Origin of the sequence: Planosporangium spinosum (assembly GCF_049999945.1) — a bacterium.
Classification (GTDB): domain Bacteria; phylum Actinomycetota; class Actinomycetes; order Mycobacteriales; family Micromonosporaceae; genus Planosporangium; species Planosporangium spinosum.
The window spans coordinates 1-95,741 of record NZ_JBLYUB010000026.1 but is presented as its reverse complement, the minus strand read 5'-3'; the positions used below and the strand labels follow the sequence as shown (position 1 = coordinate 95,741).

The window sequence follows — 95,741 nt, the reverse complement described above, 5'->3', positions numbered from 1 at the left end:
CACCCTCAAGACGTGGAAGGTCCTGACCAAACTCCACTGCTGCCCGCGACGAGCCACCCCAATCCTCGCCGCGATCACGCTCCTCCAACTCATCGAGGAGCAGCGCGAGTCAGGATGAAATCAGCTCCTTTGGTGAAATCGGTGGATGTATCTGCGGTTACGTTGCAGGATACGCCGGATGGCCTGACGGTGAAATAGTCGGTCGAGACTGACGGGCTTCTGTCGGATTGTTCGGGAATAACCGCAGCTCAAGACGGGCGGCGACAAATCCGGTCGCCCATTTTGATGGCTTGCACGCACCGGGAAGTGCTCCTAAGGTGATCGACAAACATCAAATTTCCCGCCTCTGAATAGCGGGTCCGCCTGGGGAGTGGTGATTTGAAGGTGCAAAGGGTCTTTCCGAACGGGATGAAGCTCGTCGCTGCCGTTGCATTCGCTGCCGCAACGGTCGTCGGCACGGTAGCGTCACCGGCAGCGGCCGAGCAGGCTACCGACAAACTTGTGAACGAGGTCGTTGTCGAGAGCCCGGCCAACAAGGTCCTGCGGACGACCATCACCCTGAATTTTGATCGGGGCATCTCGCAGGAGAAGGCGACGACGTTGAAGGAAGACCTCAAGCATGAATTGGCGGTGCAGCCCGCCGCGAACGACTACCTCTCCTGCGAGGGGAACCTGACCCGGACCGACTCGAACGGACGGTTCGACGCTCAATACACCTGTTACGCCACGTACGGCGTTGTCGCCTGGGGCTTCAGGCTGTCGGCCGGTGTCCAGGCGATCGTGGTCGGCAACGTGAACGAGCGTGGCCTCAGCTGGTGGCGGAACGGTGCCGCGATGCCGCAGAACGCCCCGCACACCGTACCGGCGAGCTACCAGTTCCACGGCAGCATGAGCCCTACCTACAACCCGTGCCACGTGGATTACCAGGACTACCTGACTTTCCGGCACAATGTCGGTCCGGGCGGCACCGGTTCGGTCACCTTCGCGGGCGGCCTGGACCTGCTAGATTAGCCGCGTGACAATCGATAGTGCCGAGCACGTCGCGCGCCTGGTCGCCGAGGCGATACTGAATCGCCTCGGCGACCAGGCGCCGGGATGGCGAATCATCACTATTGACGAATCCTCGATCGCGGTCGGCCCGCGCCCGCCCGGCGAAAATCCCGAGCCACGCAGCCTGAGGATTACACTCGGCCCGGCCGGAACGGGCCCGGCCGGAACGGGCCCGGGCGGAACGGTGGCCGTTTACTTTTCTCTCGATGTCGAGCGGCAATTGGCGACGTTGGCGTTGGCGGACCAGATCCAGACTCACGCGCTGGAGGAAACGCACGGGAATCCGCTGCCGCCGTGTCCCGATCATGCGCATCCGTTGACCCCGCGGTTGCGGCCCGGGGGCATGGCCGTGTGGACCTGCCCGAGCGATCCCGCGCATTTCGAAGAGCCGATCTTCGCGTAGAAGAGAGTCGGCCCCGACGTCCAGTCGGTGTCAGCTCAGGGCGCCGGCGCGCGCGGCGGCGAGCGCGGCGACCGCGGCGCGGTCGGCGACCGCCTCGTCGACCGGTTCCCGGCTGATGAACAGGCGGTAGTACAGCGGGGCGACGGTCGCGCGTACCACCTCGACCGGGTCGGTGCCGGCGGGCAGCTCGCCCCGGGCGATGGCGCGGGTGACCACGGGGGCCGCCTGGCGGTGGCGGGCGGCGATGAAGGCGTGCAGGGCCTGTGCGGCGGCGGGGTTCTGCGCCGCCGCCGAGACGAACGCGGTGGACACCGGGCCGGTGTGCGGATCGGTGAACCCGACGAGCACCTCGCGGGCGAGGGCGCGCAGGTCGCCGTCGACGGTGCCGGTGTCGGGCACCGGCCAGGGCTCGCCGCTGGCCAGCTCCAGGGCGTCGGCGATCAGGCCCTCGACGCTGCCCCAGCGCCGGTACGCCGTGGTCTTGTGTATGCCCGCGCGGGCGGCGACCGCCTCGACGGTCAGCCCCTGGTACCCGTTGGCGGCCAGCTCGGCGAGGGTGGCCTGGCGGACGGCGTTGCGGACCAGTGCCGTACGGCCACCTGGCCGAACGGTGCCGTGGCCGGCCGGCCGCTCCGCCTCGTGCGATTCCAAATGCAACTCCAGTTGCGTCAATGTCTCCGGTGTGCCATTGTCACCCTAACGCAACACGTGTTGCGTTAGGTGGGAACCCTTCCGAAGGGAAGCGCATGACTCAGGAGCAGGGCGTGATCCCCGACCCGACGACCGTCCACCCCCTCGCCGGGTTCGACCGCGTCGTGTTCCTCAAGCCGCTGGTCAGCTCACCGAAGATCGTGGTGGGGGAGTACACCTACTACGACGATCCGGAACACGCGACGGCGTTCGCCGAGCGCAACGTCCTGTACGGCTACGGCCCGGAGAAGCTCGTCATCGGCCGGTACTGCGCCATCGCCGCCGGCACCCGGTTCATCATGGCCGGCGCCAACCACCCGACGGGCGGGGTCTCGACGTTCCCGTTCGCCATCTTCGGCGGCGCCTGGCGTGAGTACACACTGGACGTCGTCATGAACGTGCCGAGCCGGGGCGACACCGTCGTCGGCAACGACGTGTGGTTCGGGTACGGCTCGCTGGTCATGCCCGGCGTCCGCATCGGCGACGGCGCGATCGTCGCGACCGGCTCGGTGGTCACCGCCGACGTGCCGCCGTACACGGTCGTGGGCGGCAACCCGGCCAGACCCGTCAAGCGGCGGTACGACGACGCCGACGTGGCGCGGCTGCTGCGGGCCGCCTGGTGGAACTGGCCGGTCGAGCTGGTAACCGCACACGCCCGGACGATCATGTCGGGTACGCCCGCCGACATCGAGAAGATCGCTCGAGTCAACGGCCTGTGGTGACCCGGCCGTGAGGTCCCGGGGCCGACATGTCCTGACCCGCCCTGTCGATCCGGACGCCGCGACTCCGATGGACATCCACTGGCTTCCCCGCCACCCCGGTGACCGTGGCGTCGACTTTGGTCGACGTCACCGCGGTACCGGTCGACCTTCGGCCGCTGTGCCACGTGGGCCCCGGCGCCTACCGTCGTGGCAGGAGCGGCGGACCGGGCCGGTGCCGCTCCCGCCGACGGGAACCGGAGGGTGGTGCACATGGTCAGTGGAGAGCGGGCGGGCGGCCGCCGGGGGAGTGCGGACGGCCACGACGGGGCGACGGTGCTGGGGTATCCGATCGTCGACCGGCTGGTCCTCTTCCTCGGCATACCCGCTGCCCTCGGGCTGCTGTTCGGGTTCGGGCTGCCCGCGTTCGCGCGGTGGCTGCTGGGCTTCTCGGTTCCGGTACCGCTGGGGATCGTGTTCCGGGTCTTCGCCGCCGTGGACCGGCCCCGGGAGGTCGCCGTCAACGCGGCCGTCTGGGTCGTGGTCGGGCTCGGCATCGCCGTCGCGGCGCTGCGCACGTCGGCGAAGGTGACGCTGACCGGCGCCGAGCTCCACCTCGACCACGACGATCGGACCCGTACCGTCGCGCGCGCCGACATCGACGCCGTGTTCGTCGACGGCAAGGATCTCGTCGTCCTCGACCGCGAGTCGCGCCAGATCTTCCGAGGTACCCACCAGGCGTCCGGGGCGGCCCTGGCGGCCGCGTTCCGCCGCCAGGGGTACCCGTGGCGGGACGCCGACCCGTACGCCGACCTCTACCACCGCTGGGTTCCCGGCGCCGGAGACCTGCCGCCCGCGGTCGACGCGGTGCTGGCGGCCCGGGAGACCGCGCTGAGTAAGAAGTCCGGGCGGGACGCCCGGGAGCTGCGCGACGCGGTGGAGAAGCTCGGCTTCACCGTCCGGGACGAGGGCACCCGGCAGTACTGGCGCCCGCTCGTACGGTCGTGACCGCTGCCGCGCGGCGGGTCCGCGGCCGGACCGGCGGCGCGCGGCACCGCCGCCTCCGGGAGCGGACCGGTGACCTCGCCGGCATCGGCTTCGCCGCGCTGGTGGCGCTGTTCGTGGCGGGGGACGCGGAGGAGACCGGGAGGCTGACCGGTGACGCCGCGTTCTGGGCGCTGGCGCTGGCCGGCGCCGGCTGCGCCGCGCTGTGGTGGCGGCGGCGCCACCCGGTCGGGGTGGCGGTGCTGCTCGCCCCGCTGGCCGCGGTGGCGGAGCCGGTGGGCGGCGCGGTCCTGGTCGCGGTCTACACCGTCGCCGGGTACCGGCGCTGGTCGGTGACGGTCGCCGTGGCCGCCCTGCACGTGCTGGTGGCCGTGCCCTATGCGGTCGCCCGGCCGGACCCCGCGCTGACAGTGCCGGGTGCCGTCGCGGTGAACGTCGCACTGCTCGCGATCGCGGTCGCCGCCGGGGTACGGGCCGGCTCCCGGCGGGCGCTGCTGGCGTCACTGCGGGAGCGCGCCGTCCGGGCCGAGGCCGACGCCGCGCTGCGCGAGGAGCGGCTGCGCGCCCGGGAGCGGGAGCGCATCGCCCGGGAGATGCACGACGTACTGGCGCACCGGATCTCGCTGGTGAGCCTGCACGCCGGCGCGTTGGAGATCAGGCCGGACCTGTCGGCCGAGGAGGTGGCCCGGACGGCGGGGATCATCCGGGCCGGCGCGCACCAGGCGTTGGAGGACCTGCGCGACATCCTCGGCGTGTTGCGCGCCGGTGCGGGCGACGACGACCTGCGGCCGCCGCCCGGCCTGGATGACCTGGACGACCTGGTCGCCGAGTGCCGGTCGGCCGGTACGCCGGTCGAGGTCGACGACCGGCTGGCCGGCGCGGCGGTGCCGGCGTCCGTGGGCCGCACGGCGTACGTGGTCATCCGGGAGGGACTGACGAACGCGCGCAAGCACGCCCCCGGCGCGCCGGTGCACCTGCGGCTGGACCGTACACCGGCCGGCGAGCTGCACCTGTGGCTGCGCAACGGACTGGTGGGCCGCACCGGCGCGCCGGCGGTGCCCGGCTCCCGGTGCGGGCTGGTGGGTCTGGCCGAGCGGGTGAGCCTGGCGGGCGGGCGCCTGGACCATGGCGTGCGGCGCGGTACCGGCGGGGACCTCGCGTTCCACCTGGAAACCTGGCTACCGTGGCCGGCGTGATCCGCGTCCTCGTCGTCGACGACGACCCGCTGGTACGGGTCGGCCTGTCGCTGGTGCTCGGCGCCGGAACCGACATCGAGGTGGTGGCCGAGGCGGGAGACGGCGCAGAGGCGGTCGAGGCGACCCGCCGGCTGCGGCCGGACGTCGTGCTCATGGACATCCGGATGCCCGGCATGGACGGGCTCGCGGCCACCGGAGCGCTCCTCTCGGCCGGCGACGGCCCGGCGGTCATCGTCCTCACCACGTTCGACACCGACGAGTACATCGTCCGCGCGCTCCGGCTGGGCGCCACCGGTTTCCTGCTCAAGGACACCCCGCCGCGGGAGATCCTCGACGCGGTCCGGCGGGTGGCCACCGGCGAGTCGATGCTGTCTCCGGCCGTCGTCACCCGGCTGATCCGGCACGTGGCACGCGGCGACGGCCGGACCGGGGCATGCGGCGACGGCCGGACGGGGGCACGCGGCGACGGCCGGACGGGGGCACGCGGCGACGGCCGGACCGGGGCATGCGGCGACGGCCGGACGGGGGCGGCAGAGCGGGCCGCCCGCGCGGAGCGGGCCCGGTCGGTGCTGGAGCGGCTCACCGACCGGGAGCGCGAGGTCGCACTCGCGGTCGGGGCGGGCAGGTCCAACGCCGAGATCGGCGCCGACCTGTACATGAGCGTGGCCACCGTGAAGGCGTACGTGTCGCGGATTCTCACCAAGCTGGAGTGCACCAACCGGGTACAGGTCGCGATCGTCGTCCACGACGCGGACGGATGAAACGGATGGAACCGCCGGCCGGGACCGTTGACCGCCGGCCGGGTCAGCGCAGCCCGCGCAGGGCGGCGCCGATTGCCGCGATGCCGGTGGCGATGTCGGTCGGCGTGTTCGCGGCGTACCCCAGGACGAGACCCGGCGGGCCGGGGCGCTGGCGGTGCCAGGACAGCGGATGCGCCTTCACGCCCCGGGCGAGCGCCGCGGCCGCCAGGTCGGTGTCGGCGACGTCGGTGTCGAAGGTGACCGTGAGGTGCAGGCCCGCCGCGGCGCCGTGGACGACGGCGCCGGGCAGGTGGGTGCGGACCGCGGCGAGCATCGCGTCGCGGCGGCGGACGTGGCGCCGGCGCAGCAGCCGCAGGTGGCGTTCCAGCAGGCCGGACTCCATCAGCTCGGCCAGGATCAGCTGCGGCAACGCGGCGTTGCCGAGGTCGGCGTACCGCTTGGCGGCCACCAGGGCGTCGTGGTACCGCGCCGGCACGACCGTCCAGCCCACCCTCAGGGCGGGAGCGAGCAGCTTCGACACGCTGCCGGCGTAGCAGACCCGGTCGGCCAGCATGGACCGTAGCGCGGGCACCGGCGGCCGGTCGTACCGGTGCTCGGCGTCGTAGTCGTCCTCGATGACCAGGCCCCCGTCGTCGGCCCACCGCATGAGCTGGCGGCGCCGGTCGCCGCTGAGCACGACCCCGGTCGGGAACTGGTGTGCCGGGGTGAGCATCACCGCGGCGTGGCCGCCGGCGCGCAGGGCGTCGACGCGCAGGCCGTCGCCGTCCACTCCGACCGGCGGAGTGTCCAACTGCCAGGCCCGCAGGTGCTGACGGACGCCGAGCGACCCCGGGTCCTCCACCGCGACCGCCGTGATCCCGTCCTCGCGCAGGACCCGCGCGAGCAGCATGAGCGCCTGCGTGACCCCGGAGACGATGACGACCTCGCGCGGGTCCACCCGGATGCCCCGGGTACGGGCCAGCCACGTGGCGACGGCACGGCGCAGGGCGGGGGTTCCCGTCGGGTCGCCGTACCCGAAGTCCCTCGACGCGAGGGCGCCGAGGACGGCGCGCTCCGCGCGCAGCCACGCCGCTCGCGGGAAGGCGGCGAGGTCGGGTACGCCGGGGGACAGGTCGACCCGGGCCGGGGCCGCCCGCAGCGAGTCGAAGACGTCCGTGCCGGGATCGGCGGCGAACAGCGTCGCCGCAGGCGGCGGGCCGGCGGGTGCGGGTGACCAGGCGGGAGCGGGTGCGGGTGACCGCGCGGGAGCGGGTGCGGGTGACCGCGCGGGAGCGGGTGCGACCAGGGGAGCGGCGACGACGACCGTACCGGCCCGTCCCCGCCCGGCGACGTGGCCGTCCTCGACGAGGCGCTGGTACGCCTCGGTGACGACGCCGCGGGACACGCCCAGCTCCGCGGCCAGTACCCGGCTCGCCGGAAGCCTGCCACCCACGGGCACCCGGCCGTCCGAGATCGCGCGCCGGAGCCGGTCGGCGAGCCAGTCGGCGCGCCCGCCGGCCGGGGCAGCGGCGATGTCGAGCTGCAGGAAATCCGACCCGGTTCCCGGGACGTCGGCCCCGGTTGCCGGGACGTCGGCTCCGGTTCCTGGGACGTCGGCTCCGGAGGTTATGGACCTGTCGTTCGGACTGTGTTTGGCCCTCCTCATCGGACCATTGTGGCAGCAGAGTGGAGGCGTCAACCCGGCACGCGGGCCGCTCCCGTCGCCGAGGCGCGCCGCCGCGCGGGGGCGGTGACGCGCCGCAGTGCGGTGGGCAGCGGCCCGCCGCCGGCCTGCCCGCGAGGAGACCCGCCGTGAGTATCGCGTTCCTGGTGACCGCGCTCGTCGTGATCGTCACGCCCGGCCCGGGTGTGGTCTACACGCTGTCGACCGGGCTGACCCACGGCGGCCGGGCGGGCGTGGTCGCGGCGGCCGGATGCACCCTCGGTCTCGTACCGCACATCGCCGCGACGATCGTCGGTCTCGCGGCCCTGCTGCGTACCGGCACGGTGGCGTTCCAGGTGCTGAAGGTCGCGGGCGCGGTGTACCTGCTCCACCTGGCCTGGGCCACGCTCACCGACGCCCGGCCCGTCGTGGTGGCGGGGGAGGACGCCCCTCGCCCGGCGGCCAGGACCGTCGTCTCCGGGGTGCTGAGCGGCGTATTCAACCCGAAGCCGACCATCTTCTTCGTCGCCTTCCTGCCGCAGTTCGTGCCCGGCGGCCAGGCGGACCCGCTCACCCGGATGGTGCTGCTGAGCGCGGTCTTCATGCTGCTGACCTTCGTGGTCTTCGCCGCGTACGGCATCTTCGCCGGATCGGTCAGGAGGTATGTGATCGCACGGCCGCGGGTGCTGGCCTGGCTGCGCCGGGCCTTCGCCGGCTCCTTCGCCGCGCTCGCCGCCGCCCTCGTCCTCACCGGCCGGTGACCAGCTGCCGGCCGGTGACCCGACAGTCGCACGCCGACCCGACAACCGCACGTCACGATCGAGGATCGCCCATGTACTTCCAGCATTCGCCGGACATCTGGACCGAACACCCGGGTCTCGTCGCCGGTGTCGTCTTCGCCGCCGGGGTCGACGCGCACGCCCCGGTCGACTCCAGGGTGGCCGGGCACGCCGCCGTCGCCGAGGCCCGGCTCGCCGCGAGCGCGGTGTCCGACCTGCCCGAGATACAGGCGTGGCGGCGTACCTTCTCTCGGATGGGCCTCAAGCCCACGCAGTACCGGTGCGCGTCGGAGGCGCTGCTGCGGCGCTTCGCGAAGGAGCGGGCACTGCCCCGGATCCACCCGGTGATCGACCTGTGCAACGCGGTCTCGCTCGCGGCCGCCATCCCGGTCGGGGTGTTCGACGCCGCCAGGATCTCCGGGTACCTGGAGGTCCGGCACGCCGACGGTACCGAGGACTACCTGACCTTCTCGGGAGAGCACGAGCACCCCGACCGACGCGAAGTGATCTTCGCCGACGGCGCCGGGCGGGCGCACAGTCGACGGTGGACGAACCGGCAGAGCGGCCACTCGGCGGTACGGGACTCGACGAGCACCGTCCTGGTCGTGGTCGAGGCGATGCACGACTCGGCCGCCGTGGACGTACCGGAACTGACCGCCACGATCGCCGACGAACTGGCCGGGGTGTGGGCGGTCAGCCCGTCGACGGCGATCCTGAGCCGGTCCGCACCGCGGTGGTCGTACCCGGGTGACTACACCTGCCCGGCGTAGAAACCGTACCGGGCGAGGGGCTCGACGATCTGGTGCTCCTCGTAGGACAGGTGCGACAGCAGGGTGTCGGTGAGGATGTCGACGGCCTCCTGCAGTTCACGGAAGTCGCCGGGGTCGCGCATGAGGTTGACCAGCGCGCGGTCGACGCCTTCGACGACCTCGTGGATGATGACGTGCTCCTGCTCCAGGCGGTCGATGACCGGTACCAGGCCGGCGTCGGCGCGGCGCAGGTGCGGGAAGATCGAGGAATCCTCGATGCCGTGGTGCTGGGTGAGCGCGGTGCAGTAGGCGGCGCAGTACGCGCCGAGGGTCCAGTTGTTCTGCCGCATGGTCATCTGGTTGAGCACGCCCCGCGCCGCACCCGCCGACACGGTGCCGTCCTTGACCTGCGCGAGGACGTCCCGGATCTGGGCGAGCTCCTGGCGCAGGTGGTCGTGCACGTCCACGAGGTGCTGACCGACGGCCCGGGCGCGGTCGGTGTACACCTGCCCGGCCGGGGCGGGCGGGGCCACCGGTCGGGTGCTCTCGTCCCACAGCCGGCGGTCGCTGAGCCGCGCGGCGGGCGGCGGGGTGGGGGAGACGGCGAGCGCCGGTGAGCCGCCGGCCACGACCGGTTCCGGCCGGGGCGCCGGGTGCTCCGGGTGCGCCGCCGCGGGCGTCGGTTGGGCCGCCGCGGTTTCCCGCCGCTGGCCGGGCGTGGCGCGCTCGGCCGCGACGAGTTCCCGTACCGCGGGCGCGACCTCCTGGCCGAAGGGCTCGATCACCGACGGGTCGTCGGCCATCAGGATGAAACCGGAGATGCCGTACTCCAGCGCGATGCCGGCCAGCTCCTCCACCCACTGCTTGGGCGGCCCGGTCAGCAGGCCGGCGCTCGCGCTGGTGAACCGGCCGGAGATGTTGAGCAGGCGGCGTACCGATGCGGGCTCGCGCCCGGCCGCCGTCGCGGCCTCGTCGATGTGGGCGTTGAGGTCGGCCAGGTCGCGTACACCGCCCGGCAGGTACGGGAGGCTGGGCAGCCAGCCGTCCGCGCTACGGCCGACCAGCCGCAGCATGCGGGGCTTGTAGGCGCCGACCCAGATGCCGATGTCGTGCGCCGGGGCCGGTCCGCGCTTGGCCCCGACGACGCGGTAGTGCTCGCCGGCCACGCGTACCCCGCCACGCCGGTCGGCCGCCCAGACCTCGCGGATGATCCGGATGGCCTCGTCCAGGGCGTCGACAGCCTGCCCGGCGGTCAGGCGGCGGCCGCCGGTCGCCTCGATGGCGTCCCAGAACGCGCCCGCGCCGAGGCCCAGCTCGACCCGTCCACCGCTGAGCAGGTCCAGGCTGGCTGCGCTGCGGGCCAGGACGACCGGCTGCCGCAGCGGCAGGTTCAGTACGTTGCCGCTCAGCCGGATGCGGCTGGTCGCGGCGGCGACGTAGGACAGCAGGGTCCAGGTGTCGAGGAAGCCCGGCTGGTACGGGTGGTCCTGGAACGTGGCGAGGTCGAGGTCCGCCCGCTCGGACCGCTGCGCGAGCGCCACGGCCAGGCCGGGCTGCTGCGCGGCCGGGGTGAGGAAGCTACCGAAGAGCAGGTCGTGGCCGTAGTCCGTCATGTCAGCGTCCGCTCTCCCTCGGTCGTCGCGCACTGTCGTGGTCGGATTCTCGTCGTGTTCCGGCGCGTACGGTCGCCGTCGGCGCCGCGCGTGAGCATCCTCACCGGGGACGCAGGTCCGTCCTGGCCTGCCCGGTACCGGGATCGACCGGGTACGACAGGTGCTGGTGGATCATCGACCACGCGCCACCGACCTTCCGGAACACCCGGGTCCCGCGCGACCAGTACTCCTCGATCCTGCCGTCCGGGTGCTCGACGCCCATCCGGTTGAGTCCCCAGGCGACGGCGAGGTCCCCTCGGGCGAGGACCGTCAGGTCCGGTACCTGCCAGGTCGCCGTGGCGTCGCCGGCGTCGAGGCCGCGCGCGCAGACCTCGCGGACGCTGTCCACGCCGAGGTACTCCAGGGGCTCTTCGTGCTCGTAGGAGACGACGTCGGTGGCGATGTGCGCCATCAGCGCGTCGAGGTCCTTGGCGGCGGTACGGTCGAACCAGTATTGGTGCAGCGCACGCACCTCCCGTGCGGCCGCCTCGTCGCCGGTATCGGGGTCGTGGGCGTCGGCCGGGTCGCGCGGGTCGGTGTGGTCGCGGGCGTCGGTGTGGTCGCGGGCGTCGGTGTGGTCGTGGGCCTCGGCGAACGAGTGGTGCTCGTGCGCGACGACCCAGCGACCGCCCTCCTTGCGCAGGCCGAGGGTCAGGCGCAGCCGGATGTCCGGGTCGCGCGCCAGGTCCTGTGGGGCGCCGCAACGCAGCAGGGCGTACGCGAACGCGACGTCGCCGCCCGCGGTCACCTCCAGTGAGGTGATCTCGAACCGGGCGCCCTGTGCCTGCCAGCGCAGGAACGGCGGCCAGGCCTCGCGGTACGCGTCGATCCCGCGTACGCCCTCGTGCGGTGGCGGTACGTCGAACATCACGATGTCGTCCGCGTGGTCGGCCAGGACGCCGTCGAGGTCACCGGTGTGCACGGCGTTCGCCCAGCGCTCGATGAGATCCCTGATCGACGCTTCGTCGCCGGCCGTCGCCGCGCCGCCCGGCTGCGGTCCGCCCGGCTGCGGTCCGCTCGGCGGGGTCGTGGGGTGCGGGGGTCGCACGGAGTGCCTCCTTCGGGTACGTGGCAGCTGTCACGACTACAACCCCCGCGACGGCGTGGACTCATCGCGCGCGTCGAATCAGCCCATGACCCTGTCGGGCAGCCCGAACGCCGTCAGGTCCGCCGTCAGGAACGAGACCACCTCGACGATGCGGGTACCGCGCAGGGCCAGCAGGTCCAGCCCGGCCGCGACGTAGGCCGCCTCGGCCCCGTCCCACCGGTACGTGCCGAAGGCCACCTGCCCGTTCGCCCGCGCCGGCAGGAACCGCCACCGCCGTGCCAGCGGCGCCGCGAGGAGGAACCCGCGGATGTCCGCGCGGCCGGAGTACCAGACCGGCAGTGGCGGCATGGAGTACCGGGCGTCCTCAGCCAGCATCGCCACGATCGCCTCGACGTCGCCGGCCTCCCACGCGGCGGCGTACCGCTGCGCCAGGTCCCGCACCGCCCGGTCGCCCAGGGAGCGCAGCGTCGCCTGCTGGCTCTCCGCGGGTAACGCCGCGTCGATCACCCGGCGGGCCCGTTGCAGGGCGCTGTTGACTCCCGTAACCGTGGTACCCAGCAGGTCGGCGACCTCCCGGGCGGTGAACCCGAGGACCTCCCGCAGCAGCAACACGGCGCGCTGCGGACCGGACAGGTGCTGCAACGCGGCGACGAAAGCAAGCTCTACGCGCTCGCGCGCCAGTACGCGCGCCTCGGGGCTCAGCTCCCGCGTCCAGCCCAGCCGGTCGTCCGGGTACGGTTCGACCCACGCTGTCTCGGCCGGCGGCGCCGCAGCCGGGCTCAGGTCGGTCGGGAGTTCCCGGCGGCCCCGGCGCTCGATCAGCGTCAGGCACCGGTTGGTCGCGATCCGGTACAGCCACGGCCGGATCGACCCGCGGTCTTCGAACCGGTCCAGGCCCCGCCAGGCCCGTACCAGCGTCTCCTGGACGGCGTCGTCGGCGTCGTGGACGGACCCCAGCATGCGGTAACAGTGCGCGTGCAGCTCCCCGCGCAGCGGATCGACAAGGGCACCGAAGGCGAGCGGGTCGCCGTCCCGGGCCGCCGCCACCAGCCGCGCGGCAACGGGCCCACCGGACGCCGTACCGGCGCCTGACGGTGGGTCGTCATGTCCGGGCTCGTCCACCACCACGCGGACATCCTCCCCGTACCGTCAGAGGAGGTGCCACCCCGGGCAGCACACCCTGATGGCCGTCCCGCAGGTCGCCCACCGCACCATAGGTTTATGCAGGCTTGGTGATCTAGGAACCCTTAGCTCGCCGGCTTTTGCGGCAGGTTCCGAGGCGGCGAAGCGGTGCCAAAGGAACAAGGGGTACTCGGTGTGCATCCGCTTGTAGTCTGATAGGGCAAGTTTGTACTGGTCATGAACCGCTGCGCCCGGTTTACGGACCGGGCGAGGATCGCAACATGTCCACGATCACCTTGTCGTTGTGAGCTGCGGCGGGTCCACAGGCTGTCACGCCGGCCGCCGCTGTCACTGATGACCAGTTGGTAACAGACACCGCGCCGCCGGAGAGATCCACCGCGGTGGCCGACGGCGCCGACAGGATCGCCCGCGGCGAGGCGGCACACCGCTGACAGTTACGCATCGGCGGCACCGCCTGCTGGAGCCGACGCCGACTCTCGTCGGTAGGCGCAGACCGCGTATCCACCTCGCCGGCGACGACGTGGAGGAAGTGACCGAGCCGATCGTTGCGGACCCGGTGACCACCGGCTCGCAGCCCCACCGCCAGGTTCCTCCGGTTCACCGGAGATCCCTCGGCGATCAATCGGTCCCGGACCAGCCGCGCGGCAGCCTCCAAACCCGCCAGATCAGTCCCGGTCCGGGACCGGCTCACGGACTGCTCGGTCCCGACGGTCCCGTCGCGCCCATCGCCGTCCCGGTTCACCGGTCTTGCTGGTCCGGTCCCGACCCGGTCCCAACGTCGGGGACCGACCCAACGGGACCAAGTGATCCCGGACCAGCGGTCTCATCCCGGGAAGTGCCGCCCATGGCGGTCCCCGATGGAGCGGCATCCGGCAGTCCGGACAGCAGCTTGATTGACACGAGCAACGCCACTGCCGGCCAGTCGGCCACCAGCCGCCCGACCGGATCCGCCCCGCCGACCGCTACGTTCGCCGCCGTCCCGGCCGCCAGCGCCGCCCACGGCAGCCGACCCGCCCGCGCACCGGCCCGGCGATGCGCCAACAGCACCAGTGATGCCACGATCTCGATCCCGTCGACCGACACCGGAACGCGTGCGCCCGCCACCCGACCTCGCCGTGCAGCCGCGCCAACTCCGCCATGTGTGAGTGCGAAATTGCCCCGGCGACTCCGGCCAGCCCGATCACCGTCGTTCCGGCCGCGCCGACGATCACCCGATTCGTGGCGCTCATCGGGCACCACCCGACCGGCGCCGCCCCGCAGCCTCACGATCGACGCAAAGCGAAACGGCCGCCTCGATCACCAACGTTCGTGATCTTGACGACCGTGCCCATCTATCTGGTGCCCCCGGCAGGATTCGAACCTGCGCACCCGCCTCCGGAGGGCGGTGCTCTATCCCCTGAGCTACGGGGGCCCTTGCGACCAGAGAAGAGTAGCAGAGACGGATCGCGTTCCGCGCGGCGGTTGGCGGCGCGTCACACGCTGCCCGTTATGTCCGGCTCCGAACGGTGGTCGGCCGGGAATAGTGCCTGTTCAGGGGACTTGTTCACGCCTCCAGGGCCGGCAGGATCTGCATTTGCAACCAACGTGCTCCCGGGAGGCAACCATGACGAGCTACCGCATCGCGGCGGTCGCGGCCGTCAGTGGCGCGAACGCGGCCCTGTCCGCGCTCGCGTACCTGCCGCCGCCCGGGACCGCCGCGAGCCGGGCTACCCGGCGATCCGAGTTCCAGGCCGCGGGCCGGCCGGAGGAGGCACCCAGGGGCGCCGGCGCGGCGGGGCTGGACCGGAGGTAGCCAGCCCGTGACAGATGACGCCGCCTGTCACGCGGGGCCACACGGTAGACGAGGCGACCGGGGGTGGCGCCGTGCGGCGGACGGTAGACGCAAGACGACGGCGGGTCGGTACCGGGCTAACCCGGTACCGACCCGCCGTCGTCCGTACGGGCCCTACTGGAGGGGCTTCGCGCCCAACCGGGCCAGGATGCTGTTGAAGATCGTGATCTCGTTCTGCTGGCCGGATTTCATCAAGTCGGCCAGCCCGACCACGTCGGGGTTCTTGCTCTGCTTGAGGACGGCGTCGGCCATGTGGATGCCGCCGAGGTGGTGGCGGATCATCAACTGGCAGAAGAGGATGTCGAAGTCCTTGCCGGTGACCGTGTTGAGCTTCGTCAGCTCCTCGTCGGAGGCCATGCCGGGCATGCGGCCGTCGGGGGTCATCTCCTTCTCGCCGCCCGGCATCCAGGACATCGGCGGCTGGTCGGAGCTGCGGTGGACGTGCCACTTGTCCAGCCAGGCCTTCATCATGCCGCGCTGGTTCTCCTGGGTGAGGGCGATGTCGTACCCCTCCTGGCGGACCTCCGGATCGGTGGCCTTCCGGTAGGCCAGCATCCCCATCTCGACGGCCTGGCCGTGGTGCAGGGACATGTCGCGGACGAAGCCGGCCTCGGGGGAGTTCTCGCCCGGGCCGTACAGCCCGGCCGAGGCCACGCCCCCGGCGTACGCCAGGACCAGCGCCACCACCGCGGCGAGCCCGGCGAGGAGCAGCCGGACCCGCCGCGACGACGGCAGGATCGCCGGCATCAGCCGGTGCCGCCCGGCATGCCGGCCTGGCCGCCGGACGTGTCGGGCTGCAGGTCACGCGGGGTGGTCCCGGTCTCGGTGATGTACGCACCCGAGGAGCAGGTCGCGCCCGGCTCCTTGGCGGAGATCTCGCGCAGCGCCTTGACGAACTGGTCGATGCGCGGGTCGTCGGCCTTGTCGACCTTGAGCTGGTAGCCCCAGGTCTGCACCGAGATCGGCTTGTCCTGGCCCTCGTACGGGCTCATCAGCGTGTAGTCGTGGCCCTTGACCTTCTTGGCGAGCTGGTCGACCTCGGCCTTGGGCAGGTCGGGACGGTACGTGATCCAGATCGCGCCGTGCTCCATGCTGTGGACGGCGTGCTCGTTCGCGATCGGCGCGGTGTACACGTCGCCGAGGCAGCGTTGCCAGTTGTCGTTGTGCACGCCACCGACCGGCGGTGCCATCGGGTAGTTGATCTTCCCCGGCTGGTGCTGCTGGTACTCCAGCATCTTCGGGTTCGACTTGCGGTAGTTCTGGATGCCGCTGATCTTGGCGGCCCGGTCTTCCCAGCTCATGCCGTTCTGGTAGACCTGGTAGCCACCGAAGCCGATGATGCCGGCCGCGATCAGGCCGACCGCGCTGAACATGGCGATCGGTCCCCAGTTGCGACCCTGATTGACCTTCACCGGGGTGACCGGCCGGCGGCCGCCGCCCTTGCCGCCCGCGGCCGGCCGCGCACCCTTCTTGGCGGCGCCGGTGTTCTTGGCAGCGCCGGCGCCGCTGGCTGCCGCCCCGGGCTTGGCGCCCGCCCCGGGCTTGGCGCCCGCCTTGTCACCCGTCTTCTCGCCGGCCTTGTCCGCCGGGCCGTCCTTCGGCTTTCCGCCGGGCTTCGTGCTCGACGGTCGGCGCGTCCCGCCGCCGTGCTGCGTACTCATGCTCATGGGGCCTCGTCAGGTGGGGGGATATTCAGGAAATCGGACCCGGGGCACGGCGACATCCCGCATTGTGACCAGCACATCGGGTCGCCACCAGATTGAGGAGTCTACCCTCGATAGCATTACTCGGTGACTCCCGCCGACCTTGCTGCCGCCATCCTCGACGCCGCCCGCTCCGTCCTGACCGAACGCGGCCTCGACGCGTCCGTGCTCCCCGCGACGACCAGCGTCGAGCGACCCCGCAACCCCGAGCACGGCGACTACGCCTCCGCGCTCGTCCTGCAGATCGCCAAGAAGGTCGGCGCCAACCCCCGTGAGCTGGCCGTCGCCCTTGCCGCGCGGCTCGAGCGCGTCGACGGCGTCAAGGCCGTCGAGGTCGCCGGCCCGGGCTTCCTCAACGTCCGGCTCGACCCGGCCGCCGCCGGCCGGCTGGCCCGCCTCGTGGTCGAGGCCGGCCGCGACTACGGGCGCACCGCCACCCTGGCCGGAGAGAAAATCAACCTGGAGTTCGTGTCGGCCAACCCGACCGGTCCGATCCACATCGGCGGGGTGCGCTGGGCGGCCGTCGGTGACGCGCTGAGCCGGCTGCTGCGCTCCGTCGGCGCGGAGGTCGGCACCGAGTACTACTTCAACGACGCCGGTGCGCAGATCGACCGGTTCGCCAACTCGCTGCTGGCTGCCGCGAAGGGGGAGCCGACGCCGGAGGACGGCTACGGCGGCGGGTACATCACCGACATCGCCCAGGCCGTGCTGGCCAAGCGGCCCGACGCGCTGAGCGCGCCCGACCCGCAGGAGATCTTCCGGGTCGAGGGCATCGCCCTGATGTTCGACGAGATCAAGGAGTCGTTGGCGCAGTTCGGCGTGCACTTCGACCGGTACTTCAACGAGAAGGACCTGCACGAGCGCGGTGAGCTGGACGCGGCACTGGCCCGGCTGCGCGAGCAGGGCCACGTGTACGACGCCGAGGGCGCGACCTGGCTGCGCACCACCGACTTCGGCGACGACAAGGACCGGGTGCTGCGCAAGTCCGACGGCGCCTGGACGTACTTCGCCGCCGACTGCGCGTACTACCTGGACAAGCGCGAGCGCGGCTTCGAGCGGGTCGTGATCATGCTGGGCGCCGACCACCACGGCTACATCGGCCGGATGAAGGCCATGTCGGCGTGCTTCGGTGACGACCCCGAGCGCAACCTGGAGATCCTGATCGGCCAGATGGTCAACCTGGTCCGGGAGGGCCAGCCGGTCCGGATGAGCAAGCGCGCCGGCACGGTGGTGACGATCGAGGATCTGGTCGACGCGATCGGCGTGGACGCCGCCCGGTACGCGCTGGCGCGGTACTCGGTCGACTCGCCGATCGACATCGACATCGAGCTGTGGACCCGGCGCAGCAACGACAACCCGGTCTTCTACGTGCAGTACGCGCACGCCCGGATCGCCAGCCTGCTGCGTCACGCGGCCGACTTGGGCATTACGCGCGGCGACGACTACGATCCGTCATTGCTCAGCCACGAGAAGGAGAACGAACTGCTCAAGGCGCTCGGCGAGTTCCCGGGGATCGTGACGGCCGCCGCCGAGCTGCGGGAGCCGCACCGGGTGGCCCGCTACCTGGAGGAGACGCTGGCGCCGGCGTACCACAAGTTCTACGACTCGTGCCGGGTTCTGCCTCAGGGCGACGAGGAGGCGACCGACCTGACGAGGGCCCGGCTCTGGTTGGTCGAGGCGGCCCGGGTCGTCTTCGCCAACGGGCTCGACCTGCTGGGCGTCTCCGCCCCGGAACGGATGTAAGGACGAATGCGCGCACACGAGGCGGGAGCACTCCACGCCGACATCGGACACCGCGGCCCGGCCTGGCTGCGTACCCCCGACGACGTCAACGCCCTCCTGCCGCAGCTGTGGCCGCGGACGGTGACCCGCGGCGAGGCCGGCGCCCTGACGGTGGGCGGCCTCGACGTACGGGAGATCGCCAAGGAGTACGGCACCCCGGCGTACGTGCTGGACGAGGCCGACTTCCGCGCCCGCTGCCGGGACTTCGTCGCGGCGTTCGGAGACTGTGACGTCTACTACGCCGGCAAGGCGTTCCTGTGCCGCGCGGTGGTGCGCGTGATCGCCGAGGAGGGGCTCTTCCTGGACGTCTGCTCCGGCGGTGAGCTGGCGGTGGCGCTCGCCGCCGGTATGCCGCCCGAGCGCCTGGGCTTCCACGGCAACAACAAGTCGGCCGCCGAGCTGACCCGGGCGGTCGACGCCGGGGTCGGGCGGATCATCGTCGACTCGTTCCACGAGATCGAACGGTTGACCGCCGTCGCGCGCGAGCGCGGCGCCCGTCCGCAGGTGTTGATCCGGGTGACCGTGGGCGTCGAGGCGCACACCCACGAGTACATCGCGACCGCGCACGAGGACCAGAAGTTCGGCTTCTCGCTCGCCGGTGGCGCGGCGCTCGCCGCCGCGCTGAAGATCCTCGACGAGGACGTGCTGGAGCTGCGCGGTCTGCACTCGCACATCGGCTCGCAGATCTTCGACACCGGCGGGTTCGAGGTGTCGGCGCGGCGGGTGCTGGGCCTTTCGGCACAGATCCGCGACGCGCGCGGCGTCGAGCTGCCCGAGCTTGACCTGGGTGGCGGCTTCGGCATCGCGTACACCAGCCAGGACGACCCGGCCGCCCCGGGGGAGCTGGCCAAGCGCCTCGGCAAGATCGTCGAGGACGAGTGCGAGCTGGCGCGGCTGGCCGTGCCGCGGTTGTCGATCGAGCCCGGCCGGGCGATCGCCGGTCCGGCGATGTTCACGCTCTACGAGGTGGGCACCGTCAAGGACGTCGACGGTATCCGCAGTTACGTCAGCGTCGACGGGGGCATGAGCGACAACATCCGCACCGCGCTGTACGACGCGTCCTACTCCGCCACGATCGCCGGCCGGGCGTCGGACGCCGGGCCGATGCTCGCCCGGGTGGTGGGAAAACATTGCGAGGCAGGGGACATCGTCGTGAAGGATGAATTCCTGCCCGCGGACGTGCGGCCGGGAGATCTTCTCGCCGTACCGGGCACGGGTGCGTACTGCCGCAGCATGGCGAGCAACTACAACCACGTGCCGCGGCCCCCGGTGGTGGCCGTCGCCGACGGCGCCGCCCGCGTGGTCGTCCGCCGGGAGACCGAGGACGACCTTCTCGCGTTGGACATGGGGTGAGCATGAATCCGGTCCGGATTGCGCTACTCGGCTGCGGCACCGTCGGTACCGAAGTGGTGCGTCTACTGCATGACCAGGCCGCCGACCTGACCGCCCGGGTCGGTGCGCCGCTGGAGCTGGCCGGCATCGCCGTGCGCCGGCCCGCGCGCGACCGCGGTGACCTGCCGGTCGACCCGGCCCTGTTCACGACCGACGCGCTGGACCTGGTCAAGCGCGAGGACGTGGACGTGGTCGTCGAGGTCGTCGGCGGGATCGAGCCGGCGCGTACCTGGCTGGTCGAGGCGCTGCGGCGGGGCAAGAGCGTCGTGACCGCCAACAAGGCCCTGCTGGCCGAGGACGGCCCGGCGCTGCACGACGCGGCCATGGAGGGGCACGCCGACCTGTACTACGAGGCGTCCGTCGCCGGCGCCATCCCGCTGCTGCGGCCGCTGCGCGAGTCGCTGCACGGCGACCGCATCACCCGGGTCACCGGCATCGTCAACGGCACCACCAACTTCATCCTGTCGTCGATGGACGCGACCGGTGCCGGGTTCTCCGAGGCGCTCGACGAGGCGACCGCCCTCGGGTACGCCGAGGCCGACCCCACCGCCGACGTGGAGGGCTTCGACGCCGGCGCCAAGGCCGCGATCCTCGCGTCGCTGGCGTTCCACACCCGGGTACGGGCGGCGGACGTGCACCGCGAGGGGATCACCGAGGTGACCGCCGCCGACATGGCCGGCGCGAGGGCGATGGGCTGCACGATCAAGCTGCTGTGCATCGCCGAGCGGAGCGAGGCCGGCAGCGGCGCGGACGGCCGTCCGTTCGACGGTGTGAGCGTGCGGGTGCACCCGGCGATGATCCCGCGCAGCCACCCGCTGGCCGGCGTGGGCGACGCCTTCAACGCGGTCTTCGTCGAGGCCGAGGCCGCGGGCCAGCTGATGTTCTACGGTCGGGGCGCCGGCGGGGCACCCACCGCGAGCGCGGTGCTCGGCGACATCGTCGCGGTCGCCCGCAACCGCCTCGCCGGGGTGCGCGCGCCCAGCGAGTCCGCCTACGCCGACCTGCGCATCCGTCCGATCGGTGAGGCGGTCACCCGCTACCACATCAGCCTCGACGTGGCCGACCGTGCCGGTGTGCTGGCGGCCGTCGCCGGCGTGTTCGCCAAGCACGGCGTCAGTATTGCCACCGTCAACCAGTCGGGGCGCGGCAACGAAGCCGTCCTCGTGATCGTCACGCACCGGGCACCGGACGCGGCGCTGGCCGCCACGGTCGCCGAACTGCGCACGCTGGACATCGTCAGGTCCGTGGCCAGCGTCCTGCGCGTCGAAGGGGAGTAGCCATGTGGCGCGGATTGATCGAGCGGTACCGCGACCGCCTGCCGGTGACCGAGTCCACCCCGGTGGTGACCCTGCTGGAGGGCAACACGCCGCTGGTACCGGCGCCTGAGCTGTCCGGGCGACTCGACTGCGACGTGTACCTCAAGGTCGAGGGCGCCAATCCGACCGGTTCGTTCAAGGACCGGGGCATGACGATGGCCGTGTCCAAGGCCGTCGAGTCCGGCGCGAAGGCGGTCATCTGCGCCTCGACCGGTAACACGTCGGCGTCGGCGGCGGCGTACGCGGCCCGCGCCGGCCTGACCTGCGCCGTCCTCGTGCCGACTGGCAAGATCGCGATGGGCAAGCTGGCCCAGGCCCTGGTGCACGGCGCCCGGCTGCTCCAGGTCAACGGCAACTTCGACGACTGCCTGGCGCTGGCGTCCAAGCTCTCCATCGACTACCCGGTGGCCCTGGTCAACTCGGTCAACCCGGACCGGTTGGAGGGGCAGAAGACGGCGTCGTTCGAGATCGTCGAGGCGCTCGGCGACGCTCCCGACATCCACTGCCTGCCGGTCGGCAACGCCGGCAACATCACGGCGTACTGGATGGGCTACAACGAGGCGTTCGCCTTCGGCGAGGCGACCCGCAAGCCGAAGATGTACGGCTTCCAGGCCTCCGGCGCGGCGCCGATCGTGCGCGGCTCCGTCGTGCATAACCCGGAGACGATCGCCACCGCGATCCGGATCGGCAACCCGGCCTCGTGGACCAGGGCGGTCGACGCGCGGGACGAGTCCGGCGGCCTCATCCACGCCGTCAGCGACCGGGACATCCTCAACGCGTACCGGCTGCTGGCCCGCAAGGTCGGCGTCTTCGTCGAGCTGGGGAGCGCGGCGAGCGTCGCCGGGCTGCTCCAGTCGGCCGAGGCCGGCCTGGTACCGCGTGGCTCCACGATCGTCTGCACGGTCACCGGCCACGGCCTCAAGGACCCGGAGTGGGCGATCTCCACCGCGCCCTCGCCGACCACCATTCCGGCGGACGCGCTCGCGGCGGCCCGGGAGCTCGGCCTCGCTTGATCCTGTCGGTCCTGCGCCGCAACCGGGACTTCCGCCGCCTGGTCGCCGCCGAACTGGTCATGTTCGGCGGCGACTGGTTCGTCATGGTCCCGCTGCTGGTGCTGCTGCCCCGGCTGACCGGTAGCGGGCTGTGGGGCGGGCTGGTCCTCGCCGTCGACACCGGCATCCAGGCGCTGCTGCTGCCGTTCGCCGGTACGGTCGCCGACCGGCTGGACCGCCGGTACATCATGGTCGCGACCAACGCCGCCGGGGTGCTCGCCGTCCTGGCGCTGCTGCTGGTGCGCACGCCCGGTACGGCCTGGGTCGCGCCGGTCGCCGTGGCCGCCCTCGCAGTGGCGAAGGCGTTCTACACCCCGGCCGCGTCGGCGGCGTTGCCCAACCTCGTCGACGCGAACGACCTCGGCGCCGCCAACGCGGTCGCCGGCTCCGCGTGGGGCACGATGACCGTCGTCGCCGCCTCGCTGGGTGGGGTGCTCGCCGCGCGGGTCAGTCCGTACGCGTGTTTCGTCGTCACCGCCGTCTGCCTGGCGTCGGCGACGGCGGTGGTGTGGTCGATCCGCCGGCCGATGCAGGCCGGCACCGCGCCTGCGCCGGTACGCACGTTCGCCGCCATCGGGCAGGCGCTGCGCTACATCCGGTCCCGGCCGCAGGTCGCGGCGCTGGTCACGGTCAAGTCCGCGGTGGGCCTGGGCAACGGCGTCCTGACGACGTTCCCGCTGCTCGCCACGGCCGTGTTCGCGGTCGGCCCGGCCGGGACCGGTGTGCTGTTCGCCGCGCGTGGGCTGGGGGTGCTGATCGGGCCGCTGCTGCTACGCCGGGTCCTGGCGCACCGGTCCTGGCTGATGCCGGGTATCGCGCTCTCCATGGCCACCTACGGGGCGGCGTACCTCGCGGCGGCGGTGACGCCGTGGTTCTGGCTGGTCGTGGTGCTCGTCGTGGTCGCGCACGTCGGCGGTGGCGGCAACTGGGCGATGACCGGTTTCGCCCTGCAGACGCAGGTACCCGACGCGCTGCGCGGCCGGGTCTTCGCCACGGACGTCATGATCGCGACCATCGCGGTCACGGTGAGCCAACTGTCCGTGAGCGTCTCCGTCGACCACGTCGCCACCCGGGTACTGGTGGCCTGCTGCGGTGCGGTCACGCTCGGGTACGCGGTCGGCTGGCGCCTGGTCACCCGGCGGCTCCTGCGCCGGGTGGGGACGCCGGCCAGTTCGGTCCTATAGTCCATGGTCGTACGTCGATCGGTTTGATCGGGCTGACTGTTCGGCCGATGTAGGTGTGACGTTCCTGGGCGACTGGCCGGGATGACGGGGTCGAGGTCCCGCGCTGAGGATTCGAGCACACCGGCGAGTCTGGGCCGGGTCGCTGAACACCATCATCGGGTCGGTTGCCTAGCATGTGCCGCATGGCGTTCCTGACCGACCCGGTATGGGTACGGGCCCCCGCGACCAGTGCAAATCTGGGGCCGGGCTTCGACGCGCTCGGGCTCGCGCTCGGGTGTCATGACGACGTGGCGGCGCGGGTCACCACGGGCGGGGTCAGCGTGGCGGTGACCGGCGAGGGCGAGGGCGTCCTGCCGACCGACGCCAGCCACCTGGTCGTACGCGCGATGACGACCGCCTTCGACGAGCTGGGTGAGCACCCGGCCGGCCTGGAACTGCGCTGCCACAACCGCATTCCGCAGGCGCGCGGCATGGGCTCGTCCTCGGCCGCGATTGTCGCGGGAATACTCGCTGCCCGGGCGCTCGTTGTGGATGGCGCTGTCCGGATGCCGACCGAGGCGGTTCTGCGGTTGGCGGCCCGGTTGGAAGGCCATCCCGACAACGTCGCACCGTGCCTGCTCGGCGGGTTCACCATCGCGTGGACGGAGGCCGACGGGGCGCGGGCGGTCCGGGTCGACCCGGCGCCGGGTGTGCGCCCGGTGGTGTACGTACCCACCGAGCGCGGCCTGACCGAGGTCGCCCGGGCGGCGCTGCCGGAGTCGGTGCCGCACGTCGACGCGGCGTTCAACGCCGGCCGGTCGGCCTTGCTGGTGCACGCCCTGACCAGCGCTCCCGAACTGCTGTTCCCCGCGACCGAGGACCGGCTGCACCAGCCGTACCGGGCCAGCGGAGCGCCGGCCAGCGCGGCGCTGGTGGGTCGGCTGCGCGCCGCCGGCATCGCCGCCGTGGTCAGCGGTGCCGGCCCCACGGTGCTGGCGTTCGGAACCGACTACGGCGAACCGCCATCGGAACCCGGCTGGCAGGTCCGCCCTCTTGAGATCGACCTGAGGGGGGCGATAGTGACGATCGGCACGAGATCGGGTACCCTTGAACACGCCGAGCGGGACCCTGTTGCCGCAGGTTGGGCCGGTTGACTACGCTCTAGAGCTAGTAGCCGCTTCAAGTGCGGCGATCTCGAGCGGGACGGCGTACCGCAAACCACCCCGTGGCACCCCTTGCTCAAGCCTCGGCCGCCAAACCGCAGCTTTCACGGATCGCCTGCGGTGGGCGGGGCCTGACCGCACCGGTGGCCCGGTTTCCGCACGGCTGCAAAGACCCCCGTAACGCCCACGCGAAACGGGTGTATCCGCGGACCGCCCCGGCTGTCGTACCTCAAACCCGGGCAGTCCCGGCCTATCGAGGGAAGGAATCCATTGAGCGACACTACCGACGTGACGTCGGACGTCTCTGGCGACCGTTCGTCGGTCGTGGCTGAGAACGCTGAGCGCGCGGGCACCACCCGCCGTCGGCGCGCCGGCAGCGGGCTGTCCGCGATGCTACTGCCTGAGCTGCAGAGTCTGGCCTCGTCGCTCGGCATTTCCGGCATCGCCCGCATGCGCAAGGGCGAGCTGGTTGCCGCTATTCAGGAAAAGCAGGGCGGCGACGCCCGGACGTCCGGCGCTCGCGCCGAGGTCGCCGCCCGCGCGGAAGCCCCCCGCGCCGCGGTGCGGGCCGAGGTTCGGGCCGACGAGTCGGCCGACGCCGAGGAGCGGGCTCCCCGCCGGGCCAGCCGGCCGGCCGGTCCGCCGCAGTCGCGGGCGACCGCCGCGGACACCACCGAGCAGGCCGGCGCGAGTGCCCGCCCCGAAACGGCCGAGCGCACCGAGCGTCGCGACGACGCCGCCGAGCGCGGTGAGCGCGCCGAGCGCGGTGGCCGCGGTGACCGCAACGGCCGGGCCGACGAGCGGGCCGAGCGCGGTGAGCGGGCCGAGCGCGGTGAGCGGGCCGAGCGCGGTGAGCGGGCCGAACGCGGTGAGCGGGCCGAGCGCGGTGAGCGGGCCGAGCGCGGTGAGCGGGCCGAGCGCGGTGAGCGGGCCGAGCGCGGTGAGCGGGCCGAGCGCGGTGAGCGGGCCGAACGCGGTGAGCGGGCCGAACGCGGCGACCGTAACGACCGTGGTGAGCGCGGTGAGCGCGGTGAGCGCGGTCGTAACGACCGTGGTGAGCGCGGCGACGGCAACGTCCGCAACGACAGTCGCAACGACGTCCGCGACGACGCTGACGACGATGGTGACGGCGCCGGCCGCCGTGGGCGGCGCAGCCGGTTCCGCGATCGGCGGCGTGGCCGTGGCGAGCGGGGCGGCGAGGGCGGCGGCGAGCCGCAGACCAGCGAGGACGACGTGCTCGTCCCGGTGGCCGGCATTCTCGACGTGCTCGACAACTACGGCTTCATCCGGACCACCGGCTACCTGGCCGGCGCCAACGACGTGTACGTGTCGATGTCGCAGGTCAAGAAGTACGGTCTGCGCCGCGGTGACGCGGTCACCGGTGCCGTGCGCCAGGCCCGCGACGGCGAGCAGCGCCGCGACAAGTACAACCCGCTGGTGCGGCTGGACACGATCAACGGGATGGAGCCGGAGGAGGCGCGTCGTCGGCCGGAGTTCTACAAGCTGACGCCGCTGTACCCGCAGGAGCGGCTGCGGCTGGAGACCGAGCCGCACATCCTGACCACCCGCGTGATCGACCTGGTCATGCCGATCGGCAAGGGCCAGCGGGCGCTGATCGTGTCGCCGCCGAAGGCGGGCAAGACGATGGTGCTGCAGGCGATCGCGAACGCGATCACGCGCAACAACCCGGAGTGCCACCTGATGGTGGTGCTGGTCGACGAGCGTCCCGAAGAGGTCACCGACATGCAGCGGTCGGTGAAGGGCGAGGTCATCGCCTCGACGTTCGACCGGCCGCCGGGCGACCACACCATGGTCGCCGAGCTGGCGATCGAGCGGGCCAAGCGCCTGGTCGAGCTGGGCCACGACGTGGTCGTGCTGCTCGACTCGATCACCCGGCTGGGCCGGGCGTACAACCTGGAGGCGAAGGTCAGCGGCCGGATCCTCTCGGGTGGTATCGACTCCACCGCGCTGTACCCGCCGAAGCGCTTCCTCGGCGCGGCCCGCAACATCGAGAACGGCGGCTCGCTGACCATTCTCGCGACCGCGCTGGTCGAGACCGGGTCGGCCGGTGACACGGTCATCTTCGAGGAGTTCAAGGGCACGGGTAACGCCGAGCTCAAGCTCGACCGCAGGATCGCTGACAAGCGGGTGTTCCCGGCCGTCGACATCGACGCGTCCAGCACCCGTAAGGAAGAGATCCTGATGGCGCCGGAAGAGATGGCCATCGTGCACAAGCTCCGCAAGGTGCTGCACGCGCTCGACTCGCAGCAGGCGCTCGACCTGCTGCTGGACCGGCTCAAGAAGACCCGGACCAACATCGAGTTCCTGATGCAGATCGCCCAGTCCACGCCGGGCGAGTAGCGACGGACGGTACAGGGGGCGGTCACGCGACGAGCGTGGCCGCCCCCTTCCGCATCGTGGATCCGGCCGTTGCGGGTCCGGGGGGATCCGGGGCCGGGCACCGTCCTTGACGATGTCTGGCCACGAGGTGGGGCCACGGGGAATGCCGGCGTGACCGGCGGCGTTGCACCGACCGGTGTGCGTGACGCGGGTGGCCGCGGACGACGGTCGTCACCGGCATGGCACACTGGTACGTCGGCCAGGTACCGGTTCACGCCCGAGCCACCCCGAGTGGTGGTGCAGACGGCGACCCGGCGACCACAGATGAGAGGACCTCCCTGACGTGAAGCCCAACGCTCACCCGCAGTACGACGTGACCCAGGTCACCTGCTCCTGCGGTAACACGTTCACCACCCGTAGCACCGCGAAGAACGGCCAGATCCACGTGGAGACCTGCAACGTGTGTCACCCGTTCTACACCGGCAAGCAGCGTGTGCTCGACACCGCCGGCCGGGTCGCGAAGTTCCAGCAGAAGTACGCCAAGGTCAACAAGGCCAAGGCGGCCGGTAAGTAGCTGCGCCGACGGCGCCCGCACCGCGCTGCCCCGACGGGGCCGCGGGCGGGCGCCGTCTTCGTGTTCCCGCATCGTCACGACGTCAACCGGGCCGGCACACAGATAGGAAGAGCATGAACAGCGAGCGTCTGGAATCCCTTCTCGCCGAGTACGCCGAGCTGGAGCAGCGCCTTGCCGACCCGGCCATCCACGCCGACCAGAACGCGGCGCGCAGGGTGGGTCGTCGGTACGCCGAGCTGACCCCGATCGCGAAGACCGCGAACGAGCTGACCGAGGTCCGGGCCGACCTGGCCGCCGCGCGCGAGCTGGCCGAGGCCGACCCCGACTTCGCCGCCGAGGCGGCCGAGATCGAGGCCCGGCTGCCGGAGCTGGAGGAGCGGCTGGCCGAGCTGCTCATGCCGCGCGACCCCAACGACTCCAAGGACGTGATCCTGGAGATCAAGGCGGGGGAGGGCGGCGAGGAGTCCGCCCTGTTCGCCGGCGACCTGCTGCGGATGTACCTGCGCTACGCCGAGCGGCACGGCTGGGTCACCGAGGTGTTCGACTCGCAGGAGTCCGACCTCGGCGGGTACAAGGACGTCGCCGTGGCGATCAAGACCAAGGGCGTACCCGAGGGCGGGCACGGCGTGTGGTCGCGCCTGAAGTGGGAGGGCGGCGTCCACCGCGTGCAGCGGGTACCGGTCACCGAGTCGCAGGGGCGTATCCACACCAGCGCCGCCGGTGTGCTGGTCACGCCCGAGGCCGAGGAGGCCGAGGTCGAGATCGACCAGAACGACCTGCGGGTGGACGTGTTCCGCTCGTCGGGCCCCGGCGGGCAGAGCGTCAACACCACCGACTCGGCCGTGCGGATCACCCACCTGCCGACCGGCATCGTCGTCTCCTGCCAGAACGAACGCTCGCAGTTGCAGAACAAGGACCGGGCGATGCGGATGCTGCGCGCCAAGCTGGCGCAACTGGCCGAGGAGCAGGCGGCCGCGGCGGCGTCGGACGCCCGCAAGGCGCAGATCCGCACCGTCGACCGGTCGGAGCGGATCCGCACGTACAACTTCCCGCAGAACCGGATTACCGACCACCGGATCGGGTACACGGCGTACAACCTCGACCTGGTGCTCGCGGGTGACATGGACGGCGTGCTCGACGCGCTGACCGAAGCCGAGCGCCAGGCGCGTCTCGCGGGTGAAACCCAGCTGGTACGCAAGTAACGCTTGCTTCAGAAGGCAGTGACGTCTGTCGTGCTGTGGTGATCCAGGTCGCAACTGGCGATTGACGCCACCGTCACACCAGCGAAACCGGTTCCGGGCAGCATTGTGTCCAGTACGGTTTAAATCGGCATCAGACCTCGCAGGGGGACCGCAGTCATGTCATCGCCGATGCGTAACACGCCAGTCGATATCACTGCAGCCCCGCGCGCCGTCATCGGCGCCACGGCCGGCCTGATCTACCTGGTTGGTCGCTCGGTTCTGGGTGAGAACCGCGTGCCGACCGCCCAGGCGAACGCCTGGCAGGCGGTGTGCGCCGACCGTCAGCGGGCGCAGGAGCGCGCCGAACTGGAGCGCTGGCTCGCCAACGGTCGCCGGAGGAACGCCCGGTAGACCCCGTACGACCGCTGATGCCCGACGGGCTGTCGCACCCCGCGCCCTCCACAAGAGAGCCAGCCGGGTGCCGGCGGCCCGTCGTTGGGTTCCCGGGCTTTCCGGGGCGGACGCCGTCCGGTCAGGACGCCTGCGGCATCACCTTGGCCCGCAGCATCTCGTGGTCGGCCGCCACGAACGCCTCGGCCACCGTCGTGAACGGCCCGTCCTCGGAGATGCCGGCCCAGCCGATCGTCACGCTCACGGGTGTCCCCGGTACCAGCGACTCCCAGTCCTCGCCGGCCACCGCGTTGACGATCCGGCGGGCGATCTCGCTGGCCTCCTCCTGCGAGGTGGTCGCGAGCACCACCACGAACTCGTCCCCGCCGTAGCGGGCGACGAAGTCGCCCCGGCGCATCACCCGGTTGAGCACCCCGGCGACGCGTTGCAGCACCAGGTCGCCGGACAGGTGCCCGTGGACGGTGTTGACGGCCTTGAAACCGTCCAGGTCGCACACGCCGAGCACGAGGGACTCGCCCCGGGCGACCAGGTCGTGCACGTACTGCTCCAGCGAGCGGCGGTTGGGCAGGCCGGTCAGCGGGTCGGTGTTGGCGGCGCCGGCGTACCAGTCGGCCCGGCGGCGCAGGTCCTCGCGGTCCACCCGGGCCGCCATCCCTTCGACGAACAGGTCGCGCAGCTTCTCGTTGGACGCCCCCGCGATGCGGAAGGCGTGCCGGTCCGCGGCGTACGCCGAGCCCATGTCGCTCGCGGCCAGGTAGGCCAGGGCGCGCAGCCGGTGCCCCTCGGCCGCGCCGAGCGTCTCGTCGGAGACCTCCGCCGTCTCCAGCCGGGCCAGGGCCTCGATCGGCCGGTGCTCGGCGATCGCCAGACACACGGCGCCGAGCACGGCGAAGTCGCGGGCGGTGACCGAGTCGTCCCCGGCCTGGAGCAGGGCACGGGGATCGGTGTCGACCATCGACCCCGGATAGCCGAGGGCGGCCAGCCGGGCGATCGCGTACCCGTACGCCCGGACGCTGATCGGCCGCAGCAGCTCCAGTTCGCCGTTGCGTTGGCGCACGCCGAGGTCGTGTACGACGTCGCGCAGGATCCGGGTGCAGCCCTCGGTGTCGCCGCGCTGGTCGAGGGAGACCGCGTGGCGGACCCGGATACCCGGGGCGGCGAAGAACCCGGTCTCCATCCCCAGCGCGGCGGCGATCGTGCGGGCCCGTTCGATCGCGCTCAGGGCGTGGCCGTGGAAGCCGGCGTACGAGTACGACATGGCGAGGTTGTGCCAGGCCCGGACGATGTCGGCGTCGGTCAGCTCCACCGCGGTGAGCGTGCGCGCCGCCAGGACGAGGTGCCACACGCAGGTCTCCAGCGAGCCGTCGTGCAGCGCGATCAGGGCCGCGAACGAGTGCAGCAGGCCGGTGCGGGCCGGGTTCGGATGCGCCCGCGCGGCTTCGAACGCGGCGTCCATCGTCGCGCTGTACTGGTCGCTTCGCCGCAGGTTGATCAGCACGGCGAGGTACTGGGTCAGCGCGTCGGCCCGCTCGGCGCCGGTCGCGGTCGCGACGACGCGTTCCAGCAGCCCGCCCGCCTCCACGCAACGGCCCGCGAGGAGGAGGGTGCGGACGTGATCCAGTTCGACGGCGTTTCCGACGCCTACGCCCACCCGGCAGGCCCCCCCTCGCGCGTACGCAACGGTGCCCCATGATTATGAGGTGTCCCGAGCCCCTGACGACATGCCCACGGAGCAGTCGATCAGTACCGCGCGGGCGATCCGGGAAGCGGTGGTCGTTTTGTCGCAGGCCGGCGTCGCCTCGCCGCGCGTGGACGCCGAGATTCTGACCGCACACGTGCTCGGGCTGCCCCGCGCGAAACTGCTTCTCGCGCCGGACCTCGACCCGGCGCGGGCGGCGCGGCTGCGCGACCTCGTGGCGGCCCGCGCCCGTCGGGTACCGCTGCAGCACCTCACCGGCGTGGCGCCGTTCCACCATGTCGAGGTGGCCGTCGGGCCCGGCGTCTTCGTCCCGCGGCCGGAGACCGAGCTGCTGGTCGAGTGGGGACTGGGCGCGCTCGGCGACCCGGCCGGCACGGTCGTGGACCTGTGCAGCGGCTCGGGCGCCATCGCCGTCGCCGTCGCCGCGGCCCGTCCCGCCGCGACCGTGTACGCCGTGGAGCGCGACCCGGCGGCGCTGGAGTGGCTGCGCCGCAACGCCACGGGCACCGGGGTACGGGTGGTGGCCGGGGACGTCACCGACGCGCGTGTCCTGGCCGACCTCGACGGCGGTGTCGACGTCGTGCTGTGCAACCCGCCGTACGTACCCGCCGGCACGCCGGTACCCGACGAGGTGGCCCGCTTCGACCCGTACCCGGCGGTCTTTTCCGGTGACGACGGCCTGGACCTGATCCGCGGGCTGGTGCCCCGGGTGGCCCGGCTGTTGCGGCCGGGCGGCTGGTTCGGCGTCGAGCACGACGACAGCCACGGCGAGGCGGTGCCCGCGTTGTTGTGCGCGGACGGCCGGTTCACCGCGGTCGAGGACCATCGCGACCTGGCGGGACGTCCGCGGTTCGGCACGGCCCGTCGGGCCTGACGCCGTGCCGCGACCCGGAGCAGACGTGGCAGACTGTCACTTCGTGATGCTCTACGACTGCGCGAATCCCGAGGAGCGCGAGCGGGGGATCGCCGCCGCTGTCGAGGCGGTCCAGCGCGGAGACCTCATCGTCATGCCGACCGACACGGTGTACGGCATCGGGGCGGACGCGTTCAAGTCCTGGGCGGTGCGCGCCCTGCTCAACGCCAAGGGCCGGGAGAACGCCACGCCGGTGCTGGTCGGCTCCCGGCACACCCTCGACGGCCTCGTCTACTCGCTGCCGCAGGCGGCCCGCGACCTGGTGGAGGCGTTCTGGCCGGGCGCGCTCACGATCGTCGTCGAGCACGCCCCCAGCCTGCAGTGGGATCTCGGCGACGCCGCCAGCGGGACGGTCGCGGTGCGGATGCCGTTGCACCCGGTCGCGCTGGAGGTGCTGCACCAGACCGGCCCGATGGCCGTCTCCAGCGCCAACAAGACCGGCCAGCCCCCGGCGATCACCGCCGAGGAGGCGCGCGAGCAGCTCGGGTACGCGGTGAGCGTCTACCTGGAGGCGGGGGAGTGCCCCGACCGGGTCGCCAGCACGATCGTCGACCTGACCTCGGCCCGGCCCCGGCTGCTGCGCGCCGGCGCGATCCCGATCGAGAAGCTGCGCGACGTCGTCCCCGACATCGAGGACATCGAGAGCTGACCCGGTGCCTCCCTTCACGGTCCTGCACGTGTGCATGGGCAACATCTGCCGCTCGCCGATGGCCGAACGGCTGACCGTCGCTGCCGTCCGCGCGCTCGCCGGTGACAAGGCCGACGAACTCGTCCTGATCCACAGCACCGGTACCGGCGGCTGGCACGCCGGTTCCCGGATGGACCCGTCCGCCGCGCGCCAGGTGCTGGCGCGCGGCGGCGAGGCGGACACCTTCCGGGCCCGCCAGTTGACCACCGCGCACGTCGAGGCGTCCGATCTCGTCCTGACCGCTACGACTGAGCAGTGGGAGTTCGTGACGGGGCTCGCGGCCGACGCCGCGGCGCGCACCTTCGTGCTCGGGCAGTTCGGCCGGCTGCTGCGCCGGATCGACCCGGCCGCGCTGCCGCCGGCCGCGCCGACGGCCGACGCGGTGTACGCCCGCGGGGTCGCGCTGGTGTCCGCCGTGGCCGAGGCCCGCGGTGACCGGCCGCCGCACCTCGGCGACGACCTCGACGACCCGTGGGGGCGCAGCGACGCCTACTTCGGTCGGGTCGCCGATGAGGTGGACGGGACCGTCCGCCCGCTCGCGGCGTTGCTGCTCGGGGCCTGACCGGCTGTCCCGGCACCGGCGTGACCGGCCACTCCGGCAGTGGACCGTTCGGCGGCGCGCGCGATGTTGCGGGCCATGCCCCCGAAGACGAGGGCGTGGAACGGCCGGACCACGGCCCAGTACGCGTGCCCGGCCAGGCCGCGCGGCAGGAAGACGGCGCGCTGGCGGTACCGGCTGTGCCGGGCGTCGTCCCGGTCGGGGTGCACCCACATCTCCAGCCAGGCCCGGCCGGGCAGTCGCATCTCCGCGCGCAGCCGCAGCAACTCGCCCGGCACGATCTCCTCCACCCGCCAGAAGTCCAGCGCCTCGCCGACCTGCAACCGGTGCGGGTGGCGCCGCCCCCGGCGCAGCCCGACCCCGCCGATCAGCCGGTCCAGCCAGCCGCGGACCGACCAGGCGAGCGGGAACGAGTACCAGCCGTGCTCGCCGCCGATCGACTCGACCACCCGCCACAGCGCGTCGGCCGGGGCCCGGACGGCGCGCTCCCGGTCGTCGAGGTACACGCTGCCGCCCGACCAGTCCGGGTCGGTCGGCAGCGGTTCGCTCGGCGCGTCCTGCCAGACGGCGGTCGACCAGCGGGTCTCCACGTCGGCGTCGCGGATCCGGCGCAGCGCGAGCGCGACCGACTCGTCGAAGCCGGTCAGCGACTGCGGCGGGTCCGGGATCCAGGCGGCGATGTCGTGCTCGTGGCAGACCGCGTCGTGTACCAGGCTGGCCACCAGCGGCTTGGCGATCGCGTTCGGCACCGGAGTGACCAGCCCCACCCACAGTGCGGACAGCTTCGGCGTCAGCGGCCGGACCCGCAGGACGACCCGGCGCCGCAGGCCGGCCACGGCCGCGTAGCGCTGCATCAGGTCGGCGTAGGTGAGGATGTCCGGACCGCCGATATCGAAGGCGCGGTTGGTCTCCGGCGGGAACGAGTCGGCGGCGTGGACGAGGTAGCGCAGCACGTCGCGGATGGCGATGGGCTGGACGCGGCTGCGTACCCAGCGCGGGGTGACCATGACCGGCAGCCGTTCGGTCAGGTAGCGCAGCATCTCGAACGAGGCCGAGCCGGCCCCGATGATCACCCCGGCCCGCAGCACGACCGTCGGTACCCCGCTGGCCAGCAGGGTGTCGGCGACCTGGGTACGCGAGCGCAGGTGCGCCGAGACGCCGGTACGGCCGGCGGGAGCCGGGCCGCCGAGGTAGACGATCCGTCGGATCCCCGCCCGCCGGGCGGCCACCGCGACGTTGGCCGCGCCGGCGGCGTCGACGTCCTCGAAGTTCCGCCGGCCCAGGGAGTGGACGAGGTAGTACACGACGTCCACGTCGGCGCAGGCGGCGGGCAGCGTGGCCGGGTCGGTCACGTCGCCGGTGACCACGTCGACCCGCCCGGCCCAGGGCACGTCCCGCAGTCGCCGGGCGTCGCGGGTCAGGCAGCGGACGTCGTGGCCGGCGGCGAGCAGTCGGGGCACCAGTCGCCCCCCGACGTACCCGGTGGCTCCGGTGACCAGGCAGCGCATGTGTCGGGTCCTACCCGGACGCGGCGCGGGCAGGCACGCGGGCGGCCGTAGACTTCCGGAAATGACCACCACCATCACCCCCCGGGGTCCGGGGGCGATCCGCCGGCGGCTCAACCACGTGCCGGCCGGCCTGCTCGGCTGCGGAGTGGTCCTGGCCGGGGGCCTCGTGATCGGCGGGCTCACCCGGGGGGTGCCGGGCGTCGTCGGCGTCGCGATCGGCGTCGTGGGGGTGGCCGTCAGCTACGTCCTGTCCGGCCTCGCCGTCGCCTGGGCCGACTCGATCAACCCTCAGCTCACCATGCCGGTCGGCCTGGCGACCTACGCGATCAAGTTCAGCCTGCTGGGGATCCTGCTCATCGCGTTCGGTGGAAGTAACTGGGCGGGGCTGCATCCCATGGCGTTCGCGATCATCGCCGCGGTGATCGGGTGGAACGCCGCGCACCTGTGGTGGATCACGCACACACACATCCCGTACGTGCAGGTCGGCCCGAATCCATAGCGCATCCGCAGGACACCGGCAGGCCATGCACGCCGGTCAGCGTCGGATTCCCGACATTCGAAGATCGGGAACTGGACTCCTGGACGGCCGAGAGTAATGTGGTCGTCCGCCGGTCAGAGCCCCGGAGACGCCTCGGAGACCCCCGCGACGACAACACGCGGGGGCCGAGTGACGCACGCGGATCGCCGGCTGATATGTTTCCGGCGTCATGGCCGATGACCAGTCCCCCCAGCAGCAGGGTGCCGCCGGCGCCAACGCCGCGTGGTCAGCCGTGGGCTACCTGATGTCCGGTATCGGCATCTGGGGCTTCGCCGGCTGGCTGCTCGACCGATGGCTCGGGCTGCCCCACATCGGGCTGATGGTGGGCCTGATTGGCGGCGCTGCGCTGGGGATCTACTTGACCGTCAAGAGGCTGGGCGCGTAGCGCCGGGCGGATGAAGGGTGGTGCGGTGAGGCAGCTAGCGGCGGTGCTCGCCGAAGGCGACGTGCATTTCCCGCCGAGTGTCGAGGAGTTCTTCCTGCCCGGCGTCGGTGGGCAGCCGTGGATCTCCAAGATCACGGTTCTGCTCTGGGCCGGGGTCGCGCTGACGATCCTGTACTTCCTGATCGCGTACCGGAACCCGAAGCTGGTCCCGACGAAGCAGCAGTGGATCGCGGAGTCGATGTACGGCTTCGTCCGGGACGGCGTCGCGCGCCAGACCATCGGCAGCCACGACGGGCTGCGGTTCGCGCCGTACCTGACGTCCCTGTTCCTGTTCGTGCTGATCACGAACCTCTGGGGCATCATCCCGTTCGCGCAGATCTCGCCGAACTCGCACATCGCCTTCCCGGCGTTCCTCGGCGTCATCTCCTGGGTGATGTACAACTACGTCGGCATCCGCAAGCACGGGCTCGGCAAGTACCTCAAGATGAACACGTTCCCCGAGGGGACGCCGCTGTGGATCGCCCCGCTGCTGATCCCGATGGAGTTCTTCTCGAACCTGATCATCCGCCCGGTGACCCTGGCCGTCCGGCTCTTCGCCAACATGTTCGCCGGCCACCTGATCCTGCTGGTCTTCACGCTCGGCGGCTTCGTGCTGTTCGGCGCGAACGCCGTCCTGATCAAGCCGATTTCGCTGCTGGCGTGGCTGCTGGCGATCGTGCTGACCCTCTTCGAGGCGGTCGTCGCGGTCCTGCAGGCCTACGTCTTCGTCGTGCTGACCGCGGCCTACCTGCAGGGCGCGCTCGCCGAAGAGCACTGATCCACAAACTGACCTGCGCACCACCTGGCAACTCATGCCAACCCAACGACGCGTGACAAGCACGCGCCAGTCCCAGGAGGAATTCTCGGAATGACCAGTCTCGCAGAGGTCACGGGCAGCCTCGCCGCCGTCGGTTACGGCCTCGCCGCGATCGGCCCCGGCATCGGCGTCGGCATCGTCTTCGCCGCCTACATCCAGGCCTCGGCCCGCCAGCCCGAGTCGGCCGGCTACAACCGGACCTGGCTGATCATGGGCTTCGCCCTGTCTGAGGCGCTGGCTCTGTTCGGCATCGCGCTCGGCTTCGTCTGGTCGAAGTGACGCCACCGCTATCGACGGGAGTGCCCGTATGCAGCACCTTCACTACCTAGCGGCTGAGGGCGCGGCTGAGACGCCCAACCCGATCCTGCCCGTGTGGCAGGAGATCGTGGTCGGCCTCATCGGCTTCGGCGTGCTCTGCTTCGTCCTGATGAAGTACGTCTTCCCGCGCATGGAGGAGACGTTCCGGGCGCGCGTCGACGCGATCGAGGGCGGCATCAAGCGGGCCGAGGAGGCCCAGGCCGAGGCGAACGCGCTGCTGGAGCAGTACCGCCAGCAGCTCGCCGAGGCCCGCAGCGAGGCCGCGCGCATCCGGGACGAGGCGCGCGCGGACGCGGCCGGCATCCGGGACGAGCTCCTGGCGCAGGCCCGCGAGGAGTCCGACCGCATCATCGCGGCCGGCCGGGAGTCGCTCGCCGCCGAGCGGGCGACGATCGTGCGCGAGCTGCGTGCCGAGGTCGGCGGCCTGGCCGTCGAGCTGGCGGGCCGCATCGTCGGCGAGTCCCTGGCCGACGAGGCCCGTCAGCACGGCACGGTCGAGCGCTTCCTGGCCGAGCTGGGCGGCGGCGCGGAGCCGGCCGGTGCTGGAGGGCGGCGCTGATGGAGCCGGCCGCCATCCGCGAGTCGTACGCCGCCGTCCAGCGGCGGCTCGACGCGCTGGCCGAGGGTGCTGAGCCGGCCCGCCTGCGGGAGATCGCCGACGAGGTCCTGACGGTCGCCCGGCTGCTGAACCGCGAGCCCCGGCTGCGCCGGGCGCTCGCCGACATCAGCCGGCCGACCATCGCCCGGGTCGACCTGCTCCGGCAGTTGCTGGGCGGCAAGGTCAGCGACGACACCCTGGCCCTGCTGACCGACCTGGTGAGCGGGCGTTGGGTGGTACCCAGTGCGCTGCTCAACGCCACCGAGCGGCTCGGCGTGGACCTGCTGCTCGCCGCCGCGGAGCGCGACGGCGAGCTGGGCGACGTCGAGGACCAGCTGTTCCGGTTCGGGCAGATCGTCGAGGGCAACGAGCCGCTCGCTCTCGCGCTCGGTGACCCCACCGTGGCCGCCGAGCGGCGCGCCGAGCTTGTGCGCTCGCTGCTGGAGGGCAAGGCGACGTCGACGACCGTACGTCTGGCGGAGTTGGCGCTCACCGGCTTCGGCGGGCGTTCGCTCCTGACCGCGCTGACCCGGCTCGTGGAGCTGGCGGCGGCGCGGCGCGACGCGTCGGTCGCCTACGTCACTGTCGCGGTGGCGCCCACCGAGGCGGAGGAACGGGCATTGGCTGACAAGCTGGCCCAGATGTACGGTCGTCAGGTATCCCTGAAGGTCGAGGTCAGGCCCGAGATTATCGGTGGGATGAGCGTGCGGATCGGGTCCGATCTCTACGACGGGACGGTGCAGCGGAGGCTCGCAGAGGCCCGCGCAGCGCTTGCCAGGTAACGACGAGAATCGATTCTTATCACCTCGGGTAGCCCGAGCCGAGATTAGAGGAAGCAGAGGATGGCCGAGCTGACCATCTCCTCCGACGAGATCCGCAACGCCCTGGAGCGCTACGTCTCGTCGTACACGCCCGAGATGACCCGCGAGGAGGTCGGCATTGTTGCCGACGCGGGCGACGGCATCGCACACGTCGAGGGCCTGCCCTCGACGATGGCCAACGAGTTGTTGGAGTTCGCCGACGGCACCCTGGGTGTCGCGCTGAACCTCGACGTCCGCGAGATGGGTGTCGTGGTCCTGGGCGACTACACCGGTATCGAGGAGGGGCAGCAGGTCAAGCGGACCGGCCGGGTGCTTTCCGTACCCGTCGGTGACGCGTTCCTGGGCCGCGTCGTCAACCCGCTGGGCCAGCCGATCGACGCGCTGGGCGAGATCGAGGCGGAAGGCGTCCGCGAGCTCGAGCTGCAGGCGCCCAACGTCATGATGCGCCAGCCGGTGAAGGAGCCGCTGCAGACCGGCATCAAGGCGATCGACGCCATGACGCCGATCGGCCGTGGCCAGCGCCAGCTGATCATCGGCGACCGCAAGACCGGCAAGACCACGGTCGCGATCGACACCATCCTCAACCAGCGGGACAACTGGAAGTCCGGCGACCCGAAGAAGCAGGTCCGCTGCATCTACGTGGCCATCGGCCAGAAGGCGTCCACGATCGCCTCGATCCGGGCGACGCTGGAGGACCAGGGCGCGCTGGAGTACACCACGATCGTCGCCTCCCCGGCGAGCGACCCGGCCGGCTTCAAGTACATCGCCCCGTACACCGGCTCGGCCATCGGCCAGCACTGGATGTACAACGGCAAGCACGTCCTCATCGTCTTCGACGACCTGTCCAAGCAGGCCGAGGCGTACCGTGCCGTGTCGCTGCTGCTGCGCCGCCCGCCGGGCCGCGAGGCGTACCCGGGTGACGTCTTCTACCTGCACTCCCGGCTGCTGGAGCGCTGCGCCAAGCTCTCCAACGAGCTGGGCGGCGGGTCGATGACCGGTCTGCCGATCATCGAGACGAAGGCCAACGACATCTCGGCCTACATCCCGACCAACGTCATCTCCATCACCGACGGCCAGATCTTCCTGGAGTCCGACCTGTTCAACCAGGGCGTGCGGCCGGCCATCAACGTCGGTACCTCGGTGTCGCGGGTCGGTGGTTCGGCGCAGGTCAAGGGCATGCGGAGCGTCTCGGGCCGGCTGCGGCTGGACCTCGCGCAGTACCGCGAGCTGGAGGCGTTCGCCGCCTTCGCCTCCGATCTGGACAAGGCCTCGCGCGCCCAGCTGGAGCGGGGCGCGCGCCTGGTCGAGCTGCTCAAGCAGCCGCAGTACTCGCCGTACTCGGTCGTCGAGGAGATCGTCTCGATCTGGGCCGGCACCACCGGCCAGCTCGACGACGTCCCGGTCAACGACGTCCGCCGCTTCGAGCAGGGCTTCCTGGAGTACCTGCGGCGGCACCGGTCGGAGCTGCTGACCACGATCGCCGAGACCAACATCCTCGACGACGACACGGTCAACGCGCTGACCGAGGAGATCACCACGTTCAAGCGGGAGTTCCTGGCCAGCGACGACGCGGTGCGGGTCAACGAGGCGCCGGCCGAGGCGATGGCCGACGGTGTGGAGAGCCAGGAGACGGTCACCCGCCAGGTGCGGCCGAAGGCTCGGGCGTAGCGATGGCCGGTCAGATTCAGTCGCTGCGCCGGCGGGTCCGCTCGACGCGGTCGACGGCGAAGATCACCAAGGCGCAGGAGCTGGTGGCCACCAGCCGGATCGCCAAGGCGCAGGAGCGGGTCGAGGCGGCCCGCCCCTACGCCGAGGCGATCACCGAGGTGCTGACCGCGCTGGCCAGCAACGCCAACATCGACCACCCGCTGCTGGTTCCCCGGCAGCGGGTGCGGCGGGCCGGTGTCCTGCTCATCACGAGCGACCGCGGTCTCGCCGGCGCCTACAACGCCAACGCGATCCGCACCGCCGAGGAGCTCATCTCCCGCCTGAAGGCGGACGGCAAGCAGGTCGCCCTCTACGTAGTCGGTCGGAAAGGTGTGTCGTACTACCGGTTCCGCAACCGGGAGATCACGGCGAGCTGGACCGGCTTCTCGGAGCGGCCGCGCTTCGAGGACGCTCGGGAGATCGGCCAGACGCTCATCGAAGCGTTCATCGCCGGCGCCGACGACATCGATGGCGGCAACGGGCCCGACGGCGTCCGGGGTGTGGACGAGCTGCACGTGGTCTCCACGCAGTTCAAGTCCCTGATGACCCAGGAGCCGGTGGCCCGGTTCCTGGCGCCGATGCAGGTCGAGGAGACCGAGCAGACCGGTCCGCTGCCGGCGTACGAGTTCGAGCCGGAGCCGGACGAGCTGCTCAACGCGCTGCTGCCGAAGTACATCAACACCCGCATCTACGCGGCGTTGATCGAGTCGGCGGCGAGCGAGTCGGCGTCCCGGCGGCGCGCCATGAAGAGCGCGACGGACAACGCGGAAGAGATGATCCGGACCCTGACCCGCCAGATGAACTCGGCGCGCCAGGCCGCGATCACCCAGGAGATCAGCGAAATCGTCGGCGGCGCTAACGCGCTCGCTGCGGCGGGAGATGAAGTGTGATGACTGTTATTGAGAAGGATGCCGCAGGCACCCAGACCGGCGTGGGCCGCGTCGTCCGAGTCATCGGCCCGGTCGTCGACGCCGAGTTCCCGCGCGACGCGATGCCCGACATCTTCAACGCGCTGCACGTGGACGTCGAGCTGGCCGAGGGCAAGCGGACCCTGACCCTCGAGGTCGCCCAGCACCTCGGTGAGAACATGGTCCGGGCGATCTCGATGCAGCCGACGGACGGCCTGATCCGGGGCACCGAGGTCGCCGACACCGGTGCGCCGATCAGCGTCCCGGTGGGCGACGTGACCCAGGGGCACGTGTTCAACGCCCTCGGCGAGGTGCTCAACGAGGACCCGAGCAAGCTGGAGATCACCGAGCGCTGGCCGATCCACCGGGACCCGCCGAAGTTCGCCGACCTCGAGCCGAAGACCGAGATGCTGGAGACCGGCATCAAGGTCATCGACCTGCTCGCCCCGTACGTCAAGGGTGGCAAGATCGGCCTGTTCGGCGGCGCCGGTGTGGGCAAGACGGTGCTCATCCAGGAGATGATCATCCGGGTCGCCCGTAACTTCGGTGGTACCTCGGTCTTCGCCGGCGTGGGTGAGCGCACCCGCGAGGGCAACGACCTGATCCTGGAAATGGACGAGTCGAACGTTCTCGAGCGGACCGCGCTGGTCTTCGGCCAGATGGACGAGCCGCCGGGCACCCGGCTGCGGGTCGCGCTGGCCGCGCTGACGATGGCGGAGTACTTCCGCGACGTCAAGAACCAGGAGGTGCTGCTCTTCATCGACAACATCTTCCGGTTCACCCAGGCCGGTTCCGAGGTGTCCACCCTGCTGGGCCGGATGCCGTCCGCGGTGGGCTACCAGCCGACCCTGGCCGACGAGATGGGCCAGCTGCAGGAGCGGATCACGTCGGTCCGGGGCAAGGCGATCACCTCGATGCAGGCGATCTACGTGCCCGCCGACGACTACACCGACCCGGCGCCGGCCACCACGTTCGCCCACCTGGACGCGACGACCAACCTGGAGCGGTCGATCTCGGACAAGGGCATCTACCCGGCCGTGGACCCGCTGGCCTCGACCTCGCGGATCCTCGCGCCCGAGTACGTGGGCCAGGAGCACTACAGCGTGGCCCGTGGCGTGCAGCAGATCCTCCAGCGCTACCGGGACCTGCAGGACATCATCGCCATCCTCGGTATGGACGAGCTGTCCGAGGAGGACAAGATCGTGGTGGGTCGTGCCCGCCGGATCGAGCGCTTCCTCTCGCAGAACACGTACGCCGCCGAGCAGTTCACCGGTACGCCGGGCTCGACCGTCCCGCTGAAGGAGACGATCGAGGCGTTCAAGAAGATCAGCGAGGGCGAGTACGACCAGTTCCCCGAGCAGGCCTTCTTCATGTGCGGTGGGCTCGAGGACCTCGAGCGCAAGGCGCACGAGCTGATGAAGTAACACGCTGCGACGAAGCGGGCCGGTCCACCATGGGCCGGCCCGCTTCGCTGTGGGTGTACTTCCGTGTCGTGGGGTTCCGCGGCGCCGTGGCGGGCATCCCGGCGGGCGCCGTCGGCGGGCGTTTCCATGGTGCCGGTCACGCAGGGTCGGCCCCGACGACCCGTTGTTCCGGGTCATTGACTACACTCAGGCGATCCCGTCCCGGCGCTAGAGGAGAACCGAGTGGCGAGTCAGGTGCACGTCGAGGTCGTGTCCGTCGAGGAGATGGTGTGGTCCGGCGAGGCCGACATGCTGGTCGCCCGGACGACCGAGGGTGAGCTCGGCGTCATGCCCGGTCACGCTCCGTTGCTGGGGCAGCTGGCCGAGCCGAGCCAGGTACGCATCAAGCTCCCCGGCGGTGGAGAACAGCGCTACGACGTGTCCAGCGGCTTTCTCTCGGTGACGGAAGCGGGTGTCACCGTCCTCGCCGAGGACTGTGCGCCGGCCGCGACCGAGTCCGCGGCGCACTGATCCGGGGACACGCCGGTGAAGATCTTGGAATGGATCGGCATCGGTGTGTTCATCGTGCTGTTCGCGCTGACCCTGCTCTTCCTGCGGCGCGGGGTCATCGCCCGGAGCATCGGCACCATCGAGATGAGCTGGCGGCTCAACACCGTCGTCCCCGGTCGGGGCTGGTCGCCGGGGATCGGCAGGTTCGCCGGCGACGACCTCCGGTGGTACCGGATGTTCAGCTTCTCGCCCCGGCCCCGGCGCACGCTGTCGCGCCGCTCGGTGGTGGTCGAGAGCCGGCGGACCCCGGACGGTCCGGAGCGGCTCGTGCTGGCGCCCGACTGGGTGGTCCTCCGCTGTATCAGCGGCGAGGCCGTCGTCGAGATCGCCATGGCGGAGTCGACGCTCACCGGCTTTCTGTCCTGGCTCGAGGCCGCCCCGCCGGGGGCGGTCTCGAGTCGTTTCAGGCCGCCGCGGCCGTTGCCGGCGCGCCCGGACGAGCAGCGCCGCAGCCGCCCGTACCGCTCAGCCGGCTGACCCTTCGCGCCAGTTGACCCTCTGTGTCAGCTGACCCCTTCCGCCGCTGAACCGGCCGGCCTGTTCCGGCCCTTCGGCCGGGTGGCCCCGGTGCGTGGCGTCCCGCTCAGCGGGGCGCGTCGGCGACCAGTTCCACCTCGAACCCGTCCCGGTCGGCCAGGTAGGCGGCGTAGTGGTCGGGGCCGCCGGCGTACGGGTACCGGCCGGCGAACAGCGGCGACCAGCCGTACCCGGCCGACTCGGCGACCAGGGCGTCCACCCGGGCCGGTGGGCCGGCGTGCAGCGCCAGGTGGTTGAGGCCGGGGCGTAGCCGGTCGTGCGCGACCGCGGTCAGCGCCGGCGACCGTTCGATCACGACGTACCCGTCTCCGTACCGCCACGAGCGGCCGGCGTCCCAGTGCTGGTACGGCTGCCACCCGAGAGCGGTCAGCAGCCAGCCCCAGCTGGTCTCCGCCCGCTCGAGGTCGGGCACCCACAGCTCGACGTGGTGGATGCCACCACTCATGATCGCGGAAACTCTCCCGTGTTCCGGCACGGGAGAGTTTCCGCGATCATGGGGAGGACGCTAGGCATGCCGCTCACCACCCGGTACCCACTTCACGTCACCGTCCGGATTGGCCACCCGGCACAGGATGAACAACAGGTCCGACAGGCGGTTGAGGTACTTGGCCGTCAACGGGTTGGTCCGCTCCGGGGCGGCCTCGACCACCGCCCACGCCGAGCGCTCCGCCCGCCGGCACACCACCCGCGCGACGTGCAGCAGCGCCGCCCCGGGGGTGCCGCCGGGCAGGATGAACGAGTCCAGCTTGGACAGCCGGGCGTTGTACTCGTCACACCAGCCCTCCAGCCGGGTGGTGTAGTCCTCGGTGATCCGCAGCGGCGGGTACTCCGGCTCGGGCACGATCGGGGTGCACAGGTCGGCCCCGACGTCGAACAGGTCGTTCTGCACGACGGTGACGACGCGGCGTACGTCGTCGGGGAGCTGCCCGAGTGCGAGCGCCACGCCCAGCGCCGCGTTGCACTCCTCGGCGTCGGCGTAGGCGGCGATCCGCGGGTCGGTCTTGAGTACCCGGCTGAAGTCGCCCAGTCCGGTCGTACCGTCGTCGCCGGTTTTGGTGTAGATGCGGGTCAGGTGGATGGCCATGTCTGCAAGGGTACGGATCCCGCTCTACGATGGCCGGCGTGGACCTGATCCGTGTGGTGGGTGGTGCTCGCCTGGCTGGCGACGTTCCGGTGGTGGGCGCGAAGAACTCCGCGCTCAAGCTGATGGCCGCGGCGTTGCTCGCGTCGGGGCGGAACGTGGTGACCAACGTGCCACGCATCACCGACATCGCGATCATGGCGGAGGTGCTGCGCCGGCTGGGCTGCGAGGTGGCGCTCGACGACCACCAGGCCGTCATTGACGTCCCGGAGGCGCTGGGCAGCGAGGCCGACTACGACCTCGTGCGCAAGCTGCGCGCCTCGATCTGCGTGCTCGGTCCGCTCGCGGCGCGCTGCGGGTACGCCAGGGTGGCCTACCCCGGTGGCGACGCGATCGGCTCCCGCGGCCTGGACATGCACATCGACGGTCTGCGCCGGATGGGCGCGGAGGTGACCAGCGAACACGGCTTCGTCATCGCCTCGGCGCCCCGGCTGCACGGCGCCACCATCTGGCTCGACTTCCCCAGCGTCGGTGCCACCGAGAACCTGCTGATGGCCGCGGTGCTGGCCAAGGGGACGACCGAGATCGACAACGCGGCGCGGGAGCCGGAGATCGTCGACATCTGCGACATGCTGACCGCGATGGGCGCCAAGATCGACGGAGCTGGCACGTCGCAGTTGACCATCGAGGGCGTGGACCGGCTCGAACCGGTCACCCACCGCACCGTCGGCGACCGCATCGTCGCCGGTACCTGGGCCTTCGGCGCGGCGATGACCCAGGGCGACGTGACGGTCCTCGGCGCCGAGCCCAGCCATCTGGAGATCGCCCTGGACAAGCTCACCAACGCGGGAGCGCAGGTGGACGCGGGGGTGGGCCGGTTCCGGGTACGGATGGAGCAGCGCCCCAGGGCGGTCGACGTCGTCACGCTGCCGTTCCCCGGGTTCGCCACTGACCTGCTGCCCATGGCGATCGGGCTGGCCTCGGTGAGCGAGGGCGTGTCGCTGGTGACCGAGAACATCTTCGACGGCCGGTTCTCGTTCATCAACGAGATGTCACGGCTGGGTGCCGACATCCGGACCGACGGGCACCATGCGGTCGTACGGGGCCGGGAGCGCCTGTCCGGCGCGCCGGTACGGGCCACCGACATTCGCGCCGGGGCCGGTCTCGTCATCGCCGGCCTCTGCGCCGAGGGGGTCACCGAGGTCGCCGAGGTCTACCACATCGACCGGGGGTACCCGGACTTCGTGGCCGACCTGCGGGCGCTGGGGGTGCCGGTGGAGCGGGTCAGCGCCCCCGAGGAGGAGCAGTTCGGCTTCTGACGTCGACCCCTAGAGGACCCAGCTCACCATGCGGCGGGCCGTCTCGTACTCGGTGGGGAAGACCAGGATGCGGATCAGCCCGTCGGGGCCTGTGGCGCTGGTCGAACGGATCCCGCCGGCGGTGAGCAGTTCACGGATCGATCGGGCGGTGTCGGCACGCTCGACGAGGACGACGGTGCGCAGCAGGCCGTAGTCGTCGAACGGGGCCCACCCGGTCGGGTGCGGCGACGGCCGCCGGGCCGGGCGCGGTGCGGGGCGTCTGGCCGGGCGCGGGGCCGGGTGCGGCGACGGCCGCCGGACGGTCCGGGCCTGATGGGCGTCGGTGACCGTCCGCACGATCATGGCGACCGCGACACCGGTGGCGAGCGCGATCAGCGCCGCCAGACCGTAGAGGATGACGTAGAAGAGCACAGCAACAGCCCGTCGGTGGTTTTTCGCTTCAGTGAGCGGCCATATCTGCTCTCCATCCATGTCGGCCGGCGCATGCCGCGTCTGTAGGACTTTGCCCCGACGTCAGGACGTCGCCCCGACGTCGCAACGTTGCTCAGGCGTCGGAACGCCGCTGAGGCGACCGCCGGGCTTTCCCGGCGTCCCGCCGGGCTCTCGCCGAGGCTTGCCTTAACGGCCGGTAAGGTGCCTGACGAGCACTCCGTTCCGGTGACCACCCACGTCCGACGGCGGTACCGGTGCGGCGTCACCGACGAGGGAGGGTGTGCACATGGCGGGTCGACTGGCGGTCATCGGGGCCGGTCTGATGGGGTCCGGGATCGCTCAGGTCGCCGCAGCGGCGGGCTGGGAGGTCACCCTGCGTGACCTGGACGACGCGGCCGTACAGCGCGGCTTGGCGGGTATCCGTAAGTCGCTGGAGAAGTTCGCCGGCAAGGGCGCGATCAGTGGTGACGACGTCGAGGCGGCGCTGGGCCGGATCACGCCGACCACCGACCTGGAGGCGGCCGCCGACGCGGACATCGTCGTGGAGGCGGTGTTCGAGCGCCTCGACATCAAGCAGGAGGTCTTCCGCGAGCTGGACCGGATCTGCAAGGCCGACGCGGTACTGGCGACGAACACCTCGGCCATCCCGGTCACCCAGATCGCCGCGGCGACGTCGCGGCCCGAGTCGGTCGTGGGTACCCACTTCTTCTCGCCGGTACCGATGATGAAGCTCTGCGAGCTGGTGCGCGGCTACAAGACGTCCGACGAGGCACTGGCCCGGGCGCGGGCCTTCGCCGAGGAGATCGGCAAGACCTGCATCGTGGTCAACCGCGACATCGCCGGCTTCGTAACCACCCGGCTCATCTCCGCGCTCGTGGTGGAGGCGGTCAAGCTGGTGGAGAGCGGCGTGGTCAGCCCCGAGGACCTCGACACCGCCTGCAGGCTCGGCTTCGGCCACCCGATGGGGCCGCTGGCGACCACCGACCTGACCGGCGTCGACGTGCTGCTGCACGCGACGAAGAACATCTACAACGACACCGCGGACGAGAAGTTCTTCCCGCCGGAGCTGCTGGCGCGCATGGTCACCGCCGGCGACCTGGGCCGGAAGACGGGGCGCGGGTTCTACAGCTACTGACCTCTCGCGGATCCTGGACACCTGGACCGTCCATGGGCGGCCCAGGTGTCCAGGATCGCGGACCGGTCGCTGGTCGCGAAGCCGTCAGGCCGCCGACCGGATGGTGATCACGACTCTGATGAGGGCCGGGCGCTGCGGAAGGTGCGACGGTAGGCGTCCGGAGACACACCGACGGTGCGGTTGAAGTGCCGGCGCAGCGTCGTGGCGGTTCCCATGCCGGCCGCCTCCGCGATGGCGTCGATGCTGTCGTCGGTGTTCTCCAGCAGCTCCTGGGCCCGGCGGATCCGCTGCGTCGACAACCATTGCAGCGGGGTGGTGCCCGTCACCGCCTTGAAGTGGCGGCCCAGGTTGCGCGAGCTCATGTTCGCCCGGCGAGCCAGGTCCTCCACGGTCAACGGACGGTCCAACCGTTGCATCGCCCAGGGGAACAGGTCGGCGAGGGGATGGTCGTCGCAGGCCGGCACCGGGGTGGTGACGAACTGGGCCTGGCCGCCGGCGCGATGCGGCGGCACGACCAGGCGGCGGGCGACGGCGTTGGCGACCGTCGAGCCGTGGTCCCGGCGGATCAGGTGCAGGCACAGGTCGATCGCGGCGGCTTTGCCGGCGGAGGCGAGCACGGTGCCGTTGTCGACGTAGAGCACGTCCGGGTCGACCGTCACCCGGGGATAGCGGGCGGCCAGCGCCTCGGTGTGGGCCCAGTGCGTGGTCGCGCGCAGCCCGTCCAGCACCCCGGCGGCGGCCAGCACGAACGCACCGGTGCACAGCGAGACCATCCGGGCGCCCGCCTCGTGGGCCGCGCGGACGGCGTCGAGCAGGTCGGCTGGCACGTCCGCGTCGACGTCCGCCACGGCAGGGATGATCACGGTGTCGGCGCGGGCGAGCCGGTCCAGCCCGTCGTCAGGTTCCATCCGGAATCTGCCGATCCGGACCGGGCCCGGGCCGCAGACCACGAGGTCGTACCACGGGTCGGCCAGGCCGGAGGGGTCGCGGACGAAGATCTCGCAGGCCGTGGCGAGCTCGAAGTGCAGCATCCCGTCGGTGGCGGCGAGCGCGACAGTGGCCATGTCCGAAATTGTATGGGGCATGGCGTTCCAGACACTCGTCCGGGCCGACCGCTGCGGAGAGGATCTCCTCGTCGATCTTTCGAGGAGCACGGAGGAACAGCGGATGGGTTCGGATCAGACCGTGGCGGTGTTCGGCGCGTACGGACACACCGGGCGGTTCGTGGTGACGGAGTTGCGCGATCGCGGGTTCGTCCCGCTTCTCCTCGGTCGCGACGCGGGCAGGCTCCAGGCGCTGGCGGCGTCGCATCCGGGGCTCGAGTACCGGGTGGCGTCGGTCGACGATCCGGCCTCGCTCGACCGGGCATTGACCGGCGCGGCCGCGGTCATCAACTGCGCCGGCCCGTTCGCCTCGACCGCGGCCCCCGTGATCGGGGCCGCCCTGCGCACCGGGGTCCCGTACGTGGACGTGGCGGCCGAGATCGAGGCCAACGTCGACACGTTCACGCACTTCACCGAGCGCGCTCGGGCCGCGGGCGTCGCGGTGGTCCCGGCGATGGCCTTCTACGGCGGACTCGGCGATCTGCTGGTCACGACGGCGATGGGCGACTGGACGGCGGCCGACGAGGCGCACGTCGCGTACGGACTGAGCAGTTGGCACCCCACGGCCGGGACCCTCGCCTCCGGCGTTGTCTCCCGCCAGCGGCGCGATGGCCAACGCGTCCGCTACACCGGCGGCCGGCTGGAGTACTACGTCGACGAGCGCGACCTGCCGACCCTGGAATGGGACTTCCCCGCTCCGGTCGGCCCCCGGACCGTCCTCGGCGAGTTCACGATGGCCGACGTCGTCACCGTACCCAGCCACCTGTCCATCCCGGAGGTGCGCACGTACATGACCACCGACGCGGCCAGGGACCTGGCCGCTGCGGACACGCCCGCACCGACCGCGGTCGACGAGCGTGGCCGGTCCGCGCAGACGTTCACCGTCGACGTCATCGTGCGCTCCGGCGACACGCGACGACGCGTCGTCGCCAGCGGACAGGACATCTACGCCATCAGCGCACCGCTGGCGGTCGAAGCGGTCCATCGCGTCCTCGGCGGCCAGACCAGGGCGAGCGGCGTCGCCTCCGCCGGCAAGATCTTCGACGCGCCCGACTTCCTCCGCGCGCTGTCCGCGCACATCTCCGTCGAACCGTGCCACGAGTCCCGCGCGCCACAGTTCGCCTGATCACCCGCTACCGGTGACAGCCCGGGTGGTCTTCCGACGTCGCTTTCAGTCGCGCTCGGTCCAGCGGAACGTCAACAGGCACAGGATCAGGCCGCCGACGCACCACGCGCCCAGCACGATCGCGACCCGGCCAAGCTCCCAGGAGTGCGCCACCTCCTGTCGGGCGTACGAGTCGGGGAGGAACACCGACCGCAGTCCCTGGGCGATCCACTTCAGTGGGAACAGCGCCGCGATCTGCTGCATCCAGCCAGGCAGGCTGGTGTAGACGAAGAACACCCCGGAGATGAGCTGGAGTACCAGTGCCACCGGCGTCGTCATCGAGGGAGCGGCGCGGCCGGTACGGGCCAGCGACGAGTACGCGATGCCGAGCAGGGTGCAGGCGATGACGCCGAGCAGGCTGACCCAGGCGAACGTGAGCCACTTCGCCGGGGTGGCCGGCAGCGACAGGCCGTAGAAGCCGACCGCCATGGCCAGCAGGACCGCGGTCGAGATGGCGCTGATCACCAGTACCATCACGATCTTGCCGATGAAGTATGCCGACCGTGGCATCGGCGTACCGACCAGCCGCTTCAACACGCCCCGGCCGCGCTCGATGGGGATCTGGATCGCCAGGTTCTGGAACCCGGTCGCGAGCAGGCCCGAGGCGATCATGCCGGTCACGAAGTACTGGCTCAGCGTGACGCCGCCGCCCGCCGACCCCCGGAACGCCGTGCCGAAGATCAGAACGATGACGACCGGGAAGAGGATCGTGAAGATCAGGTACGCCCGGGTGCGGAAGAACTGCTTGAGCTCCAGGCCGCCCCGGCTCAGGCCCAGGGAGAGCGCTCCGGGGCGCCGGCCCGCCGTACGGGTGCCCGCTCGGTCGGCGACCGTGGTCATTCGGCTTCCTCCTTGCCGATCATGGTGAGGTAGATGTCTTCGAGCGTGGGCCGGGTCACCGTCAGTCCGGGCACCTCGCCGCCGAACCGCTCGGCCAGCGCGGCCACCACCGCCGTGGGCGTGTGGGTGAGCTCCGACTCCGGCCCCTCCGGGCCCCGCCAGCTCACCGTCGCCATGGCGGTACGCCGGTCGCCGAGGTCGGCCGGCGCGGCGACGGCCACCATCCGGCCCCGCGCGATCACCCCCACCCGGTCGGCGAGGGCCTCGGCCTCGTCCAGGTAGTGCGTGGTGAGCAGGATCGTGGTGCCGGCGGCGGTCAGGTTCCGGATCAGCTCCCAGAACTGCCGGCGCGCCTCGGGGTCGAAGCCGGTGGTGGGCTCGTCAAGGAACAGCAGCTCGGGTCGGCCGATGATGCCCAGCGCCACGTCCAGGCGGCGCTTCTGGCCGCCGGAGAGCTTCTCGGTACGGGCGTCGCGCTTCTCGGACAGTCCGACGCGGTCGATCACCTTGTCCGGGTCGTCGGCGTCCCGGTAGTACCGGGCGAAGTGGTGGACCACCTCCGCGACCGTCAACTCCTCGAACTCGCCCGTGCTCTGGAGCACGATGCCGACCCGCGAGCGCCACTCGGGGGTCGCGGCGCGCGGGTCGGCACCCAGTACCCGCACCTCACCGCCGTCGGCCCGCCGGAAGCCTTCCAGGATCTCCACGGTGGTGGTCTTCCCCGCGCCGTTCGGGCCGAGCAGTGCGAACACTTCTCCTCGCGGCACCGCGAGGTCCAGGCCGTCCACGGCGACGGTCGCGCCGTACGCCTTGCGCAGGCCGCGTACCTCGATCGCCAGGTTCTCCGTCACGGCGTCCACTATTTCTCGTCGGTGCGGAAGAACCCGGGCCGGGGGCGTTGTCGCGGGCACCGCGCAGCGGTGACGATTGTCACGGGCCTAACCTAAATTACCGCTTAGTAAACTTCGGCAACGGCATCCAGGTACCGCGGAGGTGGGCCATGTCCGATGCAAGCCGACTGGAGCAACCTGATCGGCCGTGGGTCATGCGTACCTACGCCGGTCATTCCTCGGCCGCGGCGAGCAACGCGCTGTTCCGGCGCAACCTCGCCAAGGGGCAGACCGGGTTGTCGGTCGCGTTCGACCTGCCCACGCAGACCGGGTACGACCCCGACCACGAGATGGCCCGGGGTGAGGTCGGCCGGGTCGGTGTGCCCGTCGCCCACCTCGGTGACGCGAGGGAGTTGTTCGAAGGCATCCCCCTCAGGGATGCCAACACCTCCATGACGATCAACGCGCCGGCCATGTGGCTGCTCGCCCTCTACGTCACGGTCGCCGACGAGCAGGGCGCGCCGCGCGAGAAGCTCGCCGGCACGACGCAGAACGACATCATCAAGGAGTACCTGTCCCGCGGGACCTACATCTTCCCGCCGGGGCCGTCGCTGCGGCTGACCACCGACGTGATCGCGTGGACCGTCGCGAACACGCCCAGGTGGAACCCGGTCAACATCTGCTCGTACCACCTCCAGGAGGCCGGCGCCACGCCGGTGCAGGAGGTGGCGTTCGCGCTGTCCACCGCGATCGCCGTCCTCGACGCTGTCCGCGACTCCGGCCAGGTACCGGCCGACCAGATCGGCCGGGTCGTCGAGCGGATCTCGTTCTTCGTCAACGCCGGCGTGCGCTTCGTCGAGGAGATGGCGAAGATGCGCGCGTTCGGCCGGCTCTGGGACGAGATCACCAGGGAGCGGTACGGCGTCACCGACGCCAAGCAGCGCCGCTTCCGCTACGGCGTACAGGTCAACTCGCTCGGCCTGACCGAGGCCCAGCCGGAGAACAACGTCCAGCGCATCGTGCTGGAGATGCTCGGGGTGACCCTGTCGCGCAACGCCCGCGCCCGCGCCGTGCAACTTCCGGCGTGGAACGAGGCGCTCGGCCTGCCCCGCCCGTGGGACCAGCAGTGGTCGCTGCGGATGCAGCAGGTACTGGCGTTCGAGTCGGACCTCCTGCAGTACCCGGACCTGTTCGACGGGTCGCACGTGGTCGAGGCGCTGGTGTCGGAGATCGCCGACGGCGCCCGGGCCGAGTTGCAGGCGGTACTGGACATGGGCGGCGCGGTCGCCGCCGTCGAGACCGGCTACCTCAAGAGCGCCCTGGTCGCCTCGCTCGCCGAGCGGCGCCGGCGGATGGAGTCCGGCAGCGACGCGGTCGTCGGCGTCAACAGGTTCACCGAGACCGAGCCGAGCCCGTTGACCGCGAGCGGCGCCAACCACATCGAGACGGTCGACCCGGCCGTGGAGGCCGCCGCGACCGACAGCGTCAAGGCGTGGCGCGACCGGCGCGATCCCGCCGCCGTCGCCGCTGCCCTCGACCGATTGCGGGCGGACGCCGCCGGTACGGCCAACCTGATGTCCGCGACCCTCGACTGCGTCCGCGCCGGGGTGACGACGGGGGAGTGGTCCGGCGCGCTTCGGGAGGTGTTCGGCGAGTACCGGGCGCCGACCGGCCTCAGCTCCGGTGGTGCCGTCGGTCGCGCGGCCGACGAGACGCCGCAGGGGGCGCTGGCCGGGGTCCGGGAACGGGTCCGGCAGACCGCCGCCGACCTGGGCGCCGCCCGGCTGCGCATGCTGGTCGGCAAGCCCGGCCTCGACGGCCACTCCAACGGTGCCGAGCAGATCGCGGTACGCGCCCGCGACGCCGGTTTCGAGGTCGTGTACCAGGGCATCCGGCTGACCCCGGCGCAGATCGTGTCCGCGGCGGTGGCCGAGGACGTGGATCTGGTCGGCCTGTCGGTCCTGTCCGGCTCCCACCTCGACGCGGTCCCGGCCGTCCTGGAGGGCCTCAAGGCCGCCGGCCGGCCCGACCTGCCGGTCGTGGTCGGCGGCATCATCCCGTCCGACGACGCCGACATGCTGCGCAAGGCCGGGGTGGCGCGGGTGTTCACGCCGAAGGACTTCGCGCTCAACGACATCATGGACGAGTTGGTGACCGTGGTCCGCGAGGCGAACGGACTGAGCTGACTCCGAGGTGGCCGCGCTGACTCCGAGGTGGCCGCGCTGACTCCGAGGTCGACGCCGGCGGTCGGCTCGCCCGTGATCGTGAAGGTTTCGTGGGGCCGTGACCCCGCAGAACCTTCACGATCATGAGAGATTCCGCTTATGGACTGGCGAAACGAAGTACTTCGGGCACACGCGGGTGAGTACGCCCGGGTCGCGCTGACCAACATCGACCGGGAGTTCCCGAACGACGTCCACCACCTGATGACCGGGCCCGGCGACTTCCCGCACCGGCCCAGGGCGCGTACGCCCGTCTTCTACGGCAGCTTCGACTGGCACTCCTGTGTCGAGATGCACTGGCTGCTCGTGCGGCTGCTGAAGGTCGCGCCGGAGGCCGTACCGGCCGGGGAGATCCGCGAGCGGCTGGACCGGCAGTTCACCGCGGAGGGCCTCGCCGCCGAGGCGCGGTTCATCGCCCACCCCGACGAGCGGCACCGGCAGCGCCCGTACGGGTGGGGCTGGGCGCTGGCGCTCGCCGCCGAGCTGGCCACCTGGGCTGACCCGGACGGCAGTCGCTGGGCCGACCGGATCGCGCCGCTGGCCGAGGCGATCACCGGCAACTTCCTCGACTGGTTCCCGAAGGCGACCTACCCGGTGCGGTACGGGGTGCACTCCAACACCGCGTTCGGCCTGTCGCTGGCGTGGGGGTACGCGGACACACCCGCCGCCGACCCGCGGTTGCGCGCGGGCATCGCGGCGCTGGCGGAGCGGTTCTTCGCCCGCGACCTCGACTATCCGGGCGGCTGGGAGCCGTCGGGGGCGGACTTCCTGTCACCGGCGCTCACCGAGGCCGAGCTGATGGCGAAGATCCTGCCGGGGCCGGACTTCACGAACTGGCTGGACGGGTTCCTGCCCGGCATCGCCGCTGGCGAGCCGGCGAGCCTGTTCACCCCGGCGATCGTCTCCGACTCCAGCGACGGCCACATCGCGCACCTGCACGGGCTCAACGCCAGCCGCGCCTGGTGCTGGCGGCGGATCGCGGAGGAACTGCCCGCCGGCGACCCGCGGGTCGGACCGGCGCTCGTGGCGGCGAAACGGCACGCCGAGGCCGCCCTGCCGCACGTCGCCGGTGACGACTACATGGTCGAGCACTGGCTGGCCTGCTACGCGGTACTCCTGCTGAGTTGAGCGTCGGCGGCCGGTGCCGCCCTGGGACACGGTGGACTTTCCGCGAGGCGCGGTGGACGGACGACGAGCCGCTCCGGGAAAGCCAAGACGAAGCAGGAGTGGGGACGTCCAGTTGACCGGCAAGGGCAAGCTGGACATGTTCGGCAAGGATGCCAAGCACGCCAACATCTCCCCGAAGGGGGCGGCACCCACTGATGATCCCGGATCCGAGGGAACTGGTCGCGCTGCTGTCGCTGGAGGTTGCCGGCGACAGCGCCGCGACCGCGCTGGAGCGCTGCCTGCCGCTCGTCCGTGAGCTGGACGCCGCCGGGCTGGACGTGGTGCGGGACGCCGTCGAGGCGCGCCAGCCCGCCGAATCGACGACGCTGTACGTGCCGCTCGGCCGCTGCGGCGACAGTTACGTCGTCCGGGCGGCGGCCGACGCGGCCGGTCCGCTGCTGGCCCGGTTCGGCTGGACCACCGACCGGCTGGTCGCCCGGTGGCTTCCGGAGCACGGCGACTACGCCGAGACGGACGCGCCCCCGGCCGGTCCGGGCGCCGGGCTCGTGACCGGTCTGGCCGTGCGGAGCCGGGCCCACCTCGGCCTGCGCGACGGGCTGGACGGCGACGAGATGGTGGACAACCGGGGGCGGCGTCGGCGGCAGCTGGACGCATTTGCCGCGCAGGATGACGTCGTCGTCCGGGTGCACCTCGTCGTCGCGGCGCCGGATCTCGCCACGGCGGCGGAGCGTCTGCTGCCGCTGGCGGAGCCGCTCGAACCGATCGGCATCAGTCTCGACCGGGATCCGGACCGCGAGGATCTCGTCAACGCCGCGTTGATCTACGTGGCGCCCGGCCGGCCCGACCTGCGTACCGCCGCGTCCGACGCGGCCGACCGCTTCGGGATCACCGGGCCGTACGTGCGGCACGAGGTCCGCCAGTGGCAGGTAGGGGCGGTGGAGGGCACCGACCTCGGCGCGCCGGCGCAGCCAGTCACCGCGCAGACGGTGTACGTGCGCCTCGGCGTCGACCCGTTCGCCGACTTCGGCGTCCTCCCGACCGACGACGGGGAGCCGCTGATCCTGGCGGACTCCGAGTTCAGTGACGAGGACGCGGCCGAGTTGATGCGGACCCTGGAGAGCATGCTCTTCCGGGTGGTGCTGGACGCGGACTTCGTCGGAGTGCCGGAGGACGACGCCCGGACGGTGGCGGAGCGGCTGCTCCGGGCGGCGCTCCCGGTACCCGACGACGAGGACGCCGTCTCCGCCGTACAGGCGAAGTCCACACCGGACGGTTTCGTGCGCGTCACCGCCCTGTCCGCGCCGGAAGCGGCCGGCGGCTTCAAACCGGCGGGCGCCGCGCGTGCCGTGCGTGCCGTGCGGGACTCGGTCGGCGGCGGGCCGGAGTGGACGGTGCTGCGCGAGGCCACCGACGAGGAGGAGGACACGGCCATCGAGTGGCGGGCACCCGCCGTCACCCGCGGCATGGTCCGCCTCCAGGTACGCGCCGGCCGTGGCCTGGGGTTGGCGCCGGAGGCGTGAGCGTGCCGACCGGCGTCGGCGCCGGCCGGCCCGTGCCGCGGTACCGCCGCTCACCGGAGGTGGTCGGTCAGCATCCCCAGGGCGACCAGGGTGCCCACCCCGGCCGCCAGCACGGTCGCGACCGCACCCGCGCTGAGCCGGGCCCCGGAGCGGTCGGCGAACCACTTCAGGGTCGGCAGCCCGCCCAGCGCCGAGGCGACCGCGGTGATCTGGCCGAGCGTGTCGAGCACCGTACCGACCGGGCCCGACGCCTGCCGCCCAAGCAGCAGCAGTCCCCGGGCACCCAGGTAGCTCAGGCCCGCGCCGGCCACCGCCAGGATGATCAGGACCGGGTACGCGCCGCCCGGCAGGGGTGGGCGGCGGTGCAGCTCGTCGAGCAGTTGCCTGGCCTCGCCGATCAGCTCCGAGGCGCCCTGTTCCGGGCGGTCGACGCCGGCCTGGGCCCGGCTCGGCTCGACCGGCCGGGGCAGCGCGCCCAGCCGGGCGCGCAGGCGGCCGGGGAGCTGGCCGCGCAGCCGTTGCCACTGCCCGGCGGTCTCCTGCTGTACCCGCGCGAAGAGGTCGTCGGCGGCGCGCTGGCGGCGTCCGGACTCGGTCGCCTCGGCGCGGGCCCGGCGCAGCGCCGCCGCGGCGGCCGCGCACTCGGCGTCGTGGCGGCCGACCGCGGCGCGGCGGGCGTCGTCCCGCTCGGTGGCCGCCGCCGACAGTTCCCGCATCAGCTCGTCGTAACTCATGATCCACACAACTTCCGGGAAGTTGTGGTCTGCCAGGGGTGCTGAGACAGCGCTTTCCGGGAAGTTGTGACGATCATGGGGCGGTCCGTGCGGTGATCATGGGGCCGGTCCGTACGGGATGAGCACCTCGGGTGCCCGGTGGCTGCTCCGGTCGAAGTACAGGCCCCGCCACGGCCGGGGGTACCAGACGACGCTGTTCGGCTGCGGCGACAGCGGGTTGAGGTCGGCGCCGTGGACGTCCAGCGCCACCCAGGCGCCGATCGCGTCGAACCGGGCGCCCACCCCGCCCAGGTCGTCGCGCAGCCGGCTCACCGTGCGCCACCAACCCAGCACATGGGTACCCCGCTCGGGTCCACCGTGGAGGATCCGGCGCAGGTGCTCGTGTCCGGAGCCGCCCGGACCCTTCACGGCGAGGCGGTCGGACACCGCGTCGGCGGCGTACAGCAGCAGGATGTGCGGCCCGGTCAGGTCCGCGGCCGTCTCGGCGAGCAGGTCGGTGACGCTGTCCGGGTCGTACCAGCGCGGCGCCAGCGGGGCGAGCGCGGCGGCCACCGTCCGGGCGGCCGGCTCCGCGCCCGGGTCCAGGCAGGCGACGGAGAACCGTGCCTCGCCGGGCCGGTACCACCGGCCGAGCGAGACGGCCGCGGCGCCCAGCACCGCGCCGGCCTCGGCGGTCCGGGTACCGAGAACCGCGAGGTTGCGGCCTGGTGTGCGGGACAGGGTCAGCCGCGCCGACCGGGCGGTCACGTCGACGGCCTGCCCGAGCAGCGCCACCGGGCCGGCGCCGGAGGCCTGCCCGGGGCCGGGGACGTCCGCAAGCGTCGGCACGGCCAGTTCGGGCGCCTCCGCAAGCGTCGGCACGGCGTCGCCGTCGAACAGCCGCGGCGGGTCACCCGGCTCGTACCGCTGCCACATCCGTCCCATGAGCCGCTGCCAGTCGGACCGGCTGTGCGCCTCGGGCAGGCGTACCACCCGGTTGGCGGTCGCCACGCCGGAGTCCGCGTTGACCACGGCGTGGTGGCGCGGGATGCGCTGCGCCGCGTCGTTGGTCTCGTCGACCAGGATCCGGCGGGCCTTGGGCAGCGCCACCCGCAGGCTGAACTGGCCGACCAGCCCGGAGCGGCCCCACAGTGCCTGGATGCCGGACACGTCCTGGCTCGCCATGACCAGGTGGATGCCCTGGGACCGGCCCCGCCGGGCGAGGTCCTCCAGCAGGGTCACCGCCTCGGTCGCCAGCGCGTCCCGGCCGGCGACCAGCACCTGGAACTCGTCGACCACGGCGACGATGCGCGGCCAGTGCCCGTCCGGATCCTCGGCGCGCAGCTCGCCGAGCTTGGTCACCTCGAACCGCTTGGCCGCCTCGGCCCGGCGACGCAGCTCGGCGCCCAGGAACCGCAGCAGCGCGAGCCCGAACTCGCGGTCGGTGTTGGCGTTGACGCCGACCAGCCGAACGTGCGGCAGCCAGGTCCGGTCGCGCCGCCCCGGCGCGAAGCGGGCGAACGACACGCCCTCCTTGAAGTCGAGCAGGTACAGCTCCAGCTCGGCAGGGGAGTACCGGGAGGTCAGCGCGGCCAGCCAGGCGTAGATGACGTTGGTCTTGCCGCTGCCGGACGGGCCGCCGATGAGCGCGTGCGGCGGGTGGTCGCCGAGCGTCACCTCGACCGGCTCGCCGTCGGGGCCCTCGCCGACCGGCGCGGTCAGACCGTCGGCCGAGGAGTGTGTCCACAGCTCCGTAGGCGCCAGGTCGGCGAAGACCGGTGCCCGTGCCCCCGCGCCGGCCTTCGCCGCGAACTCCCGGCAGGCGCCCGCGACGGTGGGCGCCGGTGGCGGCGGGTCGAGGGTCACCGTGAGCCCCGGGTACCGGTTGACCGTCGCGGTCGCGCCGTCCACCCGTACCGTCGTGACCTGGTCGGCCGCGATCAGCGGTACGCCCCGGGCCAGGACGTGTACGCCGCCCGCGGCGCCGGCCCGGACCAGCGCGTCGAGCTGCGCTCGGGCGTGCCGGTCGAGGTCGCGGCCGTCACCGAGCAGCACGAGCGCCTGCCACGGCTCGGCCCGGCGCCCGGTGCGCCCGGCGCGGTCGGCCAGGGAGGCGTACTCGCCGGCCAGCACCGTCTCGTAGCGTCGCTGCACCTCGTCGGTGAGCCGGTCCAGCAGGTCGCCGAGGGTGCGCGGGGTGACGAAGGTCAGTACCTCGGCGCCGGCGAGCGGGGCGAAGCCGGCCAGCCCGCCGCCGAGCTGCTCCGGGTCGTACCCGTAGAGGCGCACCGCGCCGGGCGGGGCGGTGCCGACCGTCCGGAGCAGCAGCGCGGTCAGCACGGCGTCGACCGCCGTGCGGTCGTCGCCGGTGAGCGCGACGTGGCCGTGGTCGAGGAACGGGACGAGCGCCGGTACCGCCAACCCGGCCGTCCACGGGTTGCCGGGGTCACCCGGCCCGGTCGGACCCGGACCGCCGGGGGTGACGGCGACGGTCACCCGGCCGATCCGCAGCGGCGGGAACCGGGCGGCCCGGTCCACCGGCGTGGGCCGCCACCGCGGCCACTCCTCGCCGGCCGCACCGGCGGCGGCCCGTACCGCGGCGTCGCGGGCCCGTACCGCGAGCTCCGCCAGCCGTTTGGCGTGCCGCTCGTCGATGGCGTGCAGGGCGGCGTCGCGTTCGCGCGCGGCCCGGGCCGGTCGCTCCACCGCCTCGCGCTCCGCGCGGGCCAGCCGGGCCAGCGCCGTCCGGTGGGCCTCGTGCGCGTACCCGCGTTCCCGGTCGACGAGCCGCAACGCCATGCCGAGCCGCCGTTCGACGCGTTCGATCACGGGCGTCCGGTCAGGCATGGGTGGGCTCCGTGACCGTGACGAGGTACCGGTCGAGCGCTGACGGGTCCCGGCCGGCGCGGCGCAGCAGCAGCCCGGTGAGCACCCCACCGGCCATCGCCGAGTCGGCCGGGTGGGGCGGCGCGGGCGGGTCCGGCCGGTCCGGGCCGGCGGGCCGCACCGGTACCCGGCAGGTACGGGCCAGCAGCACCTCGCCCACCCGGGGGTCCAGGTTCGGCAGCAGGTCGCGGAGGCGGGAACCGGCGGCCGCCCGCAGCGCCGCGACGTCGCCTGGGCCGGGCGGGTGGCCCAGGACCTCCGCGGCGATGCGGTGCAGGGCGGTCGGGGTCAGCGCGGCCAGCCCGAGGCCGGTGGCGGCGGTCACCCGGCGCAGCTCGGCCCGCAGCGCGGCACGGTCGCCGCCGCCGGCGTGGCCCGCGACGCGGCGCAGCAGCTCCGCGCTGTCAGCCGCGGCGCCGTCGGCCGGGTCGCCGTCGGCGTCCCGGGAACGGCCGCGCTCGCGGGCACCGCCGGCCCCGTCCGGCTCCCCGGCCGCCGCGCGGTCACCGGTCCGCGGCTGTCCGTACCCGGTCAGCTCGTCGACCCGGACGGCCCACCAGCGCCGCAGTCGCGCGGCCGGCTCGCCCTCGCCGGGTGCCGGTGCGTCGGCCCGCGGCGGCGGCCGCCGGGCCGGTGCCTCCGGCCCGGCGACGACCGCGGCGTCCCCGGCCAGGCCGATCGCGGCCAGGTACGCCGCGACCTCCTCCTGCGCCACCAGCAACGCCCGCAGCGCGTGTTCGAGGTGCTCGACGGCGACCGCGAGCGGGGTCACGCCGATCCCGCGGGTGGACTCGTGGCGGATCCACGCCAGGAGCTCGACCGCGCCGCGCAGCCGGTCGGCCGCGGCCGTCACCTCGCCGACCGGCAGTTCGTCGGCCGCGGTCCGCAGCCGGGTGCCCAGCTGCTCGACGAGGCTCGCCGTGCCGGCCGCGTCCATCACAGCGTCGCGGCGTAGGTCTGGGCCTGCTCCACCGCGGTGAGCGTGGCGGTCAGGCACTCGTCGAGTTCCTGGGCGGCCTGGGTGAGCGCCGCCTGCGCCGTGCCCACCGACTCGTGTCCGCTGCCCTCGACGGCGGCGGCGAGGCTCTGCTGGGCCTCCGCGAGCTTCTCACCGGCGAGCCGTACCGCGAGCTGACCCTCGCCGACCTGGTGGATCGCCGCGTCGATGGCGGCCTTGACCTCGGCGACGCTCGCCATGGCACCTCCCGCGTGTCCCGCGAAAACCAGTATCGGGTCTTCCCGTATCGATGCGGCCACGCCGGCGGTTGAGTGAATGCCCGCCACGACCAGATGCGCTGCCAGCACCGACGACCGTTCACCCGATTCACGTGCCACGGGTTCACGTGACGCCGGCGTGGTCAGGGGGCGAGCAGCTCCGACAGCGTGACCGGTTGCAGACCCCGGGCGTGCAGCCCGTCGAGGATCGGGCCCAGCGCCTCGTCGGTGTACTCCGCGTTGGCCTCGGTCACGTGTAGGACCACGATCGAGCCCGGCTTCACCTGCGACAGCACGGCGTGCACGATCGGCGCGGCCGCGGTCGCGAACGGGTCGCCGCTGACGACGTCCCACTGGATGACCGTGACCCCGAGCGGGGCCAGCGCCTGGAGCGCGGCGCCGTTGTAGCAACCGCCGGGGAAGCGGAAGTACCGGGTCTGCCGCCCGCCGAACGGCTCGATCACCCGGAAGGTGCGGGCGACGTCCTCGGTCATCTGGGCCGGCGGTACCTGGCCGAGCTGGTAACAGTTCGGGGTGAAGCCCTGGTGCCGGTAGGAGTGGTTGCCCAGTTCGAAGCGCGGGTCGGCGGCGAGTCGCCGGGTCACGTCCGGGTACCGCTCGGCCCACTCCCCGGTGAGGAAGAAGGTGGCCGGGACCTGCCGGGCCTGCAGCATGTCGATGATCTTGATGTTGGCGTACGACCGGACCCGGCCACTGGCCAGGTTCGCCAGCATCGTGTCCGTCATGTCGGCGTCGAAGGTCAACGCCACCTTGTTGCCGGTACGCGCGCCGTTCGTGACCACCGGCGGGGGCAGGCCGGGCCGGTTGGCGCCCGGCAGGTCGGCCGGGTCGCTGCCGTCCGCCGTCCGCTCGTCCGCCGTCCGCTCGTCCGTCGGCCGTCCGGGCGTGGCGGGAGGGGTGGCGGTCGGGCTGCCGCCCGGCGCGGTGACGGCCCGCGGCGCGGTGCCGGTACCCGACGCTCCCACCGGCTGGACGGCGGCCACGTCGCCGGTACGCGCGGGAGCCGGCCCGGTGCAGGCGCTCAATGCCAGCACGACCGGCACCGTCAGGAGCAGCAGTCGGGAAGTACGCACGGCCGCAAGGATGGCAGAGAGATCAGGTCCGTGTGGTACCCGGCGCGGACCGGGCGGCCGGTTTCTCGGCCTTGCGGCGGCGCCGGCGCCGCCGTAGCGCCCAGAACCCCGCGACCAGCCCGACCAGCCCGGCCAGGACGAGGACGGGCAGCACGATCGCCACCACCGAGAGCACGGCGCTGCCGATGTCCTCGATGGTGCTCACGACCGGCGCGCCCATCCCGGCCGTGGTCGTGTTGACCACCGGTCGTGCCGTCGCCTTGGCGCCGTGCACCGTCAGCGAGATCAGCGCCCCGATAACGACGGGTACCCACTGGTGGCCGGAGAAGAACTGGCCGGGATCGGAGACCATGACCGTCTGGGCGCCCGACGCCGCGCCGAACGCCAGACCGCCGGCGGTCGGCCGGACCACCGTCTGGATGACGTCGTTGACGTGGTCGACCACCGGCACCTTGTCGGCGACGACCTCGATCGCCAGGAGTACGGCGAGGATCGCGACGACCCAGCCGTTCGACAGCCACTGCCAGGACGGCGGGAGGTGGATCAGTCCGGTGTACCGGTCGAGCAGCCCGACGGCGAGCAGCGGGATGTAGGCGTTGAGCCCTGCCGATGTGGCGAGGCCGGCTCCGGTGAGCGCTTCGAGCACAGGTACAGCATGACAGTCACGGACAACATGACAGCCACCGACAACCGCGGTCGGCGGGGCGGGCCGCGCACGCTCGGCGGAGCGGGTCGCGGACCGTGGACGTCAGCAGAGCGAGTCGCGGATGAACTCCAGCGTCTCGACCGCCTCGTGCAGGTTGTCGGCCTTCTCCCACAACTCGTACCAGCCGGTGTCCGGCTCCTCGATGCGGTCGAGCGCGTCGTGCGCCAGCGAGGGCAGATCCGGGTGCAGCCGCGGCGGGTCGTCGAGGACCAGGAACTCCGGCGCGTAGTCGGATTCGATGCGTGGCGCGCCCGGGCAGCTCGCCGCCACCACGGCGGCCGCGGCGAAGGCGCGGAACGCCCGTTCGGTGTCGAGCCCGTTGTCGGCGTCGATCGCCTCCTGCTCGGCCCGGCGGAGCATGACCATGCGCTGATCGGGGTCGGCGTCGTCCAGCTCGGTCGCGAACGCCTCCGCGACGTCGTTGTCGAACGGACCGGTACCCCAGACGTGCATCGGACTCCCCTTCAGCCCCCACAACCGGCCGGTAGCAGCGCCCGGCTGTCCGCCAATGGGTACCCTCTCCCGGTGCGCTTAGTCATCGCTCGCTGCTCGGTGGACTACATCGGCCGGCTCACCGCCCACCTTCCGCTCGCGACCCGACTGCTCATGGTCAAGGCCGACGGCTCGGTCTCCATCCACGCTGACGACCGGGCCTACAAGCCGCTCAACTGGATGAGCCCGCCCTGCCGGGTCGAGGAGGCCCCAGGGGTGTGGAAGGTGGTCAACAAGGCCGGCGAGGAGCTGCGCATCACGATCGAGGAGGTGCTGCACGACTCCTCGCACGAGCTGGGCGTCGACCCTGGCCTGGTCAAGGACGGCGTCGAGGCGCACCTGCAGGAGCTGCTCGCGGCGACCCCCAGCGTGCTGGGGGAGGGCTTCACGCTGATCCGCCGGGAGTACCCGACCGCGATCGGGCCGGTCGACCTGCTGTGCCGCGACGGCGACGGCTCATGCGTCGCGGTCGAGGTCAAACGGCGCGGCGAGATCGACGGTGTCGAGCAGCTGACCCGGTACCTGGAGCTGCTCGGGCGCGACCCGCTGCTCGCCCCGGTCTCGGGCATCTTCGCCGCCCAGGAGATCAAACCCCAGGCGCGGGTACTGGCCATGGACCGTGGGATCCGCTGCGTGGTGCTGGACTACCACGCGCTGCGGGGCATCACCCGCGACGAGATGACGCTCTTCTGAGCGGTCTCTCCGGCTCTCCGACGCACGCGTGGTGGGGGCAGAACTCCACCATGAAGCCGCCCCGGTCGTCCGCGCGTACCTGGTACAGCTCGTCGAAGCCTTCGTCGTAGGACGGCCGGGTGAGGCGCTTCAGGGTGCTGAACAGGCCCACGTTCGGAACCCTTGCCCGGCCCTCCCGCTGTGCGTTGCGGGCCAGCGACACGCTCGGGTCCGGCGGGAACCAGTACCCGACGACCGTCGCGCCGGCCTCGTGCGCCAGGTCGATCAGCGGTACCCGCTCGTGCGGCGACGGGTTGGTGTTGTCGACGGCGACGTCCCGGCCGGCGGCGAGGGCCTCCGCGATCACGCGGCGTTGTCGCTGTTCGCGGTGCCGCGCGTGGGGCCAGTTGTCCTTGCTGACGTGCACGTGGGTGGTGGCCAGCCGCTGCCGGTAGAACGTCGACTTGCCCGACGCCTGCAGCCCGCTGAGGATCGCCACTTCGGCCACGCCGTGACCGCTACCCAGAATCGTGGACACGTGGACCGGTCACCGGCGGTCCACGCGTCCACGATCGCGGAGTCAGCGGGTGCGGCCGTGGAGCAGTTTGACGGCGCGGGTGATCATGGCGACCGCCTTGGGCGTACGGTCGAACGACATCGCCGGTACCAGCGACGGCCCCCGGCGGCGGGTGATCGCCTTCGGCCGGGCGAACTCGCGCAGCCCGTCCTCGCCGTGGATGCGCCCGAACCCGGAGTCGCCGACCCCACCGAACGGCAGGCTGGGCACGCCGGCGAACGAGATGGCCCCGTTGATCGAGGTCATGCCCGAGCGGAGCTTGCGGGCCAGTTCCATCCCGCGCGACCGGGAGAAGACCGACCCGCCGAGGCCGTACACGGAGGCGTTCGCCCGGGCGACGGCCTCCTCTCCGTCGCGGACGCGGGTGACCGTGAGTGTCGGGCCGAACGTCTCCTCGCGGACGGCGGCGCTGTCCTCGGGCACGTCGACCAGGACCGTCGGCTTCACGTACGGCGGCTGCACGGCGTCGGGGCCGCCCAGGACCGCCCGGCCGCCGCTGGCGATCGCGGCGTCGATGTGCCGGCGGATGACGTCGATCTGCCCCGGCATCGTGATCGGACCGAAGTCGGCGTCGTCACCGACCCCGACCTTCAGCCTGCCGGCGCGCTCCACCAGGCGCGCGAGGAAGTCGTCGTAGACCCGCTCGGCGACGTACACCCGCTCGATCCCCACGCAGGTCTGACCGGCGTTCGTCATGCCGCCCCACACGCACGCCGACACCGCCGCGTCGAGGTCGGCGTCCGCCTCCACGATCATGGCGTCCTTGCCGCCGCACTCCACGAGGACCGGGGTCAGCGTCTCCGCGCAGGCGGCCATGACCTTCTTGCCGGTCGCGGTGGAGCCGGTGAACGCGAGCTTGCCCACGCCGGAGCGGCACAGCGCCGCGCCGACCTCACCGGTGCCGTGCACGATCTGCAGGACCGGGTGTTCCGGTACGACCTCGGCGAACCGGTCGACCAACCACTGACCGACGGCCGGGGTGTACTCGCTGGGCTTGAAGACGATCGCGTTGCCGGCGGCCAGGGCGTACGCGATCGAGCCCATCGGGGTGAACACCGGGTAGTTCCACGGGCCGATCACGCCGATCACGCCGTACGGCTGGTACTCCAGGTAGGCGGCGTGCTCGAGCACCATGAGGGAACCGCGCAGCCTGCGCTGGCCGAGCACCCGGCGCGCGTGGTTCGCGGCCCAGGCGACGTGGTCGATGGCGGCCGCCGCCTCGACGACGGCCTCCGCGACGGGCTTGCCGCCCTCACGGTGGATCACGTCGGCCAGTTCCTCGACCCGGTTGGCGAGCACGCTGCGGTAGCGCAGCAGCCGCTGGCGGCGGCCGGCGTATCCGAGCTGTCCCCACCAGGTGGCGGCGTCCCGGGCGCCGGCCACGGCGGCGTCGACCTCGGCGGCGGAGGCGACCGGGAACCGGCCGACCTCTTCACCGGTGGCGGGGTTCGTCGAGACGAGCAGGCCGTCTTCGACCACGGGTACGCCGGGGGTGCGCGTCGAGGTCATGTCGGGCTCCCATCGTGATGGATGCCCGTCAGCTTAATCACAAAGCTACTCGCGGGTAATAGCTCGATCGACGTGTTCGCTGATGATGCGCCGCGCCACGTCGGCCGGCTGGGGCAGCTCGCCGCGCTCGTACAGGGCGACGTACCGGTCGCGGTCGGGGAAGTCGGCGCCGCGCAGGGCCGCCTGCATCCCGGTGTCCATCACGCCCGGGTTGACGTTCGCGACGTACACGTCCGGCCGCTCGACCGCGAGCGCGTCGAAGAACATCTCGGCGCCGCGCTTGGTGGCGGAGTACACCGACCAGCCCTCGATGACCCGGTGCGCCGCACCCGACGACACGAACAGCACCCGAGTCGTGGCATCCGCCGGCAGGGCGGCCAGGAACGCGTTGGTCAGCAGGATCGCCGCGGTCAGGTTGACCCCGACGGCGGTGACGGCCGCCGTCTCGCGTAGCTGCCCGATGGGTGCGATCGGCTCGACCACGCCCGCGTTGTGGATGAGCACGCTCTCGCCCGTACCGGTCAGGAACGCGCGGAGCGCGTCGGCGTCGGGCACCGTGGTCGGGTCGGCGAGTTCGGCCTCGTGCAGGCGTACCCGCTCCGGTTCGGCGGTGGCCAGGGCGACCTGGTCGGGGGTGAAGCGGCGGCCGATGCCGAGGACCCGGTCGCCGCGACCGGTCAGCTCGGTGAAGAGGGCGGCACCGAGGCCACGGGAGATACCGGTAAGGACGACCGATCGCATACGGCAACCCTATGAGCCGCCGCCGGCGCCGGGCGCGCCGACCTCTCCCGCCCGGCGCGACGAAACGGATCGGTGCCGCCCGGCGCGACGAAACGGATCGGTGCCGGCCGGTGTGGACGAATCCCCTCAGGGCAGATATCGGCGGTAGCCCTGCGCCGATGGGCCGAAGCCACACGCTTCGTAGAAGGCGTGGGCGTCGGTCCGGCTGGCCCGCGAGAGGAGTTGGACCTTGTAGCAGCCGGCCTCGGCGGCACGGGCCAGCGCCGCGCCGATCAGGAGGGAGCCGACGCCTTGGCGACGGTACGCGTTCCGGACGACCACGTTCTCGACGAACATGAACGGCCGGCCGCCGCGGGTGAGGTTCGGTACGAGCAGGCAGTCGACCGTACCGCCGAGCGCGTCGCCGCGCGCGGCGACCAGCACCGTACGCCCCGCCTGCGTGCTGATCTCGCGCCAGATCGCGGCCGCGGTCGCCGCGTCCACCTCCGGATCGTCCGGGTGCAGCTCGCCGTAGCAGGCCAGCAGCTCGGGCAGGTCCGCCGCGCGGGCCTCCCGGACCTCGACCCCGCGGGCCTCGCCGCCATCGATGCTGTCGTTCATCCGTGCAGACTAGGGCGGAATACGTCACACCTGGTGCCGTGGCGCGGAGCCGGCCACTACCTTAACTACCGTTCGGGATACTCACGGGAGGTCTCACCTTGGCGCGCGAGTTCACATCTGTAGGGGTAGTCGGGCTCGGCACCATGGGGGCCGGCATCGTCGAGGTCTTCGCCCGTAACGGCGTCGACGTCGTCGCGGTCGAGGTCACCGACGCGGCGCTGGAGCGCGGCCGCGCCGTGCTCACCGGCTCCACCGACCGGGCGGTCGCCCGCGGCAAGCTCACCGAGGCGGACCGGGACGCGCTGCTGGACCGGGTACGGTTCGCCACCGGCCTCGCCGCGCTGCGCGACGTCGACCTGGTGATCGAGGCGGTGCCCGAGCACCTGGACCTCAAGCAGGCGATCTTCGCCGAGCTCGACAAGGTCTGCAGGCCCGAGGCGATCCTGGCGACCAACACCTCCTCGCTGTCGGTCACCGAGATCTCCGTGGCGACCAGCCGGCCCAACCAGGTCATCGGGATGCACTTCTTCAACCCGGCCCCGGTCATGAAGCTGGTCGAGATCGTCCGGACGGTCGTCACCGCCGACGACGTGGTCACCGACATCGAGGCACTGTGCGCGAGGCTGGGCAAGGTCGACGTGACGATCGCCGACCGCGCCGGGTTCATCGCCAACGCGCTGCTGTTCGGCTACCTCAACCACGCCGTGCAGATGTACGAGTCGAAGTACGCCACCCGCGAGGACATCGACGCCGCCATGCGACTGGGCTGCGGCCTGCCGATGGGCCCGCTCGCGCTGATGGACCTGATCGGCCTGGACACCGCGTACGAGATCCTCGACACGATGTACCGCCGGGGCGGCCGGGACCGCCGGCACGCGCCGGTACCCATGATCAAGCAGATGGTCACCGCCGGCCTGCTCGGCCGCAAGTCCGGCCGGGGCTTCTACACGTACGAGAAGCCGGGCTCGCCGGTGGTCGTACCCGACGAGCTGACCCCGCGGGCGCCCGGTGCGCACGAGGCCGTCGAGAGCGGCCGGACGGTCACCAAGGTGGGCGTGGTCGGCTCCGGCACGATGGCCACCGGCATCATCGAGGTGTTCGCCAAGGCCGGGTACGAGGTCATCTCGGTCACCCGGGGTGCGGAGAAGTCCGCCAAGGCCCGGGACAAGATCACCGCGTCGCTGAACAAGGCCACGGTCCGGGGCAAGCTCAGCGAGTCCGACCGCGACGCCGCCCTGGCCCGCGTCGCCTGGTCGAACTCGCTGGACGACCTGGGCGGCGTGGACCTGGTCGTCGAGGCGGTCGTCGAGGAGCTGTCGGTCAAGAAGGCGCTCTTCGCCAACCTCGACGAGATCTGCAAGCCGGGCGTCATCCTGGCCACCACCACCTCCAGCCTGCCCGTGGTGGAGTGCGCGGTCGCCACCAACCGGCCGGCCGACGTGGTCGGGCTGCACTTCTTCAACCCGGCGCCGGTCATGAACCTGGTCGAGGTGGTCCGGACCATCCGCACGTCGGAGGAGACGGTCGCAACCGTCCGCGCGCTCTGCGAGAGCCTCGGCAAGTACCCGGTCGTCTGCGCTGACCGGTCCGGGTTCGTGGTCAACGCGCTGCTGTTCCCGTACCTCAACGACGCGGTGAAGATGCTGGAGGCGAGCTACGCGAGCGCCGACGACATCGACTACGCCATGGAGCTCGGCTGCGGCTACCCGATGGGCCCGTTCAAGCTGCTCGACGTCGTCGGGCTGGACGTGTCGCTGGCCATCCAGCGTGAGCTGTACAACGAGCTGCGCGAGCCGGGCTTCGCGCCGGCGCCGCTGCTGGAGCACCTGGTCACCGCCGGTTACCTGGGGCGCAAGGTCGGCCGGGGATTCCGGGACCACTCGCACTGACCGCTCGCTGACCCTCGACGACTCGGGGAGGTAGCGCCCGTGGGAACCCCTGCGGTCGCGACCTCCCCGAGGTCGTCCGGAGACCTGGCCGACCCGCGCGGTCGGGTGACCCGAGGGGAGGTGGCGCGGCTCACCCGTACCCTTGAACCGTGAGTCCGCGCCGCCATCACCGCCGCCCAGACGCCGCCCGGCCCCTCGACGATGGCCAGGCCCGGCGCGGGGTCGAGGGCACCCAGACGTGGGGGGACGGCGAGTTCGCGGTACGTACGATTCCCGGCGGTTCGGCGACCAAGGCGTACCGGTGCCCCGGCTGCGACCACGAGATCGTCGCCGGCGTGGCACACGTGGTGGCGTGGCCGGTCGACGGGCTCGGCGGCCCGGAGGACCGGCGGCACTGGCACACCGGCTGCTGGCGGGCCCGGGGCCGGCGCAGCCCCACCATCCAGCGCTCCCGCAGCGCCCCCCGGTACGGCTGAAAGGAATCTCTTGTCGACCCAGCCCATCAGGGCCAACTCGATCCTGCCCGCACATCGCGAGGACATCACCCTGACCACGGCCGACGGGCTCACGCTCGTCGGCGAACTGGCGGTACCGGCCGACCGGCCGCCGGTCGCCACGCTGATCTGCCTCCATCCGCTGCCCACCCACGGCGGCATGATGGACAGTCACGTGTTCCGCAAGGCCGCCTGGCGGCTGCCCGCCCTGGCCGACCTCGCCGTCCTGCGGTTCAACACGCGGGGTACCAGCAGCGTGCGCGGCACCAGCGAGGGCGAGTTCGGCGGTGGGGTGGCCGAACGGTTCGACGTGGCCGCCGCCCTCGAGTACGCCGAGTTCGCCGAGCTGCCGCAGGTGTGGCTGGTCGGCTGGTCGTTCGGTACCGATCTGACGCTGAAGTACGGCTGCGACCCGAGCGTGGTCGGCGCGATCCTGCTGTCGCCGCCGCTGCGCTACGCAGGCGATGACGACCTCGCGGTCTGGGCCCGCTCTGACAAGCCGCTCACCGCGCTCGTCCCCGAGTTCGACGACTACCTGCGCCCCGACGAGGCGACGGTGCGCTTCGCGGCCGTACCGCAGGCGGAGGTCGTGGGCGTACCGGGCGCGAAGCATCTCTGGGTCGGCGACGCCGAGACCGTACTCGACGAGATCGTCCGCCGGGTGAACCCGCCCGCGCACCCGCTGCCCCGGGAGTGGGACGGCCCGATGGAGTACGGCGACGCGAGCGCCTACGCCGACCGGACCGTCGCGGCGTTCTCGAACGTGCCACGCCCCGGCGCCGAGCCGGCCGACCGGTAGCCCGTCGCGCCGGCCGGCCGGAGGCCGGTCAGTCGACCGGTACCTTGCTGGGGCCGCGGCGGGGCGTGTCCTTGTCGGTGTCGCGGCGCGCCCCGTCGGCCGCCGTGGACTGGGTCGCGCCCGGCTTGCCGACGCTCCGGGCGTCGGTGGGCTTCGCGCCGGTGCCCTTGCCGTCAGCGGTCTTGGCCTCGGCCGGCTTGGTGCTGGCGGTCCTGGTCTCGGCTGGCTTGCCGTCAGCGGTCTTGGCCTCGGCCGGCTTGGTGCTGGCGGTCCTGGTCTCGGCCGGCTTGGTGCTGGCGGTCCTGGCCTCGGCGGCCGCGGTGCGGCGGCGCTCGGCGTCGTCCGCCCGGCGCTCCGCCTCCGCTGCGCGGCGCAGCGCTTCGTCCGCCCGGCTCTCGGCCGTGATGGCCTTGTCCGCGGACTCCTCCTCCATGCGCTTGGCCTCTTCGGCGTCGTGGCGGGCCTGGTCGAGCGCGCGCTGGGCCTTCTCTATCCGGTCGGCAAACTCGCGGTACCGCTGCTCGGCCGCGTCGATCTGCTGCTGGAGTTCGGCATGGCGTTGCTCGGCGGCCGCGGCCCGCTGCTCGGCCTCCTCGGCGCGCTCGGTCGACCGCGCGGCGAGCTGTTCGGCGTCGGCGCGGAGCCGCTCGGCCTCCTCGCGTACCCGCTCGAGGTCGGCCCGGCCCTCGGCGAGGATCCGCTCGGTCTCGCGCCGGGCCTCGGCGCGCAGGTCGGTGGCTTCCTGATCGGCCTGGGCGCGGATGGAGGCGGCGTGCTGTTCGGCCTGCTGCGCGATGGTCGTCGCCTGGTTCTCGGCCTGGTTACGCACCTGAGCCGCGTACTCCTCGGCGTCCGCCAGCATGGCCTGCTGTTCCTGCTGCATAGCGGCGCGGCGGGCGGTGTACTCCTGGTCCATCCGGACCCGGGTCTGCTCGACCTCGGCGGCGGTCTCCTCCTCCAGGAGCCGGCACTTATCCTTTGTGGACGCATAGAGCTGGTCGGCCTGCTCGCGCATCCGGCGGGCATACTCCTCGGCCTCGGCGACCTCGGCGGACAGGGCCTCGCGCCGCTGGGCGGCGGCCCGGTCCTCCTCCTTGCGACGGCTGTCGAGCGCCAGTTCGAAGTCGCGGATGGCCTGGTTGGCCCGTGCCCGGGCGTCTTCGAGGATCCGGTGAGCCTTGGCGTTGTTGCGCTGGACGTGGTCGACGGCGCTGGCGCGGATCGCCTCCGCCTCCTCCTCGGCGAGGGTGAGGATCTGCTCCACTCTGGCGCCGAGGTGGCGGAACGACCGCGGCGAGTCGGCGACCGCCAGCTTGCGTAGCTCCGATATCTGGCTCTGCAACTCGTGGATCTGGACGGCGAGCGCCTGATTCTGCGCATACGCCTCGTCCCGTTCGGCGGCGAGCGCCGCAACCTCTGCCTCGACCTGGCTGACGTACCGGTCGACCTGGCGTCGTTCGTAGCCCCGTAGGGAGATGTCGAAGCCCGCCTCGGCAACGACACTCTGGCTCAGCGCGAAAACCTCACCGCCGTGCGACATGCGCTCCATCCTCACACGCAGGGTCCCGTCACGCTCGGCGGAACACACCGGCGTGACGGGACCCGGACGACCCGATGCGCACAGGCATCAGCCACCAGCGGGCAGCGCTCAGATCAGAGGTTGACCTTCGTCGCGCCGTCCTCGGCCTTGTCGGCCTCGGCCTTCTTGCTGTCGTCTCCGTTCGGCTTGGCCGCCGGTGCGGTGGCCGCCGGAGCGGTGGGCACGATGCCGGCGAGGCCGGAGAGCATCTGACCCAGCTGCGCGGTGACCGCGTCCTTCTGGCGGGTGAGGTCTTCGACCTCGCGGCGCGCGACCTGGGTGGTGTGCTCGGCCTCGGAGCGGGCCTCGGTGAGCAGGCGGTGCGCCTCGGAGCGGGCCTCGTTGACCGTCTTCTCCGCCAGCGTCTTGGCCTTCTCCATGGTCTCCGACGCGGTCCGCTCGGAGTCGACCCGACGCGCCTCGGCGCGCTGCTCGATCTCCTTGGCCCGCTCCTCCGCGGCGCTCGCCCGCTGCTCGGCCTCGGTGACGAGCTTCTGGGTCTGCGCGACCGCGGCGGCGTGCCGCTGGGACTCCTCGCGCTCGGCCTTCTCGCGCCGCTCCGCCAGCTCCAGCTGCAGCGCCTGCAGGTCCTTGTCGCGCTTGTCCCGCGCGTCGGTCAGCAGCTTGGTCGCCTCGGCGCGCTTCTCCTCCGCGTCGCGGGCGGCCTTGGCGCGCAGCTGGGTGATCTCGCGCTCGGCGGTGGCCCGCAGCGTCGCCACCTCACGCTCCACCGTGGCCTTCAGCTCGGCGACCTCGTGCGTGGTGGCCGCGCGCAGCTGCTTGGTCTCACGCTGAGCGTCGGCGCGCAGCGTGTCGGCCTCGCGGCGGGCCTGCACCCGCAGCTCGGCGGCCTCCCGCTCGGCGGCGGTGCGGACGTTGCTCGCCTCGCGCTCGGCGGTCGCCTTCATCGCGGCGGCCTCGGCGCGCGCCTTGTCGGTGATCTCCCGCGCTTCCAGGCGCGCGGCGGAGACGATGCCCTCGGACTCCCGCTTCGCCTCGCTGCGATGGTCGTTGGCCTGCTCCTCGGCGAGCCGCAGGATCTGCTCGACCCGGGTGCCCAGCCCCGACAGCGTCGGCCGGCTGTTCTCCTCGAGCTGCTTGCTGGCGTCAGTGAGCTTCTGCTCGACCGAGTTGAGCCGCTGCTCCGCCTGGCGCAGCCGCCGCTGCGCCTCATTCATCCGCTGCTCGGCCTCGGTGCGAGCCTGCTCGGACTGGGACAGCGCGCTGTTGAGCCGTCCGATGAAGTCATCGACCTGGGCACGGTCGTAACCGCGCAGAACAACGCTGAACTCGGACCCTGAGTTCGCGTTGTCGAAGAATGCGACGTTCTGCTGCTGGGGCTGCTGGGGCATTGGCACATACTCGCAGACCTACCCCCGCCTTTCGCAAGGGCGTAGGCGGCAACCGGTACCGGTTGTGCGCGATTACGCACACCGTTTGTCCAAAGTCTGTGACGGGCGCGTGAACAGCGGCTTCGCCAGCAAGATCGGATATATCGGTGCGGCCGTCCCGGGGCCGGCACAGCGCTGTGCGCGACCCCGGGACGGGGCTCGTGGGCGGGTTGCTGGAGGCCCACCCGCAGGCGGGCCTCCGGGAGGTGGAGGACCGGCCACGGGCGGGGTATCCGGCTACCGGCCGCGGAACCGGTTGATCTCGGTCTGGTAGCGGGCGCGCATTTCCCGGTCGCGTACGCCCAGACCCTCCTCCGGCGCCAGGCACAGCACGCCGACCTTGCCCTGATGGGCGTTGCGGTGCACGTCGTACGCGGCCTGCCCGACCTGCTCCAGCGGGTACGCCCGGGACAGCGTCGGATGGATCGCGCCGCGCGCGATGAGGCGGTTGGCCTCCCACGCCTCCCGGTAGTTGGCAAAGTGGCTGCCGATGATGCGCTTGAGGTTCATCCACAGGTACCGGTTGTCGTACTGATGCATAAAGCCGGACGTGGACGCGCAGGTGACGATCGTGCCACCCTTCCGGGCGACGTAGACGCTGGCGCCGAAGGTCTCCCGGCCGGGGTGCTCGAACACGATGTCGGGGTCATCGCCGCCGGTCAGTTCGCGGATGCGTTCGCCGAACCGGCGCCACTCCGAGGGGTCCTGGGTGTTCTCGTCCTTCCAGAACCTGTAGTCCTCGGCGGTCCGGTCGATGATCAGCTCCGCGCCCATGCGCCGGCACAGTTCGGCCTTCTCCGGGCTGGACACCACGCACACCGGGCGGGCTCCGCCGTTGAGCGCGAACTGGGTGGCGTAGCTGCCCAGCCCGCCGGAGGCGCCCCAGACCAGTACGGTGTCGCCCTGCTTCATCTGGGCGCCGTGGTGGGACACGAGCTGCCGGTACGCGGTGGAGTTGACCAGGCCGGGGCTGGCGGCCTCCTCCCAGGACAGGTGCTTGGGCTTGGGCATCAGCTGGTTGGCCTTGACCAGGGAAAGCTCGGCGAGCCCGCCGAAGTTGGTCTCGAAGCCCCAGATCCGCTGCTCCGGGTCGAGCATCGTGTCGTCGTGGCCCATCGCGTCCTCGAGTTCGACGCTCAGGCAGTGCGCCACCACCTCGTCGCCCGGCTTCCATCTCGTCACGCCCGGGCCGACCCGCAGCACGACGCCGGCCAGGTCGGAGCCGACCACGTGGTACGGCAGGTCGTGTCGCTTGGTCAGCGCCGATACCTTGCCGTAGCGCTTGAGGAACGCGAACGTCGACAGCGGCTCGAAGATCGACGTCCAGACCGTGTTGTAGTTGATGGCGCTGGCCATCACCGCGATGATCGCTTCGCCCGGGCCGAGCTCGGGCGTCGGTACCTCCTGCACGTGCAGCGACTTGCGGGGGTCCTTGTCACGGGTGGGCATGCCCTCGAACATGTTGGCCTCGTCGGCGCGTACGACGACGCCGCGGTACGTGTCGGGGACGGGGAGTCCGGCGACCGAGGTCAGTTCGCGGGCGGGATCCGTCGCATGCTCCGCCGCCATGATCGCGTCGAGGATGTCCTTCACGGCGCTACCTTTCACTGCAGGTGTGTCGTGGATTCGGTCGGCGACGCCGCCGGCCCGGGCTGGGGCTGGCGCGTCGGATGTCTCATCGGGTCCGGTATGTCGTTACGGCACTGCGGCGGGCGTTGCGGCATTGCGGTGTCGTTGCGGCTCGATGGCGGGCGGTGGACACCCCGCGTGGCGGCGGTCACCGGCACTGATGGCGAGGCATGGTGCGACCGCCTCGTGGCCGCAGATGTTACTGCCCAGTAGCGACCGTCAGGAACCGCGTTGTGAAAAACTGCACGACCCCGGGTGTCCGCGGGGGCGCGACGCGACCACGACCGCCGCGGGGCGCAATAGCACCTTCCCGGAAGTCGTGGTCTCAGACCGTCGGAAGGCCACAACTTCCCGGCGCCGGTCGTGGTGTCGTGACGGCGGTGCCGGTCGTGGTGTCGTGCCGGCGGCGCCGGTCGGGCGCCGCGGTCACGACGACGGTGGTGGCTGCGCTGACCGGTCGTGGCGGCCGTGGCAGCGGTGGTGAACGTGCCGGTGGTGACGGATGTGACGGTCGGGTGTCGGGGCGCTCAGGAGGCGGCCGGTTCCACCAGTTCGACCAGTACGCCGCCGGTGTCCTTCGGGTGTACGAAATTGATCCGGGAGTTGGCCGTACCCCGCCTGGGCTGGTCGTACAGCAGTCTCATGCCCCGTGCCCGCAGCGCCTCGCACGCGGCGTCGACGTCGCGCACGGTGTACGCGACCTGCTGCACCCCCGGCCCGTTGCGGTCGAGGAACTTCGCGATCGTCGAGTTCGGCGACAGCGGTGCGAGCAGTTGCACGCAGCCGCCGGACGGGTCCGGGCCCACCGACAGCATCGCTTCGCGTACGCCCTGCTCCTCGTTGGTCTCCACGTGCACGCAGGTCATGCCGAACGTGCGGCCGTAGAATTCGATGGCGGCGTCGAGGTCGGGCACCGCCACGCCCACGTGGTCGATGCGCAGCAGGCCTATTGATGCTGCCTGCGCTTGCCGCAGGCCGTGGGATCCCGCCTGCGCCTGCCGCAGGCCGTCGGACTCCGCCTGCGCTCCGGGTGACGTATGCAACGTCGAAGAGTCGTCCGTCATGGCGTTAGTCTGACCTAATCATCGTTAAGTATTCCCTGTGAGATAGAACTCGCGAAGGGCCAGAATCCATGACCTCGGTGATCGTCAACGGCGCGCGCACCCCGATGGGTCGGCTGCTCGGCGCCCTCAAGGACTTCCCGGCGACGAAGCTGGGCGGTATCGCCATCAAGGCTGCTCTGGAGCGCTCCGGCGTGGCTGGAGAGCAGGTGCAATACGTGATCATGGGGCAGGTTCTGCAGGCCGGCGCCGGCCAGATCCCGGCCCGGCAGGCCGCCGTCGAGGCGGGCATCCCGATGAACGTACCGGCGCTCACCGTCAACAAGGTGTGCCTGTCCGGCCTCGACGCGATCGCGCTGGCCGACCAGCTCATCCGGGCCGGCGAGTTCGACATCGTCGTGGCCGGCGGCATGGAGTCGATGACCAACGCACCGCACCTGCTGACGGGGCAGCGGCAGGGGTACAAGTACGGCGACGTCACCGTCTCCGACCACATGGCGCTCGACGGCCTCACCGACGCCTTCGACCAGATCTCGATGGGCGAGTCGACCGAGCGGCACACCGCGAAGATCGGCATCTCGCGCGCCGACCAGGACGCGTTCGGCGCCGCCAGCCACCAGCGCGCGGCGGCCGCCCAGAAGAACGGCCACTTCGCCGAGGAGATCGTCCCCGTCGAGATCCCGCAGCGTAAGGGCGACCCGATCCTGGTCACCGACGACGAGCAGATCCGCCCGGAGACCACTCCCGAGTCGCTGGCCAAGCTGCGGCCGGCGTTCACCTCCGACGGCACGATCACGGCGGCGACCTCGTCGCCGATCTCCGACGGCGCCTGCGCGGTCGTCGTGATGAGCAAGGCCAAGGCCGAGGAGCTGGGGCTTTCGTGGCTGGCCGAGATCGGCGCCCACGGCAACGTGGCCGGGCCGGACAACTCGCTGCTCGCCCAGCCGGCCAACGCCATCAAGCACGCCCTGGGCAAGGAAGGGCTGACCGTCGACGACCTCGACCTGATCGAGATCAACGAGGCGTTCGCGGCCGTGGGTATCCACTCCACCCGGGAGCTGGGTGCGAGCCCCGACAAGGTCAACGTCAACGGTGGCGCGATCGCGCTCGGCCACCCGATCGGCATGTCCGGCGCCCGCCTGGCGCTCACGCTCGCGCTGGAGCTCAAGCGCCGCGGTGGCGGGCTGGGCGCGGCGGCGCTGTGCGGCGGCGGCGGCCAGGGCGACGCCCTGCTGCTGCGGGTACCGCGCGCCTGAGCCGACGACCCGCCCGTCAGGGCACCGGGTTCACTTCAGGAGGGCGCCCCGCTCACCGCACCGGCGGGACGAGGGGCGCCCTCCTGGTGCCTCATCAGTGACGGAAAACCACCCAGGGAGCATCGTTGACGGTCACCTCGATCCGGCGCAGTCGGGACGTACCCGCGCTGGTGGCGGCGGCGCGCGCGGGTGACCACCGCGCCGTCGCCCGGCTGGTCAGTCTCGTCGAGAACGGCGACCCGGTGCTGCCCGAGGTCGCGGCGGCGCTCGCCCCGCACGCCGGGGCGGCCCAGGTCATCGGGTTGACCGGCTCCCCGGGGGTCGGCAAGTCCACCACCACCAACGAGCTGGTACGCGCGTTCCGCGCCCGCGGTCAGCGCGTCGGGGTGCTCGCCGTCGACCCGTCCAGCCCGTTCACCGGCGGGGCGATCCTCGGCGACCGGGTACGCATGCAGGACCACGCCACCGACTCGGGCGTCTACATCCGCTCCATGTCCAGCCGGGGCCACCTCGGTGGCCTGGCCGCCGCGACCCCGCAGGCGGTACGGGTCCTCGAGGGCGCCGGCTGCGACGTGGTGCTCATCGAGACCGTCGGGGTCGGTCAGGCCGAGGTCGAGATCGCGAGCCTGGCCGACACCACGCTGGTGCTGCTCGCACCGGGGATGGGCGACGCGATCCAGGCGGTCAAGGCCGGGATCCTGGAGATCGCCGACGTGTTCGTGGTGAACAAAGCCGACCGCGACGGCGCCGACGCGACCTACCGCGACATCCAGGGCATGATCGCGCTCGGCGAGCGCGGGCCCGGCGAGTGGCGGCCGCAGGTGGTCCGGGCGGTGGCCAACCGCGCCGAGGGTGTCGACGACGTGATGGCCGCGATCGACAAGCACCGCGGCTGGATGGAGACCTCCGGCGAGCTGACCCGGCGGCGGGAGAACCGCGCCGCGGCCGAGATCGAGGCGATCGCCCTGGGTGAGCTGCGGGCCCGGATCGGTTCCCTGCGCGACGGCTCGGCGCTGCCGGATCTCGCCGCCCGGGTGGCGGCCGGCAAGCTCGACCCGTACGCCGCCGCCCGCGATCTGCTGGCCGGCCTCGACGGCTAGGCCACCTGCCCGCGATCTGCCGGCCGGCCTCGACAGCCAGGCCGTGATCCTCACCCGGGCCGGTGATCTTCTCAGCGACCTCGATCCCTCGCTATGGTGGGCCCCTCGCGGACGGCGCGAGTGGAGACGAAGGGGTGACGAGGTTGACGGCCTGGACCGTCATGCTGCGGGGGATCGGGTACCGGGCCGGGCGTTCGCTCGTGGTGTTCGTGCTGGCGTTGCTGGCGACGACCGCCGCCGTGCTCGCGCCGGTGTACGCCCGGGCCGCCCAGCAGTCGGTACTCACCGACGCGCTGCGCTCCGCGCCACCGGACGCCACGACGCTCGTCGTCGCCGCACGGGGTACGGCACAGGAGTCGCCGTCGGCGTACCTCGACACCACCGAGATCCGCCGGGCCGTCGACGCCGCCCTGGCCGGCCGGGCGGGAGTGGCCGACCGGCTGGAACGCCCGGTCGCCGCCGTCGACACCGAGGTCACGCTCGTCTCGCGCGATGACCGTCTCGCGGCGCGGCTGGCCTTTCGGGACGGGGTCTGCGCCCACCTCCGGCTGACCGGCCGGTGCCCGACCGAGGCGGGCCAGGTGGCGGTGAGCGAGCGCTCGGCCCGGGCGGCCGGCATCGCCCTCGGTGACCTCGTCGACACGCAGCTGGGCGGCTCCGGCGCCGGGCACCCGCACCGGCTGCGGGTGGTCGGCCTGTACACCCCGAACGACCCGGCCGAGGCGTACTGGGGCCGGACCGTCTACTTCGGGGCGGACCCGGCGGATACCGGCGGTGCCGCCGAGCGCCTCGACGCGGTGTTCACCAACGCCCAGGACGACCTGCGGCTGGAGCGGTCGGCCGCGCTGTCGACCCGGTTGGAGTACCGGCTCGACACCGCCGGGATCGCGCTCGACGACGTGCCGGCGCTGCGCGAGGGCGTGCGCGCCCTGGTCAACCGGGTGCGCGCCGACGACCTGGAACTGTCGACCGCGCTGCCGTCGGTGCTCGCCGACGCGGCCGCCGACCAGGCGGCGATCGGCCGGACCGCGCCGGTCATCGCCGTACCCCTGCTCGCGCTGTGCTGGTTCGTGCTGTTCGGCCTGGTTGCGGCGCTGGTGGAGGAGCGCGGCCCGGAGGTCGCGCTGGCGAAGCTGCGCGGCTTCCCGGCCGGCCGGACCGTCCGGTTCGGGCTCGGCGAGGCCCTGCTGCTGATCGCGGCGGCCGCGCCGGTCGGGCTGCTGGTGGGCGTCGTCGTGGTGGAGGTGGCGGCCCGGTTCGTCCTCGCCGCGGGTACCCACGCCCAGGTCCGCCCGGCCGCGTTCGCCGCCGCCGGGGTGGCGCTGCTGGGTGCGGTGGCCGCGGCCGCCCTCGCCGGCCGGGGCACTGTGCGCCGGCCGGTACTGGCGCTGCTGCGCCGGGTCCCCGGCCGGTCCGCGCGCCGGGCCGGGGTCGCCGAGGGGGTCGTCGTGGCGCTCGCCGCCGCGTCGCTCGTCGCCGCCGTCAGCGACCGGTCCGCGCCACTCGCCCTGCTCGCGCCGCCGCTGCTCGCGGTCGTGGCCGGGATCGCCACGGCACGGGTCCTGGGCATCTGGTCGCGCCTGCGGCTGCCCGCCGCCCGCCGCCGGGGCCGGCTGGTCACGCTGCTGTCGTCGGCGCACCTGTCGCGCCGGCCGGCCGGGCAGCGCCTGGCGGTGACGGTGACGGTCGCCGTCGCCCTGCTGGCGTTCGCCGCCACGGCCTGGGACGTCGCCGCGGTGGCCCGCCGCGACCACGCCGCGGACGCCCTGGGCGCGCAGCGGGTCTACACCGTCGCCGCCGACCATCCGGACGCCCTCGCCGCCGCGGTCGCCCGGGCCGACCCGGGCGGCCACACCATGACGGTGGTCCGCACCAGCCAGCGCTACGGCGACGGCTCGGTGGAGCTGCTCGGCGTCCAGGCCGAACGGCTGCCGGAGGTGGCGGTGTGGCGCGGGTACGACCGGGCGGCGCTGGACGCGCTCGCCCGGCGGCTGCACCCTCCGGTCGCGCCGGCGCTCACGCTGACCGCTGGTGACCTGGCGGTGACGGCGACGGTCGAGCCGCCACCCGCGCGGCCGGTCCAGCTCGCGGCGGTGGTCGCCGCGCCCGGCGGGCCGGCGCGCACCGTACCGCTCGGTGCGCTGGTCCGCGGCCCGCACGAGTACCGGGCGGCGCTACCGGCCGGCTGTGCCCAGGGGTGCCGGCTGACCGGCTTCGCCCTGGCCCGCGCCGTACCCGGTGCCGAGCCGGTGACGCTGGCGCTGTCGGTCACTGGCGTGCGTACCGGTACCGCCCCGGTGCCGGTGGCGTTCGACGAGGCGGGCCGGTGGCGCGCCGGCCGGCACCCGGCGCAGACCGAGGTGACCGTCCGGCCCGGTGCCGCCCTGCGGATCGAGGTGTCCTCGGCCGACCGCGGTGACGTGCTGGTGGACTACGCCGACGCGCCGGAGACGCTGCCGGCGGTCCTCGCCGGTACCGCCCCGGCCGACGATCCGCACGCGGCCGAGTTCCGGTTCCCCGGGCTGGCCGAGCAGCCGCTCGCCTTCGCCGTCGCGGCACGCGGCGCGGTGCTGCCCCGCGCCGGCCGGCACGGGCTGCTGTTCGACCTGGACTACGCGGTACGGGCGGCCGAGCGCGGTTCGGCGCTGGCCGACCCCGGTGCGCTGCGGTACGAGGTGTGGGCCTCTGCCGCCGCCCCCGGCGACCTCGCGGCCCGGCTCGGCGCGGCCGGCGTGCCGGTGCTGCGTACCGAGACCATGGCCGGCTACCTCGACCAGCTCGGCCGGCGCGCCCCGGCGCTCGGGCTGTGGCTGTACCTGCTCGCCGGCGCGACCGCGCTGCTGCTCGCCGTCGGGGTGGTCGTGGTGACGGCGTACGTGGGGGCGCGGGCACGCGGCTACGAGCTGGCGGCGCTGCGGGTCGCCGGCGTGCGCACGGGCGTGCTGCGCCGGGCGGTGCTGCGCGAGTACCGGCTGCTGCTGGGCGTGCCGCTGCTGGTCGGCCTGCTCGCCGGGGTCGCCGGCGCGGCGGTCATGCTGCCGGGCCTGCCCCTGGTGACGGTCGGGACCGCCCGCGCGGTGGGGTACCGGCCGGCCCTCGGCGTGCTGCCGGTCGCGCTGGGCGTGACCGTGCTCGGGTTCGCCGTCGCCGTCGCGGCGGTGCTGCGGATGGCCGGCCGGGCCACGCCGGACCGGCTGCGGGAGGGGCTGCGGTGAGAGGTCAGCACGCGGCCGGCGCCGCCGGTACGGTGTCCGCCCGCCGGGACGCCGGCTCCGGCACGCACCACCGGGACGCCGCGCCCGGCCTCGCCGTCACCTGCCGGGGCGTGGTGTCGATCTACCGGCTGGAGGGCTACGACGTGGTCGCCCTCGCCGGGGTGGACCTCGACATCGCGGCCGGCGAGTCGGTGGCGCTGCTCGGTCCGTCCGGGGCCGGCAAGTCGACGCTGCTGTCGCTGCTGGCCGGGCTGATCCGGCCGGCCGCCGGCCGGATCAGCGTCGGCGGGCACGACCTGACCCGCGCCGGGGACGCCGAGCTGCAGCGGATGCGCGCCACCGAGGTGGGTGTCGTCCTGCAGGGCGCCGATCGCAACCTGCTGCCGTACCTGAGCGCCGAGCAGAACGTCCGCTTCGCCCAGCGCGCCGCCCGGCCCGCCCGCGGGCTGCCCGCCCCGCGCGAGGTGCTGGAACTGGTCGGGCTGACCGACCGGCGCCGGCACCGGCTGCGCCCGAAAGCCCTCGCGCCGGCCGACCGGCAGCGGCTCGCGCTCGCGGTCGCGCTCGCGGCGCGACCGGGGCTGCTGCTCGCCGACGAACCCACCAGCCAGCTCGACAGCCGGGCCCGCGACGAGGTGCTGGCCGCGCTCGAGGCGGTCAACCGCACCGGTACGACCGTCGTGGTGGTGACCCACGACCCGCAGGCGGGCCGGCGGATGGACCGGACCGTGACCATCCGGGACGGGCGGGTCGGCGCCGAAGGCCGCCGCGGCGAGGACTACGCCGTGGTGGGGCGCGACGGGGCCGTGCACCTGCCGCAGGAGGTGCTGCGCGCGGTGCCGCCCGGGACCCTGCTCGGCGTCGAGCTGTGCGATGACGGCAGCGTGCTGCTCGTACCCTCGGGCAATTCCACCGTGGAGAGTACTGATGCTCAGCGTCGATGACGTCACCCTCGCCTACGACCTCGACGCGCCGGTGCTGTCCGACGTGTCGGTCGCGGTCGGGCCGGGGCGGCTGCTGGCGGTGACCGGCCCGTCGGGCGCCGGCAAGTCGACCCTGCTGTGGGCGATGGCGGGGCTGGTGCGGCCGCGGCGTGGCAGCGTGGCGGTCGGCGGTACCCCGCTGCGCGACCACGACCACGCGCTGGCCTGCCGGGTGGTCCTGATCCCGCAGGACAACGGGCTGGCGCCGGTCCTGACGGCCGAGGAGAACGTGGTGGTGGCGCTGGTCGCCGCGGGGGCCGGTGCGGCGCAGGCGCACCGGGACACCGCCGCGACCCTGGCCCGGCTGGGCCTGTCCGACCAGGCCGGCCACCTGGTCGAGGAGCTGTCCGGTGGGCAGCAGCAGCGTGCCGCCCTGGCCCGGGGGCTCGCGATGCGCGGCGACGTCGTCCTCGCCGACGAGGTGACCAGCCAGCTGGACGCGGCCAACCGGCAGGTGGTGCTCGACCTGCTGCGCGAGGAGGCGCGGCGCGGCGCCGCCGTCGTCCTGGCCACGCACGACCCGCAGGCCGCCGCGGCCTGCGACGCCGAGCTGCGGCTGGCCGACGGGTGTGCCGTGCTGGTCCGGGGGTGATCGGCCCCCGGAGCGGGCGACGCCGTGGGCCGGTCACCACTTCCTTAGCGATCGTTCAGGTTTCTCCCCTAGTATCGGTGTGAAGGACGTCACGAACGTCGCACGGCGAGGGGGATCCGACACATGGACGCCCAGGAGATCGAGGCCGGACGCGAGCGCTGGCAGCGACGCTACGACGCCGCACCCAAACGCGACGCCGACTTCACGACGCTGTCGGGATCGCCGGTCGGCCCGGTGTACGGGCCACCACCCGGCTCCGACGTGCCCGGATTCGAGCGGATCGGTTGGCCGGGGGAGTACCCGTACACCCGCGGCCTGTACCCGACCGGCTACCGCGGCCGGGCCTGGACCATCCGGCAGTTCTCCGGCTTCGGCAACGCGAAAGCGACCAACGCCCGGTACAAGATGCTGCTCGGCGCCGGTGGCGGGGGCCTGTCCGTGGCCTTCGACATGCCCACGCTGATGGGGCGCGACTCCGACGACCCGCAGGCCCTCGGCGAGGTCGGCCACTGCGGCGTCGCGATCGACTCCGCCGCCGACATGGACGTGCTGTTCGACGGGATCCCGCTCGCCGACATCACCACGTCCATGACGATCTCCGGCCCGGCGGTGCCGATCTTCTGCATGTACCTGGTGGCCGCCGAGCGCCAGGGCGCCGACACCTCGAAGCTCGACGGCACGCTGCAGACCGACATCTTCAAGGAGTACATCGCCCAGAAGGAGTGGCTGTTCGCCCCCGAGCCGCACCTTCGCCTGATCGGCGACCTGATGGAGTACTGCGCGCACGAGATCCCCCGGTACAAGCCGCTGTCGGTGTCCGGCTACCACATCCGGGAGGCCGGGGCGACCGCCGCCCAGGAGCTGGCGTTCACCCTCGCGGATGGTTTCGGGTACGTGGAACTGGGTCGGTCGCGCGGCCTGGACGTGAACGTCTTCGCGCCGGGGCTGTCGTTCTTCTTCGACGCGCACGTCGACTTCTTCGAGGAGATCGCCAAGTTCCGCGCCGCCCGCCGGATCTGGGCCCGCTGGCTGCGCGACGTGTACGGCGCCACCAGCGAGAAGGCCCTGTGGCTGAAGTTCCACACGCAGACCGCGGGGGTGTCGCTGACCGCGCAGCAGCCGGTCAACAACGTGGTGCGGACCGCCGTCGAGGCGCTCGCCGCCGTCCTGGGCGGCACGAACTCGCTGCACACCAACGCCCTGGACGAGACGCTGGCGCTGCCCACCGACTCCGCGGCCGAGATCGCGCTGCGGACCCAGCAGGTGCTCATGGAGGAGACCGGGGTCGTCAACGTCGCCGACCCGCTCGGCGGCTCCTGGTACGTCGAGGCCCTCACCGACCGGATCGAGGCCGAGGCCGAGAAGATCTTCGCCCGGATCCGGGACATGGGCGGCGACGGCACGATCACCGCAGGGCTACTGCGCGGGATCGAGGACGGCTGGTTCATGTCCGAGATCGCCGACAGCGCGTTCGCCTACCAGCGGGCCCTCGAGAAGGGCGACAAGAAGATCGTCGGGGTGAACTGCCACACCGGCACGGTCGCCCGCGAGCTGGAGATCCTGCGGATCTCGCACGAGGTCGAGCGGGAACAGAAGCGGGTACTGGCCGAGCGCCGCTCCGCGCGCGACGACGACGCCGTGACGGCCGCCCTGGCCCGCCTGGTCGGGGTGGCGCGCACCGACGAGAACATGGTCCCCGCGATGCTGGACGCCGCCCGCGCCGAGGCGACCCTCGGCGAGATCTGCAACGCGCTCCGGGACGAGTGGGGCGTGTACCGCGAGCCGGCCCGGTTCTAGTCCCCGGCGTGCCGCTCGGTCGGCTGTCGGACACCCGACGCCGCCCGCGGGGTACATCCTTGCGGGCGGCGTTGAACACGCCAGACGCCAACGTGCCAGACTAGGGACCATGAGCGATCCACGGACGAGTTCTTCGATTTTCACCCGCGGAGCGGTGGACCTCGGAGCGCTGCGCGCCAGTTCGGCGGCTGGTCAACGGGCGTCCACGCCGGCTGCCTCCCCGGGTTCGACCGCCGCCGGTGCCGCCGGTGCCGCCGCGCCGGGCGACCGCGCGCCGGCCGCGCCGGGGTCGGGCGCGGCCGTCATCGACGTCACCGAGGCCACCTTCCAGCGGGAAGTGCTCGAGCGGTCGATGACCACCCCCGTGGTGGTCGACTTCTGGGCCGAGTGGTGCGGGCCCTGCAAGCAGCTGTCGCCGGTCCTGGAGAAGCTGGCGGTCGAGGGCGGCGGCTCGTGGGTGCTCGCCAAGGTCGACGTGGACGCCAACCCCCGGATCGCCCAGATGTTCCGGGTTCAGGGCATCCCGATGGTGTACGCGATCGTCGGCGGTCAGCCCGTCGACGCGTTCACCGGTGTGGTGCCCGAGACCCAGCTACGCCAGTGGATCGACGCGGTGCTGAAGGCCGGTGGCGTGGAGGTCGCCACGCCGGAGGACCCGCGCCTGGAGGCCGCCGACGACGCGCTGGTCAACGGCGACCTGGACGTCGCCGAGCAGGCGTACAAGAAGATCCTGGCCGACAGCCCGGCCGACCAGGCGGCCGAGGCCGGCCTGGCCCAGGTGGGCCTGCTGCGCCGGGTCTCCGGGGTCGACCCGCGGGCGGTGCTCGCCGAAGCGGCGACCAACCCGGACGACGTCGACGCCCAGACGCTCGCCGCCGACGTGGAGGTCCTGAGCGGCCAGGCCGAGCAGGCGTACCGGCGCCTCGTCGACCTCGTCCGGCGTACCTCCGGCGACGACCGCGAGCGGGTCCGCAAGCACCTGCTGTCGCTGTTCGTGATGGCCGGTCCCGACGATCCCGCGGTCGCCGCGGCGCGTCGCGCGCTGGCGAACGCGCTGTTCTAGGCCGGGCGCGAACGCGTTGCGCCGGATCGCCGTCCTCGACGCTCCGTCCAACCTGGGGTTGCGGCCACCGACCGCGACCTCGGTGCCCGGCTGTGCGAAAGCCCCCGGCGCACTGCGCGACCACGGCCTGGTGGGGCGGCTGTCCGCCCGCGACGCGGGCTGCGTGACGCCACCGCGGTACGACCCGGGCGACTGGCGCCCGGGTGACGGGGTGGCGCACGCGGAGCAGATCGCCTGGTACTCGCGGCGATTAGCCGACCGGATCGGCACCCTGCTGGACGGGGGCGAGTTCCCCGTGGTCCTCGGCGGGGACTGCTCGATCCTGATCGGCAGCGCGTTGGCGGTCAACCGGCGGGCGGCCGACCTGGACGGTCGAATCGGCCTGGTCTACATCGACGGGCACTCCGACTTCCGGCACCCCGGCAACGCCTCCTACGTCGGCGCGGCGGCCGGGGAGGACCTCGCGCTGGTCACCGGGCGGGGGCAGGCCGATCTGGCGGCCATCGAGAACCGCCGGCCGTACGTCCGGGACAGCGACGTGGTGGTGCTCGGCATCCGCGGCCACGACGAGCACCGGCTGGACCTGCACACGGCCGGCATCGCCTACCGCGCGGTGCCGCAGCTGCGCGCCGAGGGCCCGGCCCGCTCCGCGCAGTGGGCGCGCGGTCTGCTCAGCGACTGTCTCGGGTACTGGGTGCACCTCGACGTCGACGTGCTCGACCCGGCCGTGATGCCGGCCGTGGACGCCCCGGACCCGGGCGGTATCGCCTACACCGAACTCGAGCTGCTGCTGGCGGGCCTGGTGGCGACCCCACACTGCCTCGGGGTGGAGATCACCGTCTTCGACCCGGACTACGACCCGAGCGGGGCGTACGCGGCCGAGGTCGTCGAGACGCTCGTGGCCGGGCTGCTGCCCGCGACGGCCGTCGCGCCGTTGGACTGGGACGCGCTGGCGGCCGCCGCCGCGGCGGCGCGGGAGGAGGTCCGGGCGCCGGCGGCACCGGTGGCCGTTCCGGTCGTGGCGCTGTTGGCGGTACCGGACCTGGCGCCGGCCGTGGTCGAGACGGTCCCGGCGGACCTGGCGCTCGCCGCCGACGTGGGCACCGATGACGAGGTGCCCGTGGAGGACGAGGTGCCCGCGGAGGACGAGGTGCCCGTGGACGGGGTGCCTGCCGAGGACGAGCCGGCCGCGGGCGCGGAGACGCCGGTGGGGGACACGCCGCGCGCCGGGGTGATCACGCTCCGGACGGGCGCCTCCGACCTCACCGACGCCGACCGCGTCGCGCTGTCCCGGCGGCCGCCCGGTGGCATTCCGCTGCGGCGGCGCGACGATTCCGTACCGGAGCCGGCGGGTGTGGGTACCCGGCCCGGTCCCCAGGTGCCGGCTCAGCCGGGGGTTCCAGCCGCACGTGGCTCGGACGACGCGGCCGCCGAGCACCCCGCCGTGGTCGAGCGGGTGCGCCCGTTCGCCGGCCTGGCCGAGCAGGTACGGGCGGCCGGCAGCGGTCAGGTACCCGCCGCGCGGACCCCGGCGGAGTCCGCCGTGCCGGCGCCACCGGCGGAGACGGCGTAACCCTTCGCGATCCTGAACACGTGACGGGCCGATGGCGCCGCGACGTGTCCAGGATCCGTAACGGGGAGTCAGCCCAGCGCCACGCAGAACCTGCCGGCGACCGGTACGGCGGCGTCGCTGCTCAGGCCGCCGTTCTCGACGAACACGGCGAACGCCACGTCGCCCCGGAAGCCCATGAACCACGAGTGCGTCTTGTTCGGGTCGTTGTTGTCGTACTCGGCGGTGCCGGTCTTGCCGTAGATCGGCGCTCCGGGCGTGTTGCTGATCGCCTTGGCCGTACCGTCGGTGACGACCTCGCGCATCATCTGCTTGAGCGCCGCCACCGACTCGGCCTTGAGCTGCGGGCCGGGCTGGGCCGGCTTGGCCGGGGCCGGGTCGAGGACCAGCGTGGGCTGCTGCCACCGGCCGCGCGCGATCGCGGCGGCGGCGCCGGCCAGTGCCGCGGGTGAGACCTGCGTCTTCCCCTGGCCGAACGCCGCGGCCGCCTGCTCGGCGGAGTCGGCGCCGGTGGCGACGGTGCCGCTGAACACGTCGGTGCCGAGGTCCCATGGCACGCCGACGCCGAGCGTCTTCGCGGTCGCGGCCAGGCCGTCCGGGCCGAGCTTCGCCCCCAACTGGGCGAACGCGGTGTTGCAGGACTGGGCGAAGTTCACGTGCAGCGGCACGTCACCCAGGACGAAGTCGTGCGCGTTGTGGATGGGCGTGCCGCCGGGGGCGGTGTACTCCTTCGGGCACGGTACGACCGAGTCGGCGGTGACCGAGCCGCTGTCGAGGACGCCCAGCGCCGTGACGGCCTTGAACGTCGAGCCGGGCGGTACCTGCGCGGTGAGGGCGAGGTTGAGGTCGCCGCCGTCCGGCCCGTTGGCGACCGCGAGGACGGCCCCGTCACTGACCCGCACGGCGACCAGGGCGGACCGGGCGGTCTGGCCGGCCAGCGCGGCGTCGGCGGCGTTCTGGACCTTCGGGTCGAGCGTGGTCTTCAGTGCCCCGCCCGGCTTCGGGTCGGTGCTGAACAGCACCTTGTCGGACTTGGTCGGAATGACCACGGACACGCCGGGCGAGCCGGCGAGCAGGTCCTCGTAGCGCTGCTGGAGGCCGCCGAGGCCGACCTGGTCGCCGAGCTGGTACCGGCCCGGCTTGGCGTCCATGACCTCCTTGGTCACCTCGCCGACCCGGCCGAGCAGCGCCTTGGCGAACGTCGGCGTGGGGGCGAGGGTGCGGAAGCTCTCGCTGAAGTACAGGCCGGCGAGGTCGTGGATCTTGCCGCGGATCTTGACGTAGACCGGCTCCCGCAGTGAGACGACGTCGACCGCCGCGGTGCCGCCGGCCCTGATCTTCCCCGGCAGTTCGGTCAGGTCGATGTCGCCGACGTCTGCCTTGACCGACTTGAAGGCGGCGTCGAGCGCCCGCACGGTGCCGTCGACGTCGGTGACCTCGTTGGGCTGCACCCGTACCGTGATGATCTTCTGCTTGCTGGTCAGCGGTGCGCCCGAGCCGTCCAGGATGGCGCCGCGGTCGGCGGCGGTGTGCCTGACGGCGATCGTGTCGCCGGTGGTGAGGTCGGGGTGCAGCGTGGTCGGTTCGAAGAAGACCTGCCACGTGTCGTCCTTGGCCTTCCTGGCCTCCACGACGCTCTTGTACTCCCAGGTCACGCCGGTACCCACCGGCCAGGAGTAACTGAGCGTGGCGGTGGCGGAGTCTCCCTTGACCGTCGGCTTGTCGACCTTCACGGTGGGCTTCCGGCCGGCGAGGTCACCCTCCAGTTTGGCCAGCGTGTCTTTCGTGACCGGTTGGCCACTGTTGGTGAGGACGTCGAGGGAGCCGAAGTCACCGGCGGCCAGGGCGTTGGCGAACGCGTGCAGCGTACGGTCGGGCGGCGTCGACGAGCAGGCGCTCACGCCGGTGGCGAGCAGGGCCAGGCCGACGAGGCGCGCGGTCCAGCGTTGCGGACCGCGTCCGCCGGGTCGTGGCATGCCGTTTTCCTTCCAGGGTGGCCGGACCCCGCCGATAGTGGGAACGGGATCCACGATCCGGCATTGTCCGCTACCGTTGGCACTGTCCGCATCGGAACTATCCGGTCATACCGGGCCTGAGTCGGCTTTATGACGATGGCTTACTGTCCGATCGGTCAGGTCTATGCATCTGGACGGTGGTATCGGGGTCGGCTGAATCGGGTAGGACTCAGGCACGTCCTAGGCTGAGCGCAGACGGTCCCCCACAGCGTCGTGGGGGCGAGGGGAGTGCACGCATGGACCGCGACACTGCGGCGGGTGTCGATGACCTTTCCGACTCCGGGGCCCGGCAGGCCCGGGTCGGACACGTCGATACGGCGGGCCCGGAGGCGGACATAGCCGGCGCATTGCGCGTCGATGCGGCGGTCGACCCGAACCAGGGTTGGCCCGGCACCGGCGGGGGTGGACCCGCCGGCATGGTCCGTAAGGCGGCGCCGGCGCACCGCCTGGAGGGTGGCCTCACCGACGATGCCGAACTCGAGCGCCCCCTGCCCAACGCCGAACGCCTGGTCACCGGCGCGATCACGCTGGCCGGCGCGGACGGCGACGCGGAGCTGGCCGCGCTCGTCGGCCAGTACTGGCGGCTGGTGTCCGACGAGGAACTCGCCGGCTGCGCCGCACCGGACCTGGTCGCCGCGACCGTATCGCACCGCGAACTGGCCGGCGAGCGGCTGCGCGGGCAGCTCAAGGTACGGATCACCCCGGCGACCGAGCCGGCCGAGCACACCGCCATCGAGATCGTCACCGACGACATGCCGTTCCTGGTCGACTCGGTGACCGCCGCGCTGTCGAGCCGGCAGGTCGACATCCACCTGCTCGCCCACCCGCTGGTGGTGGTCCGACGGGAGCCGCTCGGCGCGCTGCGCGAGATCCGCACCGGGGTGGAGCCGTCCGACGCCGAACCCGGCGACATGGTGGAGAGCTGGATGCGGATCGAGATCGACCGCATCCGCGACGAGAAGGTCATCACGGGCCTGAGCAACGAGCTCACCCGGGTCCTCACCGACGTGCGGGAGGCCGTCGAGGACTGGCCGAAGATGCGCTCGCAGGCCCTCGCGCTCGCCGACGACCTGGCCGGTGCCCAGCTCCCGGTACCCGACAAGGACATCACCGACTCGGTCGAGCTGCTGCGCTGGCTGGTCGACGACCACTTCACGTTCCTCGGCTACCGGGAGTACCGGCTGGTCGAGTCGGACGCCGGCGAGCGGCTGCTGGAGGCCGTGCTCGGTACCGGCCTGGGCATCCTGCGCGCCGACCGCGCCGCACCGCGCATGCTGTCGTCGATGACGCCGGAGGCGTACGCCAAGGCCCTCGAGAAGCGCCTGCTGATCATCACCAAGGCCAACTCGCGCGCGACCGTGCACCGCGCGGCCTACCTCGACTACGTCGGCTTCAAGATGTTCGACCACGACGGCAACGTCGTCGGCGAGCGCCGGTTCCTCGGCCTGTTCTCCTCCACCGCCTACCGCACCAGCGTGCGTGACCTGCCGGTGGTCAAGCGCAAGGTCAACGAGGTGATCCAGCGCTCCGGGCTGTCGCCGCGCAGCCACTCCGGCAAGGACCTGCTGGAGATCCTGGAGACCTACCCGCGCGACGAGCTGTTCCAGATCAGTACCGAGGAGCTGTACCGCACGGTCATGGGCGTGCTGCGCACGGCCGGCCGCCGGCAGCTGCGGCTGTTCCTGCGCCGCGACGCGTACGGCCGGTTCATCTCCTGCCTGCTCTACCTGCCCCGGGACCGGTTCACCACGCACAACCGGCTCAAGTTGCAGGAGATCCTGCTGCGCGAGCTCAACGGCGTCGGCGTCGACTTCACCACCCGGGTGTCGGAGTCGCTGCTGGCCCGCATCCACTTCATCGTGCGCACCGACCCGGCCGACCCGCCCCGCGACCTCGACGTGGCCGCGCTGACCCGGCAGCTGTCCGACGCCACCCGGCTGTGGGACGGTGACCTGCGGCTGGTGCTCGAGCGCAAGCTCGGCGAGGAGCAGGCCAAGACGCTGTACCTGCGCTACGGCGAGGCGCTGCCCGAGGCGTACAAGGACGAGCACACCCCGTCCGAGGCGGCCAAGGACATCGCCAAGCTGGAGCTGCTGGAGGAGCCCGGGCAGCTCGTCATGCACGTGTTCCGGCGCCGCCAGGACGACCGCGACGTCCGGTTCAAGGTCTTCCGGTACGGCGAGCCGATGATGCTGTCGAACGTGCTGCCGGTGCTGCACTCGCTCGGGGTGCGCGTCACCGACGAGCGCCCGTACGAGGTGCACCGCGACGACGCGACGATCTACGTGTACGACTTCGGCCTGAGCCTGCCCGCCGACGCCCGGGAACTGGCCGACGTGCGCCCGCACGTGGAGAACGCGTTCTCGGCGGTGTGGCGCGGCGAGGCCGAGGTCGACGGGTTCAACGCGCTCGTGCTGATCGCCGGGCTGACCTGGCGGCAGGTCGTCGTGCTGCGCGCGTACACCAAGTACCTGCGCCAGGTCGGTGCGGTGTACTCGCAGGAGTACATGGAGCAGGCCCTCCTGCAGTACCCGGGAATCGCCGCCCTGCTGGTCGCGCTGTTCGAAACCCGCTTCGACCCGCGCCTGGCGCTGTCCGAGACCGACCGGTCGGCGCAGGCGCAACAGCTGGTCGACGCGCTCACCGCCCAGCTCGACGAGGTCACCAGCCTCGACCAGGACCGCATCCTGCGCGCGTACCTGACCCTGATCTCCGCGACCCTGCGCACGTCGTTCTTCCAGCGCAGCTCCGACGGCCGGCCCAAGTCGTACGTGGCCTTCAAGCTCGACCCGCAGCGGGCGCCGGACCTGCCGGCCCCCCGGCCCACGTTCGAGATCTTCGTGTACTCGCCCCGCTTCGAGGGCGTGCACCTGCGCTTCGGCGCCGTGGCGCGCGGCGGCCTGCGCTGGTCCGACCGGCGCGAGGACTTCCGCACCGAGATCCTGGGCCTGGTCAAGGCGCAGATGGTGAAGAACGCGGTGATCGTGCCGACCGGCGCCAAGGGCGGCTTCGTACTCAAGCGGGCGTTGCCGTCGGCGGGCGGCACCGCGCGGGCCCCGGAGACCAGCGCCGACCGCGAGGCCTACCAGGCCGAGGGGGTGGCCTGCTACCGACTGTTCATCTCCGCACTGCTGGACGTGACCGACAACCTCGACGGTGACAAGGTCGTCCCGCCGCGGGACGTGGTGCGCTACGACGACGACGACCCGTACCTGGTGGTCGCCGCCGACAAGGGCACCGCCAGCTTCTCCGACATCGCCAACGAGATCTCCGAGAGCTACGGCTTCTGGCTGCGCGACGCGTTCGCCTCCGGCGGGTCGGCCGGCTACGACCACAAGAAGATGGGCATCACCGCCCGGGGCGCCTGGGAGTCGGTCAAGCGGCACTTCCGCGAGCTGGGCCGCGACATCCAGGCCGAGGACTTCTCGTGCGTCGGCGTCGGCGACATGTCCGGCGACGTGTTCGGCAACGGGATGCTGCTGTCCGAACACACCCGACTGGTCGCCGCGTTCGACCACCGGCACGTCTTCGTCGACCCCGACCCCGACGCCGCCCGGTCGTACGCCGAGCGGCGGCGCCTGTTCGACCTGCCCCGGTCGTCGTGGGCCGACTACGACACCTCGCTCGTCTCGAAGGGCGGTGGGGTCTGGCCGCGCACCGCCAAGTCGATTCCGATCTCGCCGCAGATGGGGGAAGCGCTCGGCATCGACGAGTCGGTCACCGCGCTGTCGCCGGTGGAGCTGATCCGGGCCATCCTCACCGCCCCGGTGGACCTGCTGTGGAACGGCGGTATCGGCACCTACGTCAAGGCCGCCACCGAGTCGCACGCCGACGTCGGTGACAAGACCAACGACGCGGTCCGGGTCAACGGCCGGGACCTGCGCTGCCGGGTCGTCGGCGAGGGCGGCAACCTCGGTTTCACTCAGCGCGGGCGGGTCGAGTTCGCCCGACGCGGCGGGTACATCTACACCGACTTCATCGACAACTCCGCCGGGGTGGACTGCTCCGACCACGAGGTCAACATCAAGATCCTGCTCGGCGCGACCGACCTGGATCGCGAGCAGCGCAACGAGCTGCTCGCCGAGATGACCGACGAGGTCGCCGAGCTGGTGCTGCGCGACAACTACAACCAGGCGTGCGCGCTGGGCAACGCGCGGGCGCAGAGCCGGTCGCTGCTGCCGGTGCACCGGCGGATCATCGCCGACCTGGAGCGGCGCGGCGAGCTCAACCGGGAGCTGGAGGCGCTCCCCGGCGACGAGGAACTGGACGCCCGCGCGACCGACGGGATCGGCCTGACCACGCCCGAGTTCGCCGTGCTGCTGTCGTACGTCAAGCTCGCGCTCGAGCACGAGCTGCGCGACTCGTCGCTGCCGGACGAGGAGTGGACCGGAGAGGTCCTCGTCGACTACTTCCCGACACCGCTGCGCGAACGGTACGCCGCCGAGATGGGCCGGCACGCGCTGCGCCGCGAGATCGTGGTGACGCAGCTGGTCAACGAGGCGGTCAACCGCGGTGGCACCTCGTTCTTCTACCGCGCGATGGAGGAGACCGGCGCGAGCTCGGCCGACGTGCTGCGGGCGTACGTGGTGGTCCGGGAGGTCTTCGGGCTGCGCGAGCTGTGGCGGTCGGTCGAGGAGCTGGACGGTCGGGTGCACACGGAGGCGCAGACCGCCGTGTACCTGGAGATGCGCCGGCTGCTCGACCGGGCCGTCCGGTGGCTGGTGTCCAACCGTCGGTCCCCGTTGGACGTACCCGGTGAGATCGGCCGGTTCCGGCCCGGCGTCGCCGCGCTGCTGCCCAGGTTGGGCACCCTGTTCCGGGGCAACGAGCGGCAGACCCTGCGGGCCAACGTCGAGCGCCTGGTCAAGCTGGGGCTGCCGGAGAAGGTCGCCGACCACGCCACCCGGCTGATGTACGCGTTCGGCCTGCTCGACATCGTGGAGACCGCGCACGCCACCGGCAGCAGCATCGACGAGGTGGCGGGCGTCTACTTTGCGCTGTCCGAGCGGTTCCGGGTCGACCACCTGCTGTCGAAGATCTCGGCGCTGCCCCGGGAGAACCGGTGGCAGACGACGGCCCGGATGGCGCTGCGGTACGACCTGTACGCGGCCCTGGCCGGGCTGACCGGTGAGGTGCTGGCGGCGACCGCCGGCGAGGCGCCGGCCGACCGGCGGGTACTGGACTGGGAACACGGCAACGTCGCCTCGATCACCCGGATCCGCAACGCGATGAGCGAGTTCGACGAGTCCAACGCCGACCTGGCACCGCTGTCGGTCCTGCTCCGCCAGATCCGCACCCTGGTACGGACCACGTCCGTCTGACGCCCCTCTCCCATGATCACGGAAACTCTTCCGTGCTCTGACACGGATGAGTTTCCGTGATCATGGGAGCTGTGGATGTGTTGTCCACAGGGAACAAGGTGGGGCAGCGTCAACGTGGTCGGGTCCGGCACGCTCGGTCGGTGCGCGATGAGACGGCCGCCCGGTGGGACGAGACAACCGCCCGGTGGGACGAGACAAACGCTCGGGTCGATGGGGGAGCCGCTCGGGTCGAGGGGATAGCCGCCCGGCAGTGCGGAGTGGTCACCCGCCGCCAGGCGCACGAGTGCGGTCTCACCGACGAGGCGATCGAAGCCCGGCTGCGCAACCGGTGGCAGCGGTCGCCGGCGCGGTCTATGCCACCCACAACGGTCCACTGGGCCGTGACTGTCTGTTGTGGGCGGCCGTTCTCCGGGCCGGTGACGGCGCGGTGCTCAGTCACGAGTCGGCTGCCGAGATGGCTGGCCTCGTCGACGAGCCGCAGTACCCGATCCACGTCACGGTGCCGACCCGGCGTAGGGTACGGCGGTCCGCCGGCATCGTGGTCCATCGCTCCTCCCGGGTGGACGCGGCGCGGCATCCGATCCGGTTGCCGCCGCAGACACGGGTCGAGGAGACCGTCGTCGACCTCACCCAGACCGCTCCCTCGGTGGCGCAGGCGCTGGCCTGGATCACGCGGGCGTGCGGGCGCCGGCTCAGCCGCCCGGAGCGGATCGCCGCGGCGATCGACGCGCGCAAGAAGCTCCGCTGGCGGGAGGAGCTGCTGGCGGCGGTGTGCGACGTCGCGGAAGGGGCCGAGTCGCCGCTGGAACTGCGGTACCTGCGCGATGTCGAGCGGGCGCACGGGCTACCGGCCGGCGACCGCCAGTACGCCGTCGCCCGTTCCGGTGGGCGGCGCTACGACGACGTGCGGTACGTCGAGTTCGGTGTCGTCGTGGAACTAGACGGCCGGGCCGCCCACCCGGACGAGGCGAGGTGGCGGGACATGCGCCGCGACAACCTCACCGTCGTCTCGGGCGCACGGGTGCTGCGGTACGGCTGGGCGGACGTCACCGGTCAGCCGTGCGCCGTCGCCGCGCAGGTCGGTGTCGTGCTCCGCGCGGCAGGCTGGCGCGGCGGCGGGCGCCGGTGTGGCCCGTCCTGCCAGTTACCCGCGCCCCTCCCCATTCCGTGATCACGGAAACTTTTCCGTGCGGGAGGGCGGAGAAAGTTCCGTGATCATGGGAGGGGGCCGGGAGGGGCCGGGAGGGGCCGGGAGGGGCCGGGAGGGGCCGGGGA

84 protein-coding genes, 1 tRNA gene and 2 pseudogenes are annotated in these 95,741 nt (G+C 72.3%); 54 read left to right on the top strand and 33 right to left on the bottom strand.

From position 1 onward, the window contains the following. The 3 genes and pseudogenes from ACNTMW_RS27485 to ACNTMW_RS27475 all read left to right on the top strand — a co-directional run. Positions 1 to 118 (top strand): annotated as a pseudogene (locus ACNTMW_RS27485) (IS5/IS1182 family transposase); the annotation flags it as partial. A gap of 260 nt (positions 119 to 378) precedes the next feature. After that, entirely contained in the window at positions 379 to 1,011 is a 633-nt protein-coding gene (locus tag ACNTMW_RS27480; protein ID WP_426636753.1) for a hypothetical protein, read from the top strand. A gap of 4 nt (positions 1,012 to 1,015) precedes the next feature. Continuing rightward, a complete protein-coding gene (locus ACNTMW_RS27475; protein WP_426636752.1) occupies positions 1,016 to 1,453 on the top strand; it encodes a hypothetical protein in 438 nt (145 codons plus the stop codon). A 30-nt stretch (positions 1,454 to 1,483) separates the two neighbouring features. On the opposite strand, the gene ACNTMW_RS27470 is transcribed toward ACNTMW_RS27475, so the two are convergent. Then, the gene (locus tag ACNTMW_RS27470; protein ID WP_426636751.1) at positions 1,484 to 2,104 is read right to left on the bottom strand and encodes a TetR/AcrR family transcriptional regulator; all 621 of its coding nucleotides are present in this window, start codon (positions 2,102 to 2,104) and stop codon (positions 1,484 to 1,486) included. Positions 2,105 to 2,199: 95 nt separating this feature from the next. On the opposite strand from ACNTMW_RS27470, the gene ACNTMW_RS27465 reads away from it, so the two are divergent. The 4 genes from ACNTMW_RS27465 (at position 2,200) to ACNTMW_RS27450 (ending at position 5,803) form a co-directional block, all read left to right on the top strand. Continuing rightward, entirely contained in the window at positions 2,200 to 2,865 is a 666-nt protein-coding gene (locus ACNTMW_RS27465; RefSeq protein WP_426636750.1) for a CatB-related O-acetyltransferase, read from the top strand. 249 nt (positions 2,866 to 3,114) lie between these two features. Next, positions 3,115 to 3,849, top strand: a complete 735-nt coding sequence (locus ACNTMW_RS27460; protein WP_426636749.1) for a YqeB family protein — start codon at positions 3,115 to 3,117, stop codon at positions 3,847 to 3,849. After that, positions 3,846 to 5,042 (top strand): histidine kinase, encoded by a 1,197-nt coding sequence (locus ACNTMW_RS27455; RefSeq protein ID WP_426636748.1) that lies wholly within the window; start codon positions 3,846 to 3,848, stop codon positions 5,040 to 5,042. The genes ACNTMW_RS27460 and ACNTMW_RS27455 overlap by 4 nt, the downstream gene beginning before the upstream one ends. Further along, complete coding sequence (locus tag ACNTMW_RS27450) at positions 5,030 to 5,803, top strand: response regulator (protein ID WP_426636747.1); 774 nt, start codon at positions 5,030 to 5,032, stop codon at positions 5,801 to 5,803. The genes ACNTMW_RS27455 and ACNTMW_RS27450 overlap by 13 nt, the downstream gene beginning before the upstream one ends. Positions 5,804 to 5,846: 43 nt before the next feature. Here the strand turns inward: ACNTMW_RS27450 and pdxR are convergent, their stop codons facing one another. Then, positions 5,847 to 7,448, bottom strand: coding sequence for a MocR-like pyridoxine biosynthesis transcription factor PdxR (pdxR, locus tag ACNTMW_RS27445; RefSeq protein ID WP_426636746.1), 1,602 nt, complete (start codon positions 7,446 to 7,448; stop codon positions 5,847 to 5,849). Positions 7,449 to 7,594: 146 nt separating this feature from the next. Between pdxR and ACNTMW_RS27440 the strand changes: the two genes are divergently transcribed. Both ACNTMW_RS27440 and ACNTMW_RS27435 read left to right on the top strand, forming a co-directional pair. After that, entirely contained in the window at positions 7,595 to 8,206 is a 612-nt protein-coding gene (locus tag ACNTMW_RS27440; RefSeq protein WP_426636745.1) for a LysE family translocator, read from the top strand. Between the two features lie 71 nt (positions 8,207 to 8,277). Continuing rightward, positions 8,278 to 8,994 (top strand): B3/B4 domain-containing protein, encoded by a 717-nt coding sequence (locus tag ACNTMW_RS27435; RefSeq protein WP_426636744.1) that lies wholly within the window; start codon positions 8,278 to 8,280, stop codon positions 8,992 to 8,994. Here ACNTMW_RS27435 and ACNTMW_RS27430 read toward each other — a convergent pair. The 5 genes from ACNTMW_RS27430 to ACNTMW_RS27410 all read right to left on the bottom strand — a co-directional run bounded on the left by ACNTMW_RS27430 (position 8,976) and on the right by ACNTMW_RS27410 (position 14,227). Next, positions 8,976 to 10,586, bottom strand: a complete 1,611-nt coding sequence (locus tag ACNTMW_RS27430; RefSeq protein ID WP_426636743.1) for an LLM class flavin-dependent oxidoreductase — start codon at positions 10,584 to 10,586, stop codon at positions 8,976 to 8,978. The genes ACNTMW_RS27435 and ACNTMW_RS27430 overlap by 19 nt on opposite strands. A 100-nt stretch (positions 10,587 to 10,686) precedes the next feature. Continuing rightward, a complete protein-coding gene (locus tag ACNTMW_RS27425; protein ID WP_426636759.1) occupies positions 10,687 to 11,580 on the bottom strand; it encodes a nuclear transport factor 2 family protein in 894 nt (297 codons plus the stop codon). A gap of 171 nt (positions 11,581 to 11,751) precedes the next feature. Continuing rightward, entirely contained in the window at positions 11,752 to 12,723 is a 972-nt protein-coding gene (locus ACNTMW_RS27420; RefSeq protein WP_426636758.1) for a sigma-70 family RNA polymerase sigma factor, read from the bottom strand. A gap of 831 nt (positions 12,724 to 13,554) precedes the next feature. Next, complete coding sequence (locus ACNTMW_RS27415; RefSeq protein WP_426636757.1) at positions 13,555 to 13,863, bottom strand: hypothetical protein; 309 nt, start codon at positions 13,861 to 13,863, stop codon at positions 13,555 to 13,557. A gap of 289 nt (positions 13,864 to 14,152) precedes the next feature. After that, positions 14,153 to 14,227: transfer RNA gene (locus ACNTMW_RS27410), tRNA-Arg, on the bottom strand. A 192-nt stretch (positions 14,228 to 14,419) separates the two neighbouring features. On the opposite strand from ACNTMW_RS27410, the gene ACNTMW_RS27405 reads away from it, so the two are divergent. Next, a complete protein-coding gene (locus ACNTMW_RS27405; protein ID WP_426636742.1) occupies positions 14,420 to 14,608 on the top strand; it encodes a hypothetical protein in 189 nt (62 codons plus the stop codon). Between the two features lie 153 nt (positions 14,609 to 14,761). Here ACNTMW_RS27405 and ACNTMW_RS27400 read toward each other — a convergent pair whose 3' ends face one another. Together ACNTMW_RS27400 and ACNTMW_RS27395 are read right to left on the bottom strand one after the other, a co-directional pair. Beyond that, positions 14,762 to 15,394, bottom strand: a complete 633-nt coding sequence (locus ACNTMW_RS27400) for a DUF305 domain-containing protein (RefSeq protein ID WP_426636741.1) — start codon at positions 15,392 to 15,394, stop codon at positions 14,762 to 14,764. Continuing rightward, positions 15,394 to 16,314, bottom strand: coding sequence for a thioredoxin-like domain-containing protein (locus tag ACNTMW_RS27395; RefSeq protein WP_426636740.1), 921 nt, complete (start codon positions 16,312 to 16,314; stop codon positions 15,394 to 15,396). The genes ACNTMW_RS27400 and ACNTMW_RS27395 overlap by 1 nt, the downstream gene beginning before the upstream one ends. A 123-nt stretch (positions 16,315 to 16,437) precedes the next feature. On the opposite strand from ACNTMW_RS27395, the gene argS reads away from it, so the two are divergent. The 10 genes from argS (at position 16,438) to ACNTMW_RS27345 (ending at position 28,724) form a co-directional block, all read left to right on the top strand. Beyond that, on the top strand, positions 16,438 to 18,093 hold the full coding sequence (gene argS / locus ACNTMW_RS27390) for an arginine--tRNA ligase (protein WP_426636739.1): 1,656 nt from the start codon (positions 16,438 to 16,440) through the stop codon (positions 18,091 to 18,093). Between the two features lie 6 nt (positions 18,094 to 18,099). Beyond that, positions 18,100 to 19,485, top strand: a complete 1,386-nt coding sequence (gene lysA / locus ACNTMW_RS27385; protein WP_426636738.1) for a diaminopimelate decarboxylase — start codon at positions 18,100 to 18,102, stop codon at positions 19,483 to 19,485. 2 nt (positions 19,486 to 19,487) lie between these two features. After that, positions 19,488 to 20,801, top strand: coding sequence for a homoserine dehydrogenase (locus ACNTMW_RS27380; RefSeq protein WP_426636737.1), 1,314 nt, complete (start codon positions 19,488 to 19,490; stop codon positions 20,799 to 20,801). Positions 20,802 to 20,803: 2 nt separating this feature from the next. Further along, the gene (gene thrC, locus ACNTMW_RS27375; RefSeq protein WP_426636736.1) at positions 20,804 to 21,853 is read left to right on the top strand and encodes a threonine synthase; all 1,050 of its coding nucleotides are present in this window, start codon (positions 20,804 to 20,806) and stop codon (positions 21,851 to 21,853) included. Continuing rightward, a complete protein-coding gene (locus tag ACNTMW_RS27370; RefSeq protein ID WP_426636735.1) occupies positions 21,850 to 23,076 on the top strand; it encodes an MFS transporter in 1,227 nt (408 codons plus the stop codon). Before thrC ends, ACNTMW_RS27370 begins: the two co-directional genes overlap by 4 nt. A gap of 182 nt (positions 23,077 to 23,258) precedes the next feature. Next, the gene (gene thrB / locus ACNTMW_RS27365; protein ID WP_426636733.1) at positions 23,259 to 24,209 is read left to right on the top strand and encodes a homoserine kinase; all 951 of its coding nucleotides are present in this window, start codon (positions 23,259 to 23,261) and stop codon (positions 24,207 to 24,209) included. 279 nt (positions 24,210 to 24,488) lie between these two features. Further along, a complete protein-coding gene (gene rho, locus ACNTMW_RS27360; RefSeq protein ID WP_426636732.1) occupies positions 24,489 to 26,579 on the top strand; it encodes a transcription termination factor Rho in 2,091 nt (696 codons plus the stop codon). A 322-nt stretch (positions 26,580 to 26,901) separates the two neighbouring features. Continuing rightward, positions 26,902 to 27,132, top strand: a complete 231-nt coding sequence (gene rpmE, locus ACNTMW_RS27355) for a 50S ribosomal protein L31 (protein WP_426636731.1) — start codon at positions 26,902 to 26,904, stop codon at positions 27,130 to 27,132. 113 nt (positions 27,133 to 27,245) lie between these two features. Further along, the gene (prfA, locus tag ACNTMW_RS27350; protein ID WP_426636729.1) at positions 27,246 to 28,334 is read left to right on the top strand and encodes a peptide chain release factor 1; all 1,089 of its coding nucleotides are present in this window, start codon (positions 27,246 to 27,248) and stop codon (positions 28,332 to 28,334) included. 156 nt (positions 28,335 to 28,490) lie between these two features. Continuing rightward, complete coding sequence (locus ACNTMW_RS27345) at positions 28,491 to 28,724, top strand: hypothetical protein (protein WP_426636728.1); 234 nt, start codon at positions 28,491 to 28,493, stop codon at positions 28,722 to 28,724. A gap of 121 nt (positions 28,725 to 28,845) precedes the next feature. Here the strand turns inward: ACNTMW_RS27345 and ACNTMW_RS27340 are convergent, their stop codons facing one another. Beyond that, entirely contained in the window at positions 28,846 to 30,375 is a 1,530-nt protein-coding gene (locus ACNTMW_RS27340) for a GGDEF domain-containing protein (protein WP_426636726.1), read from the bottom strand. Between the two features lie 70 nt (positions 30,376 to 30,445). Between ACNTMW_RS27340 and prmC the strand changes: the two genes are divergently transcribed. The 3 genes from prmC to ACNTMW_RS27325 are packed head-to-tail and all read left to right on the top strand — an operon-like array spanning position 30,446 to position 32,586. Continuing rightward, on the top strand, positions 30,446 to 31,297 hold the full coding sequence (gene prmC, locus ACNTMW_RS27335; RefSeq protein ID WP_426636756.1) for a peptide chain release factor N(5)-glutamine methyltransferase: 852 nt from the start codon (positions 30,446 to 30,448) through the stop codon (positions 31,295 to 31,297). Between the two features lie 46 nt (positions 31,298 to 31,343). Next, complete coding sequence (locus tag ACNTMW_RS27330) at positions 31,344 to 31,985, top strand: L-threonylcarbamoyladenylate synthase (RefSeq protein ID WP_426636755.1); 642 nt, start codon at positions 31,344 to 31,346, stop codon at positions 31,983 to 31,985. 4 nt (positions 31,986 to 31,989) lie between these two features. Then, positions 31,990 to 32,586: an arsenate reductase/protein-tyrosine-phosphatase family protein gene (locus ACNTMW_RS27325; protein WP_426636725.1), complete on the top strand. Its 597-nt coding sequence runs from the start codon at positions 31,990 to 31,992 to the stop codon at positions 32,584 to 32,586. Here the strand turns inward: ACNTMW_RS27325 and ACNTMW_RS27320 are convergent. Then, on the bottom strand, positions 32,514 to 34,091 hold the full coding sequence (locus ACNTMW_RS27320; RefSeq protein ID WP_426636724.1) for an SDR family oxidoreductase: 1,578 nt from the start codon (positions 34,089 to 34,091) through the stop codon (positions 32,514 to 32,516). The genes ACNTMW_RS27325 and ACNTMW_RS27320 overlap by 73 nt on opposite strands. 61 nt (positions 34,092 to 34,152) lie before the next feature. Here ACNTMW_RS27320 and ACNTMW_RS27315 point away from each other — a divergent pair, with 61 nt between their 5' ends. The 11 genes from ACNTMW_RS27315 to ACNTMW_RS27265 all read left to right on the top strand — a co-directional run bounded on the left by ACNTMW_RS27315 (position 34,153) and on the right by ACNTMW_RS27265 (position 42,672). Next, positions 34,153 to 34,590: a Cg1360 family ATP-synthase-associated protein gene (locus ACNTMW_RS27315; RefSeq protein WP_426636722.1), complete on the top strand. Its 438-nt coding sequence runs from the start codon at positions 34,153 to 34,155 to the stop codon at positions 34,588 to 34,590. 208 nt (positions 34,591 to 34,798) lie between these two features. After that, positions 34,799 to 35,014, top strand: a complete 216-nt coding sequence (locus tag ACNTMW_RS27310; RefSeq protein ID WP_426636721.1) for an AtpZ/AtpI family protein — start codon at positions 34,799 to 34,801, stop codon at positions 35,012 to 35,014. Between the two features lie 25 nt (positions 35,015 to 35,039). Continuing rightward, entirely contained in the window at positions 35,040 to 35,831 is a 792-nt protein-coding gene (atpB, locus tag ACNTMW_RS27305) for a F0F1 ATP synthase subunit A (protein ID WP_426636720.1), read from the top strand. A 90-nt stretch (positions 35,832 to 35,921) separates the two neighbouring features. Beyond that, positions 35,922 to 36,149, top strand: coding sequence for an ATP synthase F0 subunit C (atpE, locus tag ACNTMW_RS27300; protein WP_426636719.1), 228 nt, complete (start codon positions 35,922 to 35,924; stop codon positions 36,147 to 36,149). Positions 36,150 to 36,177: 28 nt separating this feature from the next. Then, the gene (locus tag ACNTMW_RS27295) at positions 36,178 to 36,747 is read left to right on the top strand and encodes a F0F1 ATP synthase subunit B (protein WP_426636718.1); all 570 of its coding nucleotides are present in this window, start codon (positions 36,178 to 36,180) and stop codon (positions 36,745 to 36,747) included. Continuing rightward, positions 36,747 to 37,568 (top strand): F0F1 ATP synthase subunit delta, encoded by an 822-nt coding sequence (locus ACNTMW_RS27290; RefSeq protein WP_426636717.1) that lies wholly within the window; start codon positions 36,747 to 36,749, stop codon positions 37,566 to 37,568. Before ACNTMW_RS27295 ends, ACNTMW_RS27290 begins: the two co-directional genes overlap by 1 nt. 60 nt (positions 37,569 to 37,628) lie before the next feature. Beyond that, complete coding sequence (gene atpA, locus ACNTMW_RS27285) at positions 37,629 to 39,275, top strand: F0F1 ATP synthase subunit alpha (protein ID WP_426636716.1); 1,647 nt, start codon at positions 37,629 to 37,631, stop codon at positions 39,273 to 39,275. 2 nt (positions 39,276 to 39,277) lie between these two features. Then, positions 39,278 to 40,204 carry a F0F1 ATP synthase subunit gamma gene (locus ACNTMW_RS27280; protein WP_426636715.1) on the top strand — a complete coding sequence of 309 codons (927 nt, stop codon included), beginning with the start codon at positions 39,278 to 39,280 and terminating at the stop codon, positions 40,202 to 40,204. Beyond that, positions 40,204 to 41,646, top strand: a complete 1,443-nt coding sequence (gene atpD / locus ACNTMW_RS27275; protein WP_426636714.1) for a F0F1 ATP synthase subunit beta — start codon at positions 40,204 to 40,206, stop codon at positions 41,644 to 41,646. Before ACNTMW_RS27280 ends, atpD begins: the two co-directional genes overlap by 1 nt. Positions 41,647 to 41,868: 222 nt before the next feature. Then, positions 41,869 to 42,156, top strand: coding sequence for a F0F1 ATP synthase subunit epsilon (locus tag ACNTMW_RS27270; protein WP_426636713.1), 288 nt, complete (start codon positions 41,869 to 41,871; stop codon positions 42,154 to 42,156). A gap of 15 nt (positions 42,157 to 42,171) precedes the next feature. Further along, a complete protein-coding gene (locus ACNTMW_RS27265; protein ID WP_426636712.1) occupies positions 42,172 to 42,672 on the top strand; it encodes a DUF2550 domain-containing protein in 501 nt (166 codons plus the stop codon). Between the two features lie 106 nt (positions 42,673 to 42,778). Here ACNTMW_RS27265 and ACNTMW_RS27260 read toward each other — a convergent pair whose 3' ends face one another. Then, positions 42,779 to 43,177, bottom strand: a complete 399-nt coding sequence (locus ACNTMW_RS27260; RefSeq protein WP_426636711.1) for a VOC family protein — start codon at positions 43,175 to 43,177, stop codon at positions 42,779 to 42,781. A 60-nt stretch (positions 43,178 to 43,237) separates the two neighbouring features. Next, a complete protein-coding gene (locus ACNTMW_RS27255) occupies positions 43,238 to 43,816 on the bottom strand; it encodes a cob(I)yrinic acid a,c-diamide adenosyltransferase (protein WP_426636710.1) in 579 nt (192 codons plus the stop codon). 29 nt (positions 43,817 to 43,845) lie between these two features. On the opposite strand from ACNTMW_RS27255, the gene murA reads away from it, so the two are divergent. Continuing rightward, entirely contained in the window at positions 43,846 to 45,132 is a 1,287-nt protein-coding gene (murA, locus tag ACNTMW_RS27250) for a UDP-N-acetylglucosamine 1-carboxyvinyltransferase (RefSeq protein WP_426636709.1), read from the top strand. A gap of 9 nt (positions 45,133 to 45,141) precedes the next feature. On the opposite strand, the gene ACNTMW_RS27245 is transcribed toward murA, so the two are convergent. Beyond that, the gene (locus tag ACNTMW_RS27245; protein ID WP_426636707.1) at positions 45,142 to 45,543 is read right to left on the bottom strand and encodes a hypothetical protein; all 402 of its coding nucleotides are present in this window, start codon (positions 45,541 to 45,543) and stop codon (positions 45,142 to 45,144) included. A 307-nt stretch (positions 45,544 to 45,850) separates the two neighbouring features. Here ACNTMW_RS27245 and ACNTMW_RS27240 point away from each other — a divergent pair, with 307 nt between their 5' ends. Next, positions 45,851 to 46,699, top strand: coding sequence for a 3-hydroxyacyl-CoA dehydrogenase family protein (locus ACNTMW_RS27240; RefSeq protein WP_426636706.1), 849 nt, complete (start codon positions 45,851 to 45,853; stop codon positions 46,697 to 46,699). Between the two features lie 107 nt (positions 46,700 to 46,806). Here the strand turns inward: ACNTMW_RS27240 and ACNTMW_RS27235 are convergent, their stop codons facing one another. Then, a complete protein-coding gene (locus ACNTMW_RS27235; protein ID WP_426636704.1) occupies positions 46,807 to 47,763 on the bottom strand; it encodes a helix-turn-helix domain-containing protein in 957 nt (318 codons plus the stop codon). A 103-nt stretch (positions 47,764 to 47,866) separates the two neighbouring features. On the opposite strand from ACNTMW_RS27235, the gene ACNTMW_RS27230 reads away from it, so the two are divergent. Next, positions 47,867 to 48,928 carry a saccharopine dehydrogenase family protein gene (locus tag ACNTMW_RS27230; protein WP_426636703.1) on the top strand — a complete coding sequence of 354 codons (1,062 nt, stop codon included), beginning with the start codon at positions 47,867 to 47,869 and terminating at the stop codon, positions 48,926 to 48,928. 45 nt (positions 48,929 to 48,973) lie between these two features. Here the strand turns inward: ACNTMW_RS27230 and ACNTMW_RS27225 are convergent, their stop codons facing one another. Both ACNTMW_RS27225 and ACNTMW_RS27220 read right to left on the bottom strand, forming a co-directional pair. After that, complete coding sequence (locus tag ACNTMW_RS27225; RefSeq protein ID WP_426636702.1) at positions 48,974 to 49,807, bottom strand: ABC transporter permease; 834 nt, start codon at positions 49,805 to 49,807, stop codon at positions 48,974 to 48,976. Next, positions 49,804 to 50,658 (bottom strand): ABC transporter ATP-binding protein, encoded by an 855-nt coding sequence (locus tag ACNTMW_RS27220; RefSeq protein ID WP_426636701.1) that lies wholly within the window; start codon positions 50,656 to 50,658, stop codon positions 49,804 to 49,806. The genes ACNTMW_RS27225 and ACNTMW_RS27220 overlap by 4 nt, the downstream gene beginning before the upstream one ends. 149 nt (positions 50,659 to 50,807) lie before the next feature. On the opposite strand from ACNTMW_RS27220, the gene ACNTMW_RS27215 reads away from it, so the two are divergent. The 3 genes from ACNTMW_RS27215 (at position 50,808) to ACNTMW_RS27205 (ending at position 55,507) form a co-directional block, all read left to right on the top strand. After that, on the top strand, positions 50,808 to 52,823 hold the full coding sequence (locus tag ACNTMW_RS27215; RefSeq protein ID WP_426636699.1) for a protein meaA: 2,016 nt from the start codon (positions 50,808 to 50,810) through the stop codon (positions 52,821 to 52,823). 138 nt (positions 52,824 to 52,961) lie between these two features. Then, complete coding sequence (locus ACNTMW_RS27210; protein ID WP_426636697.1) at positions 52,962 to 53,987, top strand: DUF2891 domain-containing protein; 1,026 nt, start codon at positions 52,962 to 52,964, stop codon at positions 53,985 to 53,987. Positions 53,988 to 54,181: 194 nt separating this feature from the next. Then, complete coding sequence (locus ACNTMW_RS27205) at positions 54,182 to 55,507, top strand: hypothetical protein (protein WP_426636696.1); 1,326 nt, start codon at positions 54,182 to 54,184, stop codon at positions 55,505 to 55,507. Positions 55,508 to 55,557: 50 nt separating this feature from the next. Here ACNTMW_RS27205 and ACNTMW_RS27200 read toward each other — a convergent pair whose 3' ends face one another. The 7 genes from ACNTMW_RS27200 to ACNTMW_RS27170 form a co-directional block, all read right to left on the bottom strand. Further along, complete coding sequence (locus ACNTMW_RS27200; protein WP_426636695.1) at positions 55,558 to 56,241, bottom strand: hypothetical protein; 684 nt, start codon at positions 56,239 to 56,241, stop codon at positions 55,558 to 55,560. Positions 56,242 to 56,337: 96 nt separating this feature from the next. Then, positions 56,338 to 59,067: an FtsK/SpoIIIE domain-containing protein gene (locus tag ACNTMW_RS27195; protein ID WP_426636694.1), complete on the bottom strand. Its 2,730-nt coding sequence runs from the start codon at positions 59,065 to 59,067 to the stop codon at positions 56,338 to 56,340. Next, positions 59,060 to 60,046 carry a hypothetical protein gene (locus tag ACNTMW_RS27190; protein ID WP_426636693.1) on the bottom strand — a complete coding sequence of 329 codons (987 nt, stop codon included), beginning with the start codon at positions 60,044 to 60,046 and terminating at the stop codon, positions 59,060 to 59,062. The genes ACNTMW_RS27195 and ACNTMW_RS27190 overlap by 8 nt, the downstream gene beginning before the upstream one ends. Beyond that, positions 60,043 to 60,303, bottom strand: a complete 261-nt coding sequence (locus ACNTMW_RS27185) for a hypothetical protein (protein ID WP_426636692.1) — start codon at positions 60,301 to 60,303, stop codon at positions 60,043 to 60,045. Before ACNTMW_RS27185 ends, ACNTMW_RS27190 begins: the two co-directional genes overlap by 4 nt. 161 nt (positions 60,304 to 60,464) lie before the next feature. Next, on the bottom strand, positions 60,465 to 61,415 hold the full coding sequence (locus tag ACNTMW_RS27180; protein ID WP_426636690.1) for a polysaccharide deacetylase family protein: 951 nt from the start codon (positions 61,413 to 61,415) through the stop codon (positions 60,465 to 60,467). A gap of 22 nt (positions 61,416 to 61,437) precedes the next feature. After that, positions 61,438 to 62,061, bottom strand: a complete 624-nt coding sequence (locus ACNTMW_RS27175) for a DUF4126 domain-containing protein (protein WP_426636689.1) — start codon at positions 62,059 to 62,061, stop codon at positions 61,438 to 61,440. Between the two features lie 102 nt (positions 62,062 to 62,163). Beyond that, positions 62,164 to 62,574, bottom strand: coding sequence for a DUF4259 domain-containing protein (locus tag ACNTMW_RS27170; RefSeq protein ID WP_426636687.1), 411 nt, complete (start codon positions 62,572 to 62,574; stop codon positions 62,164 to 62,166). Between the two features lie 72 nt (positions 62,575 to 62,646). Between ACNTMW_RS27170 and nucS the strand changes: the two genes are divergently transcribed. After that, the gene (gene nucS / locus ACNTMW_RS27165) at positions 62,647 to 63,306 is read left to right on the top strand and encodes an endonuclease NucS (RefSeq protein WP_426636686.1); all 660 of its coding nucleotides are present in this window, start codon (positions 62,647 to 62,649) and stop codon (positions 63,304 to 63,306) included. On the opposite strand, the gene ACNTMW_RS27160 is transcribed toward nucS, so the two are convergent. The 4 genes from ACNTMW_RS27160 to ACNTMW_RS27145 all read right to left on the bottom strand — a co-directional run bounded on the left by ACNTMW_RS27160 (position 63,278) and on the right by ACNTMW_RS27145 (position 66,712). After that, entirely contained in the window at positions 63,278 to 63,823 is a 546-nt protein-coding gene (locus tag ACNTMW_RS27160) for an AAA family ATPase (RefSeq protein ID WP_426636685.1), read from the bottom strand. The genes nucS and ACNTMW_RS27160 overlap by 29 nt on opposite strands. A 42-nt stretch (positions 63,824 to 63,865) precedes the next feature. After that, positions 63,866 to 65,371 carry an aldehyde dehydrogenase family protein gene (locus tag ACNTMW_RS27155; protein WP_426636684.1) on the bottom strand — a complete coding sequence of 502 codons (1,506 nt, stop codon included), beginning with the start codon at positions 65,369 to 65,371 and terminating at the stop codon, positions 63,866 to 63,868. Positions 65,372 to 65,416: 45 nt separating this feature from the next. After that, positions 65,417 to 66,112: an SDR family NAD(P)-dependent oxidoreductase gene (locus ACNTMW_RS27150; protein WP_426636683.1), complete on the bottom strand. Its 696-nt coding sequence runs from the start codon at positions 66,110 to 66,112 to the stop codon at positions 65,417 to 65,419. Between the two features lie 126 nt (positions 66,113 to 66,238). Further along, positions 66,239 to 66,712 carry a GNAT family N-acetyltransferase gene (locus ACNTMW_RS27145; RefSeq protein ID WP_426636682.1) on the bottom strand — a complete coding sequence of 158 codons (474 nt, stop codon included), beginning with the start codon at positions 66,710 to 66,712 and terminating at the stop codon, positions 66,239 to 66,241. A 98-nt stretch (positions 66,713 to 66,810) separates the two neighbouring features. Here ACNTMW_RS27145 and ACNTMW_RS27140 point away from each other — a divergent pair, with 98 nt between their 5' ends. The 3 genes from ACNTMW_RS27140 to ACNTMW_RS27130 all read left to right on the top strand — a co-directional run bounded on the left by ACNTMW_RS27140 (position 66,811) and on the right by ACNTMW_RS27130 (position 69,894). Continuing rightward, the gene (locus ACNTMW_RS27140) at positions 66,811 to 68,601 is read left to right on the top strand and encodes a 3-hydroxyacyl-CoA dehydrogenase family protein (protein WP_426636681.1); all 1,791 of its coding nucleotides are present in this window, start codon (positions 66,811 to 66,813) and stop codon (positions 68,599 to 68,601) included. A gap of 149 nt (positions 68,602 to 68,750) precedes the next feature. Next, entirely contained in the window at positions 68,751 to 69,077 is a 327-nt protein-coding gene (locus ACNTMW_RS27135) for a hypothetical protein (protein ID WP_426636680.1), read from the top strand. 10 nt (positions 69,078 to 69,087) lie between these two features. Beyond that, positions 69,088 to 69,894, top strand: a complete 807-nt coding sequence (locus tag ACNTMW_RS27130; RefSeq protein ID WP_426636679.1) for an alpha/beta hydrolase — start codon at positions 69,088 to 69,090, stop codon at positions 69,892 to 69,894. Positions 69,895 to 69,922: 28 nt separating this feature from the next. On the opposite strand, the gene ACNTMW_RS27125 is transcribed toward ACNTMW_RS27130, so the two are convergent. The 4 genes from ACNTMW_RS27125 to mce all read right to left on the bottom strand — a co-directional run bounded on the left by ACNTMW_RS27125 (position 69,923) and on the right by mce (position 75,557). Next, complete coding sequence (locus ACNTMW_RS27125; RefSeq protein ID WP_426636677.1) at positions 69,923 to 71,434, bottom strand: coiled-coil domain-containing protein; 1,512 nt, start codon at positions 71,432 to 71,434, stop codon at positions 69,923 to 69,925. 113 nt (positions 71,435 to 71,547) lie between these two features. Then, positions 71,548 to 72,825, bottom strand: coding sequence for a DivIVA domain-containing protein (locus tag ACNTMW_RS27120; protein WP_426636676.1), 1,278 nt, complete (start codon positions 72,823 to 72,825; stop codon positions 71,548 to 71,550). Positions 72,826 to 73,101: 276 nt separating this feature from the next. Further along, a complete protein-coding gene (gene ccrA / locus ACNTMW_RS27115) occupies positions 73,102 to 74,457 on the bottom strand; it encodes a crotonyl-CoA carboxylase/reductase (protein WP_426636675.1) in 1,356 nt (451 codons plus the stop codon). Between the two features lie 563 nt (positions 74,458 to 75,020). Beyond that, complete coding sequence (mce, locus tag ACNTMW_RS27110) at positions 75,021 to 75,557, bottom strand: methylmalonyl-CoA epimerase (protein WP_426636674.1); 537 nt, start codon at positions 75,555 to 75,557, stop codon at positions 75,021 to 75,023. A gap of 68 nt (positions 75,558 to 75,625) precedes the next feature. Here mce and ACNTMW_RS27105 point away from each other — a divergent pair, with 68 nt between their 5' ends. From ACNTMW_RS27105 to ACNTMW_RS27070, 8 genes and pseudogenes are all read left to right on the top strand, one after another. Continuing rightward, complete coding sequence (locus tag ACNTMW_RS27105) at positions 75,626 to 76,810, top strand: acetyl-CoA C-acetyltransferase (RefSeq protein WP_426636673.1); 1,185 nt, start codon at positions 75,626 to 75,628, stop codon at positions 76,808 to 76,810. A gap of 125 nt (positions 76,811 to 76,935) precedes the next feature. Beyond that, positions 76,936 to 77,910, top strand: a complete 975-nt coding sequence (meaB, locus tag ACNTMW_RS27100) for a methylmalonyl Co-A mutase-associated GTPase MeaB (protein WP_426636672.1) — start codon at positions 76,936 to 76,938, stop codon at positions 77,908 to 77,910. Positions 77,911 to 78,044: 134 nt separating this feature from the next. After that, positions 78,045 to 81,125: a hypothetical protein gene (locus tag ACNTMW_RS27095; RefSeq protein ID WP_426636671.1), complete on the top strand. Its 3,081-nt coding sequence runs from the start codon at positions 78,045 to 78,047 to the stop codon at positions 81,123 to 81,125. A gap of 110 nt (positions 81,126 to 81,235) precedes the next feature. After that, positions 81,236 to 82,069 carry an ABC transporter ATP-binding protein gene (locus ACNTMW_RS27090; protein ID WP_426636754.1) on the top strand — a complete coding sequence of 278 codons (834 nt, stop codon included), beginning with the start codon at positions 81,236 to 81,238 and terminating at the stop codon, positions 82,067 to 82,069. Then, complete coding sequence (locus ACNTMW_RS27085) at positions 82,053 to 82,700, top strand: ABC transporter ATP-binding protein (RefSeq protein WP_426636670.1); 648 nt, start codon at positions 82,053 to 82,055, stop codon at positions 82,698 to 82,700. Before ACNTMW_RS27090 ends, ACNTMW_RS27085 begins: the two co-directional genes overlap by 17 nt. 123 nt (positions 82,701 to 82,823) lie before the next feature. Beyond that, entirely contained in the window at positions 82,824 to 84,497 is a 1,674-nt protein-coding gene (icmA, locus tag ACNTMW_RS27080) for a coenzyme B12-dependent isobutyryl-CoA mutase large subunit (RefSeq protein WP_426636669.1), read from the top strand. Between the two features lie 109 nt (positions 84,498 to 84,606). Continuing rightward, the gene (locus ACNTMW_RS27075) at positions 84,607 to 85,560 is read left to right on the top strand and encodes a tetratricopeptide repeat protein (protein WP_426636668.1); all 954 of its coding nucleotides are present in this window, start codon (positions 84,607 to 84,609) and stop codon (positions 85,558 to 85,560) included. A gap of 16 nt (positions 85,561 to 85,576) precedes the next feature. Continuing rightward, positions 85,577 to 86,713, top strand: a pseudogene (locus ACNTMW_RS27070) (arginase family protein); the annotation flags it as partial. A 488-nt stretch (positions 86,714 to 87,201) separates the two neighbouring features. Here the strand turns inward: ACNTMW_RS27070 and ACNTMW_RS27065 are convergent. After that, on the bottom strand, positions 87,202 to 89,106 hold the full coding sequence (locus ACNTMW_RS27065; RefSeq protein WP_426636667.1) for a penicillin-binding transpeptidase domain-containing protein: 1,905 nt from the start codon (positions 89,104 to 89,106) through the stop codon (positions 87,202 to 87,204). A 275-nt stretch (positions 89,107 to 89,381) separates the two neighbouring features. On the opposite strand from ACNTMW_RS27065, the gene ACNTMW_RS27060 reads away from it, so the two are divergent. Together ACNTMW_RS27060 and ACNTMW_RS27055 are read left to right on the top strand one after the other, a co-directional pair. Then, positions 89,382 to 94,466 carry an NAD-glutamate dehydrogenase gene (locus ACNTMW_RS27060; protein WP_426636666.1) on the top strand — a complete coding sequence of 1,695 codons (5,085 nt, stop codon included), beginning with the start codon at positions 89,382 to 89,384 and terminating at the stop codon, positions 94,464 to 94,466. Positions 94,467 to 94,794: 328 nt separating this feature from the next. Then, a complete protein-coding gene (locus ACNTMW_RS27055) occupies positions 94,795 to 95,637 on the top strand; it encodes a hypothetical protein (protein WP_426636665.1) in 843 nt (280 codons plus the stop codon). The last annotated feature ends 104 nt before the right edge of the window (positions 95,638 to 95,741 follow it).

Coding starts and splice junctions, on each gene's coding strand:
- ACNTMW_RS27465 (WP_426636750.1), top strand. CDS start 2,200: ATGACTCAGGAGCAGGGCGTGATCCCCGACCCGACGACCGTCCACCCC.
- ACNTMW_RS27460 (WP_426636749.1), top strand. CDS start 3,115: ATGGTCAGTGGAGAGCGGGCGGGCGGCCGCCGGGGGAGTGCGGACGGC.
- pdxR (WP_426636746.1), bottom strand. CDS start 7,448: ATGAGGAGGGCCAAACACAGTCCGAACGACAGGTCCATAACCTCCGGA.
- ACNTMW_RS27435 (WP_426636744.1), top strand. CDS start 8,278: ATGTACTTCCAGCATTCGCCGGACATCTGGACCGAACACCCGGGTCTC.
- ACNTMW_RS27430 (WP_426636743.1), bottom strand. CDS start 10,586: ATGACGGACTACGGCCACGACCTGCTCTTCGGTAGCTTCCTCACCCCG.
- ACNTMW_RS27405 (WP_426636742.1), top strand. CDS start 14,420: ATGACGAGCTACCGCATCGCGGCGGTCGCGGCCGTCAGTGGCGCGAAC.
- ACNTMW_RS27400 (WP_426636741.1), bottom strand. CDS start 15,394: ATGCCGGCGATCCTGCCGTCGTCGCGGCGGGTCCGGCTGCTCCTCGCC.
- ACNTMW_RS27395 (WP_426636740.1), bottom strand. CDS start 16,314: ATGAGCATGAGTACGCAGCACGGCGGCGGGACGCGCCGACCGTCGAGC.
- lysA (WP_426636738.1), top strand. CDS start 18,100: ATGCGCGCACACGAGGCGGGAGCACTCCACGCCGACATCGGACACCGC.
- ACNTMW_RS27380 (WP_426636737.1), top strand. CDS start 19,488: ATGAATCCGGTCCGGATTGCGCTACTCGGCTGCGGCACCGTCGGTACC.
- thrC (WP_426636736.1), top strand. CDS start 20,804: ATGTGGCGCGGATTGATCGAGCGGTACCGCGACCGCCTGCCGGTGACC.
- thrB (WP_426636733.1), top strand. CDS start 23,259: ATGGCGTTCCTGACCGACCCGGTATGGGTACGGGCCCCCGCGACCAGT.
- prfA (WP_426636729.1), top strand. CDS start 27,246: ATGAACAGCGAGCGTCTGGAATCCCTTCTCGCCGAGTACGCCGAGCTG.
- ACNTMW_RS27345 (WP_426636728.1), top strand. CDS start 28,491: ATGTCATCGCCGATGCGTAACACGCCAGTCGATATCACTGCAGCCCCG.
- prmC (WP_426636756.1), top strand. CDS start 30,446: ATGCCCACGGAGCAGTCGATCAGTACCGCGCGGGCGATCCGGGAAGCG.
- ACNTMW_RS27330 (WP_426636755.1), top strand. CDS start 31,344: ATGCTCTACGACTGCGCGAATCCCGAGGAGCGCGAGCGGGGGATCGCC.
- ACNTMW_RS27320 (WP_426636724.1), bottom strand. CDS start 34,091: ATGCGCTGCCTGGTCACCGGAGCCACCGGGTACGTCGGGGGGCGACTG.
- ACNTMW_RS27315 (WP_426636722.1), top strand. CDS start 34,153: ATGACCACCACCATCACCCCCCGGGGTCCGGGGGCGATCCGCCGGCGG.
- ACNTMW_RS27310 (WP_426636721.1), top strand. CDS start 34,799: ATGGCCGATGACCAGTCCCCCCAGCAGCAGGGTGCCGCCGGCGCCAAC.
- atpE (WP_426636719.1), top strand. CDS start 35,922: ATGACCAGTCTCGCAGAGGTCACGGGCAGCCTCGCCGCCGTCGGTTAC.
- ACNTMW_RS27295 (WP_426636718.1), top strand. CDS start 36,178: ATGCAGCACCTTCACTACCTAGCGGCTGAGGGCGCGGCTGAGACGCCC.
- ACNTMW_RS27290 (WP_426636717.1), top strand. CDS start 36,747: ATGGAGCCGGCCGCCATCCGCGAGTCGTACGCCGCCGTCCAGCGGCGG.
- atpA (WP_426636716.1), top strand. CDS start 37,629: ATGGCCGAGCTGACCATCTCCTCCGACGAGATCCGCAACGCCCTGGAG.
- ACNTMW_RS27280 (WP_426636715.1), top strand. CDS start 39,278: ATGGCCGGTCAGATTCAGTCGCTGCGCCGGCGGGTCCGCTCGACGCGG.
- atpD (WP_426636714.1), top strand. CDS start 40,204: ATGACTGTTATTGAGAAGGATGCCGCAGGCACCCAGACCGGCGTGGGC.
- ACNTMW_RS27260 (WP_426636711.1), bottom strand. CDS start 43,177: ATGAGTGGTGGCATCCACCACGTCGAGCTGTGGGTGCCCGACCTCGAG.
- ACNTMW_RS27255 (WP_426636710.1), bottom strand. CDS start 43,816: ATGGCCATCCACCTGACCCGCATCTACACCAAAACCGGCGACGACGGT.
- murA (WP_426636709.1), top strand. CDS start 43,846: ATGGCCGGCGTGGACCTGATCCGTGTGGTGGGTGGTGCTCGCCTGGCT.
- ACNTMW_RS27240 (WP_426636706.1), top strand. CDS start 45,851: ATGGCGGGTCGACTGGCGGTCATCGGGGCCGGTCTGATGGGGTCCGGG.
- ACNTMW_RS27235 (WP_426636704.1), bottom strand. CDS start 47,763: ATGGCCACTGTCGCGCTCGCCGCCACCGACGGGATGCTGCACTTCGAG.
- ACNTMW_RS27230 (WP_426636703.1), top strand. CDS start 47,867: ATGGGTTCGGATCAGACCGTGGCGGTGTTCGGCGCGTACGGACACACC.
- ACNTMW_RS27225 (WP_426636702.1), bottom strand. CDS start 49,807: ATGACCACGGTCGCCGACCGAGCGGGCACCCGTACGGCGGGCCGGCGC.
- ACNTMW_RS27215 (WP_426636699.1), top strand. CDS start 50,808: ATGTCCGATGCAAGCCGACTGGAGCAACCTGATCGGCCGTGGGTCATG.
- ACNTMW_RS27210 (WP_426636697.1), top strand. CDS start 52,962: ATGGACTGGCGAAACGAAGTACTTCGGGCACACGCGGGTGAGTACGCC.
- ACNTMW_RS27205 (WP_426636696.1), top strand. CDS start 54,182: ATGATCCCGGATCCGAGGGAACTGGTCGCGCTGCTGTCGCTGGAGGTT.
- ACNTMW_RS27200 (WP_426636695.1), bottom strand. CDS start 56,241: ATGAGTTACGACGAGCTGATGCGGGAACTGTCGGCGGCGGCCACCGAG.
- ACNTMW_RS27195 (WP_426636694.1), bottom strand. CDS start 59,067: ATGCCTGACCGGACGCCCGTGATCGAACGCGTCGAACGGCGGCTCGGC.
- ACNTMW_RS27185 (WP_426636692.1), bottom strand. CDS start 60,303: ATGGCGAGCGTCGCCGAGGTCAAGGCCGCCATCGACGCGGCGATCCAC.
- ACNTMW_RS27170 (WP_426636687.1), bottom strand. CDS start 62,574: ATGCACGTCTGGGGTACCGGTCCGTTCGACAACGACGTCGCGGAGGCG.
- ACNTMW_RS27155 (WP_426636684.1), bottom strand. CDS start 65,371: ATGACCTCGACGCGCACCCCCGGCGTACCCGTGGTCGAAGACGGCCTG.
- ACNTMW_RS27150 (WP_426636683.1), bottom strand. CDS start 66,112: ATGCGATCGGTCGTCCTTACCGGTATCTCCCGTGGCCTCGGTGCCGCC.
- ACNTMW_RS27145 (WP_426636682.1), bottom strand. CDS start 66,712: ATGAACGACAGCATCGATGGCGGCGAGGCCCGCGGGGTCGAGGTCCGG.
- ACNTMW_RS27125 (WP_426636677.1), bottom strand. CDS start 71,434: ATGTCGCACGGCGGTGAGGTTTTCGCGCTGAGCCAGAGTGTCGTTGCC.
- ACNTMW_RS27120 (WP_426636676.1), bottom strand. CDS start 72,825: ATGCCCCAGCAGCCCCAGCAGCAGAACGTCGCATTCTTCGACAACGCG.
- mce (WP_426636674.1), bottom strand. CDS start 75,557: ATGACGGACGACTCTTCGACGTTGCATACGTCACCCGGAGCGCAGGCG.
- ACNTMW_RS27105 (WP_426636673.1), top strand. CDS start 75,626: ATGACCTCGGTGATCGTCAACGGCGCGCGCACCCCGATGGGTCGGCTG.
- ACNTMW_RS27085 (WP_426636670.1), top strand. CDS start 82,053: ATGCTCAGCGTCGATGACGTCACCCTCGCCTACGACCTCGACGCGCCG.
- icmA (WP_426636669.1), top strand. CDS start 82,824: ATGGACGCCCAGGAGATCGAGGCCGGACGCGAGCGCTGGCAGCGACGC.
- ACNTMW_RS27075 (WP_426636668.1), top strand. CDS start 84,607: ATGAGCGATCCACGGACGAGTTCTTCGATTTTCACCCGCGGAGCGGTG.
- ACNTMW_RS27065 (WP_426636667.1), bottom strand. CDS start 89,106: ATGCCACGACCCGGCGGACGCGGTCCGCAACGCTGGACCGCGCGCCTC.
- ACNTMW_RS27060 (WP_426636666.1), top strand. CDS start 89,382: ATGGACCGCGACACTGCGGCGGGTGTCGATGACCTTTCCGACTCCGGG.